Source organism: Enterobacter sp. PL_is511, assembly GCF_055816065.1.
This window is the reverse complement of record NZ_JBVPGP010000019.1, coordinates 56,707-172,049: the sequence shown is the minus strand read 5'-3', so window position 1 is coordinate 172,049 and position 115,343 is coordinate 56,707. Positions and strand designations below refer to the sequence as shown.

Below are 115,343 nucleotides of genomic sequence, written 5' to 3'. Positions count from 1 at the left end.
ATTGTATATAGATATTCTTTGTTTCTGGAAATACTGAATCAGCATATTCTTTTGCTTTTTTATCAAAAGTTTTATTTTTAATACTTTGATTTATTTGTTTATGTAAAAGAGTTAAGTTACCTATGTTATAAACATAGTCTTTAATATATGCTCCTTTTGGAAGAACGAAATTCTCATCTTTTTCCCACAAGGTGAATACTTGAGGTATAACATGCTCCAAATGAACCTCGCCATAATTTGGTATGCTCTGTTCTTTATTCATGAAAATATAATATTTAGATAAAATATATTTTGCTATCTGATTATCATGAGCTTTAAACTGACGCATTGAATTAATAAAGGCCTCATCACCAATTTTATCCGTTTCAGATAGAAATGGTTCTAAAATAAATTTCTCATCATTGCTGCTCTGTAACCTTCTAATTACTTCGTCAAATATTTTTTTTGCGCCTCCGACAGAATAATCACCAATTGTGATCCATCTAAATAAAAACGATAAACTCATTTTTGATAAAGGCTCAAGCAGGTTTGCTTTATTCTGTTGCGCATACATCAATAAGGGCAAGCAGGTAGTATATTTAAGACTATTTATTTCCCCGCAATAAGCGAGATATTTATCCTTTCCAGTCTGATGAATACTCGTCGGAAAAAGTAACTCACTAGAAGCGTATACAGAAAAATCATAGGCTATATCTTTTAATTGTTTAGAGAATGATTGTATGTCATTTGTACGATCAATATACACACCAATATTTTTGTATAATTCCTTTTTTGTTATATTTGCACCTTGTATCGCTTCCCAATAAACTCTTAAAAAATCAACAGGTGATAACCGGCTAGCTTCTACTGATGAAATCATAGACTCCCAATTATTGAGTAACAATTCACTTTTATGTTCATCACCACTAGCTTTCATTAATATTTTATTTTTCAATAAATCAGCAACACTTAAATCCATTCCTTTTGAATTTAAAGACTCGAAAAGAAGAAATGCATCATAATCTGTCTCAACTTCAATAGTTATAAATTTTAAACGTTTAACAATATGCACAAGCATATTGTATATTTCTTGCAATGCATCTATTCCGCAAAATTCTTCAATCACTTTTTGCGTAAAGGTTTTTTTGGTTTTTAATAACCTTTTGTCATTTTTATTTATTTTATTTAAAGCTTCTTCCGTCCTGAATGAATTTGCACTTTCATCACGAACAATATAATCAAAAAGTTCATTATCTTTTTTATTTAACCTTAAATAATAATTATCCGGTTCACTTGGTTCTCTCAACCTAGCCCGAGCAACTTTTGCTAATTTTCTTGCTAACTCTAAAGATGCAGGATTACGCTCAACCTGCTTAAGGACGGATGGATTAGAAGAAAATGAATCACCAAGGCTAGCAAGCACTTGAAACAACATCGAAAACGTAGCCAATCGCTGCTGTCCGTCAACTATATCAAAGGTATCACTATCCTTTTCATGTTTTTTTAGCACAATTGTACCCATGAAATATTCAGACTGTTGCTTGTGAGATATAATTATGTCCATCCAAAGAGTTTCTACTTCATTTACTGACCAAGAATAGTCTCTTTGATAGTCAGGAACAGTATATTTTGTTTCTAAGCCAGTCAGTATTTTCTCGAGACTTTTACTCTCTGGGATAATGTTCATTTCAACGATGTCCTTATAGCTGTCTATAGTAATGTCAATGCAATCCCCTTGAATACTATACAAAAAAAAGGAATGAGAAAAGCATTTTTTCTACCTGATACATCAGAATACCTAATGAGTTCTCAACAGCAAAGCATAATGAAATAATTCCCTAATAAATATTGCGTGCCAAATGATATTGTGGTGTAAAGAACAAGATATATATATCATAAACTATTTTATAAATTACATGAAATTACCAGCATTAAATTTAATGCTAAGATAGTTTATGTAATATCTCTGCGATAAATTAATATAATTACCCTATTACAATAACTGTATTGCCAAGTTTAAAGTTTCATATAATTATTAATATCACATATATAACAAATAAAATTATATAATGTCTTTGCAGAATGTGTGCAATTTCTCGAGTTTGCCTTGATAAATATCATCAGCCATTATTTTTCTTTGAAATTTTTCAAGGCTATGCTTTTAGAAAAAATATAATTTGTGACTTCTATTACAAAAAAACACAAACTACCAAAATTGGTAGCTTTCTTCATTTTTAAAATATATCTTGATAATAGCACCAAAATAAGATATAAGAATTATCTAATTAAATCATATAATACAATAATTATTACACAAATTATAGGAAGATCATTTTAAATGCTGAAGAATGCTGCTTTAAAATATACCTATTCCTCTGAAGATTGTTCAATTGTAAAAGATTTCTATATCCCAGCTCTAAAAAGTGCTTCATCATATGATCGCGCGGTTGGTTTTTTCTCTTCATCTTCATTAAGTATTGCGGCACGAGGTTTAGCACCTTTATTATTTAACGGGGGGAGAATGAGACTGATAATAGGTTATCCAGTTAACCCTGAAGATTTTGAAGCTATTAAGATTGGTGTGAATATACAAAAACACTTTATTGACATTTCAGAAAAAACTAATGACTTCTTGCAAAACATGATTGATACATTAGAATGCCGTCGCTTCGATGCTCTTTCATTTCTTGTAGCCTCAAAACGTCTTGAAATTCGTTTTGCATTTCGCCCCAGAGGGATGTATCACGAAAAAATTGGGGTCATCCGAGATGTTAATTTTGACCGGGTTGCATTTATTGGGTCTGCTAATGAAACTGAGAATGCATTAAATGATGATTTAAACTCAGAATCAATAAACTCATATTTTAGCTGGGATGAGTCAATTTACAAACATTATGGTTTAGACATAGAGGAACGATTTGAGAAACTGTGGAATGATCAACAGCCAATCACTAAAACCATTCCTGCCAATACTGAATTTTTAAATTTGCTTTCTGATTATCATTCAGGTAAAGAAATTACAGCTATTTTGAAATCTTTGGAGGACATTGAAAATGGCAAAGATGATATCGATGCAAACACTTTTGATTGCCTACCAGAACTTCCAAAGTTTATTGGAAAAGAAAAATATAAACTACGAGATCATCAAAAAAACGCATTAAATAATTGGGTAAAAAATAAGTATCAAGGTATTCTTAAACTTGCCACAGGGGCAGGGAAAACGATTACTGCTTTACATGCTGGCACTGTAATAACATTGAATGATTTTTTTTGTCGTGGATTATGTATCATTGTAGCGGTGCCATATCAAGGTTTGGCTGAGCAATGGCATGAGGAAATGAAATCTTTCAATATACATTCTTTACTATGTTACAAAGCACAATCGTTATGGCTACAACATCTTAAGAATCAAGTTTCTGAGTTTAATTTGTCAACTAAAAAAACCTTTTTAGCAATAGTAGTTGTAAATGACACATTGAAGAAGCAATCTTTTTTAAATGAAATAAACAAGATTAATCCAGAACGCATTTTATTTATTGGCGATGAATGTCATAATCATGCAAATAATAAAATAATTGATATATTACCAAAAGCAAAAATGCGCCTTGGATTATCTGCCACACCATGGAATGAGAACGAGTTATATAAAAAAACATTATTAACTAGTTACTATGGCGAGATTATTTCTGAATATGGTTTGAAGGAAGCTATTCAAGACAAAGTATTATGCCCTTATGATTACTTTCCAATTCCATGTAAAATGAATGATGAAGAAGCTGATAAATATGAAGATTTATCGGTAAAGATTGCTAAATTAGAAGCAATTAAAGAATCAGGAAATACTATCAATGAAGATGCGTTGATGCATCTTTATCTTAAGCGTTCTCGAATTTTAGGCAGTCTCGCCTCTAAGCTTATAAAGTTGGAATCCATAATTGTCGAGAAAGGTCGTCAAACGCATACTCTATTTTATTGCGGGGAGGGAGGGATAGAAGGTTTGGATGACAATGATGAAAAAAATATCGATGATGTGACAAAAATTTTACATAAGTGTGGTTGGCGCACCTCCAAATTCACAAGTGAACAATCGTTATCAATGAGGAAGAAAATCATGGTAACTTTTAAAAATGGTGAGATAGATGCATTAGTATCTAAAAGAGTATTAGATGAAGGAATTGATGTCCCTGCATGTAGCCAAGCTTACATCATGGCTAGTACGCGCAACGAAAGACAGTATATTCAACGTCGCGGCAGGGTTTTACGTCATTCACCCAACAAACAAAAAGCTGTTATTTATGATTTTGTATCCATACCACCTAGCCATCGTACACAAGCATGTTTTTTATCATTAATTCAGCAAGAGCAACATCGTATCAAAGAATTCTCATCATTAAGTTTAAATAAGTTAAAATTGGATATTGACAATGAAACTAGATGATATAAAAGATTTCCTAAATGAACTTTCAAACGATCCAGCTTTACTTGACAGTGACTCTACTATTATAGAAGCCACCATACACGAAATAATTCGCGCCGAGAAAAAATACTCATATGGATTAGATCTAACAACTCAGAACAATAGGCATGACGAAATAGAAAGAATCGTATTAAATTCACTAGAGGCTGCAAGCAATGAAAATAAAAAGGATTAAACTTGTTAATTTCCGTCAATTCTATGGGAATAACAACATTATTGAATTTTCAACAGACTCCACTTACAACGTGACATTAATTCATGCCGAGAATGGAGTTGGAAAAACAACAATTCTCAATAGTATTTTGTGGTGTTTTTACGGTAAATTCACTGATGACTTTGAATTTAAAAATAATATTGTTAATATTGATGCTTTGGCACAAGGTATTAAAGAATGTGAAGTTGAAGTTGAATTTATTCACGAAGAGAATACCTACAGTGCTACGCGTAGCTACAACGAAAGCATTCGGAACACAACCCTTACATTATTCGCGATTATTAATGGTGATTATCAACCACTGTTAAGTGATCGAACATTTCTTAATAGCGTAATCCCTGAAGAAATGGCAGAGTATTTCCTTTTTCATGGCGAAGGTATTTCTCAACTACAAGCTAATACAACAAATTTTAGAGATGCAATACGTGACATATTAGGTTTTAGTCTGGCAGAAAAAGCGATAGATGACTTAAATCATATAAAGAAAAAATGGCAACTGCAATTACAAAAAATAAATTCAAATGAAAAAAAATTTATTAAATTGAGTGAAGAACTTTCTTTTTTAGAAAAATCATTGAAAAACAAGACGTCTAGTCGTTATGAAATTAATACAACAATCAATGAGCTTAGATTAATCAAAAAGGAGCTTAGTGATGAAATCATTGATTGTAAAATTCTAGATGCCACAGATCTGAAAAAGGATATTTCTCGACTTGAAACAGACTTAGACAGAAGAAAATCTGATTTAAATCGCGAAAGTAGATCCAGACAAAAACTAATAAATAATTATGGATGGCGGGTCTTTGGTACAGAATTAAGTAAAACAAGTTTAGAATTCATAGACAAATTCACATTGTCGGGGAAAATTCCTGCCCCATATGATGAAACATTAGTCAATGACATAATTTCAATGAATAAATGTATTTGTGGTCGTGAGATAAATGTTGGAACGGAGGAATATAACAACATTGTTAATTTAATAGATCGCGCAAATACTGCCGAGCTAAAAAACAATCTCATTAAAGCAAGGTCGTTTTCTCAAAATCTCGGCAATGAATCTAAAAATTTTATTGATGAGTATAATGACATAAATAATAAAATAAAATCTATTAACCATGAAATGGCTGATATCACTACCAGACTTGAAGCCCTAAATATAAAAATAGATAGTATTGACGATGTAAAATTAAAACAACTAAGATCTAAAGAAAGAGAAATATCTTACAAGCTGGATAATTCCGAACTTGCTTACAATTCCATCACTCGTGAAATTGATAAAATAAACGTAGACATAACACAATTAAAACTTCAAATAAGTAAAAATTCACCTCAAGATTCATCTAGTCTTAGGCTATCGCAATCAATCTACTACATTGAAAAAATAATTAATGCATGCCATACAAAACTCCAGCAAACTGAAGCTAATTCTAAAGGCATAATTCAAAAATATGTTAACGATATATTAATCAACTTTAGCAGGAAAGATTTTTCAGTCAAAGTTGACAGTGACTTTAATTTTCAACTTGTACGCGCCGATGGCGGAGTAGTCGCGAAAAGCAAAGGTGAGAAACTACTACTTAACTTAGCATTTGTTTCTGCATTAATTAAATTGGCAGCAAAACGCAGCAAAGCTGAAGGAAAATTTCTTCAACCGGGTACTGTAGCGCCATTCATTATAGATGCTCCATTTGGAGAACTTGACGAAACTTATAGGCGAGCAACAGCACAATTCTTACCGGATAATTCCGAGCAACTTGTTCTTTTACTTTCATCTTCACATTGGAGAGGTACAGTCAGTGACACTATCAAAGGCAAAGTAGGACGTGAATATTTATTAATATCCAATAAAAAGACGACTCGTGGGAATAAACCACTTGACGAAATCATTATCAATGATCGAACTTATATTCAATCCATATATGAAAGTCAATTCGACGGTACATCTATTAGTGAGATAAGATAATGGCAACATTCTATTTTGATAATAAATACAGTAGTATTTGCACTAAACTAGCTGATGAAAAAGTTGTCAAGACGGGTGACAAAATATTTAATACATTAATGGATCTTGCCGTTTTCGCTGCTATTATCGCAATCAATAAAGGCCCAACTAAGATAGAGAAAAATGGAAGTGAAATTCCTGATCGTATTTTTACTAATAACAACAAGGAAGGTCTTATATATATGATCGCACTTATGGAAACTAAAGATCCATATATATTGAAGGACGATAGATTATGTTGGAAGATATTTCAAGAGTATGCAAACACTGGTATGTCGGAGATTGCTGGATGGCTAACAGACAATCCTACAGACATAACTGGAGTAGATACCTTACTAAATGTAATTGCTGATAGGGCTTCTAAACTATTAGATATTGAAGAAGGTGATAAACAAATTCCTGATATTGCATTTTGAAATGCATTGTTCCCTGTTTAGATAATACTCTACGCTATACAGGGAATAATAAAATTAAAACTTCAGTTCCCAAGAGAAGCTTTGAACATGATATATCTCTTTCACATCAAGAGTACTTGTTTTAACTACAATTAGCTTGGTTAAGCTGGTGCCGAAGGCCGGACTCGAACCGGCACGTATTTCTACGGTTGATTTTGAATCAACTGCGTCTACCGATTTCGCCACTTCGGCACTGAAGGGGATGCGGAAACGTTGTGGATTATACCTGTCGCGCGCCGCCATGCAAGCGACGACGCGCGAAACCCGCGCTAAGTGCCCAAAAAACCAGCGCCCTTTGTCACTCCAGCTCAGACACCGCCAGCCGAATCACTCTCGCCGCCTTCTGCTCCGGCAGCGCCAGCACCTTGGCCCACATCTCCTGCACCATATCGCAGGAGAGCTTCTCTTTGCCCACCGCCTTCTCCGGCATCTGCAGCAGCTGGATGTCCTCACCGTACTTATCGGCAAGCGCCTTCATAATCGGTCGCACATCCTCGACGGCCGCCTCGCGTTCGGCCGGGGTCACGGTGTGGCGGTTTTTGCCGTAGGCCGCGCGCATCATGTCAGCATCGGCCTGCATGCGCCGCGTCATCAGGTCTTTATCCAGCATGCGCATCGGGTTCACGCCGCCCTTCACCATCGGGTAGAGGAAGCGGAAGCAGGCGTCGTCGCTCACCTTCTGGATGGCAGCGGTCTGCTCCATGTTGATGGTCATGTAGTTCACCACGTTGGCGTCCGGGGCGTTCTGCAGGCGCGACATCTGCAGATGCAGGATCTGCGGCTGGATGGTGTCGATAATCTGCTGCTCCGGCTCGCCCGCTTTTTGCAGGGCGGCCATCTGGTCGAGGATGCGCTGATGCAGCGCGGGCTCCTGCTCCTTAATCACCTGCCAGGCGGGCATCGCGTTGAGGGTGGTATCAATCTGGTGTTCGGGGGCACGCTGCTTATCGAAGAATACCCAGAACGCCACGGCGGCGGCCGCGACGACGACAATCACAATACGGGTCCACGTTTTATTCATCTCGCATCCTTATCCTTTCGCTATGCCGGTTTACACCGGCACGCCGCTGTGGAAGCGAAACTCGGAGTCCGGTGTCGAGATAAGTGTGGCTTCAATTTCGCCAAAAAGCTGTATGCGCGGTGAGATATCGTCGTCGCTCACCTGCTGCGCCAGCGTCAGGTAGTCCTGATAGTGGCGCGCTTCCGAGCGCAGCAGCGAGAGATAGAATTTCTGCAGGTCGTCGTCGAGGAACGGGGCCAGCGCGGCGAAGCGTTCACAGGAGCGGGCTTCGATGTAGGCGCCGCAGATGAGCTTGTCGATCAGCGTCAGCGGTTCGTGGGTGCGCACTTCCTTCAGCATCCCTTTGGCGTAGCGGCTGGCGGTGATTTTGACGTACGGAATGTCGCGCGCCAGCATCGCCTCGCGCACCTGCCAGAAGTGGTGCAGCTCCTCTTTAATCAGCAGCACCATGCTGTCGATGAGCGCCTGGCCCCACGGGTCGTCGGTTTTGGGCATCACGCTTTTGCCAATCTGCCTGTGCAGGGCGATGAAGTCCGGCTCCGGGCCGTCGCGGAAGGTGAACTGTTCGTAGGGTTTGAGCCACTCGAGCAGCGCGTCGGCACCGCTTTCGTCGGCGACGTATTTACGCACCAGCAGCAGCGCGGTCTGGGCGGCCTTGAGCTCGCACACCATGTGGTCGGTGAGCAGCAGCGGCAGGTTCGCCGGGTCGCGGGCTTTATCAATCCATGCTTGCGGGGTCGGGCACTGGAGGAAGTTGAGTACGGGGGCGAGTATCTGCGGGTAATCCATGGTTCTGCCTTGAAAAAGCGGTGGCATGCGCCACCGCCTGAAACGCTTAGTGACGCACGCCGTCGTCGTCTTCGTCGACGTAATCTTCGTCGTCGCCTTCTTCGCCGTCTTCACCGTTCGGATCTTCGAAGTAGGTTCCCCAGCCGTCGTATTCCACGTCAAACTTCTCGGCCAGGTTCATCAGCTGTTCTACCTGCGCGTCAATCAGCTCCGCCTTCAGCGCACCTTCGCTCAGGATGTCGCAGCAGATGACGGTGTCGCCCTCTTCTACTTCCAGCTCTTCCGGCTCGGTCACTTCGTAACCCAGCTTGAAGGCTTCCACGGCCATTTTTTCCAGCGCGTCGAAATCATCCGCAGAGAAATGGTGCTCGATGGTGTACAGCGCGTCCGGATCGCTACCGTCTTCCAGCAGCTCTTCAATAATCAGACGCGTCTCTTCGCGTTGCTCTTCCAGTAATTCCGGGTTTGCCATGGCTCAATCCTCTTTAAAGTGCGGCAGATACTTCTATTTTCACACACGGACGGGTTTGCCTCCACCTTTGTTGGAAAGATTTGTGAAACGGGGTTGCAAATGAATAATTACACATATAAAGTGAATTTTAATTCAATAAGTGGCGTTCGCCATGTGAGGATAAAATGTCTGATCTGTACAAGAAACACTTTCTGAAATTGCTCGACTTTACCCCTGCACAGTTCACTTCTCTGCTGACCCTTGCCGCACAGCTCAAAGCCGATAAGAAAAAGGGCAAGGAAGTACAGAAGCTTACCGGTAAGAACATCGCGCTCATCTTCGAAAAAGACTCGACCCGTACCCGTTGCTCTTTCGAAGTTGCCGCATTTGACCAGGGCGCGCGCGTTACCTATTTAGGGCCGAGCGGCAGCCAGATTGGGCATAAAGAGTCAATTAAGGACACCGCGCGCGTGCTCGGGCGGATGTACGACGGCATTCAGTATCGCGGCCATGGCCAGGAAGTCGTCGAGACGCTGGCGCAGTATGCGGGCGTGCCGGTGTGGAACGGGCTGACCAACGAGTTCCATCCAACCCAACTGCTGGCGGACCTGCTGACCATGCAGGAGCACCTGCCGGGCAAGGCGTTTAACGAGATGACGCTGGTCTACGCGGGCGACGCGCGCAACAATATGGGCAACTCGATGCTGGAAGCGGCGGCGCTGACCGGGCTGGATCTGCGCCTGGTGGCCCCGAAGGCCTGCTGGCCGGAAGAGAGCCTGGTGGCGGAGTGCAGCGCGCTGGCGGAGAAGCACGGCGGGAAGATCACCCTGACGGAAGACGTGGCGGCGGGCGTGAAGGGCGCGGACTTTATCTATACCGACGTGTGGGTGTCGATGGGCGAAGCCAAAGAGAAGTGGGCGGAGCGTATCGCGCTGCTGCGCGGGTATCAGGTGAATGCGCAGATGATGGCGCTGACCGGCAACCCGGACGTGAAGTTCCTGCACTGTCTGCCGGCGTTCCATGACGACCAGACCACGCTCGGCAAGCAGATGGCGAAGGAGTTCGACCTGCACGGCGGGATGGAAGTAACGGACGAGGTGTTTGAGTCGAAGGCGAGCATCGTGTTCGACCAGGCGGAAAACCGGATGCATACGATTAAGGCGGTGATGGTGGCGACGCTTGGGGAGTGATTGTGTCCTCTGCGGTCTGGTGCCCTCACCCCGGCCCTCTCCCACAGGGAGAGGGAGAAAACCCTAAAAACGACAACAGCGTTATCGTCAGGCAGAAAAATTCATTTTACTGCCGCTTTCTCAGATAGGCATTAACCATAACAAGAATTTATGTTTTTATTAACCATTATTTATTGAGTAGATAATGGTTAATATCAGGTCATTATCATTTACAAAACACCGTATATTATCGGCGTAATATTTCCTTATTGCTGCATTTCGTTAATAAGGATTATTTATGTCATGGAATAAGCATGAAGCTGTGTCATACGCCCGTAGCCACGCACTAACCCATACTGGACACTATTGCGCTCGCGCAATCGCCGCCGCCATTCGAGCCGGAGGGCTTAAAATCGAAGGGGCAAACGCTAAGGACTTCTGGCGTTCTCTTGAAAAAGCAGGGTTCTCAAAAGTCTATGGCACCCCCATAGAGGGGGATATCGCGGTGATTGATGCCTTGCCCGGCCCGAATCAGTACGGGCATGTCTGTATTTACGATGGCGCTGGAACCTGGTATTCAGATTTTAAACAGAGAACAATGTACCCGGGGCCAACGTATCGCCAACTCCAGCCAGTCGTCACCTTATACAGGCATTATTAATATGAATAAGCTCATCTTAATTTTATTATTCAGCACAGCAGCATTGGGGGCCGAAGATTTTCAGATACCGATGCAGCGCGCCCTTGAATTCAATCGCTGGTACGTCAAACAAGTGAACAATGATCGTTATCCCATCCAACAGGGAAATGAAATCGATAAGTTCGTTACGGCCAGCACCATGAAAAAATTACGTCATGCAGTCGATCCCCGTTATGCCGACGCTGAATTTTACGAGGCTGATTTTTTTATGAAATCGCAGTATATCGGCGAGGACTGGGCTGAGAATGTGGCTATTGATTCGTATGATTCAGACCCGGTCTGTGTAAACGTGAATATCACGTTTGGCAAAAAGACCCAGCACACAGTCATTGATTGCATGGTTAAAGAAGATGGGGTCTGGAAAATCCAGTCTGTCGCCGCTCGGGATAATAATTGATGTCCCCCGCTAACAATAATGTAGCCGCCTTTGTTGCCGGGTGGCGCTGCGGCCTGATGCCCTCACCCCGGCCCTCTCCCACAGGGAGAGGGAGAACACCGGCTCCATTTCATTGATTTTTCACCCCGAAAAAGGTACGTTTTCGCCTTAATTCCAGCGTGGACATACCAGCATTATGCCGATTATTCAGTCTGTTGAACGTGCGTTGCAGATCCTCGACCTGTTCAACGAGCAGGCCACCGAGCTTAAGATCACCGACATCAGCAAACTGATGGGGCTGAGCAAGAGTACCCTCCACTCGCTGCTGAAAACCCTGCAGCTTCACGGCTATATCGATCAGAACCCGGAGAACGGCAAATATCGCCTCGGCATGAAGCTGGTCGAGCGCGGCCATTTTGTCGTGGGCTCCATCGATATTCGTCAGAAGGCGAAAGGCTGGCTGACGGAGCTGTCCCAGCGGACCGGGCAGACCACCCATCTGGGGATCCTGGACGGGCGTGAAGGGGTCTATATCGAGAAGATTGAAGGCAAGCTGGCCGCCATCGCCTATTCGCGCATTGGCCGCCGCCTGCCGGTTCACGCCACCGCTATCGGCAAGGTGTTGATTGCTTGGCTGGGCGAGGCCGAGCTGAACGCTCTGCTTGAGGGCTATCAGTACACCACCTATACCCCTTCCACCCTCGCCTCTCGTGAAGCACTAATGAGCGCCCTGACGCAGACCCGCGCGCAGGGCTACGCCCTGGATAGCGAAGAGAACGAGCAGGGCGTGCGCTGCGTGGCGGTGCCGGTGTGGAACCACGAATCCCGCGTCATCGCCGCCCTGAGCCTGTCGACGCTGACCTCCCGCGTGGACGACGCCGAGCTGGCTAACTTCCGCGAGCAGCTTCAGCAGGCCGGGCTCCAGCTGTCACGCACGCTGGGCTACCCGGCCTGAGCCGTTAAACCGGCTCGTAGGTGAAGTAGTCAAAGTCCGCGTGGCAGCCGTCGCCGCTGATGTCCTCGCAGTGCAGCCCCACAAACGCGCCGGTAAAGAAGCCGCGCCCGCCAATGTAGTCGTCCGACAGCTTCCACGCCTCATATGTAACCGGCACGGTGTGCCACGTCTCGCCGTCGAACGAGTAACTGTAGCGGTAAACCAGCGTATCCACGTCCACGCGCAGCCAGACGCTCTCCGCATGTTCCGGCACCGGAATCGGCTGCTCATGCAGCGGCCACGACGGCACGTTGTGGTCGAGCTGGATCACCTTAATCGTTCTGCCCTGCCCCTCCTCGTAGTCCACAAAGCAGTAGCTCCAGTTTTTGCTGTTGTAGTAGCAGGTCAGCCCCGCGCTCTGCTGGAAGTGGACCGGCGAGAACTGCATCCGCGTCTCGGCCCGGAAGGTGAAGTGCTGCCAGCGGCGCGCCACGGTCGACTGGGTGAAGGTCGAGTTGAGCGAGTCGTTGCCGTAGAGCCGTAAGTAGCCCGGGCGCGCGGTGAGCGAGCCGAGGGTGTCGTCGAACGGAATGCGCAGGGTCTGCAACTCCGGGTCGAGCGAACTGGCGTCGAAATCCTCCCGCCAGATGCCCTGAACGGCTGCAGGCTGCTCCGCCACCTGCGGGCCTTTCACGGTCAGCTGCGCGTGCTTGCCGCCTTCCACGTACGGCCAGCCGTCGCGCCATTCAATGCGGGCGATACCGGTCTCGCGCCCCAGCGGGCAGTAGCCACGCCCGCCGGAGGCCAGCAGCGGCACGCCGGGCAGGCGCAGCGGGCGGCTGGTGAGGTAGGCCATGAACCACTCCCCCGTGTGGGTCTGCAGCAGCGAGCCGTGGCCGCTCTTCTGCAGCGGGTTCTCCGGCAGGTGCCAGCTGGTCATCATCGTCACGTCCGGGTGCAACTCGTACGGCCCGTCGATGTTTTTGGAACGCAGCACCACGACGGCGTGCTCGTAGCTGGTGCCGCCTTCGGCGACCATCAGGTAGTACCATCCCGCGTGGCGATACAGGTGCGCCCCCTCGGTGTAGCAGAGCGGCGTGCCGGTAAACAGGGTTTTGCGCTCGGGCGAGAGGGTGCCGGTCTGCGGGTCAAACTCCTGCATCACGATGGTGTTGTGCGGGTTGCTGTGGTGGCGCGGCCCCCACGGGCGGTAGAGGTAATATTTGCGGCCATCGTCGTCGTGGAACAGGGACGGATCGAACCCGCCGTTGCCCATCGGGATCGGCTCGCTCCACGGCCCCTCAATGGACGGCGCGGTGACGAGGAAGTTGCGGCCGTTTTTCCACGGCGAGTCGACAATCTTCACGTCGGTGTAGAGCAGCCAGAATTTGCCGTCGGCGTAGCTCAGGCACGGCGCCCAGATGCCGCCGGAGTCCGGGTTGCCCTTCATGTCCAGCATCGACACGCGGTCCAGCGGGGTGCTGACCAGCGACCAGTTTTTCAGGTCGCGGGAGTGGTAGATGCGCACGCCCGGGAACCACTCGAAGGTCGAGGTGGCTATGTAGTAGTCCTCGCCCTGACGGCACAGGGACGGGTCCGGGTTGAAGCCGGTGAGTATGGGGTTAGTGATTTGCATAATGCCTCCGGTTAATGGGATGCGGCTGTCGCGGCGTCGGGAACGGCCTCGCCCTGCGCCGCGCGGTGCTTGATCAGCTGCTGGCTGATGGCCTCCACGCGGGCGTCGGTGAGCTTGTAGAACGACAGCATGATGAACATGCCCGCGTAGAGCACCACCGGCACTACGCAGAACAGGATTTTGATGGTGGTCAGCACTTCCACCGGCTGCACGCTGCTGCTGGCGGAGTAGTTCACGTACGCCAGGATCCAGCCCACCACCGCCCCGCCAATCGCCAGGCCAATCTTCAGGCTGAACAGGTAGGTGGAGAACACCAGCCCGTCGAGGCGGCGCCCGCTGCGGCTCTCCTCGTAATCCACCACGTCAGAGGCCATCAGCCACTGCAGCGGCGTGGTGGTGTTAAAGACGAACAGGAACAGGATGTTGAGGGCGAAAATCAGGGCGATATGCTCCGCCGGGGTGACGAAAATCAGCAGGCTGATGAGCGAGTAGGCGACGATGATCCACTTGAAGGCGGTGACGCGGTCGAAGCGCCCCAGCAGACGGGAGGAGCAGAGCGAGCCAAACATGGTGGCAAGGCTGCCGTAGAGTAAGAACTGGGTCGCCATCTCCGGGTGATCCATCACGTATTTGACGAAGTAGAGCGTCGCCCCGCCGCGCACCACGTTGGAACAGGTCGCCATCATCTTGAACGCGCACATGATCCGCCACTGGCCGTTGCCGAGCAGCAGCTTGAGATCTTTCGCCACCGACGAGCCCGGCTGCACCTCAAAGGTGTAGCGCTCTTTGGTGGTGAAGAAGCAGACGTAGAGCAGCACCACGCCGGTCAGGCCCAGCACGCACATGGCGCCGAAATAGCCCACCTGCTCGTCCCCTTTGCCGATGATGCTCACCAGCGGCAGGGCAATGCCGCTGATGGCGAGCGATCCCGCCGCCGCCAGGAAGAAGCGCCAGGACTGCAGGGCATGACGCTCTTTCGGGTCGGCGGTGATGACGCCGGGCATGGCGCAGTACGGCACGTTAACGAAGGTGTAGACCAGGGTCAGAAGAATGTAGGTCACGCAGGCGTAGATGATTTTGCCCTGCGCGGAGAAGTCCGGCGTGTAGAAGGTCAGCACGCAGACGATGCCAAACGGGATGGCGCCCCACAGCAGGAACGGGCGGAACTGGCCGTGCCGCGTGCGGGTGCGGTCGACCAGCAGCCCCATCAGCGGGTCGGTCACGGCGTCGAGCACGCGGGAGATTAAAAACAGCGTCCCCATAATGCCCGCCGACAGGCCAAAGACGTCGGTGTAGAAGTAGGCCAGCAGGAACATGGTAGCCTGCCAGACGAAGCCGCAGGCGGTGTCACCCAGCCCGTAGCCAATTTTGTCTTTCATGGTTAATTGCGTCATCAGAATTACACCCTTATGTAGTGTGCTGAATTACAACATCGTGTTAATGGAGTGTAATGAGCTGTTCAATTAACCAGCAATGGTCATATCTTATTTCCGAATTACGTTATTTTGCTTTTGTGACGCCAACGATATATCACAACCCATTGTTTAAATTAATAAATTATAGACACGCGAAAACCGTCCGCGGAATATTTCCCGTAGACGGTTTTATCTCAGAAAATAATTAAATACCGAGCGCTTTTTTACCGGCGTTAATTACCTCGATAATTTTATCGGTGTCATAAATACAGCCTTTCCAGGTGCCACCGCTGACCGACTGTAATGCTGCCCACAGGCGGGTGTCGTCCGGCAAAAAGTCGTGGGCGTGCAGGTCCGGGTGCGTCTGCCGCATTGCCAGCTCGCGCGCGCCCTCCTCCGGCGTCAGCGGGTTGTCCGCGGTGCCGATAAAGTTCACGCTACCCGTTAATGTCAGCCGGTCGACGGCTATCTCGATGATGTCGTTATCGCGCAGCTTGCCAATCGGCCCGCCCGCCAGCGCCTCCGGCGACACGTGGCCGAAGCAGGCGCCTGTCGACACGCCCGAGAAGCGCGCATCGGTGATTAACGACACCGTCTTGCCCCACGAGATATGCTTCAGCGCGGAGGTAAGCTGATAGGTCTCTTCCATGCCGGTGCCGGACGGCCCGCCGCCGATCACCACCATGATATCGCCCTGCGCAATTTCTTCCCGCTTGATGGCCTTGATCGCCTGCGCTTCCGAGACAAACACCCGCGCCCGACCGGTGTGGCGGTAAACGCCATCTTCACCGACGACCGACGGGTCGATCGCCGTGGCCTTGATCACCGCTCCTTCCGGCGCAATGTTGCCCGTCGGGAAGCAAACCGTCGAGGTCAGCCCTTTCGCTTTTGCCTTCTCCGGCGGCAGGATCACGTCATCCGGATCCACGCCATCCTGCTCGCGCAGGCACTGGCGGAAGCGCGCCCGGCGTTCGGACGCCTGCCACCAGTCGAGGTTTTCGCCGACCGTCTGGCCGGTCACGGTCATGGCGTCCAGATGCAGCAGGCCAAGATCGCGCAGGTGGAGCATCACCTCCGGCACGCCGCCCGCGAGGAAGGCGCGCACGGTCGGGTGATAGTCCGGGCCGTTGGGCAGCACGCTCACCAGGCGCGGCACCCTGCGGTTGACGCGCGTCCAGTGCTCTACGTCCGGAATTGTGCAGCCCGCCGCGTGGGCGATGGCCGGAATGTGCAGCAGTAAATTGGTCGAGCCGCCGAACGCCGCATGGATCACCATGGCGTTTTCGATGGCTTTATCGGTGAGGATATCGCGCGTGGTGATGCCGCGGTTATCCAGCTCGCTCACCGCCCGCGCCGACTGGCGGGCGATCTCCAGCCACACCGCCTGCCCGGACGGGGCCAGCGCGGAGTGCGGCAGCGCCAGCCCCAGCGCCTCCGCGACCACCTGCGAGGTGCCCGCCGTGCCGAGGAACTGACATCCGCCGCCCGGCGAGGCGCAGGCGCGACAGCCCAGCTCGGCGGCTTCCTGCAGGGAGAGTTCGTGGTTGGCAAAGCGCGCGCCAATGGTCTGCACCTTGCCCGCGTCTTCCCCCACGGTTGGCGGCAGCGTCGCCCCGCCCGGCACCAGAATGGTCGGCAGGTCGTGCATCGAAGCCAGGGCAATCATGGTGGCGGGCAGCCCTTTATCACAGGTCGCGACGCCGATCACCGCCCGACGCGTCGGGAGGGAACGGATCAGGCGGCGAAACACGATCGCCGCGTCGTTGCGGTACGGCAGGGAGTCGAACATGCCGTACGTGCCCTGAGAACGGCCGTCGCAGGGATCGCTGACGAAGGCCGCAAACGGGATCCCGCCGTTGCGGGTGATCTCCTTCGCCGCCGCCTGCATCTGCATGCCGATCTCCCAGTGCCCGGTGTGGTAGCCCAGCGCGACCGGGCGTCCGTCCCCGGCGCGGATGCCGCCCTGGGTGCCGATAATCAGCACCTCTTTGCCGGTCAGCTTGTTGGCGTCCCAGCCCATCCCGGCGTTCTGCGTCATGCCGAACAGATTGCCGCTGGGGGATTCCATCAGCATCTGCGGGGTCAGCGGCAGCGCGCCCTGCGGGCCCGCCGCGTGGGTAATCACCGCATAAAACGCATCGTCCTGTGGGGTGAAAATCTTCTCGATGGTCATGGTTATCGTCCGGCTCAGCAGAGCTTGAGCTGTTGCAGCAGGGTTTTCAGCTGCGCCTTGCGCGGCGCGTCCAGTGGTGACGCGGGCGGCAGCACGTGCGTGGAGATCGGGCGGCCACAGAGCACAATCGCCTCTTTAATCACGTTCACAAACGGCGTATCCAGCTGATACATCTGCGGGATTTGCAGCAGGGTCTGATGATACTCAGCCGCCTTCGCCACGTCTTTATCTCGCCAGGCTTTCAGAAGATTCACCGACACCTGCGGAGCAAAGTTGACGCTGGCCGAAATCGCCCCGTCGCCGCCGAGCAGCAGGGTATTAAACAGATGATCGTCGTAGCCGCAGAGTACGGTGAATTGCGGGTGAGCGGCTTTGACGGTATGGATCATGCTGCGCAGGTGGGCAACGGAGTCGATGGTATCTTTGATGCCAACGATGTTGCTGCGCGAATCGGCCAGGGTTTTCACCAGCGCCGGGGTCAGATCCTGCCCGGTCAGCGCCGGGAAGTTATAGAGCATCACCGGCAGCGTGACGCTGTCCGCCACCTGCTCGAAATAGCGGATCAGGTTCGCTTCCGACACTTTCCAGTAGTAAGGGTTGATCACCACGATGCCGTCCGCCCCCGCCTGCTGCGCGTGCTGGCTGAGCTTAATGGTTTCCCGGGCGTTGGTGCCGCCGGTGCCGATCAGGACCGGTACGCGACGATCAACATGATCGATCGCAAACTGGGCAATGGTTTTACGCTCTTCGGCGCCGAGCTGGGAGAACTCGCCGCCGCTGCCCAGGAAGAACAGGCCGTCAACGCCTGCTTTGATCAGATCGTCGATCAGCGCGGCGGTGCCCTGCTTATCGAGCTGGCCGTCGGCGGTAAAGATGGTGGAGACAGGGGGAATGATTCCCGTAAACAACGCGGACTGCGGCATGAGATCTCCTTGCTGAATCATTTTGTTCTACATTATAGAACAGCGTTCATTAATTTAACGATCATACTATGACGCAGGAAAAGCGCAGGTAAATGGGAAGGGACGAAGGAGTGTGGGAAATTTAAGCTGGATCACATATTGCCCCTCACCCCGGCCCTCTCCCCAAAGGGGCGAGGGGGAAAAGACGGCTCGGAGCAGTCCCCTCTCCCCTGTGGGGAGAGGGTTAGGGTGAGGGGTTACTCTACCTGAATTTTAACAACCACTTTCCTGACCTTAGCAGGTGCCCCCACCGCGCACAGCGGCTTGTGCACCTCGCCCGGCCAGAACACCACGAAATCCCCTTCGCTCAGCACCACGGTTTTCTCCTGCTCGCCTTCCGGCAGGAACGCGATGTCTTTGTCCGCCAGCCAGTCGGTGTCCGGCGTGCCGGGCGGCAGGGTGCTGAATGTCATCCCTTCCTGTCCCTTCATCACGATCTGAATATCCAGATAGCGCGCGTGGTACTCGGCGCGACGCTCGGCGAACGGCTGGGTCATGTCTTCAGAGACCAGATAAAACAGGCTGTTGCCGTTGACGTCGTGCTTGCCGAGCGGCGTCGCGTCGGTGACGTGGGCTTTAACGTGCTCAATCGCCTGGCGCAGTTCGTCAGGCAGCCAGGACTGCAGATGGTGGATGTTGCCGATAATCATGTTTCAACCCTCAATATAAAACAATGTTTCATTTTTATCTTTTATACGAGAATCCCGGCTGCCATACCAGCCCTTTTTGGACGATGTTTGCGCGAGCGCATGTTTATCGGGAAAGGTGTTAATTCACTGTTAATCCTGCCCGGGCATTTATGCAGGGGTTATGCATAACCTCGATCGGCGCTTATCGCACGGCTGCTCTAACCTCTTGATCATGCTCTCTAATTAACAAAACCTGTTGCCGCCTCACACTTTACTGTTTTGATAATTTGCTCTAAAAAACCATAATTATTTATTGATTTTTCTTAAGTCAAAAATAGTTAATTACGTTAATTGCATAGCCATTCTCACCCATAACTCTTATCGTTTAAAATCAGTCACATAACAATATATGTCAAAAGATTAAAATCTACAAAGTAATAACAAACCCAAATAATGCCACCGGATCCTGCTTAGCTATTCATCCCTCACTAATATGAAATTAATCATTATCTGATGCGAATCATGCTAATGAAAACAAACCGCCTAATATCCATTTTCGCGTGAGCAATATCACAATACGGATTATTTAACTGCCTAGTATGAATTACGAAATCAATTGAGCTTAGCCGCCATGAAATTAAATACGTTACATGGCGCATGCCCTTTTTATTCTGAAAAACAGTTAAAGGAATAATTATGGAAAAGCATTACGTCGGTTCTGAAATTGGTCAATTGCGTAGCGTTATGCTGCACCGCCCTAATTTAAGTCTGAAGCGTCTCACGCCATCAAACTGTCAGGAGCTCCTTTTCGATGACGTGCTCTCGGTTGAGCGTGCGGGTGAGGAGCATGACATCTTCGCAAACACGCTGCGCGAGCAGGGTGTGGAAGTCCTGCTGTTGACCGACCTTCTGACACAAGCCCTTGATATTGCAGAGGCGAAAGCCTGGCTGCTGGAGACGCAAATCTCTGACTATCGCCTCGGCCCTACCTTTGCCGGCGACGTGCGCGGCTGGCTGGCGGATATGCCTCACCGCGAACTGGCGCGCAGATTAAGCGGCGGATTAACCTACGGTGAAATTCCGGCGGCCATTAAAAATATGGTGGTGGATACCCACACGGCAAATGATTTTATTATGAAGCCGCTGCCAAACCATTTATTTACCCGCGATACCTCCTGCTGGATCTATAACGGCGTCTCTATTAACCCGATGGCCAAACCGGCGCGTCAGCGTGAAACCAATAACCTGCGGGCAATATATCGCTGGCACCCGGCGTTCGCCGACGGCGATTTTATTAAGTATTTCGGCGACGAGAATATTAATTACGACCACGCCACCTTAGAAGGCGGTGACGTATTAGTGATTGGCCGCGGCGCGGTATTGATCGGCATGTCCGAACGCACGACGCCGCAGGGCGTGGAATTCCTCGCCAACAGCCTGTTCAAACATCGTCAGGCCGAGCGCGTGATCGCCGTTGAGCTGCCAAAACACCGCTCCTGTATGCACCTCGACACCGTCATGACCCACATCGACGTGGATACCTTCTCCGTCTACCCGGAAGTGGTGCGCAAAGACGCCCAGTGCTGGACGCTCACCCCGGACGGACGCGGCGGCCTGCTGCGCACCCAGGAAACCGACCTGCTGCACGCCATCGAGAAAGCGCTCGGCATTAACCAGGTACGTCTGATCACCACCGGCGGCGACGCCTTTGAGGCCGAACGCGAGCAGTGGAACGACGCCAACAACGTCCTGACCATCCGCCCCGGCGTGGTGATCGGCTACGAGCGCAACGTCTGGACCAACGAGAAGTACGACAAAGCGGGTATCACCGTGCTGCCCATCCCGGGCGACGAACTCGGACGCGGACGCGGCGGCGCGCGCTGCATGAGCTGCCCGCTGGAACGCGACGGAATTTAAAGGAGCCATCATGGAACGAAAACCCACTCTGGTTGTGGCCCTGGGCGGCAACGCGCTGCTCAAGCGCGGCGAGCCGCTGGAAGCGGAGATCCAGCGCCAGAACATCGAGCAGGCCGCCCGCACCATCGCCGGGCTGACGGCGCAGTGGCGCGTGGTGCTGGTACACGGCAACGGGCCGCAGGTCGGGCTGCTGGCGCTGCAGAACAGCGCCTACGACAAAGTCACGCCCTACCCGCTGGACGTTCTCGGCGCGGAAAGCCAGGGAATGATCGGCTACATGCTCCAGCAGGCGCTGAAAAACAGCCTCCCGCAGCGGGAGGTGAGCGTTCTGCTCACCCAGGTGGAAGTGGATGCCGCCGACCCGGCCTTCAGCAACCCGACCAAGTACATCGGCCCGGTCTACAGCGAAGCCCAGGCAAAAACGCTGGCGGCGGAGAAAGGCTGGGTGTTTAAGGCCGACGGCAGCTACGTCCGCCGCGTGGTGCCGTCACCGCAGCCGAAGCGCATCGTCGAGAGCGACGCCATCACGGCGCTGATCCAGCGCGACCACCTGGTGATCTGCAACGGAGGCGGCGGCGTGCCGGTGGTGGAACACGCCAACGGCTATCGCGGGATCGAGGCGGTGATCGACAAAGACCTCTCCGCAGCCCTGCTGGCGAGGCAAATCGAGGCCGACGCCCTGCTGATCCTCACCGACGCCGACGCGGTGTATCTCGACTGGGGCAAGCCGACCCAGCGCCCGCTGGCACAGGTGACGCCGGAGCTGCTCAAAGGCATGCAGTTCGACGCCGGATCGATGGGGCCGAAAGTGGCCGCCTGCCGCGAGTTTGTTGAAGCCTGCAACGGCATTGCCGGGATCGGCGCGCTGGCCGACGGCGCGGAGATCCTCGCGGGCGAGAAAGGCACGTTGATTCGTAACTGAACACTCATTTTAAAAAGGATTTAGCCATGACCATCAACCTGAAAAACCGCAACTTCCTGAAACTGCTGGACTACACCCCGGCGGAGATCCAGTACCTGATCGACCTCGCCATTGAGCTCAAGGCCGCCAAAAAAGCCGGGCGCGAGAAACAAACCCTGGTCGGGAAAAACATCGCCCTGATCTTTGAAAAAACCTCTACCCGCACCCGCTGCGCCTTTGAAGTGGGCGCATTCGATCAGGGCGCGCAGGTCACCTATCTCGGCCCAAGCGGATCGCAGATCGGCCATAAAGAGTCGATGAAAGACACCGCCCGCGTGCTGGGCCGCATGTACGACGGCATCGAATACCGCGGCTATGGTCAGGCCATCGTCGAAGAGCTGGGCGAGTACGCGGGCGTACCGGTGTGGAACGGCCTGACCGACGAGTTCCACCCAACGCAAATCCTCGCCGACCTGATGACCATGCTGGAGCATGCGCCGGGCAAAACCCTGCCGGAGCTGAGCTTTGCCTATCTCGGCGACGCGCGCAACAACATGGGCAACTCCCTGATGGTGGGCGCGGCCAAGATGGGGATGGATATCCGCCTCGTCGCGCCGAAATCCTTCTGGCCGGAAGCCGGGCTGGTTGAGCAGTGCCGCGCCATCGCCAAAGAGACGGGCGCGCGCATCACCCTCACCGACGACGTGGAAGAAGGCGTGCGGGGGACCGATTTCCTCTACACCGACGTGTGGGTCTCCATGGGCGAGCCGAAGGAAGCCTGGGCCGAGCGCGTCAGCCTGATGAAGCCATATCAAATTAACGCCCAGGTGATGAAGGCCACCGGCAACCCGAACGTCAAGTTCATGCACTGCCTGCCGGCGTTCCACAACGAACACACCAAAGTGGGCCGCGAGATCGAGATGGCGTACGGGCTGAAGGGACTGGAGGTGACGGAAGAGGTCTTCGAATCGCCGAACTCGATCGTCTTCGACGAAGCAGAGAACCGCATGCACACCATTAAAGCGGTCATGGTGGCGACACTCGGCGACTAATCACCGCCCGGCGCGCCGCGGGGTGCGCCGGGTTTAAGGAGAACATCATGGGCAAGTTTAAGTTTCCCTCCGCTTACACCATTCTCTTTTTCCTGATTGCCGTTGTGGCGGCGCTGAGCTGGGTCGTTCCCGCCGGCCAGTACCAGATGGCGATGAACGAGACCCTCGGTAAAGAAGTGCCGATTGCCGGAACCTACGCGCACGTGGCGGCGCATCCGCAGGGGCTGGTTTCCGTCCTGATGGCACCCATCGCCGGGCTGTACGATCCGGTCTCCGGCCAGGCCGGGGCGATCGACGTGGCGCTGTTTATTCTGATCATCGGGGGATTCCTCGGGATCGTCACCAAAACCGGGGCGATTGACGCCGGGATCGAGCGCGTCACCACCCGGCTGCGCGGACGCGAGGAGTGGATGATCCCGATCCTGATGGCGCTGTTTGCCGCGGGCGGCACCATTTACGGCATGGCCGAAGAGTCGCTGCCGTTCTACACCCTGCTGGTGCCGGTGATGCTGGCCGCCCGGTTCGATCCGGTTGTCGCCGCCTCCACCGTGCTGCTCGGGGCGGGGATCGGCACGCTGGGTTCCACCATCAACCCGTTTGCCACGGTCATCGCCGCCAACGCCGCCGGGATCCCCTTTACCAACGGCATCGCCCTGCGCGTGGCGCTGCTGGTCATCGGCTGGATCATCTGCGTGGCGTGGGTGATGCGCTACGCCCGCAAGGTGCGCAAGGATCCGTCGCTGTCGATCGTTGCAGACAAGCAGGAAGAGAACCGCGCCCATTTCCTCGGCAACAAGGGCGAACAGTCGCTGGAATTCACCCCGGTGCGCAAAATCATCCTGGTGATTTTTGCCCTCGCCTTCGCGGTGATGATTTACGGCGTGGCGGTACTGGGCTGGTGGATGGCGGAGATATCGGCGGTGTTTCTCGCCAGCGCGATTATCGTCGGCCTGATCGCCCGCATGAGCGAAGAGGAGCTGACCTCGACGTTTATCAACGGCGCGCGAGATTTGCTGGGCGTCGCGCTGATTATCGGCATCGCGCGCGGTATCGTAGTGATCATGGATAAGGGCATGATTACCCACACCATTTTGCACAGCGCCGAGGGGATGGTTACCGGGTTATCGACGGTGGCGTTCATCAACGTGATGTACTGGCTGGAAGTGGTGCTGTCGTTTCTTGTGCCTTCTTCGTCCGGCCTGGCCGTTCTGACGATGCCGATCATGGCGCCCCTTGCCGATTTCGCTAACGTCAACCGCGACCTGGTGGTCACGGCCTACCAGTCGGCGTCCGGCATCGTTAACCTGGTCACTCCCACCTCAGCCGTCGTGATGGGCGGGCTGGCGATCGCCCGCGTGCCCTACGTACGCTATCTGAAATGGGTGGCGCCGCTGCTGGGGATATTAACGGTAGTGATCATGGTGGCGTTGAGCCTGGGTGCCTTGTTGTGATTTGCCGGATGGCGCTGCGCTTATCCGGCCTACGGATCGGTGCGGTGCCACCGGTTATTTCGGGAACTGATATGGGAACTATGATGGATTACGAAGAGTACTCTCCCAAAGAACAACTACAGCTGACGGTCTGCCAGCGCCTGATAGCAGAAAAGAGCTATCTCTCCCAGGAGGAGATCCGCCGGGATTTGCAGGAGCGTGGTTTTGAGACCATCAGCCAGTCCACCGTTTCACGTCTGCTTAAATTGCTCGGTGTCATAAAAATTCGAAATGCCAAAGGGCTAAAGATTTATTCGCTGAATCCCCAGCTGCGCCCTGCCCCCGACGCCGCGCGTACCGTGTCCGAAATGGTGGTCAGCGTCGAGCATAATAGCGAGTTTATCCTTGTGCATACCGTCGCCGGATATGGCCGCGCGGTGGCGCGTATTCTGGATTATCACCAGCTACCGGAAATTTTAGGCGTGGTGGCTGGCAGCAGTATCGTCTGGGTCGCTCCCCGGGTCGTGAAACGCACCGCTCTGGTGCATAAGCAAATTAATTATTTACTCAGAACGAATTAATATTCATAAAGAACCGTTTGCATTGAGTAAAGCGTGCATTAAATCGCTTGATCCGAAAAGCGAGCTGCGTATAATGCCCGACAATTTGCCGGGAGGAAGCATGGTCAAGCGTGTACGACATAACGTCTTACCGCGTCTGAAATCAGACGCTGGCCTGCCGTTTTTCTTCCCGTTGCTAAACCTATTCCCAGAGCCCCTCATTTGAGGGGCTTTTTTTTGCCCGGCGTCAGGAGATAAACATGAATCCGCTTTATCAAAAACACATCATTTCCATAAACGACCTCAGCCGCGAAGAGCTGGAACTGGTTCTGGAAACCGCGGCAAAACTGAAGGCCAATCCGCAACCGGAGCTGCTGAAGCACAAGGTGATTGCGAGCTGCTTCTTTGAAGCCTCGACCCGCACCCGCCTCTCCTTTGAGACCTCCATGCACCGCCTGGGGGCGAGCGTGGTGGGCTTCTCGGACAGCAGCAACACGTCGCTGGGTAAAAAAGGCGAGACCCTGGCGGATACCATTTCAGTCATCAGCACCTACGTCGACGCGATTGTGATGCGTCATCCGCAGGAGGGCGCGGCACGCCTGGCGACCGAGTTCTCCGGCGGCATTCCGGTACTGAACGCCGGTGACGGTGCCAACCAGCATCCGACGCAGACCCTGCTGGATCTGTTCACCATTCAGGAGACCCAGGGCAAGCTCGAGAACCTGAATATCGCCATGGTCGGCGACCTGAAATATGGCCGCACCGTCCACTCCCTGACGCAGGCGCTGGCGAAATTTAACGGCAACCGCTTCTACTTCATTGCGCCTGACGCGCTGGCGATGCCGCAGTACATTCTCGACATGCTGGATGAGAAAGGCATTCAGTGGAGCCTGCACGCCAGCATCGAAGAGGTGATGAGCCACGTGGATATTCTGTACATGACCCGCGTGCAGAAAGAGCGTCTGGATCCGTCCGAATACGCCAACGTGAAGGCACAGTTCGTGCTGCGCGCCAGCGACCTCGAGGGCGCGCGCGACAACATGAAGGTGCTGCATCCGCTGCCGCGCATCGATGAGATCACCACAGACGTGGATAAAACGCCGCACGCCTGGTACTTCCAGCAGGCCGGAAACGGCATCTTCGCCCGCCAGGCGTTACTGGCACTGGTTCTGAATCGCGAATTGGCACTGTAAGGGGAAACGACCATGACACACGATAACAAACTCCAGGTTGAAGCCATCAAGCGTGGCACCGTGATTGACCACATCCCTGCGCAGGTGGGCTTTAAGCTGCTGACGCTGTTCAAACTGACCGAAACCGACCAGCGCATCACCATCGGCCTGAACCTGCCGTCAGGTGAAATGGGCCGCAAGGACCTGATTAAAATCGAGAATACCTTCCTGACCGACGAGCAGGTTAACCAGCTGTCGCTGTACGCGCCGGACGCCACCGTCAACCGCATCGACGAGTATGAAGTGGTCGGTAAATCCCGCCCGAGCCTGCCGGATCGCATTGAAAGCGTGCTGGTCTGCCCGAACAGCAACTGCATCAGTCATGCTGAGCCGGTTTCCTCCAGCTTTGCAGTGAAAAAACGCGCCGATGACATCGCGCTCAAATGCAAATACTGCGAAAAAGAGTTTTCTCATTATGTGGTGCTGGCCAACTAATTGAGGTTGGTAATGAAATCCCGGCTGTTATAATGGCCGGGAACATTCTTAACGCTGTAATTCTGGAGAAAACATGAGCAAAGTACTCGCGACGGAAAATGCACCAGCCGCTATCGGCCCTTACGTTCAGGGCGTTGATCTGGGCAGCATGATCATCACTTCAGGTCAGATCCCCGTAAACCCAAAAACCGGTGAAGTGCCGACCGACGTGGCAGCACAGGCGCGTCAGTCGCTGGAAAACGTGCAGGCTATCGTTGAATCTGCGGGCCTGAAAGTGGGCGACATCGTCAAAACCACCGTTTTCGTGAAAGATCTGAACGACTTCGCGACCGTTAACGCCACCTACGAAGCCTTCTTCACCGAGCACAACGCCACCTTCCCGGCGCGCTCCTGCGTGGAAGTGGCGCGTCTGCCAAAAGACGTGAAAATTGAAATCGAAGCGATTGCCGTACGTCGCTAATTCGCTTTGTCGATGATAAGGCAGCCTGGGGCTGCCTTTTTTTATGGCCCGCTACTGATTCCGCGTGGCGTGAAGCAGCGTCTCCAGCGGATAGACCGCCGCAATAACCACTTCGTCCTGCACCTTCGCCGCGTTATCCAGCTCGCTCTGAATCGACGCAATCTCTTTGTCATCCAGCGTGCCCTGGCGCGCCACCAGATCCGTCAGCCGCAGGCCAATCGAGGCCAGCTTATCCACCTCCTGGATCACCGGCTTCATCGCCTTCAGCTGATAGCTGTTTTCGCTTAAGGCCAGCGCGTCGCTGGTGTTGCTCTGCCAGCGGTTAAAGACGTGGCGCAGGGCGTCGGCGCTTTCCGTGTCTTCCGCATCGCTCACCAGACGGTCCGCCCATTTGTGCATCTGGCGCACGGTGGCGCTTTCGGCGTTTAGCGCATCGGCGAAGCGGTTGAGGGGCTCGAACTGATGATAGTTTCCGGCCTGGAACTTCAGGTGCTGACGGGTGTAATACTGCGCGGGCTCTACCGCCTGCGCGAGGATCTGCAGCGGCAGGGTGTCGGCATTACCGGCGAGGCGCGTGAACTGCACCTGCTGCTGGGTATGCTGCTGTAGCCCGACCGACACCGTCGACCAGCTGTCCATCGCCTGCAGGCGGGTGTACATGTTGTCGACATCGTTGACGTCCTGCGCCGACCACAGCCGCTCTGCCACCGCAAACGTACGCGGCCACAGGCGGATATCCAGCACTGGCGCCACCACGTTTTCCGCCCACAGCGCCGCTTCGCCGCCGAGCAGGTTGGCCTGGTTCGCCACGTCCGGCACGACGGGCGGAACGCCTTTCGGCACGTCGTCCAGACGTGTGCCGCTAATCGGGTAGCGCGTATTCCCGACCAGGAAATAGCCGGAGAGTTTGTCGTTATCGACGGTGACGACCGGGCGCGTTTCGCCCATCCACGTATCGACGGTAAACGTGACCTGGCTGTCATCGCGCCACTCGATGTTCTGCACCGCGCGGCGCGATTTCCCGGCAAAATCAATAAACCCGCGCCAGCCGCCATCCCCTTTCACAAGGGTGAAGCTCCCCTCCACCGGCTTGCCCTTCAGGCGCGGCATGGAGAAGGCCCAGCTCTGGGCGCTGTCGGTGTCGGCTATCACGTCTACGCCGTTTAACCCCTGCGGGACGATCTCGTTGCGGTAGTGATAGGCGGTGGACTGGGGCTGGTCGAGATAAAAGCCGGTCGACAGAATGCCCTTGTAGCCGTTCTGCGCCACCTGCCCCAGCGCGTCCTGCCCCTGCCAGGACTGGATCAGAATGCTTTTCGGTAAGTCAGGATGGTAGATCTCGTCCCAGCCGACCATCTGGCGGTGATGCTTCTCAAGGATCGTTTCCAGCTTGCGGTTGAAGTAAGCCTGCAGCGCGTGACTGTCCGCCAGCCTGTTGTCGCGCATAAACTGCTGGATAGCCGGGTTCGCTTTCCACTGGCTGTCGTCCACCTCGTCGCCGCCGATGTGCAGATACGGATCGGGGAAGATCGCCGCCAGTTCGCTGACCATCGCGTCGGCAAAGGTATAGGTTGCGTCTTTTGTCGGATCCAGCACCGGCTTCAGCACGCCCCAGTGGCGTTCCATTGCGTACGGTCCCGGCGCGCTCATCAGCTCCGGATAGGCCACGGCAATCGCCGAGGCGTGGCCTGGCATGTCGATCTCCGGCACCACACGAATGCCGCGCTCGGCGGCGTAACGCACCACCTCGCGCATCTGTTCAGGCGTGTAGAACAGCCCGTCGCTGGCAAGCTGCGTCAGCTTAGGGTAGCGCTTCGAGCTGAAGCGCCAGCCCTGATCGTCGGTCAGGTGCCAGTGCAGCACGTTGAGCTTCGCCGCAGCCATGCCGTCGATCTGGCGTTTGATATCCGGCAGCGGGATAAAGTGACGCGCCGAGTCCAGCAGCAGCCCGCGCCACGGGAAGCGCGGCGAATCTTCAATGGTCACCCACGGCAGAGAGGTATTTTCCGCCCCGTTCTGCATCAGCTGGAGCAGGGTTTCCATGGCGCGTAGCGCGCCGAAGCGGGTATTGGCGGAGATAGTCACGCCGTTGGCGTCCACCGTGAGCCTATAGCTTTCATCGCTGTCCGGCAGCGGCTGCGGCTTCACCTTTTTGGCAATCGCGATGCGAATAGTCGGTTTGTCTGGCTTTTCAGCCTGAGGCTGCAGCGTCCAGCCGGTTTGCAGGGCGATGCGCTGGCGCAGGCGGTTGACGGCGTCGCCCAGATCGTCGCCGCTGACGCTAATGGATACGTTGTTGCTGAGCACCAGCGCGCCCTGGGTCGTCGGGCGTTCGACCTTCGCAGGCCAGGGCATTAAGGGGAGATCCCCTGCCGGGGCGGCAAAGGCAGAGGCGCCGAGCATCAGCCCGGCGGTTAAGAGACTGTACCGTAACATGAATGTTCCTTATCTGACGGGCCAAATAAAGGCAAAACATTCTGTTAACATGCGCTCAATTTGTCGTCAAGCGAATGCGCCGACGGAGATCACAGGTTGTTGAATTTGGGAGGAAAGCTATTGCCGGGTGGCGGCTTCGCCTTACCCGGCCTACGTTCGGATCGTAGGCCCGGTAAGCGCAGCGCCACCGGGCTTGCCGTTACTGCCACCCATACCGACGCGCATAGAACCCTTTCACCATCTGCGTCAGCACCATATAGCCCGCGAGGATCGCCACCAGCCACGGGAAGTAGCTCAGCGGCAGCGCCTGCAGCTGCAGATAGCTCGCCAGCGGCGAGAACGGCAGCGCGATGCCTAGCGCCATCACAATCCCCGTCATCACAATCAGCGGCCATGCGGCACGGCTCTGGATGAACGGAATGCGGCGCGTGCGGATCATATGCACAATCAGCGTCTGCGACAGCAGCCCTACCACGAACCAGCCGGACTGGAACAGCGTCTGGTGTTCCGGGGTGTTGGCGTGGAACACAAACCACATCAGGCAGAAGGTCAGAATGTCGAAGATAGAGCTGATCGGGCCAAAGAACAGCATAAAGCGCCCGAGATCTGCCGGGTTCCAGTGCTGCGGCTTCTGGATCTGCTCGTCGTCCACATTATCAAACGGGATAGCCACCTGAGAGACATCGTACATCAGGTTCTGGATCAGCAGGTGCAGCGGCAGCATCGGCAGGAACGGCAGAAACGCGCTCGCCACCAGCACGCTGAAGACGTTACCGAAGTTGGAGCTGGCGGTCATCTTGATGTACTTGAGCATATTGGCAAAGGTACGGCGCCCTTCGATGACGCCCTCCTCCAGCACCATCAGGCTTTTTTCCAGCAGAATGATATCCGCCGCTTCGCGGGCAATATCAACCGCCCCGTCTACGGAGATACCGATATCCGCCGCACGCAGGGCGGGCGCGTCGTTGATGCCGTCGCCCATGAAGCCCACCACGTGCCCTTCGCGCTTGAGCAGGGTGACGATGCGCTCTTTGTGCATCGGCGTCAGGCGGGCAAACAGCGTGGTACGCTGGGCAAGATTCGCCAGCTCGTCATCAGAGAGATGTTCAATATCGCTCCCCACTACCACGTCACCCGCGTCCAGCCCCACCTCGTGGCACACTTTCGCCGCCACCAGCTCGCTGTCTCCGGTGAGAATTTTGACGGTAATGCCGCTCGCCTTCAGCGCCTTCAGCGCCGGTGCGGTGGTCTCTTTCGGCGGATCGAGGAAGGCGATGTAACCTTCGAGGATCAGATCGGATTCGTCGATACGCTGATAGTCCCCCTCGCGCGCCGGCAGAAACTTGCTCGCCACCGCCACCACGCGCAGCCCCTGACGGTTCAGGTTGTCGGTGACGCGCTTGATGCGGCGCAGCATGGTGTCGTCCAGCGGCACGATGTCGCCGTTATAGCGCACCTGTGTGGACACGTTGAGGATCTCCTGCAGCGCCCCTTTGCAGATCAGCTGATGCACATCCGTCTGCTCGCTCACCACCACCGACATACGGCGGCGCTCGAAGTCGAACGGGATCTCATCCACCTTCTGCCAGCGGCCGGAGAGCGTGCGGGCTGACTCTTCATCTACCCCTTCCAGCACCGCGACGTCGAGCAGGTTTTTCAGCCCGGTCTGATAATGGCTGTTCAGCCACGCGCTGTGCAGCACGCGCTCGCTGGTTTTGCCGGATATATCAGTGTGGTTCTCCAGCACGATTTTGTCCTGCGTCAGGGTGCCGGTTTTATCGGTGCAGAGAATGTCCATCGCGCCAAAGTTTTGAATGGCGTCGAGGTGTTTGACGATCACCTTCTGTTTAGAGAGCTTCACCGCCCCGCGCGCCAGCGTAGAGGTGACAATCATCGGCAGCATTTCCGGCGTTAAGCCGACGGCCACGGAGAGCGCAAACAGCGCCGCTTCCCACCAGTCGCCTTTGGTGTAGCCGTTGATCAGCAGCACGATCGGCGTCATCACCATCATAAAGCGGATCAGCAGCATGCTGACGCGGCCAATTCCCTTCTGGAAAGCATTCGGCTCGCTCTCCTGCTCGCTGACGCGCCCGGCAAGCTGACCAAACCAGGTGTTGCCCCCGGTGGCGGTAACTATCGCCTGCGCGGTGCCGCTGACGACCGTGGTGCCCATAAAGCACAGGGTGTCGCATTCGAGCGGGTTCATCTGCTGCGGGTCGCGGCTGCGCGCCACCTTTTCAACGGGCAGGGATTCGCCGGTCAGGGAAGCCTGCGCCACAAACAGATCGCGTGCCTGGATGATGCGTAAATCCGCCGGGATCATGTCCCCCGCGGCCAGCTTCACCAGATCCCCTGGCACCAGCTGGTCGATAGGCAATTCCACCCAGGCGTTTTCGCCGAGATCGTTGATCACGCGCGAGACGGTCGCGGTGTTGCTGACCATTGCCTTCAGGGCGTCCGCCGCTTTGGTGGAGCGGGCCTCCTGAATAAAGTTCAGCAGCGTGGAGATGCCCACCATCAGGGCAATCACCCCTGCGGCAAACAGATCTTCCGTCGCATAGGAGATGAGGCCGAGCACGGTCAGCAGCAGGTTAAACGGGTTGCGGTAGCAGAGCCACAGATGCACCCACCACGGAGACGGCTTTTGCGCCGGAATGAGGTTATCGCCATGCACGGCACGGATTTTTTCCACTTCTGCCGCGTTCAGCCCTTCCGGGTGCCCGCCAAAGGCGCGCCAGACTTCGTTTTCATCCATCGCCGCCACGTTCAGGCAGCGTTCGGTCAGGGACGCGGGGATCGCCGCCCCCGCCATGTTTTTGGCATTGGGCAGCGGGTCGCGCTGAACAAGACGGTGTGGCAGGTGGCGGCTCAGCAGGGCCTGCAGCTGCCGGGTGATATTTTTAAACATAGTCATTCCTCCACATCCGCAAACGCGGACGCAGCTTTTCCTTCAGGCGTGGCAAAGCCGTACCTGAGAGGCACTCAATTTTTCAAGCAGGAACGTTTGGGACGTTGCTGCCTCACATCACCGGTGAGTCAGCAACAGGCTGGCTTACCGGAAAGAACGCATTCTCCCGTTCAGGAGAGGTGTGGGATCGGGATCCATGAAGCCTCCGGTAAGTAAAAAGTAGGGTGTCGCCGCGCAGTATAAGGATTTAAGCGTACCCTTTGTGACGATTCGGGCGGTATTATACCCCCCTGCAAATAAACCGAACGTAAACCAGACTTTGCCCATAGCGAAATCGCGCTATAGCATTAGGCTCAATTGACCATTTTGTCGTTGTTACAGGGAATACAGCATGCAGAACCGCCTTACGATTAAAGACATCGCGCGTTTAAGCGGCGTGGGGAAATCAACCGTCTCACGCGTGCTGAACAACGAAAGCGGCGTCAGCGAACGCACCCGCGAGCGCGTTGAGGCGGTCATGAATCAGCACGGTTTTTCCCCTTCCCGCTCCGCGCGCGCCATGCGCGGACAGAGTGACAAAGTGGTCGCCATCATTGTCTCGCGCCTGGATTCTCTGTCTGAAAACCTTGCCGTACAGACCATGCTGCCCGCCTTCTATGAGCAGGGATATGACCCGATCATGATGGAGAGCCAGTTCTCGCCACAGCTGGTGGAAGAACATCTGGGTATGCTCCAGCGGCGCAACATTGACGGCGTGGTGCTGTTCGGCTTTACCGGCATCAAAGACGAGATGCTAAAACCCTGGCAGCCGTCGCTGGTGCTGCTGGCGCGCGATGCCCACGGTTTCGCCTCCGTCTGTTATGACGACGAGGGCGCGATTATCACCCTGATGCAGCGCCTGTTTGACGAAGGCCATCGCCACATCAGCTTCCTCGGCGTACCGCACGCGGACGTCACCACCGGCAAGCGCCGCCATGAGGCCTATCTGGCCTTTTGCAAAAAGCACAACCTCTCCGCCGTGGCCTCCCTGCCGGGGCTGGGGATGAAGCAGGGCTACGAGCAGGTCGCCAGCGTCCTGACGCCGCAAACTACCGCGCTGGTGTGCGCCACGGATACGCTGGCGCTGGGCGCGAGTAAATATCTTCAGGAGCAGCGTATCGATAACCTGCAGGTGGCGAGCGTCGGCAGCACGCCGCTGATGAAGTTCCTGCACCCGGAGATCATCACCGTCGATCCGGGCTACGCCGAGTCCGGCAGACAGGCCGCCACGCAGCTGATCGAGCAGATCAACGGGCGCGCTGAGCCGCGTCAGATCGTCATTCCCGCTCACCTTTCGTAACCCTCCTAAAACAGATTATTGTGATCTTCGCCTGATTTCGGGAACGTTCCCATTTTCGCCGTCACGCTGAAGGAGTAGGCTTGCGCTCAGGTCATTACACCCCCTCACCATCTGTCATGAGGTTTCATGATGAGTAAAGTCAAACAAGCAGATATCGATCGGCTGATCGTCCTGGTCGGCGGCCGCGAAAACATCGCTACCGTCAGCCATTGCATTACCCGCCTGCGCTTCGTGCTGAACGATCCGGCCAAAGCCAACCCGAAGGCCATTGAAGAACTCTCCATGGTTAAAGGCTGCTTCACTAACGCCGGTCAGTTCCAGGTCGTGATTGGTACCGAAGTGGGCGATTACTATCAGGCTCTGCTGGCAACGACCGGGCACTCCTCCGCCGATAAAGAGCAGGCGAAGAAGGCCGCGCGCCAGAACATGAAGTGGCACGAGCAGCTGATTTCCCACTTTGCGGAGATCTTCTTCCCGCTCCTGCCGGCGCTGATCAGCGGAGGCTTGATCTTAGGCTTCCGTAACGTCATCGGCGACGTGCCGATGAGCGACGGCAAAACCCTGGCGCAGATGTATCCGGCGCTGAAAACCGTGTACGACTTCCTGTGGCTGATTGGCGAGGCGATCTTCTTCTATCTGCCGGTCGGGATCTGCTGGTCCGCCGTGCGCAAGATGGGCGGTACGCCGATCCTCGGTATCGTACTGGGCGTCACGCTGGTCTCTCCGCAGTTAATGAACGCTTACTTACTTGGTCAGCAGGTGCCTGAGGTGTGGAACTTCGGCCTGTTTACCATCGCCAAAGTGGGCTATCAGGCGCAGGTCATTCCGGCCCTGCTGGCGGGCCTGGCGCTGGGCTTTATTGAAACCCGACTGAAGCGCATCGTGCCGGATTACCTCTATCTGGTGGTGGTGCCGGTCTGCTCGCTGATTCTGGCGGTCTTCCTGGCGCACGCCTTTATCGGTCCGTTTGGCCGCATGATTGGCGACGGCGTAGCCTTCGCGGTGCGCCACCTGATGACCGGCAGCTTCGCCCCGATTGGCGCCGCGCTGTTTGGCTTCCTGTACGCTCCGCTGGTGATCACCGGCGTGCACCAGACCACGCTGGCCATTGATATGCAGATGATCCAGAGCCTCGGCGGAACGCCGGTCTGGCCGATTATCGCCCTCTCTAACATTGCTCAGGCGTCCGCGGTGACCGGCATCATCATCGTCAGCCGCAAGCACAACGAACGCGAGATCTCCGTTCCGGCGGCCATCTCCGCCTACCTCGGCGTCACCGAACCGGCGATGTACGGTATCAACCTGAAATACCGCTTCCCGATGCTCTGCGCGATGATCGGTTCCGGTCTGGCGGGCCTGGTGTGCGGACTGAACGGCGTAATGGCAAACGGGATTGGCGTCGGCGGCCTGCCGGGCATCCTCTCCATCCAGCCCGCTTACTGGCAGGTGTTCGCCCTGGCAATGGCCATCGCGATCGTCGTCCCAATGGCGCTGACTACCGTGGTTTACCAGCGTAAGTTCCGTCAGGGCTCGCTGCAGATTGTTTAATCTCTCTCTTTCGGGGCGCAGTTGCGCCCCTTCGCATTTGCAGGAACACACTATGAATACCCTTCCTCACTGGTGGCAAAACGGCGTTATCTACCAGATTTACCCCAAGAGTTTCCAGGACACCACCGGCAGCGGCACCGGCGATTTACGCGGCGTGACGCAGCGTCTGGACTACCTGAAAACCCTCGGCATCGACGCCATCTGGCTGACGCCGTTTTATATCTCCCCGCAGGTGGATAACGGCTACGACGTGGCGAATTACACCGCCATCGACCCGGCGTACGGCACGCTGGATGATTTTGACGAGCTGGTCGCCGAGGCGCATCAGCGCGGCATTCGCATCGTGCTGGATATGGTGTTCAACCACACCTCAACCCAGCACCCCTGGTTCCGGGAATCGCTGAACAAAGCGAGCCCGTACCGCCAGTTCTACATCTGGCGCGACGGCACGCCTGAGCAGTTGCCCAACAACTGGCGCTCCAAGTTTGGCGGCAACGCCTGGCGCTGGCACGCAGAGAGCGAGCAGTATTACCTGCACCTGTTCGCGCCGGAGCAGGCGGACCTCAACTGGGAAAATCCGGCGGTGCGCGCCGAGCTGAAAAAGGTGTGCGCGTTCTGGGCCGACCGCGGCGTCGACGGCTTGCGCCTCGACGTGATTAACCTGATTTCGAAAGATCAGGATTTCCCGAATGACGAGACGGGTGACGGTCGCCGCTTCTACACTGACGGGCCGCGCATCCATGAATATCTGCAGGAGATGAGCCGCGACGTCTTCACCCCGCGCAACCTGATGACGGTAGGCGAGATGTCCTCAACTTCGCTGGAGAACTGCCAGCAGTATGCTTCTCTCGATGGCCGCGAGCTGTCGATGACCTTTAACTTCCACCACCTGAAGGTGGACTATCCCGGCGGCGAAAAGTGGACGAAGGCCAAGCCGGACTTCGTGGCGCTGAAAACCCTCTTCCGCCACTGGCAGCAGGGGATGCATAACAAAGCCTGGAACGCGCTGTTCTGGTGTAACCACGACCAGCCGCGCATCGTGTCGCGCTTCGGTGACGAAGGAGAATACCGGGTTTACGCCGCGAAAATGCTCGGCATGGTGCTGCACGGCATGCAGGGCACGCCGTATATTTACCAGGGTGAAGAGCTGGGGATGACGAACCCGCACTTCAGCCGCATCACCGATTACCGCGACGTGGAAAGCCTGAACATGTTCGCCGAACTGCGCGCCAACGGCCGCGATCCGGATGAATTACTGGCGATTCTGGCGAGTAAGTCCCGGGATAACGGGCGAACCCCAATGCAGTGGGACGCGTCGCACAATGCGGGCTTTAGCGAGGTCGAACCGTGGATTGGCGTCTGCGATAACTACGAAACCGTGAACGCCCGCGCGGCGCTGGACGATGCGGATTCCGTCTTCTTTACCTATCAGTCGCTGATTAGCCTGCGCAAAACCCTGCCGGTGCTGACGTGGGGAGATTATGAAGATCTCCTGCCGGAACACCCTTCTCTGTGGTGCTACCGTCGCCAGTGGCAGGGACAGACCCTGATTGTTGCGGCAAACCTGAGCAATACGCCTCAGGAATGGCAGACAGACCTTCTCAGCGGTAAGTTGCAGGTAGTGATGAGTAACTACCCGACACCGCAAACGACGTCGCTGCGTCCGTTTGAAGCCGTCTGGTGGCTGCAGCAGTAACCTTCTCGCCGGGTGCCGCCCTGCACCCGGCTTACTTTACTGTTTTTGTTGAATAATTAATCAGATTTTTCTCTTCCACCTTTACAATCTCTGAAGCGCCCGTCGTTTGTACTCTCGTCTTTTTACTTTGTTCTGAATCAAATAAATCGCAAACATGTTTGATGCAAATCACTATATGTAGCACTTAAAATGCACGCCAACCCAACATCTTGTATTTATCGTCTACTATTCCAACAACAAGACGGCGCTTACGCTGGCCGGAATTGTGGATAACACGAGCCGGGAACGCGGGAAGTCTTTGGCCTGGCGGGAAATGCGTCCGGTGAATACTTCTCCACCTCTGTGGATAACCTGTTTTCAAAAATGGAGTGATCATGACACCGCATGTGATGAAACGTGATGGCTGTAAAGTGCCGTTTAAATCAGAGCGCATCCAGGAAGCCATTCTGCGTGCAGCTAAAGCAGCGGGAGTCGATGACGCAGATTACTGCGCCACCGTCGCAGAAGTCGTTAGCAGCCAGATGAATGAACGCAGTCAGGTCGATATCAACGAAATCCAGACCGCGGTTGAGAACCAGCTGATGGCAGGACCTTACAAGCAGCTGGCGCGCGCCTATATTGAGTACCGCCACGATCGCGACGTGCAGCGCGAGAAGCGCGGTCGTCTGAACCAGGAGATCCGTGGCCTGGTCGAGCAGACCAACTCCGCCCTGCTCAATGAAAATGCCAACAAAGACAGTAAAGTGATCCCCACCCAGCGCGACCTGCTGGCCGGTATCGTCGCCAAACACTATGCCCGCCAGCATCTGCTGCCGCGCGACGTGGTGTCTGCGCACGAGCGCGGCGAAATTCACTACCACGATCTCGACTATTCGCCTTTCTTCCCGATGTTCAACTGCATGCTGATCGACCTGAAAGGCATGCTGACTCACGGTTTTAAAATGGGTAACGCCGAGATTGAACCGCCTAAGTCAATTTCCACGGCCACCGCGGTCACGGCTCAGATTATCGCCCAGGTCGCCAGCCATATTTACGGCGGCACCACCATTAACCGTATTGATGAAGTGCTGGCTCCGTTCGTCACGGCAAGCTTCAACAAGCACCGTAAAACGGCTGACGAGTGGCACATTCCGGACGCTGACGGCTACGCGCACTCCCGCACCGAAAAAGAGTGCTACGACGCGTTCCAGTCGCTGGAATATGAGGTAAACACGCTACACACCGCCAACGGCCAGACGCCGTTTGTGACCTTCGGCTTTGGCCTGGGCACCAGCTGGGAATCACGCCTGATCCAGCAGTCCATCCTGCGCAACCGTATTTCCGGCCTTGGCAAAAACCGAAAAACTGCGGTGTTCCCGAAACTGGTGTTCGCGATTCGCGACGGCCTGAACCACAAGTTTGGCGATCCAAACTACGATATCAAACAGCTGGCGCTGGAGTGCGCGAGCAAGCGCATGTACCCGGACATCCTGAACTACGATCAGGTCGTCAAAGTGACCGGTTCGTTTAAAACGCCTATGGGCTGCCGCAGCTTCCTCGGCGTGTACGAAGATGAAAACGGCGAGCAGATCCACGACGGGCGCAACAACCTGGGCGTCATCAGCCTCAATCTGCCCCGCATCGCGCTGGAGGCGAAAGGCAATGAAGCTGAATTCTGGACACTGCTGGATGAACGTCTGCAGCTGGCGCGTAAGGCGCTGATGACCCGTATCGCCCGTCTGGAAGGAGTCAAAGCCCGCGTCGCGCCGATCCTCTATATGGAAGGAGCCTGCGGCGTGCGCCTGAAGGCGGACGATGACGTGTCTGAGATCTTCAAAAACGGTCGCGCGTCGATTTCGCTGGGCTATATCGGCATCCACGAAACCATCAACGCGCTGTTTGGCGACACGCACATGTACGACAGTGAGGCCCTGCGCGAAAAAGGCATCGCCATCGTTCAGCGCCTGCGCGACGCGGTTGACCAGTGGAAAGAGGAAACCGGCTACGGATTTAGCCTCTACAGCACGCCGAGCGAAAACCTGTGCGACCGCTTCTGCCGTCTGGACACCGCCGAATTCGGGATTGTGGAAGGCGTGACCGACAAAGGGTACTACACCAACAGCTTCCACCTCGACGTGGAGAAGAAGGTGAATCCGTACGACAAGATCGACTTCGAAGCTGCCTATCCGCCGATCGCCAGCGGCGGCTTCATCTGCTACGGCGAGTACCCGAACATTCAGCACAACCTGAAGGCGCTGGAGGACGTGTGGGATTACAGCTATCAGCACGTGCCGTATTACGGGACCAACACGCCTATCGACGAGTGCTACGAGTGCGGCTTTACCGGTGAGTTCGAGTGTACGAGTAAAGGCTTTACCTGCCCGAAATGCGGCAACCACGATGCGGCCCGCGTCTCCGTAACCCGTCGCGTGTGCGGCTACCTCGGCAGCCCGGACGCGCGTCCGTTTAACGCGGGCAAGCAGGAAGAGGTGAAGCGTCGCGTGAAGCATTTGGGGAATGGGCAGATCGGGTAAGTTCTGCGCAGGGTACTCCCCCTCACCCTACCCCTCTCCCTCAAGGGAGAGGGAACCGATCGAGCACATTGCTAATCCTGACTCCGGTTTTCTCCCTCTCCCTGTGGGAGAGGGCCGGGGTGAGGGTATCAGGTTAACGCTATGAACTATCACCAGTACTACCCCGTCGACATCGTCAACGGCCCCGGCACCCGCTGCACCCTGTTCGTCTCTGGCTGCGTCCACGAATGCCCCGGCTGCTACAACAAAAGCACCTGGCGCCTGAATTCCGGCAAGCCGTTCACCGCAGAGATGGAAGATAAAATCATCAGCGACCTGAACGACACGCGCATTCACCGCCAGGGAATTTCGCTCTCCGGCGGCGATCCGCTGCATCCGCAAAACGTGCCGGATATTTTGAAGCTGGTGAAGCGCATTCGCCGCGAGTGCTCGGGAAAAGATATCTGGGTCTGGACAGGCTACAGGCTGGATGAGCTGAACGCGCAGCAAATGGAAGTCGTGGATCTGATTAACGTGCTGGTCGACGGCAAGTTCATGCAGGATTTAAAAGACCCGGCGCTTATCTGGCGCGGCAGCAGCAACCAGGTTGTGCATCATTTGCGTTGATCAAAGGCGGATGTTATCCATCCGCCCTTATCTCAAAAACGACTCAAACTCTCCATCGCCACCGCCTTAAACCCGGCAAAATCCTCGCAGCTACAGAGACGTGACATCGCCCGCTCGCGCAGGAAGGTGACGAAGATATCGTAAATCGCCATCGCCTCTTCGTATTCGCTTTTGCTGATGGCAAGCAGGAAGATGACGTGCGCGGTTTCGTCGCCCCACTGCACGCCGTGCGGAGCCAGCACGGTGTAGACCACCGTTTTCTGCGCCAGCAGGCCGAGGGAGTGCGGCAGCGCGATGCCGTCGCCGAGCATGGTGCTGACGATAGCTTCACGCTCAACAACCGAATCCAGAAACTCCGCGCCAACAAAGCCCTCGGCCTCAAGCTGTTCACACAGCTCGCGGAACAGCGTCTGCTGATCGATCGGCTTGTCGATAATGCGGAAGTGGGCCGCGTCGAAGTATTTATCCAGCATCCACGGGCGGGTGCGGTCCACCAGCACCAGTTTGCCAATCTGTTCTAACTGATAGTCGGTCGGGAACGGGGCGATCATCACCACCGGTTTTGACTTTTCGCTGACGCGGGCGGTGGCGATCACAAAGTCTTCGCCAATCGTTTCCGCCAGCTCGTACTCGCGCAGGGTGAGCGTGCGCGTCACCTCAATCTGCGGGTATTTACGCTGCAGCACCGCCTCAATCATGCGCACCATCGCGTTACCGGCGTCGCATACCAGCAGCACGCGCGGCTGACGCTGGTAGCCAATGTTGTAGTGACGCTCCAGCCCGACGCCAATATGCAGCACCAGGAAACCAATCTCGTTTTCGCTGATCACATACGGCGTGTATTTGCCCCAGCTCGACACCGCCGCGAGGGTCATGTCCCACGCCATCGGGTAGTGCTGCTTGATGTTATCCAGCAGCGGATTGGGGATCATGATTTGATACCGCACGCGGGTAATCATGGTTTTAATATGCGTCAGCAGATCCGCGTGCAGCTGCGCGTCGCTAAGCAGGTTGTAGTTATAGTGAGTGTTGATGTAGCGCAGGATGTAGTTGACCAGCGCTTCATCGTCATCGGCATTAATCGCGCTGGGCGCGATCTCCTGGATCTGCCGCGCCGCAATGTGCACGCACAGCCAGCTCTCCTCCGACGGCGAAAGCGTTTTGCCCGCCAGCTGCTGGATGGTCACCGCGATATCCTTCGCCGCCTCGCGCACGTTCTCTTCCACGTCTTCGGCATGGAATTCCGGCAGCGGGTAACCTTCGCTGATGCGACGTACCGACACCGCGCAGTACAGGCGCAGGAACAGCTCGCCTTCATCGGTCAGGCGAATGTGGTGACGCGTCAGGGCGTCGTGCAGCACCGGCACCATCTGCTCCGCCACGCCCGCATTGAGCGCCACGTCGGTCACCAGCGGGTTCAGGCTGTCCTGCTGTGCCAGTTCCCAGAGCAGATCGGTCAGGCAGGCGCGGGTCGACATCTCGCTGCCAAACAGCTTCATGCCGTGGCGCGGACGGGTTTCCAGCGTCAGGTTGTAACGATGAAACCACTCGCGCACCTCCGCCATGTCGCTTTGCAGCGTGGCGCGGCTGACGAACCACTCGTCCGCCAGATCCTCCAGCTTAAGAGAAAACGCCGAGGTGAGAAAACGCACCACCAGATAATGCACGCGCTCCGGCCCGGTCCGCGGGATACGCAGCGCGCGCGGGTGGGATGCCTGAAGCTGCTGATAGCGCCCGGCATCCTCAATTTTGAGCTGGTAGCCGTTGCCACGGCTCAGGATGAACTGCGCGCCGTGGCTGGCCAGCAGCGCGTTCAGGGCGGTGATGTCCGCACGGACGGTTCGCGTGGAGACCGACAGCCGCTGCGCCAGCTCGTCCTGCGGCAGCGTCTCGTTTTGCAACAGATCGAAAAGTTGCGCTAAACGTTGGTTCGGAAATCGCACGGGTTTGTCCTCTTACGGCTTAAGGTGAAATGACCATCTGGGATGGGCTGCCGACCGGGGTATAGTCTGGCTCAAAGCTTAGCTTGCCGTCCTGACCGACGCGGAAACGGGTAATGTTGTCGCTCCGCTGGTTCATGACGTACAGCCAGCGCCCCTGTTTATCGAGCGTCAGGGTGCGGGGATAATCACCACGCGTCCACACATCGTCCTGATGCGTCAGCGTACCCTCCGCTGTTACGGTAAAGTGCCCGATGCTGTTATGCAAACGGTTAGCCACATACAGCTGTTTGCCATCAGCGCTTAATGCCAGCCCGGCAGCAAAGCTGGTGCCTTTGTAGCCTTCCGGCAGGGCTGAAAGCGTTTTGCCCTCTTTCAAGGTGCCGTTGGCGCTCACGGTATAATGGGTGAGCGTAGACGCCTCTTCGTTAATCAGCCACAGGGCATCGCCTTTTGGCGTAAAGACAAAGTGGCGCGGCCCGGCGCCTTTCGAGGAGGCGCTGATAAACGGTGGATCGTTCGGCGTCAGCTTCCCGGTTCGATCGTCAAAACGGTACTGGTAGAGGCGATCCAGCCCCAGATCGGTGGAAAATACGTATTTTCCGCTTGGATCGGCGGCGATCATATGCGCGTGGGGGCCATTATGATCGCTGATGGCAAAGCTGCCCTCCGCAGCGGCTTCGGGCTTCGCCGCGCCCGGTTCGCCCTTGTCCTGATGTGTGTCCGTGGCTTCACCCAGGCTGCCGTCTGCCTTGATCGGCAAAACGGCAATCGACCCGCTGACGTAGTTGGCCACCAGCAGATGGCGACCGTTCGGGGTCAGCGACAGGTAAACCGGCCCCGCGCCGCCGGAGGCCACCTGATTGAGCTCGCTCAGCTCACCGTTATCGCCGACGCGCAGCGCCTGCACCACGCCCTGCTCCACTTCGCTTGCCAGATACAGCGTTTTGCCGTCCTGTGAAAGGGTCAACTGCGCCGCATTCGGCAGTTTGCTCACCAGCGTTTTATTCGCCAGCGCGCCGGTTTGCGGGTCAACGGTAAAGCGGTACAGCCCTTCGCCGTTGGGGTTGTAGGTGCCCACCCAGGCGTATTGCGTCTGGGCGATCGCGGCAGTGGTCAGTAAAGAAAGTGAAGCGACAAGCAGGGTACGGGTGTGCATGGTGGCTCCTGTATATGTGTGAGTTCTACTTCACCAGCTTCTTCGTCATCGCCAGCAGGGTACGCACATCTTCCGGACGCGTATCGCCGCTGGCTTTGTCGATAATTGAGCTGTAGATATGCGGGATGATTTTGCTCACGCCCGCGTCGAGGGCGATCTGCAGGATCTCCTCATAGTTTTCCAGATCGATACCTCCGGTTGGCTCCAGCCAGAAGTCGTGACGGGCGCAGGCTTCCGCCACCGCCTTGTACTCGTCACGGCACTTGAGGCCACCCATCGGGAAGTATTTGATGGAGCTGCCGCCGAAATCTTTCAGCAGGGCAATCGCGGTTTCAACCGGCACGATGCCGTCCGGCGCCGCGCTGCTCAGCGGTCCGGTGGAGATTTTGACCATGCCGACGGTGCCAGTCGGAGAGACCAGACCGTTAACCACGGATTCATTCTGCCCCAGCAGCGCGCGGCTGGTAGCCACGCCGGTAAAGACCTGGTTAACATGCTGCGGCTGCACCTGGCGGGAGATTTCACTCACCATTGCCGACTGGTTCGGGTCGCCCGCGCCCAGGCCAACGGAGAGCGCGTTATCAATCAGGGCGGCGTATTCGCGCATATCGGCGACGGCACTCGCCACGTCCGGGTAATTTTTGGAGAGCACGCCCACCAGCACGTGACCTTCCGCCGCCTCGTAAATGGCGCTGGCGTTGGCTTTGGAGCCTGCCAGCACGTTCAGACAGACGCGGTCACGGTAAAAGTTGGGGGTCAGTTTCATGCTTTTTTCTCCTGTCCTAATACTTCGCTAATGCGGCGGTACACGATGTTCAGCTGCTCAGCATTCACGCTGCGCACGTCCGCCTCGATAATCCCTTCGTTGGCCTTGTAGCCACGGAAGTAAATGGCGTATTCGCCCTGCTTGAGCTTCGCCACCAGGTCACCCGTGCCGACGCCCGTTGCGGCTTCGTCGAACTTAATCTCGGTGCGGGCGATATCGCGACCGGCGCTGTCCCAGACCACGCGCGCGGTGACGCCGTTCAGGGTGTTGAGCGCGTCGATAAACGGCGTCATCTTCGCCACCATCTCGGCACCGCTCTCTTTGGTCGCCGTCAGGTAATGTTCGATGGCGCAGGTCAGGCCAAGAATGCCCTCTTTACCCACCTTCATGGCGCGGCCAATGCCCGCCGTCTGGCGTTTTACCCACTCAACGTACTGGGTTTTGCCGATCACCAGCCCGCTGGTTGGCCCTTCAATCGCCTTCGCGCCGCTGTAGATCACCAGATCGGCGCCGGAGCGGTAGTACACGTGCAGATCTTCTTCCGCCGCGGCATCGACGATCAGCGGGAGATCGTGCTTACGCGCGACCACCGCCGCCTGCTCGACGCTGAGCATGCTTTTCTGCACGCAGTGGTGCGATTTGATATAGAGGATCGCCGCCGTGCGCGGGGTGATCGCCGCCGCCAGCTGATCGGCAGAGCATTCGTTGGCGTAGCCCGCCTCCACCAGCTTACCGCCGCCCAGCGCCACCATGGTGCCCACCGGCGCGCCAAAGTTCACGTTGTGGCCTTTCGGCAGGACGATTTCGTTGTTCTCAATCGGGGTCACGTGCAGGTTTTCCAGCAGCCAGTCGCTGTCTTTGACCAACACTGCCGCCACGGACTGGGCAATGCCCGCCGACGCGCAGGAGACGACCGTCGCCCCTTCCACGTCCAGCAGTTTCGCGATGTATTCCCCGGTTTTGTTGACCAGATCCTTCATCTCGAAATAGTGATTCATACCGTCCATCGCCGCCTGTACCACTTCCGGGCGCGGCGTGGAGACGCCCAGCGCCGTCATGCGGCCAGAGGTGTTGATTACCTGCTTTAAGCGGTACTTCTCATAAATCGAAGGCATTTTCCGTGCTCCCTTGTTCGGTCATGTAGCCCTTGCCCGCGCGGATCGCAGCAAGCGGCACCAGAATGTGTTCAGCCTGCAGGCTGTCGTTTTCGGCATCCGTCAGCACCGTCGGCTGGCGCTTAAGCGTAAACAGCGTCAGGTCGGCGTCGAGACCCGGCTGAATGCGGCCTTTGCGCGCCAGGCGCAGGCCGTCGGCGGCGTTCGCGGTCACGCAGTCAATCACCTGCGGCAGCGACATGCCGATGGCGAGGAATTTCGACATCACGCTCGCCAGCGAGCCCACCGGGCCGTTGATGCGGTTGCGGCAGTAGATATCCGAGCTGATGGTGTGCGGCAGGATGCCCATCGCGATGGCGCGTTTCGCCACCTCAAAGCTGAAGCTCGCCGTACCGTGGCCGACGTCCAGACGCACGCCGCGCTTCAGGGCGGAGGTGATGGAGGCGCGCAGCTCGCCGGAGGGCGTCAGAATGCGGTTGGGCTTGCCGTTGTAGCAGTGGGTAATGATGTCGCCGGAACTCAGCAGTTCGGCAATTTCGTCGAGGTTCGGCGGGTTGTTGCCGATGTGCACCATCAGCGGCAGGTCACCGTTCTCTTTCTGAATGGCTTTGGCGCGCTCCAGCGGCGTAATGCCGTTTTCACCGACCACGCTGCTGCTCATGCGCGCCTTCAGGCCGACGATAAAATCAGGGTGGCGCTTCACCGCCTGCTTCACCGCGTCGGCATCAACATTGGCCATATTGGCCAGCTCGTTCTGGGCAATCAGCCCCACGCGGGAGATGTTCAGCAGGGCAAAAACCTCGGTGGAGGCCTTGCGGGTGATCTCATAGAAATCGTCCACGTCGTCGGCGCCGGTGCTGCCCGCGTCCACTACGGTGGTGACGCCGGTGGCAACGCCCACGCTGTCGGGTTCGTCGTGGTAAATTGGGGAGTTCGGGTAGCAGTGAACGTGAGAGTCAATCCAGCCTGCGCTGACGAACACGTCGCCGTTCAGTTCAACCGTTTTATGCGCGGGGGCGTCAATGTCGCCCAGCGCCGCGATCTTCCCGTCCTGAATGGCGATATCGGTCAGGGTATCGTCGGCAAAGCGCGCACGGCGCAGGAGTAAATCAAACATGAGGATCTCCTGATAAGGCGGGCGCCGGAGCGCCCGCGGGTATTAAAGGGCGACCGGGAACAGCCAGCCCAACAGCATTGCACCCAGAATGGCGCCACCGGTGATCGGCTTCTGCCAGATGTAGAACACCAGCGCCCCCAGCAGGGAACCGACGCCGATAGGAATGGAGGCGGTCATGGCGCTGAGGATAATCAACGGCCCGAGGAAGCGGCCGGAGGCGTTGCCCGCGCCCATCATCACGTCTGCACCGTAGGTGGAGTTGCTCTGGTTGATGGTGAACTTACGCGCCAGGATGATGACGTAGCCAATTGCCAGACCAATCACCAGGCCGGTGATCAGCGAAGCAATGAAGTTGGTCACCGGGAACATGATCCCCGCGCCCAGCAGCAGCGCCGGTACGCCGAGACCTACGCCGGTCTGGATGGCGCCGCCGATATCCAGAATACCGACCAGCGACCCTTCGATAATACGGGCGAACAGGAAGCTCGCGCCGAACGCCGCCACCGCGCCGTAAACGCCGGTATCGATGCCTGCCTTCAGCATCGCCACGAAGGCCACTTCGTTAAACGCGCCGATGCCGTAGAGGTAGTACATGTGCGTCCCGGCGAAGACGCCGGAGGAGAGCAGGCCAACGAAGATCGGGAACGACCAGTCGGCATACCAAAAACCTTTATTCTGTTCCATTTAGAGGCTCCTGTTATTTACCGCTGAGCGAGTTGTGGATCATGTCGAGCCAGTTCGGCACGGTCAGATGGAAGGATTCGATCATCTTCATGTCGAAGCCGCGGAAGAAGCCGCTCAGCACGAAGAGCAGGACGATAGCCGCCATCATCACTTTGGTGACGTGGTTCCAGCCGCTCTCTTCCACGCCTTTACCGATCAGGATCCCCAGCACCAGGCCCGGTACGGCGTTGCCCATGATCAGCTGCGCCGCGCCGCCGAAGATGGTGGCCCAGAAGCCCGATTTTTTACCCGCGTCGATGGCCGCCAGCCAGAAGATCACCGGCATCACGGTGTTCACCAGCAGGTTCGCCGCCGGCACCAGCACCTTGACGGCGGTGACCTGAAGCGCAGCCGGTACGGAGGAGGCGGTAAGGTTAAGGAAGGTCACGACAATCATGCCGATCAGGCCGCAGGCAATCGCCATTTTGCGCGGATCGTGCAGCGTTTCGCCGACGTTACGGTTTTTGATCATCAGTGCAGCAGCACCCCAGTTCGGGATGATGCGGTGGTCAACGTCCTGTGTGAAAGCCCCTGCGGCCACGGAAGAGGCCCAGGCGTTAAAGAAGAAACCTAACCCAAAGGAGAAGTGGGACGCCGGATCCCCTTCACAGGAGTTCAGTTCCCCCAACGTACGAAACGCGCCCATACCCTGTGTGGTAGGCGCATGAAACATGCGTGCAGCCCCGGCTCCGACACCGACGCCAACCAGGCCGCCAATGATGAGCGATTTTATTAATATAATTAAGAACATCAGTCTGCCCTTTTATGAATAATCAGCGTTGCGTGACGAAATCCACCTGGTCGAGATTGATGGCTGTCACGTTGACGGTCACATCCAGCTCCACGCTGTAGGTGCGTCTTTCCCGGCGCAGAAAGAAGAACAGAAACGCTTCTTTACGCACCGCTTCTTGCGCCTGAACGACCTGCACATCCTGTGGCTCAATACGCAGTAAGATATGCGGTGAAGCTTTCATCACCGCGGCCTGAACGTGGTTGAGCGCGTCGGCAAAGGCGCGCGCTTTGGCGTCGCCTTTTCCCTTCACTCTCACCGTGGTTGTGAACTGTTCTTTCATGCTTATGCGCCGTATTTTTTCTGCCACGCCTGCACCAGACGCTCGCCCAGCTCTTCTTTATCCATAAAGCCGAAGCCCAGCACGTTGCAGCCTTCGTTGATGGCGGTCACGCCCTCTTCCACGGAACGCATGCCGTATTTGGCTTTGTAGCCATATTTGGTTTGGGCAGTGATGGCTCCCGCGCCGCCGCTGCCGCAGAAGGAGATGCCGAAGGTGGCGTTTTCCGCTTTCATCATGTCGCCGAGCTTCATGTCCGCCGCCATGCCCGGCACAACCACCGCGCGTCCACCTGCTTTTTCCACACCGGCAGCCACTTTCTGACCTTTACCCAGGCGATCGCCAATCACGACTGTAATCTGTTCCATGTGTTGCTCCTTAAAGGTTGTCTTTCGCGACTTCAAAGTGAACGGAGAGCAGCCAGGCTTCTTCATCAGGAAGATTGCCAAACTGCGCGACCACTTCACGGGCGAGCCGCATTGAATCCGGTGAAATTTCGTCAAACAGCTCTGCTTCAACCTCCGGCAGCGGCTCGCCGGTCACGGACCGGTGCGCCATGGCGCGCACGTGGGAGGTGAGCATCTGCTCCTGTACCGCATTGGGGATGATGTTGTTTCGGGCCAGCAGGGCATAAACCTGCTGCAGCATGGTGTTCGCGAGCTGTTCTGTTTGCTCCGCATGTTCCCCAACGTCGTTCATTACCGCTCCGTTAATCACTGGTCTTACCCCGTTAATGGCTCTGGAATAAAACTAACGTTGGGGGGGAATTGTTTGTAGCGAGTTGTTTTCCACTTCGAAGTGGAAAGGCGAGCCGCGACAGTGATCTGTGCCACATAAATGCGGTGAATCTGGATAAACCGCTGCATTTACGTGATGAATATCACGCTATTGCGCGGCCAAAACGGGGCAAGCAAAGCGGAAAAGATTACGAGCGGGCTCGTAGAAATGTGACGTGGATAAGGTTTTCTTATGGGGATCCGCTAGAGTGGCAACGGGTGCTTGAGACTGACCGTCTCAGGCATGGGACGGAAAGTGGAAAGCCCCGCCTGATAGAAAATCAGGGCGGGGGCTCGAAACGACACGTCGGACCGTGGAGTTCGCTACCTCGCCCGCTTTAAAGCAAGGAGGCATCCATGAAACGCCAAAACCCAGGCATTGGAGTTTTGATGATTATTGCTTTGACAATAATCATCTTAACGCTGGTGACGCGGAAAACACTGTGCGAGATCAGTTTTCGAAACGATTCTTTTGCAGTGACAGCGAGGATGGATTGTCGCTCCGGAAAGTCAGGAGCAAGGATGCGGGGGCGCGTCATGCGCCTCCGCATACGGGGAAGGACGTACAGCTCAGGCACCCAATTAACGATACTTTTGGTGGTACGTGTTGCGCGTGGTCACAAACTGCTCGGCCGCCGCCTGGGCTTCCTTCACTTTGCCTTCGTTAGCCAGCTTCAGCGCGCCGTCGATCTGGCCGACCAGCACGTCAAAGCCGTGGCGATAGTCTTTCATCTCTGCACTGTCTGCCGCTTTGCTTTCCAGCTTCGGCGGCGTCGCTTTCTGTGCATCCAGCGCCGCTTCACGCATTTTGGTCAGCGCGTCTTTCATTTCAGCCGCATTGTCGGTTTTCTGCACCACCTTCAGGTTTTGACCGAGGATGCCCATGTCGTCTTCAAGATCGGCAGCAAACGCAGAAGAGCCAAGAACCAGCGTTGAAGCCGCGACGATCGCTAACAGATGTTTACGCATTGCTCACTTCCTTTTTTATTATTAAAACGCCTTTACGGATATTACTGGCCGGCGATTTTCATTTCCGGCAGAAGTACAGAACCACACTGTATATTGCTACGTGTTTCAATATCGTTACCGACCGTAACGATATTGCGCCACATGTCCTTCAGGTTGCCGGCGATAGTGATTTCGCTTACCGGATACTGGATTTCGCCGTTTTCCACCCAGAAGCCCGCCGCGCCGCGAGAGTAGTCGCCGGTGATGCCGCTTACGCCCTGGCCCATCAGTTCCGTGACGACCAGGCCGGTGCCCATCTCTTTCAGCATCTGCTCAAAGTTCAGGCCCTGCCCGGCAATGCGCCAGTTGTGGATGCCGCCAGCGTGTCCGGTGCTTTTCAGCCCCAGCTTGCGCGCGGAGTAATTGGTCAGCAGCCACTGGGTCAGCACGCCGTCTTTGACGATGTCACGACGCTCGGTACGCACGCCTTCGCTGTCGAACGGCGTGGAGGCCAGCCCTTTCAGCAGATGCGGATGCTCTTCGATGGTCAACCATTCCGGCAGGATCTGCTTGCCCAGCGAATCGAGCAGGAAGGTCGATTTACGGTAAACCGAGCCGCCCGCGATAGCGCCCACCAGATGACCAAACAGACCGGTCGCCACTTCGTTGGCAAAAATAACCGGGGCCTTCATGGTGGAGAGTTTACGCGGCGACAGGCGAGACAGCGTGCGTTCGGCACACTCTTTTCCCACCCACTCAGGAGACTGCAAGTCCCCCAGCGCGCGGCCAATGGTGTAGGCGTAGTCACGCTCCATGTCACCGTTCTCTTCGGCGATGACGCAGCTGGAGAGCGAATGACGGGTGGAGCAGTAGCCCTGCAGCATGCCGTGGCTGTTGCCGAAGACTTTGATGCCGTAGTGGCTGTTGAAGCTGCCGCCTTCGGTATTGGTGATGCGTTTATCCGCCTGCAGGGAAGCCTGCTCGGCGCGCGCGGCCAGTTCGATCGCTTCGTCCGGGGTCACTTCCGCCGGGTGGAAAAGATCGAGATCCGGCGCATCAAACGCCAGCAGCTCTTTATCCGCCACGCCTGCGTAAGGATCCGGGGAGGTATAACGGGCGATATCCAGCGCCGCCTGCACCGTACGGGCAATGGCATCCGGACTGAGATCGGTGGATGACGCGCTGCCTTTGCGATTCTGGTGATACACCGTGATCCCCAGCGCGCCGTCGCTGTTGAATTCGACATTCTCCACTTCGCCATAGCGGGTACTCACGCTGATGCCGGTGGTTTTGCTGACCGCCACTTCGGCGCCATCTGATTTTTCTGAAGCAAGCATCAGCGCGGTGGAGACGGCTTCTTCAAGAATCTTACGCTGCGCTTCAACTTGTGAGGTTACTTTCATCGCAAATGCCATACTGTAAGAGAGAGTTATCTGAAGTCTAACAGAGAACCGTTTTTCAGTGCGCGTCTTAACTGGTAACATTAGCCTCTTTTTTTAAGGAGCCTGACATGACTAAGCAGCCCGAAGACTGGCTCGACGACGTTCCCGGTGATGACATCGAAGACGAAGATGATGAGATCATCTGGGTCAGTAAAAGTGAAATTAAACGTGACGCCGAAGAGTTAAAACAGCTTGGCGCGGAAATGGTAGAACTGGGTAAAAACGCGCTGGACAAGATCCCGCTCGACCAGGATCTGCGTGATGCCATTGAACTGGCACAGAAAATCAAAAAAGAAGGCCGTCGTCGCCAGCTTCAGCTTATCGGGAAAATGCTGCGTCAGCGCGACGTCGATCCGATCCGCCAGGCGCTGGACAAGCTGAAAAACCGCCACAACCAGCAGGTTGCGCTGTTCCACAAGCTGGAGCAGATCCGCGATCGCCTGATTGAACAGGGTGATGATGCCGTACCGGAAGTGCTGAACCTGTGGCCGGATGCCGACCGCCAGCAGCTGCGTTCCTTGATCCGCAACGCGAAGAAAGAGAAAGAAGGGAATAAGCCGCCGAAATCTGCGCGCCTGATTTTCCAGTATCTGCGCGAGCTGTCTGAGAACGAAGAGTAATCCCCCTCACCACGCCCTCTCCCTAGAGGGGCGAGGGAGAAAAGAACGTAGGCCCGGTAAGCGCAAGCGCCACCGGGCTTTTTTTTACGCGTCGGCGGCCGCTTCCGCTTTCTTCGTAAGACCGTCCAGCAGCTTCTGATGGATCCCACCAAAACCGCCGTTGCTCATCACCAGAATGTGGTCGCCAGGCTGAGCGGCTTTCACCACCATATCCGCGAGCGCATCCACATCTGCGCTCCAGTGCGCAGGCTGAATGCAGGCATCGGCCACTTCCGCCACCTGCCACGGAATATGCTGCGGCTGCAGCAGGAAGACTTCATCGGCACGTCCTAATGACGGCGCGAGATCGTCTTTACAGATGCCCATCTTCATGGTGTTCGAGCGCGGTTCCAGCACCGCCAGAATGCGCGCGGTACCGCCGACCTTGCCACGCAGGGCAGCAAGCGTGGCCAGAATGGCCGTTGGGTGGTGCGCGAAATCGTCATACACGGTAACGCCGTGGGCTTCACCGCGCAGCTCCAGACGGCGGCGGGCATTGATAAACGAGCCCAGCGCATTGGCTGCATCCGCAGGCAGCACGCCCACGTGACGCGCCGCAGCAATCGCCATCAGGCCGTTGTGCATGTTGTGTTCGCCCACCAGGCCCCACTTCACCTCACCCACTTTTTCACCGTCGAGCAGCACTTCCCACTCGGAGGCATCGGCGTTGAGTTTCTTCGCCTGCCAGTGGCCCTGCTCGCCCACCAGCTCCTGCTCGCTCCAGCAGCCCATCGCCATCGTCTGTTTCAGGTTGATGTCGTTCTCCGGCAGGATGATGCGGCCCTGGCCCGGAACAATACGCACCAGGTGGTGGAACTGTTTCTGGATCGCTTTCAGGTCGTCAAAGATATCCGCGTGGTCGAACTCAAGGTTGTTGAGGATCAGCGTGCGCGGGCAGTAATGCACGAACTTAGAACGCTTGTCGAAGAACGCGCAGTCATACTCGTCGGCTTCGATAACAAAGAACGGGCTGTCGCCCAGACGCGCAGAGACGTCGAAATTACCCGGTACGCCGCCGATCACGAAGCCCGGCTTGTAGCCGCAGGCTTCGAGGATCCAGGTCGCCATTCCGGCGGTGGTGGTTTTGCCGTGGGTACCGGCAACGGCAACCACCCAGCGGTCGCGCAGGACGAAGTCATGCAGCCACTGCGGGCCGGACATGAACGGAATATTGCGTTCCAGTACCGCCTCGACGCACGGATTGCCGCGGGTCATGGCGTTGCCAATGATCACCAGGTCCGGCTCGGGATCCAGCTGGCTGGCATCGTAGCCCTGAATTAAAGCGATGCCCTGTTTCTCCAGAAGTGTGCTCATCGGCGGATACACATTGGCGTCCGAACCTGTCACTTCATGGCCCAGCGAGCGCGCCAGCATTGCCAGTCCGCCCATGAAAGTGCCACAAATCCCCAATATATGAATGCGCATACGTCACTATCCTTCTTCAATGTGGCGCACATTTTACTCACATGTTAGCGGGTGTGAAACGCATTTCAGGTAAATCCGTATGTTGCTGGCGCGATTCACCTCTGCGCTAATATTTGAATGTTTGTTAAGATTGTTGGGCTTTAGTCGTTTTAGTGAACATACAATCGCTCTACTCACAAAGATGCAGGGAAAGTGTTATGAAAACGTTAGGTGAATTTATTGTCGAAAAGCAGCACGAGTTCTCTCATGCTACCGGTGAACTCACTGCTTTGCTGTCGGCAATAAAGCTGGGCGCTAAGATCATCCACCGTGATATCAACAAGGCCGGTCTGGTCGATATCCTGGGTGCCAGCGGTGCCGAGAACGTTCAGGGCGAGGTTCAACAGAAGCTCGATCTGTTCGCAAATGAAAAATTGAAAGCTGCACTGCGCGCGCGCGACATCGTTGCGGGTATCGCCTCTGAAGAAGAAGATGAAATTGTTGTTTTCGAAGGGTGTGAACACGCTAAATACGTTGTTCTGATGGATCCGCTCGACGGCTCCTCAAACATCGACGTTAACGTTTCTGTCGGTACCATTTTCTCCATCTACCGCCGCGTCACGCCTGTTGGCACGCCGGTGACCGAAGAAGATTTCCTGCAGCCGGGCATTAATCAGGTTGCTGCCGGTTACGTCGTTTATGGATCCTCCACCATGCTGGTGTATACCACCGGGTGCGGGGTTCACGCCTTTACGTACGATCCATCACTGGGCGTTTTCTGTCTGAGCCAGGAACGCATGCGCTTCCCGCAGAAGGGCAATACCTACTCCATCAACGAAGGCAACTACATCCGATTCCCGAACGGCGTGAAGAAGTACATTAAATTCTGCCAGGAAGAAGATAAAGCGACCCAGCGCCCGTACACGTCCCGTTATATTGGCTCTCTGGTCGCGGATTTCCACCGTAACCTGCTGAAAGGCGGTATCTACCTCTACCCAAGCACCGCCAGCCACCCGGACGGGAAACTGCGTCTGCTGTACGAATGCAACCCGATGGCGTTCCTTGCTGAACAGGCGGGCGGCAAGGCGAGCGACGGTAAAGAGCGTATTCTGGACATCGTGCCGGAAAGCCTTCACCAGCGCCGTTCATTCTTCGTCGGCAACAACCACATGGTTGAAGACGTTGAACGTTTTATCCGTGAGTACCCGGACGCGTAATCCCTCTCTTCAGGGGAGCCTGTCCGGCTCCCCTTGTCATTTATATATTTTACCGTATAAGTGTTTATAAAAAACATGCTTTAATATTCACCACTGCTCCTGCATTATTTCCATAACAGTTTGACAGATATTTCGTGGAGCAGAATTGCAATGAAAAATTATTCCCGTGCTAATACCGGTATTGATTTAAATCTTATCCCTGTATTTATTGAAATCGTCCGCTGCGGCAGCATGGCAAAGGCCTCTTTGCGTCTGGAGATGTCCCGTCCCGCGGTGAGTCTGGCATTAAAGCGCTTTAATCAACTCTTTGATGAGCCGTTATTTTTCCGTAAAGGTTTATACCTTGAACCGACTGAAAAAGCGTTAGCCTTAACCAGCTCGCTGGAAATATTAATGGGCGAAATTCACGATAATATCGGGGCGCTTAATTCCGGAAGGAATAAAACCCCGGCACAGAACGTACCGGGGCTGGGTAATATTATGCCGCGTTCTGAGTCGTCACTTTGAATGATGACATGGCTTCCATCAGCTGACGCGACTGCTCCTCAAGGGAGCGGGTCGCGGCGGAGGATTGCTGCACCAGCGCCGCATTCTGCTGCGCGGTTTCGTCCATCTGGTTCACCGCAATATTCACCTGCTCAATGCCCCGGCTCTGCTCCTGAGACGCGGTCGCAATCTCTCGCATCAGTTTGGTCATGCGCAGCACTTCGGTTGCGATCTCGTCCATCGTTTCGCCAGCCTGCTGGGCCAGCTCGCTCCCCTCGTTAACGTGGGTCTGCGAATCACTGATTAGCGTTCGGATCTCTTTCGCCGCGTCGGCGCTGCGGCTGGCAAGGTTTCGCACCTCGCCTGCGACGACGGCAAACCCGCGCCCCTGCTCGCCCGCGCGCGCCGCTTCCACGGAGGCGTTAAGCGCCAGGATATTGGTCTGGAAGGCAATGCCGTCGATCACGCTCAGGATGTCGGCGATGCGTGCCGAGCTGCCGGAAATATCGCGCATTTTTTCAATCACGTAGCAGACCATCTCGCTGCCGTGATCGGCCGTGTCGGACACCGATTTTGCCAGCTGGTGTGCCTGCTCGGCGTTATCGGCGTTGAGTTTCACCGTGGCGGTGATCTGTTCCATACTGGCCGCCGTCTGCTCCAGCGACGTGGCGGTGGATTCCGTACGCTCGGCAAGATCGCGGTTTCCCAGCGTCAGCTCGCGGCTACCGGTGTCAATTTGCGCGCTGGCATCACGTACCCGCAGAACCGAGTTCATCAGCGACTGGCGCATCTCCTCTATCACCGCGTTGAGGCGGTTAAACTCCTGGCTCGCGGGGGCATTCAGCGTATGGGTTAAATCCCCCGCTGCCACGTTCTCCAGTTGAGCAATGGAGGCCGAGAGCGGCTTGAGCAGCATATGGCGCAGCACCAGCCAGGCGAGCACGATAATGCCCGCCGTCAGCAGCGCTGCGACGATAATCAGGATCAGGACGCGGGTTTTACTCGACTGCACGGCGCTCACTTCCGCCTGACCCCGCGCTTCGCTCCATTTCTGAAACGCCTGCATATCGTTATCAAACTGCTTCGCCACCGGAATCAACGTCTTCTCGAGCAGATCGTAATACCCGTCCGCGCTCTGGTCATTCAGCGTTTTCAGCATCGGGTTGATCCCCTGCTGGCTATACGTCGCCAGGCTGGCCGCCACTTTATCGAGCAACTGTTGTCCCTGCTCGTCAGCCACGCCGCCGTCGATTACCCCTTTCAGCGTTTTCTGGGCCAGGGCAACTTCCTGATTGATGTTTTTTACCGCGTTGGCCGCATCGTCCAGCATGCCGATTTCCATCATGCGGACGGCCTGACCCGCTTCATTGCGCGCGCGCAGGAGCAGCGTATAGCCTGAATTAAGCTGCACCATCTGCTCACCCTGAAGGTGATTAATACGCTGCAGCGAAGAAGAACTCTGTGTGAGGGCATAAATGCCAATGCCGCTGACAATCAGCAGCAGAAGGGTCATAACGGCCAGTAAAGAGAGCAAGCCGGTACGAATCGATAGCGTTTTAAGCATGATATTATTTCCGGTAGCGAGATATTTCTGGGCATAAAAAAAGAGTATCGGCCGCTACCGGAAAATGTTTAGACTTTAAGCAAATTCAGCGTGTTATCGCTCTGTTACCGATGTGTTTACGCGGGTAACAGGCGAGCTTTGACGGTTCTCCCAGAGCACCGTCAGCCCCCGCTGCAGGGCAATAAAAATAAACAGCAGAATACCGATGGCGATCTTCGTCCACCAGGAGCTGAGCGTGCCGTCAAAGTTGATATAGGTTTGTATCAGCCCCTGGATGGCCACGCCGAACAGCGTCCCCAGCACTGTGCCCACCCCGCCGCTGAGCAGCGTGCCGCCAATGACCACAGAAGCAATCGCATCCAGCTCAACGCCCACGCCTGCGAGGGCATAGCCCGCCTGGGTGTATACCGAGAAGACGATACCCGCCAGCGTCGCCAGGCCGGTCGAGAGCATATAGATGCGGATGGTGGTGCTGCGGGTTGAAATGCCCATCAGGTTGGCCGACGTGGCGTTACCGCCAATGGCGTAAACCTGATTGCCAAACCGGGTACGGTGAGCGAGGAAGATGCCAATCACTACCACGCCCAGCATCAGCAGCCCCATCGCGCTCAGGCGGCCGCCGCCGGGGATTTTCCACGCCAGGCTGGAGAGCGTGTCGTAGATGGGGTGGTTAATTGGAATCGACTCTTCCGACACCAGATAGCTCACCCCACGGAGGAAGAACATCCCGGCGAGGGTGATGATAAAAGCAGGGATTTTCAGCGCGTCGATCAGCAGCCCCATAAAAGCACCAAACGCGCAGCCCATCGCCAGCACCAGCGGAAACGCCACCAGCGGAGAGATGCCCCAGAAGCCGATTGCCTTCGCGAGGAACACGCCCGTAAACGCGATCACCGACCCAACGGAGAGATCGATCCCGCCGGAGAGGATCACAAAGGTCATACCGACGGCGATAATGCCTAAAAAGGCGTTATCGGTCAGGATATTGCAGATCACGCGCGTCGAGGCAAAACCGGGGAACTGCGTCAGACAGTAGAGGTACCCCAGCACAAATACGCCCAGCGTGATCATTAACGGTAAATTACGTTTTATCATGGCCACGGATCCCCTTAATGATGCTGACAAAGCGCGGCGACTGGACGATCAGCACGCAGAGCACGACCACCGCCTTCACCACCTGGTTAAGCTCCGGCTGGAATCCCGACAGCAGGATCCCGGTGTTCATGCCCTGAATGATCAGCGCGCCGATCACCGAGAGCAGCAGGTTAAAGCGCCCGCCCATCAGCGACCCGCCGCCGATCACCACCGCGAGGATCGCGTCCAGCTCCAGCCAGAGTCCCGCGTTGTTGGCATCGGCCCCGCGAATATCCGCCGCGACGATGACCCCGGCAATGGCGGCGCAGACGCCGCTCAGCACGTAGGTCAGCATTACCATTAGCCGGGTGTTGACGCCGGCGTTGCGCGCGGCGCGGATGTTGATCCCGACGGCCTCAATGAACATGCCCAGCGCCGTTTTGCGGGTGAAGAGCCAGAAGACAACGAGCGTGACCAGGGCAATAATCACCGGCGTCGGGAAGAACAGAAGGTTGCCGCTACCGAGCCACGCCAGGCTCGGGGAGTTAAAGGTGACAATCTGGCCGGAGGTTATCAGCTGCGCGACGCCGCGCCCGGCAACCATTAAAATCAGCGTGGCGACGAAGGGCTGGATTTTCAGCACCGCAACCAGAATACCGTTCCATAATCCTGCCAGCACGCCGGTGCCCAAGGCTGCCAGCAGGATCACCGGCAGGCTATGTCCGGCCACGGTCATGGAGGCGGCCGTAGCCCCGGCGATAGCCATCACCGCGCCGACGGAGAGGTCAATCCCACCGGTGGCAATCACCAGCGTCATTCCGATGGCCAGAAGCGCCACCGGCGCGGCGCGGTTTAAAATGTCTATCGGGCTGCCAAACAGGCGGCCATCCTGCACGATGATCTGGAAGAAATGCGGCGCGACCAGGCTATCCACCAGCAGAACCACCAGCAGCGCCGCGATTTGCGGCGTGCCGGTCGGCCAGCTGAAGCGGCGCTTTGACTCACCGGTTTGCGAAAGCGAACGGGGCATCACGATTCACTCCTTATGCCGCGATGGCATTCATGATCGCCGGAACGGACAGCTTATCCAGCGGGATCTCTGCCACCTGCTTGCGATCGCGCATGATGATGACGCGATCGGCATAGCCCACCAGCTCTTCCAGCTCGGAGGAAATGACCAGCAGCGCCAGACCGTCCGCGCACAGGGTTTCGATAAGCCGGATAATTTCAGCGTGCGCCCCCACGTCAATGCCGCGGGTCGGTTCGTCCAAGATCAGGAACTGGGGTTTGGTCAGCAGCCAGCGGGAGAGCAGTACTTTCTGCTGGTTACCGCCGGAGAGGAATTCAATGGGCTGTTCCGCGCTCGGGGTGCGGATGCCGAGCTGGCGGATAAAGCGCTCGGCAATGGCGTTTTGCTCGCGCTTAGGGATCGGCCGTAGCCAGCCGCGCTGCGCCTGTAGCGCCAGAATGATATTTTCCCGCACCGAGGCCGCGGCAATAATGCCGTCCGTTTTCCGGTCCTCCGGGCAGAAGCCGACGCCCAGACAGGAGGCCTGATGCGGCGATCGCAGGGTCTGCGGTTTGCCCTTGATCAGCGCGCTGCCGCTGTCGGCAGGCTTGATCCCGAAGATCACCTCGGCGGTCTCGGTCCGGCCGGAGCCCAGCAGGCCCGCCAGCCCGACAATTTCGCCTGGCCGCACCTCAAGGTTAAACGGCGAGATCACCCCTTTTTTGCCGTAATCACTGAACGCGGCGACCGGTTTCTCGCTCAGCAGCGTGCGCCCTGCACGCTGGAGGGCGTTGGTCTCCAGCTCGCGGCCCAGCATCATTTTTACCAGCTCGATTTGCGGCAGCTCGCGGGTTTCGCGGCAGCCGACAAAGCTGCCGTTGCGCAGCACCGTAATGCGATCGCTCACCTCATACACCTGATCGAGGAAGTGGGTGACGAAGATCAGGCTGACGCCCTGATCGCGCAGCTGGCGCATCAGGGTAAAGAGCATCTCCACCTCCTGGGTATCGAGGCTGGCGGTGGGTTCGTCAAGGATCAGCACCTTTGCCGAGAGATCGATCGCGCGACAAATGGCGACGATCTGCTGCATCGCCACGGAAAAGCGGTTCAGCGGCTCGCGGACGTCGAGGGAGAAGCCGTACGATTCCATCAGCGTTGTCGCCCGCGCTTCCATCTCTTTGCGGCGCAGCAGGCCAAAACGGCGTGGTTCGCGGCCAATAAACAGGTTATCCGCCACCGACATATTCGGCAGCAGGTTCACTTCCTGGTACACCGTCCCGATCCCCAACTGCTGGGCATGGGCGGTGTTTTTGGGCGAAATGGCGTTGCCTTCCAGCCAGATGGTGCCGCGGTCGGCGTGATAAACACCGGTCAGGGATTTAATCAGCGTCGATTTTCCCGCCCCGTTCTCGCCCAGCAGCGCCATGATCTCCCCGCGCCGCAGGCTGAAATCAACGCTATCCAGCGCCTTTACGCCGGGGAAGAATTTACTCAAGCCCTCTGTGCGGAGGATTTCCTGGTGTTGTTCAGTGGTCATGGTTTCCCCCTGCATCAAGCCGGATGGCGCTGCGCTTATCCGGCCTACAAAAGAGCGTATCGTAGGCCGGGTAAGCGCAGCGCCACCCGGCAATTTCACTGGATCAGTAGCCCATATTTTTCTTCTTCTCTAACTCTTCTTTCGCCGTATCAGGCAGGTAGAGGGTGGACTTGGTGACCGTCACTTTCTCCGGCATCGTGCCGTCTTTCTTGAATTTCTCCAGCGCGTCGAATGCCGGACCCGCCATGTTTGGCGTCAGCTCCACGCTGGCGTTGGCTTCTCCGTCGATCATCGCTTTGTAGATGTCCGGCACGCCGTCGATAGAGCCGGTGAGGATATCTTTGCCCGGCTTCAGACCCGCTTCTTTAATTGCCTGAATCGCACCGATCACCATGTCATCGTTGTGGGCGTAAACCATGCAGATGTTCTTGCCGTTGTTTTCAGCCTTAATGAAGCTCTCCATAACCTCTTTACCTTTACTACGGGTAAAGTCGCCGGACTGAGAGCGGATAATCTTAATGTTTGGCGCTTTCGCGATGGCTTCAGCAAAGCCTTTTTTACGGTCGATGGCCACGCTCGCGCCGACGGTACCCTGCAGCTCAACGACGTTACACGGCTTGCCGTCGACCTGCTTCACCAGCCAGTCACCAATCAATTGCCCTTCAAGCACGTTGTTGGCGGTGACGGTGGTCATATAGAGGGATTTGTCTTTGACGTCGATGGAACGGTCGAGCAGGAAGACCGGGATCTCAGCGTCTTTCGCTTCCTTCAGGACGGGTTCCCAGCCGGTCGCCACGACGGGTGCAATAAAGATGGCATCCACGCCCTGGGCGATAAAGGAGCGCACGGCTTTGATCTGATTCTCTTGTTTTTGCTGACCATCGGCGATTTTCAGGGTAATGCCGCGTTTCTGAGCCTCGCTTTTCGCCACGTTGGTTTCTGCAGCTCGCCAGCCAGATTCAGAGCCGACTTGCGAAAAACCTACGGTTAAGGGAGCGGCCATCGCCATAGACGACATGGCTGCCGAAACTGCTGTGACCAGGAGTAAGCGCTTCCACATATGAACGTCCTCGTAGGGTGAGTTATTGTTGGTTAAAAGATGTTCTGCGGAATGACTATAGCCCATGAAATATGTAACGAATTGCGTTACATCACACTTCAGAAAAGTGAATAAAACGTTAATCACAAGTTTGTAATCGCTTTCATTTCGCCATGAAAAATGCGGCTGAGTTTATGGATTTTCCTGTCATGGAATCGGTCTGAAAAGTGGAGAAAGCGGGGAGATAAAGCGAAAACAGGCGGAGACATTCAGCGCGAGTTGGCTATAATACCTGCCACTTGTTTACCATCCATTTTAAAGGACACCGACATGAGCTTACTCAACGTCCCAGCGGGTAAAGAACTGCCAGAAGACATCTACGTAGTTATCGAAATCCCGGCTAACGCAGATCCGATCAAATACGAAGTGGACAAAGAGAGCGGCGCCCTGTTCGTAGACCGTTTCATGTCTACCGCGATGTTCTATCCGTGCAACTACGGTTACATCAACCACACCCTGTCTCTGGACGGTGACCCGGTTGACGTGCTGGTCCCAACGCCATACCCACTGGAGCCAGGCTCCGTCATTCGCTGCCGTCCAGTTGGCGTGCTAAAAATGACCGACGAATCCGGTGAAGATGCGAAGCTGGTTGCAGTACCGCACACCAAGCTGAGCAAAGAATACGATCACATCAAAGATGTGAACGACCTGCCAGAGCTGCTGAAAGCGCAGATCACTCACTTCTTCGAGCACTACAAAGACCTCGAAAAAGGCAAGTGGGTTAAAGTTGACGGCTGGGACAACGCAGAAGCAGCGAAAGCGGAAATCATCGCCTCTTTCGAACGCGCTGCTAAGAAGTAATTCTTACTGCTGATTGATGAAAGCCCCGCATGTCGGGGCTTTTTGTTGCCTTTGAAAAAGACATACACTCCTGACCATCAAGATCGTGAGCGTTATACATGCTAAGTTTCTTTCTTCAAAGCATCAAGATGGGCTACATAAAGGCGTTTGACTGTTACGGCAAAGACAGCAAATGGCAGTATCTCTGCATCATGACATTCCAGCTTGCCTGGTTTTTGTTTTACTTATGGATCCCTTATCGAAGCGATTATGCGATTCTGCTGTTTTTACTGTTTTTCCTGCCCGTCATTTCAAGCAATACGCGGTGCATAAACTACTATGGCCGTTCACGCGCCCTGTGTTTGTTATGGCTTATTGCCCCCTATATCATGCTGTTCGTTCCTCTGTTTTTAACCCGGCGCCGGGATACAGAAGAGAGTTGAAGGAGCAAAAAAAAAACAACGCCACCTCACGGTGGCGTTGTCGTTTTTCAGTACTGGTCTCTGTCTAACCAGTTACCGCTTACAATCCGCGTTAACCCTTCGACCGGACGCTGGTAGACATACATCCACGCACTTCCGTACGGCGTCTGGATCAACTGGCGCGCGTATTCACCGCCCCTGGTGCGCAAGGCATCAAGTTCGGCAAGCGTCGCGTTATCAATACGATAGACTTCACCCTGTACTGTTCCTTCGCCCGGAACCGCGCCTGGATAGTGGCCCAGGCTGTACAACTGGTAGTTCTCGATATTGTAATTCCCCAGCAGCAGGGCATTGGTCATCCAGTGACTGTTGCCTTGCCTGGTTCTTAAACTGCCGTAGACAAATATTCGCATTGCTAAAACTCAAACTGATAGAGCAGATCAAGTGCCTGGTCTACGCCGGACACTGCTTCCAGATATAGCTTAGGCATCAGGCGATAGCGTAGCGTGAGTGTTGCCAGTGAGTCAAAGATCCCCACACCATATTTTACCTGCAGACCCGGCAGTACATAGCCGCTGACCACCACCTGCGAGGAGTCACCCACGCCCTGGGTGTCCAGCGCCAGATTGCTTACGCCGAACGTCTCGCCGATTTTACCCACAACCTGCCCACTTTGTGCAACCCCCAGACCCACTAACATCGAGGTCATCGCCGCACTGTCGCTTTGTCCACTGTCCAGACCTTGTCCACGCAGCAGATAAGAGAGGGCTTCCTGCTGCGACATCGCCGGGTCAGAGAAGATCTCCGCCTTCGGTTCGTCGGCGGAACCGGTGACGCGAACCCCAGCAATGACGTCGTTTTCCGTCGCTTCCGGGTTACGAATCGCTTCGATGTTTAACAGGGGCTGATCCGGTGGGCCGGAGAACAGCAGCTCGCCTTTGCGAACAATCAGATCCTGACCATAGGCATGGAAACGCCCTTCAGGAATGTTGATCTGCCCGTTCAGGCCAAGCCCTTGTTTATCCTGCGCCACTTTCAGGTCGCCCGTGAGCCTCGCCTTCAGCCCAAACGCATTCAACCGCACGTTATTCCCCACGTGCACGGTAAGGTTACTATTAATCGGTATGCCAGCGCTCTTCTGTTCGACAGGTTTCAGATTTTCATTGAGCATAACTTCATCACTTGAGACGCCGACCGCACTTTCCGGCACGTCGTGAACCACGATGCGCGCCCACGGCACGTCGACGCGACCGTCAAGCGTGAAGAGGCTTGGCGTGGCTTCAAAGACCACATCAGGCGAGACGTCCAGACGCACCATCGGCGGTACGGTGATGCGCACCTTACTGCCCTTAGCGGCAATACGGGCGCGCCAGTTGTCGAGCTGGCTCCAGTCCGCGTCACCGCTCAGGTTGATTTGCCCTTGCTGCGTTAATACCGTGCCGCTCAGCGTCGAGCTCATGCCGTTGAAGTTCATCGCGATCTGGCTGGGCTGCATGTCAAACGGCATAAAGTTGCCGTCGATATCCACGCCGCTGAGCCGCATCTGACCGAACAGCTGAGGGCTTTGCGCGTTGCCGGCCAGGCGCAGGTTAGCGTTCAGCATGCCTTCGGCTTTTTCCCCACGCGCGAAAATCGGGTTCACCATCGCCAGGTTGAAGTTTCGGATGTTAACGTTGCCGCCCAGATTACGCCGTCCCTGCGGGTCGGTAATCTGGACCTGACCATCCAACTGACCGTTATTGGTCAGGCGGATTGTCCACCCCAGCTGTGCGCGATTGTTATGCAGATCGGCACTCAGGTTCAGGGTGTCGAACGCCACCGGCAGCGGCGCGTCGTTGACCTCCTGCGTCACCTTCACGTTACGCCCGGAGAGCGTCACGCTGCCCTGCGGCAGCCCCTCTTTGGTGGTGTCCCAGGCGACATCGGCTTTCCCGCTGAAGACGCCGCTGGCCTGCGTGGTATCCGGCATAAACGGCTTCAGCATCGCCAGATCGAAGCGGTTGAGGTTGATCTGCGCGCGCCCTTCCGCGCCCGCATCGATGGTCTGCGGCACGCACAGCTCCGCATTCGGGTTGGTCCAGCAGTGCGGCCCAATGCTGATCTTCTGCTCGGCGTTGCGGTAGTCCAGCGCGATGGCGCGCGACAGCGTCAGCGGCCCAACAGGGGTGTTGAAACGGGTATTATCCAGCGTCCCTTTCCAGCGCTCCTCTTTGCGGTCGAAGCTGCCGGTCAGGTGCAGCTGGCCGGAGACCGGCTCACCCTGCATGCGTAGCTGCAGGTCGTGCTGTTTCTCGTTGCCTTTAGCGTCCAGGGTGACCAGGCTAATGTTCACGTCCGGCTGAGAAATACGTTCCACGCGCAGGTTCAGGTTACCGCCGATCTGGTCGGTGGATTTCACATCCCCTTCCACGCGAACGCGGGCAACGCTCAGCTCCTGCCAGCGCAGGTTATTGGCGGTGATATCCGCCAGCAGCTGCGGCGCGTCTACCGTGCCGCGCACCTTCACGAGCCCCTTCGCCGTACCGCCAAGCCCCGGCAGGGCGTTATCCAGATTCGGCGCGTCGATGGTGGCATCCAGATTGAGATCTTTCACCCCCAGCTCGCCTTTGATATCCGCCGTGTTGCGACCCAGGGCCACGTGCAGGCCCGGGATAACCCACTGCAGATAGCTGTTGCCTTTCACCGAGCCTTCAACGTTTACCTTGTTCTGCTTCACGTTCCCGGTGAGCTTGATCTTCGGCACGTCCATCTGCCACGTGCCGCCGTACAGGCTGCCGCGCGTTTTAATCAGGCCATCCAGCTTCGACGGCCAGTCCGGCACCTCTTTGGCGGTGTTAATACCCGTCAGCTTCAGCTCGCCGCGCCAGCTGATCGCCTGCTGCCAGTCGAGCAGCGCGGTCAGCTCGGTTTTACCTTCCAGCGCCGCGACGGTCAGCTTGTCAAGGTTGACCTGCTGTTCGTTGCCCTTCGCATCCAGGGTGATGTTCGCGGGCGGCACGCCCTGCCCCTTCACCGCGGTGCGGAACGAGAGCGTGTAGTCGGTCATCTTGCCGCTCAGCTTCAGCTTCAGGTCATCGGCCTGGAACTGCTTTTCGCCGGTGAACGGCCAGGAAAGCTGCTTGCTGACAACCTCAAGATTGAGCGGCAGCCCGGCTTCCGCCAGCTGGGTTTGCGCACGCAGGGCCATTTCCACCGGGCCGGAGAGATTCACGCCAACATCGAGCTTATCGCGCAGCGCCCCGCCCACCTTGACCTTCACTTTCTCGCCTTTCAGCGGGTCGATGTTCAGGGTGCTATTCAGCGTGATATCCACCGGCCAGCTGTCGCGCAGCAGCGCATTACCCGACGCATTCACCGAGCCCTGGTTGGTGTCGATATCCAGCGCGTCGAGCTTCATGTTGCCGTCAATGCTGCTGACCTTCAGCAGCATGTTATAGACCGTCAGGTCGGTATCACCGGTCAGGCGCAGCTGTTCGCCTTTGAATTCCTCAATGTTAAGGTTCAGCGGCAGATGTACGTCGGTCATTTCCGGCAGCACTGGCTTCGAGAAGAGGTCTTTCAGCGTTTCGCCCAGCGGCTTCTCTTCTGGCTGCGGGTTCTGGATCTTCGGCTCGACGATCTCTTCCTGCGCCACGTCGGCCACTTTCGGCAGCGCGATCAGCAAGCCCTGCAGGGACGTTGGCGTCAGGGTGAGGTTTTTCTCCTGCCAGCGCAGGCCGGAGGTGAAATCCATCACGGACACGGTGGTGTCGTCGATTTTGATGTTGACGTTATCGAGCGCCACCCGATAAAGCGCGATCGGGTATGGCGTGGAGAGATTCAGCGGGCCGCTGTCTTCTTCTTCAACCGGCGCAGACTTCGGCATTTTCTTCGAGTCTATCGCCACGTTGACATCTTTTAGCGACAGATCGTTGACGCAGAGCTTGCTGTCCCGCAAACAGCCCAGCTTCACCGCGAGATGGAACTCCCCGGCGTTGACCGCCACGCCCGGCTGTTCATAGCGGATGTTCTTCAGGCGCAGGTCGCGCCAGCCGCCCGTCACCTGACCAATCTCCAGCCCCGGCACCCAGCGGTTCGCGGCGTTAAACAGCAGATGCAGCCCGGTCGTCGTTCCTACCAGAAACGCCACCGTCCCGAGCAGCAGCACGATAAAGATCAGCACTCCGAGGCTTATTTTCTTCCATAAACTCATAATTCAGGCCCCAGACCGATGTAAAACTGTAATCCGTGTTCATCTTTGTCGCCGACAGGCACGGCAAAATCGAGCTTGATGGGCCCGACGGGTGACTGCCAGCGCACGCCGACGCCCGCGCCGGTTTTAAAGTCGCTGCGGCGGATATCGTTCACCGCTTCACCGCCGTCAACAAACATGGCGCCCCACCACTTTCCGCTGACGTTGTACTGGTACTCCAGCGATCCCGTGGCCAGTTTTGACGCACCGGTCAGCTGGCCCTTTTCGTTCTCAGGTGAGATCGATTTGTACTTATACCCGCGAATGCTGCGGTCGCCCCCGGCGAAGAAGCGCAGGTCCGGCGGAACGCGCTCGAAATCTCCCGTTTCAATCCAGCCGAGATTGCCGCGCATCACAAAGCGATGTTTGTCGTACAGCGTACGGATCCAGACGTTTTGCGCCTGCATGACGGAGAAGTCCACGTCGGAGCCCCAGGCGGAGTTGGAATAATCGATGGAGTAGCGCTGCGAGTCGCCCCAGGTCGGCATCAGGCCCCCACGCGAGCGGGTACGGCTGATCATCACGCCCGGATAAAGCAGCATGGTGGTATTGGTGACGTTGGCCTGGGTAAAGTGGTCCAGGCTCCAGCGCAGGTTAATGGCGCGCTGCCAGCCGCTGGAGAGATCCCAGAAGCGGGAGACCGCAAGCGTCGTAGAGTCCTGCTTTGTGTCGTTTAAATCGGTGCGCTTGAAACCGCCCTGCAGAAGGTAATATTGCTCAAGCGGATTTTTCAGCAGCGGCATTTTGTAGCTGAAGTCCAGCTGCTGCTCGGGCGCAGAGAGGCTCAGGCTGGTGGTCAGGCTGTGACCGTACGAGTTCATCCACGGTTTTTTCCACGAGGTTTTCACGCGTGGTCCCACATCCGTCGAGTAGCCAACACCGGTCTCAATGGTGTTCTCGGTGCGCGGCGAAACAACGCCATGCAGCGGCAACACCTTGGTTTTGCGAGACTTATCAAATTCCGGCGCGACAACCACGGAGTTAAACCAGCCGGTAGCTGAGAGGCGTCGGTTCAGCTCTCCGAGATCGCTCGACTGGTAGTAATCCCCTTTTTTGAACGGCACGAGGTTTTGCAGGTACTCTTCACGAATTTGCGAACCTTCAAACGTCACGTCGCCAAAGCGGTAGCGTTCCCCGCTGTCGTAGTCGATATCCCAGAAGGCCTGACGTCGCGCCAGCGCAATGCCCAGCTGGCTTTTGTTGAACTGGCTGTCAAAGTAGCCCTTACGCAGGGAAACGCTCGTCAGCTCTTTTTTGAAATGGTCGTAGTCACCGTGGTTGAGCACGGTGCCGACTTTTGGCCGCGTGCTGAGCAGGTCCAGGTAGTCCCGATCGGTACGCGCCCCGCCGCGCAGGATGACGTTCGTGCCGCCAATCAGTACCGGCTCACCGGGCGAAACGCGGGCAATGAGGACCTGGCGCCCCTTCTTTGGCGGCGGGCGAAGATCAAAATCAATGGTGGGTTCGTAATACCCCAGCGCTTTCAGCCCCTCGCGGATCGCATCATCGACGCGCGCGCGAAAACGCCGGTCCGGCGTCACCTCATCACTCTGGATGGTCGATAGCTGCGCACGCACGTTTTTTTCCAGCGCCCCGGATAACCCCTCAACCTGCAAACGGACATTCGCCGCGCTGGCAATCCCGCTTGTCAGCAACACACTGACTAAACATAACTGGCGGATTTTTGTCACGTTTTCTCCTGAATATCCCTGTTTCCACCCTGGAAGCAAATGAAGTGCCGCTCCGCGGCAAAATACGGCCTGTTGGCCAAAAACCCGAATCGCGGGTTGAAAATGGGTGTAACACCCAAATATTTCTTATGATTAAATCTAGACTCATTCAGCGCATTTATTGTGTTCAATTAAACGCTTCGTGACAACCTTAACTGAAACATCGCACCCCGGGAGGCCCCATCGTGAGTTTATTCGACAAAAAGCATCTGGTTTCACAAACCGATGCATTACCGGGACGCAACACCCCTATGCCTGTGGCGACCTTACACGCCGTCAATGGCCATTCCATGACCAACGTGCCGGAGGGAATGGAAATCGCCCTGTTCGCCATGGGCTGCTTCTGGGGCGTTGAGCGCCTCTTCTGGCAGTTGCCCGGCGTTTACAGCACGGCGGCTGGCTACACGGGCGGTTACACGCCAAATCCTACCTATCGCGAAGTCTGTTCCGGCGAAACCGGGCATGCGGAAGCGGTACGCGTGGTCTATGACCCTTCGGTAATTAGCTACGAGCAGCTTCTGCAGGTCTTCTGGGAAAACCATGACCCGGCGCAGGGCATGCGACAGGGCAACGACCACGGCACCCAGTACCGTTCGGCTATCTATCCGCTCACGCCTGAGCAGGATGCCGCCGCGCGCGCCAGCCTGGAGCGTTTCCAGCAGGCCATGCGTGAAGCGGGCGATACGCGCGAGGTGACCACGGAAATCGCGACGGCGAAACCGTTCTACTACGCCGAGGACGATCACCAGCAGTACCTGCATAAAAACCCGTACGGCTACTGCGGCATCGGGGGCATCGGCGTCTGCCTGCCGCCACAGCTGGCCTGATTACTCATCCAGCGCCACGCGAGCCGCGTGGCGCGTGGCGTTGCTGACCGACCCGTAATCCATCACTTTGCCCTGTAACAGCAGGTTAAAGACCGCTGCCTGCGGTCGGTTGAGCCGCGTTTGCAGCAGGTGAACGGCCTCAATCCCCAGCTCGCGGCAGGGCACCGTGACGCCGGTGACCGGTTTTTCCAGACGGTGCGCTAAATTCCATGCAAAATCGGTCGTAATCAGCGAAATGTCTTCCGGAATGCGCAGCCCGTGGCGCGTTAGCACCCTCACCACCCCTTCCACCATGCGGGTACTGTTCGGGAAAATCACCTCCGGCCACTGGGAACGATCATGACTCACTAACCACGCATCCAGCGCCTGCTCGGCCTCTTCCGCGGTAAACCACTCCGTCACGAGCAAATCGCGCTGCGGGTCAAAGGCGACGTGAAAATGGCGATACGCCTCTTTGATGCCGTCCAGACGCGCGTACAGCGTATCCCGACGCAGGCAGGTGAGCGTGAGCACGCGGCGATGCCCCTGCTCGAAAAGGTACTGCATGGCGGTGAAGCCAATCGCCCGGTGATCGGGCGACACGGCATCCAGCACCCGATCCCGATCGACGGAATTAATCAACACGCAGGGCTTATTCAGCGTGCTGGCCAGTTTAAATATGGTGGAATCATCAGTGCCAATAATAATTATCGCGTTGATATTCTTATGACTAGCCTTTTCCATAAAGACTTTCACATCGGCATGCTGTTCTTCTAAACCACAGCACGTGACCCACACATTATGCCGCGCGCAGGCTTCCGCAATTCCTTTCGTCACTTCCAGATAAAAAATATCCCCGCGTCCCTGAAAGGTTCTTTCCGGCGCAAAAACAGCGATTCCGTTAATTAGCAGTCTTCCGCTCGCCATGGACTCCAGTACCCCTAATTCTCGCGCGGTGCGAACGATCGCCTCCCTGGCTTTATCGCTGGTATAAGACTTGCCGCTTAATACCCGCGAAACCGTGCTGACGGAATAGCCCGTCAGGGCCGCAATTTCCTCCATTTTTAACTTGCCCGGCATAGTGTGACCTCGCTCTCATTCAGTTTTTGCAAATATTTGCAGAAACAGTCCTTTGATTTTAAAACCAAATTTCAAAACGCCTGGAGATTACTTAATCACCTTGCGAGTATTCTCACAAAAACACATTGTCGCTACCGCTCCCCTTTCCTATTTTCCGGTCATCACTCATTTCAACTGAAATTAAGGTGTGACATGGAGAAGGTACGTTTTGGCATTATTGGAATAGGTAATATCGGTACGGTCCACGCGCGTTATTTACTGGCGGGTACGGTCAGCGACGCCTGCCTTGCCGCAGTTTGTGATAATGCGCCGGAAAAGCATCCGGCCATTCGCCAGCTGGTCGGCACCCTCCCCGTGTTCAGCGACGCGCAGGAGATGCTCCAGAGCGGGCTTATCGACGCGGTGATTGTCGCTACGCCGCATTACGAGCATCCGCGCCTGTCGATGCTGGCGATGCGCAACGGCATCCACACCCTGTGTGAAAAACCGGCGGGCGTGTATACCGCCCAGGTACAGGAGATGAACGCCTGCGCCCAGGCGTGCGATGTGGTGTTCGGCATCATGTACAACCAGCGCCCGAACCCGCTCTATCAGAAGGTGAAAGATCTGATCGACAGCGGCGAGCTGGGTGAGATCCGCCGCTCCAACTGGATCATCACCAACTGGTATCGCTCGCAGAGCTATTACAACTCCGGCGGCTGGCGCGCCACCTGGAAAGGGGAAGGCGGCGGCGTGCTGCTCAACCAGGACCCGCACCAGCTCGATCTCTGGCAGTGGCTGGTCGGCATGCCGGTCCGCCTGCGCGCGTTCTGCCAGTTCGGTAAGCATCGTCAAATCGAAGTGGAAGACGAGGTCACCGCCTACGCCGAGTATGCCAACGGCGCGACGGGCGTGTTTATCACCACCGTGGCGGAAACGCCGGGCACCAACCGGCTGGAAATCGTCGGCGATCGCGGCAAGGTGGTCGTCGAAGAGGGCAAGCTGCGCTACTGGCGGCTGCGGGAATCTGAAACCGCCTTCAACGCCCGCTGGCAAAACGGTTTTGGAGAGCCTGAATGCTGGGAGGTCACGCTTCCCGTCGCCCCGGAATGCAGCGAACACCACGTCATTACCGCCAACTTCTGTGCCGCCATCCTGCGCGGCGAACCGCTCATTGCGCCGGGTCTGGAAGGGATCCGCGGGTTGACGCTCTCCAATGCCATGCACCTCTCCACCTGGACCGACGACTGGGTCGAACTCCCGCTCAACGAAAAACAGTATCTGCGCCTGCTTCAGCAGCTCATCAGCACCTCAGTGGCTAAAGAGACAGCCAGCGTCACGCTGGATGCCTCCGGCACCTGGTAACTCCGGAGAAGAAACGATGTTAAATGTCGCTATCGTGGGAACAGGGAATATCTCGCACAACCATATTCAGGGCTATTTGCAGTTTGGTCAGCGCTGCCGGATCGTCGCGCTGGTGGATATCTACCCGGAAAAAGCCCACGAGAAAAAAACGCGCTACGGCCTGACGGACGCCCGGGTGTATGACAGCCACCAGCAGATGCTGGCGTCAGAGCCGGATATCGATATCGTCGACGTCTGCACGCCGCCCTACGTCCACGCAGAGATCGGCATTGATGCCCTGAACGCGGGCTGCCACGTGCTGTGCGAAAAACCGATGGCCGCCTCGCTGGAGGAGTGCGACGCGATGATCGCCGCACAAAAGGCCAGCGGCAAAACGCTCTCCATCATTGCCCAAAACCGCTTTACCGATGCCTTCTGGCGCTTAAAAGCAGCGCTGGATTCGGAGCTTGCGGGCAAGGTTTGCCACGCGCAGGTGGACTCCTTCTGGTGGCGCGGACACTGCTACTACGACCTGTGGTGGCGCGGCACCTGGGAAAAAGAGGGCGGCGGCTGCACCCTTAACCACGCGGTTCACCACATCGACGCCATTCAGTGGATGCTCGGCTTCCCGTCCGAGGTGGTGGCGATGATGACCAACGTGGCGCACGACAACGCTGAAGTCGAAGACCTCAGCGCCGCGATCTTCAAATACCCCAGCGGCGCGCTCACCCAGCTTACCGCCTCGGTCGTGCACCACGGGGAAGACCAGAAAATCATTATTCAGGGTGACAAGGCACGTATCTCTGCGCCGTGGCAGGCCTTTGCCAGCGTCAGCGCCGATAACGGCTTCCCGCAGGAAACCCACGACCAGCAGCGAGAAGCGCAGCTCAACGCCGTTTTTCAGGAGACGCCGAAGCTCGAGTGGACGCTGCACACCGGGCAGATTAATGACCTGCTTTCCGCCATTGAGCACGGCACGGCGCCGTTAGTGGATGGCCTGCAGGGCAAACGCTCGCTGGAGCTGATTACCGCGATCTACAAATCCGCCATTACCCGCACCGTGGTCTCGCTGCCGATTCAGCGCGATGACCCGTTTTACCGTACCGGCGGGACGAATGCCCTCGCCCCCCGTTTTTATGAAAAATCCGCAAGCGTCGCCAACTTCAGCGAAGTGGGTGCGATCCCCCTTGGCAAAGATCTGGATTAAGGAGTGACACCATGAACAAAAATGACGGAATGAACTACGCCCCGGTGGGTAAACCCCAGCCGGTTGTCCGCGAGGGGGAATTTGTTTTTGCCGCTGCCGCGCTCGACCACGGCCATATCTACGGGATGAGTAACGGGCTGATTGAAGCCGGAGCCACCCTGAAATGGGTGTACGATCCCGATCCGGCCAAAGTGGATAAATTCATCCAGCAATACCCGCAGGCAAAAGTGGCGGAGTCGCTGGAGGTGATACTCAACGACGACGAGGTGCGTCTGGTGGCCGGTGCGGCCATCCCCTCCGAGCGCTGTGCGCTGGGGCTGAAAGCCATGGCCGCAGGCAAGGACTACTTCACGGATAAAGCGCCGCTCACCACTCTTGAACAGCTGGCGGATGCCAAAGCGATGGTTGAGAAAACCGGGCGGAAATATGCCGTGTACTACAGCGAACGCCTGCACGTCGAGAGCGCGGTGTTTGCCGGACAGCTGGTGCAGCAGGGGGCCATTGGCCGCGTGGTGCAAACCCTGGGAACCGGCCCGCACCGGGAAGGGGCCGGCCGCCCGGACTGGTTCTACGATCGTCGCTATTTTGGCGGCATTCTGTGCGACATCGGCAGCCACCAGATTGAGCAATTTCTGTTTTACACGGGCAACAGTGAGGCATGCGTGGTCGCCAGCCAGGCACGCAATTTCAACCATCCGCAGCATCCGGCATTTGAAGATTTCGGCGACGCGACGATCAGAGGCGAAAACGGCGCCAGCGGCTATTTCCGCTGCGACTGGTTCACCCCGGACGGGCTCTCAACCTGGGGCGACGGCCGTCTGACGCTGCTCGGCACCGACGGGTATATCGAGATCCGCAAATATGTCGATCTCACCCGCGGCGAGCAGGACGTGGTTTATCTCGTCAATAAAGAGGGGGAATTCCGCTATCCGGTCGCCGGACAGGTCGGGTTCCCGTTCTTTGGCGAACTGATCCTCGACTGTCTGCATCGTACCGAAAACGCCATGACGCAGGCGCACGCCTTCAAAGCGGCGGAGCTCTGCGTGAAGGCCCAGATGCAGGCCAACGCGACGGAATAACGGGAGGCGACAATGACGATCCTGAACACGGCGGTTATCGGTGCCGGGGCGATTCACGGCTGCCATGTGAATGCGTTGCGCCTGCTCCCCAACGTCGCGCTACGCGCGCTGGTGGACATCGACAGCGTCAAAGGGCTGGAGCTGGCAATGCGCTATCAGTGCCGCTTCTATCAGGATTACCGGGAAATGCTGCTGGATGATGCCATCGACGTGGTCCACATCTGCACGCCGCATTTCGAGCATAAGAACATGATCCTGGCGGCGCTCGCCGCCGGGAAGCATGTTTTCTGCGAAAAACCGGTGGGCATGAACAGCAGCGAACTCGTGGATATCACCCGCGCCGCCGAACAGGCGTCGGGTCTGCTCGGCGTGTGCTACCAGAACCGCCTCAACCCCACCAGCCTGCGCATTCGCCAGATGCTGGAGGACGGCGAGCTGGGAAAAATGCTCAGCATTAAGGCCGTGCTGACCTGGTCACGCTCGGGCGCGTACTACACCGAAAGCCCGTGGCGCGGGCGGCTGGCAACGGAAGGGGGCAGCCTGCTGATCAACCAGGCCATTCATACCCTCGACCTGATGCAGTGGTTCGCAGGCGGCGTAACGCGCGTGAAAGGCGTGGTGGACAGCGGCGAGCTGGCGGACGTGACCGAAGGGGAAGACAGCGCGATGGCCACGCTGCACTTTGCCAACGGCGCCCGCGGCCTGTTTTACGCCAGCAACTGCAATACCACCGATTCCCCGCTTCTGATGGAGATCCACTGTGAACAGGGCTCGCTGCTGCTGCATAACAACGTGCTCTGGTGCATCGCCCGCGGCGAGCGGCTCAGGCTGGCCAGCGATAACTCCCCTGACGGCCAGATCAAAAGCTACTGGGGACTGGGGCACGAGCAGGCGATCCGCCGGTTTTATCACGCTATCACCCACCCGGGAAACATGGATTACACCGACATCCGTGAAGCCGGACATTCACTCAAGCTTGTGGAGGCTATTTACCGCTCATCTCAGTTAAAACAATGGATAGATATCAATAACTAGAACGTAATTTGTATTCCAGCACTTAATAAAAAACGACCCGAGAAAACGGGTTAATCATTACCCTACACTGGATATTATTATGGTCAAACCAACTGAACGTAGAGTGGGTTATGGCGTGGCGCTCGGCTACGGCGTAACCGATCTTTTTGGCGGGGGTGCGTTTACCATTATCGGCACCTGGCTGTTATTTTTTTACACCACCTATTGCGGACTCTCAGTCATTGAAGCGGGATCTATATTCGCCATTGCCCGCGTGATTGATGCACTATTAAGCCCGATTATGGGCTATATCACCGATAACTTCGGGGATACCTGGCTCGGGCGTAAATTTGGTCGTCGCCGCTTCTTTTTATTACTCAGTTCACCGCTCATGTTTTTGTATGCCCTGCTGTGGATGACGGACATGGGTTACTGGTATTACCTGGGCACTTACCTCTCTATTGAGCTGCTGTCGGCGATGGTGCTGGTACCCTGGGAGACCCTGGCGGCTGAGATGACGAACCGGTATGAAGAGCGTAGCCGCCTCTCAGGCGTGCGGATGATCTGCTCCCAGCTGGGCGGTTTTCTTGCGGTTTCGGTTCCCGGCGTGATTATGCAGTTTACGGGTAAAGATAATCCTTTTACCTATACCCTCACCGGGCTGATATTTTCCTGCGTGTTCTGCCTTGCGGTATTTATTACCTGGTACACCACCTGGGAAGCAAAGGATGTGCATCAAGAGTCAGATTTTAAAGTGGACAACCAGCGCAGCAGCGGGATACTCAATCACCTGAAATATCTGGTGCTGGATCTCTTTTCCTCCTTCCGTATTCGCGCGTTTCGCCTGCATATCATTATTTACATCTTTTCGTTCACGGCGATGGACGTGTTCGGTTCGGTCTTTACCTATTACGTCGTGTATTGCCTGAGCCAGGATGCCTCGGCGGTTTCCGGCTGGCTGAGCATTGCGGCCTTCGCCTCGGTACCCGGCACCTATGGATTTATGCTGTTGCTGAACCGGCTGAACGTCACGCCGTCTGCCGCCCTGCGGCTCGCTTACGGCTGTATCTTCCTGGTGCTGGCCTTCCTGTTTACGGTCTACCTCACTAAAACGCAGGTACCGACGCTGCTGTTCTCCGCGGTCTTTATTCTGCTCGGTGCCGCCCGCTCTGGCCTCTACTATATTCCGTGGAATATCTACAGCTTCATTCCGGATATTGACGAGATGGTGACCCAGCAGCGCCGCGAAGGGATTTTTGCCGGCGTGATGGTCCTGACCCGCAAGAGCACGGTGGCGATTGCCATCATGATCATTGGCCTGGTGCTGCAGGAGTCCGGCTTTGTGAAGGGCAGCGGCGCGCAGCCTGAAAGCGCGCTGGGGGCAATTATCGGCCTGATGATCTTCGCAACGGCAGCCCTGCTGGCGGTCAGCTTCTTCACCACCTACAGGTTCAAGCTCACCCGTGAGACGCACAAGCTGCTTCTGAAGGAGATTGCGCGCCGTAAGCTGGGTGGCGATTACCGCGACTGCGACGCCGGGACCCGCGTGGTGATTAAGCAGCTCACGGGCTATGAATACGATCAGGTATGGGGAGGCGATGCCACCCGTCGGGCGGTGGGCGATGTCCGCCTGTCTACCGTGAAATAACGCGATGTACCGGACAGCGCCCGCTGTCCGGTCTGTTTTATGCCAAAAATGTGACCTCTGGCAGATTTACATCTCTTTACGCTATACTACCCGCTGAAATAATCGGCTCAACGCTACGAGCTGACGTTCAATGTGTTTTCACACAAATGGTATCAATTCCCCTTCTGAGGATCTGGCGAGAAGCCGGATAAACTATGTTAAACAGTATTTTAGTAATACTTTGTCTGATTGCCGTCAGTGCATTTTTCTCGATATCTGAGATCTCGCTGGCCGCGTCCCGTAAAATCAAACTGAAGCTGCTTGCCGATGAAGGCAACATCAATGCCACCCGCATTCTGAAAATGCAGGAAAACCCCGGCATGTTCTTCACCGTGGTGCAGATCGGCCTCAACGCGGTCGCCATTCTCGGCGGTATCGTGGGCGATGCGGCGTTTTCCCCGGCGTTTTATAGCCTCTTTGTTAAGTACATGTCCGTTGAGCTGGCCGAACAGCTGAGCTTTATCCTCTCCTTCTCGCTGGTCACCGGCCTGTTTATCCTCTTTGCCGACCTGACCCCGAAACGCATCGGTATGATTGCGCCAGAAGCTGTGGCTTTGCGTATCATCAACCCGATGCGCTTCTGTCTGTACGTGTTTCGTCCGCTGGTGTGGTTCTTCAACGGCCTGGCGAACGTGATTTTCCGCATCTTTAAGCTGCCGATGGTGCGTAAAGACGACATCACCTCTGACGACATTTATGCGGTCGTGGAAGCCGGCGCGCTGGCCGGTGTGCTGCGCAAGCAGGAGCACGAGCTGATTGAGAACGTATTTGAACTGGAATCCCGTACCGTGCCGTCTTCCATGACGGGCCGTGAAAGCATTATCTGGTTCGATTTACATGAAGATGAGCAGAGCCTGAAGAACAAAGTGGCGCAGCATCCGCACTCCAAGTTCTTGGTCTGTAATGAAGATATCGACCACATCATCGGTTACGTCGACTCCAAAGACCTGCTGAACCGCGTGCTGGCGAACCAGAGCCTGGCGCTCAACAGCGGCGTGCAGATCCGCAATACCCTGATTGTGCCGGACACCCTGACGCTCTCAGAAGCGCTGGAAAGTTTCAAAACCGCCGGGGAAGACTTCGCGGTTATCATGAACGAATACGCGCTGGTGGTGGGTATTATCACCCTGAACGACGTGATGACCACGCTGATGGGCGACCTGGTTGGCCAGGGGCTGGAAGAGCAGATTGTTCAGCGTGACGATAATTCATGGCTGATTGATGGCGGCACGCCGATTGAAGACGTGATGCGCGTGCTGGATATCGACGAGTTCCCGCAGTCCGGCAACTACGAGACCATCGGCGGCTTTATGATGTTTATGCTGCGTAAGATCCCGAAACGTACCGACTCGGTGAAGTTCTCCGGCTACAAGTTTGAGGTGGTGGATATTGATAACTACCGCATCGACCAGCTGCTGGTGACGCGCATCGACAACAAACCGACCGTACTGGTGCCGAAGCTGCCGGACGCGGAAGAGAAGGTGTCGGCGTAACGTTCTGGCCCTCACAAACATCAACGGCTCCCATCGGGAGCCGTCTTTTTAACTACTGCATAGCACGTTGGTTAAGCCATCTCAGTCTGCAGACGCATAACCTGACGGTTGACTTCGGACATCACAGACAGGTGCTGTTTGTCCTTCACTTTTGGGACAAGGATCTTGCCCTTATCAAACTCAAAAGCGCCAACATCCTTGATATACAACCGTCCACGGAACAGGATCTTCACGTACTTCGCCACCTGAAGCGGGTTGTAGCGTTGGAAAATTTTCATTCTTGTATCTCCTGCGAATCATACGCTCTTGCGGTGCCACAATCGGCCCGACTGTCCTGAGCGCAAATTTTAATGCCCAATGACTATAGACCAGAACTACGGTGTTACCCAGTGTGCATAAGTTTATTTACCGTTTGATTACAATTATTCAGAATAATCTTTGCAAAGCGTGACTGAGAGCAGTATAAGCCGTCGTTTTTTCATGGATATGTGCGTTCACCCGCAAACTGGCATCGGGATTGCGGGAAAACCACATTGATCGCACTTATCATTAAAAGCGCAAGACCAAGTGGTCGGATCACCTGCAAACAATAAGGAAACGCCATGACCCTACGTAATATCCTTGCAGCAGCCTGCCTGCTGCTGCCCCTGTGGGCTTCCGCTCACAGCATTGAAAAAGGACAACGTGTACCGCCAGTCGGCATTGCTGACCGGGGAGAATTGATTCTCGACAATGATAAGTTTAGCTACAAAGCCTGGAATAGCGCGCAGCTCGCGGGCAAAGTGAGAGTTGTACAACATATTGCCGGTCGTACATCCGCAAAAGAGAAAAATGCCAACCTGGTGGAAGCGATCAAGGCCGCAAAATTCCCTCACGACCGCTACCAGACCACCACGATCGTGAATACCGATGACGCCATTCCGGGCTCCGGGATGTTTGTGCGCTCAAGCCTTGAGAGCAATAAAAAGCTCTACCCGTGGTCGCAGTTTATCGTCGACAGCAACGGCGTCACCCGTAAGGCCTGGCAACTGGAAGAAGAGAGCTCCGCCATTATCGTGCTGGATAAAGAAGGTCGCGTTCAGTGGGTGAAAGACGGGGCATTAACCCAGGAAGAGGTGCAGCAGGTTGTTGACCTGCTGCATAAGCTGCTGGCTCAATAAATCGAGACGCGGAAGCCGGGGTTGAGGAAGGATTCGCGCGGGGTATAGTCCAGCGGCTTGCCCTGCCAGTCATGAACGTGTGCCCCGGCTGCCGCTGCAACGGCATGCCCGGCGGCGGTATCCCAGACGTTGGTTGGCCCGAAGCGGGGGTAGAGCTGCGCATGGCCTTCCGCTACCAGACAGAATTTCAGCGATGAGCCAATCGAGGTGGTCTGGTGTTCACCCAGCTGTTGCAGATACTCCTGCAGCTCGCTGTCGCTGTGCGAGCGGCTAATCACCACCAGCGGTGGACGCGCATCGCGCACCTGGATCTGCTTGCGCACGCCGCACTCTTCCTTCCACGCCTTCCCTTCTGCGGCGCTGTACATCACTTTCATGACCGGCGCATAGACCACGCCCAGCACCGCTTTTCCCTTTTCAATCAGGGCGATATTGACGGTGAATTCACCGTTGCGCTTGATGAACTCTTTTGTCCCGTCCAGCGGATCGACCAGCCAGTAGCGCTGCCAGTGCTGACGCTCCTCCCAGCTTTGCGGCGCTTCTTCTGACAGGACGGGGATGTCCGGCGTTAAGGCCTGTAACCCTTTCAGGATCACCTTATGCGCCGCAATATCTGCCGCCGTGACCGGAGAGTCGTCGGCTTTGCTGACCACCTCCATAGGTTTACTACCGTCATACACCTGCATGATGGCATCTCCCGCATCCCGTGCGAGCTGACAAATTTTATCTAGCATTTTCCACCTCTTTGTTAACGCAGTGAGGTTAACTCTTTGTTTTAGTTATATCGTAATGTGAACAATTCCGCTATCTGTGAAGCAATTCCGGTTTCAGGTTACATTTTTCTGTCAGGATTCACATTTCTGTAAGCAACAAGCTATAGATACATACTCTTTTGTGGTCTGCATCGAAAAAAGGACTCCTCTGATGATTAAGTTTAGTGCAACGCTTCTGGCGACGCTGATAGCAGCGAGCGTTCAGGCGGCGACGGTAGATCTGCGTATTCTGGAAACGACCGATCTGCACAGCAACATGATGGACTTCGATTACTACAAAGATACCCCGACGGAAAAATTCGGACTGGTACGTACGGCAAGTTTGATCAATGCCGCACGTGGCGAAGTGAAAAACAGCGTGCTGGTCGATAATGGCGATCTCATTCAGGGCAGTCCGCTCGGGGATTACATGGCGACCAAGGGGCTGAAAAAAGGCGAGATCCATCCTGTTTATAAAGCGATGAACACTCTGGACTATACCGTCGGTAACCTTGGCAACCATGAATTCAACTACGGTCTGACATACCTGCACGATGCCCTTGCAGGTGCAAAATTCCCGTACGTTAACGCCAATATCATCGACGTTAAGACCCAAAAGCCGCTCTTTACCCCTTACCTGATTAAAGAGACAAGCGTCGTCGACAAGGACGGTAAAAAACAGACGCTAAAAATCGGCTATATCGGTTTTGTCCCGCCGCAGATCATGACGTGGGATAAAGCCAACCTCGACGGTAAAGTGACCGTGAACGACATCACCGAAACCGCGCGCAAATACGTGCCGGAAATGCGTAAAAAAGGCGCCGATCTGGTGGTCGTTGTCGCCCATTCGGGTCTCTCCGCCGATCCGTACCAGGCCATGGCAGAAAACTCCGTTTACTACCTCAGTGAGGTCCCGGGTGTCGACGCGATCCTCTTCGGCCATGCCCACGCGGTCTTCCCGGGCAAAGATTTTGCCAGCATCAAAGGGGCGGACATTGAGAAAGGCACGCTCAACGGCGTGCCGTCGGTGATGCCGGGCATGTGGGGCGACCATCTGGGCGTGGTGGACCTGGTGCTGAACAACGACAGCGGCAGCTGGAAGGTGACGCAGTCGAAAGCTGAAGCGCGCCCGATTTACGACGCTGCGGCTAAAAAATCTCTGGCGGCTGAAGATAAAAAACTGGTCGACGTGCTGAAGCACGATCACGACGCCACGCGCGAATTCGTCAGCAAGCCGATCGGCAAATCCGCCGACAACATGTACAGCTTCCTGGCGCTGGTGCAGGATGACCCGACCGTTCAGGTCGTCAATATGGCGCAGAAAGCCTATGCCGAGCACTTTGTGCAGGGCGATCCGGATCTGGCAAAACTGCCTCTCCTGTCGGCCGCAGCGCCATTCAAAGTGGGCGGACGTAAGAATGACCCGGCAAGCTATGTGGAGGTCGAAAAGGGCCAGTTGACCTTCCGTAACGCCGCCGATCTCTACCTCTATCCGAATACTTTGGTGGTGGTTAAAGCCACCGGGAAAGAGGTGAAAGAGTGGCTGGAGTGCTCTGCCGGACAGTTTAACCAGATTGATCCGCACAGCAGCAAGCCGCAGTCGCTGATTAACTGGGACGGCTTCCGTACCTACAACTTCGACGTGATCGACGGCGTGAACTACCAGATTGACGTCACCCAGCCGGCGAAATATGACGGCGAGTGTCAGGCGATCAACCCGCAGGCGGAGCGCATCAAAAACCTGACCTTCAACGGCAAGGCGATCGACCCGAATGCCACTTTCCTGGTGGTGACCAATAACTACCGTGCCTACGGCGGTAAGTTTGCCGGTACGGGCGATAGCCACATCGCCTTTGCTTCTCCAGATGAGAACCGCTCGGTGCTGGCGGCGTGGATCAGCGCGGAGTCGAAAAAAGCGGGAGAAATTCATCCGGCAGTGGATAACAACTGGCGTCTCGCGCCGATCCACAGCGATACGCCGCTGGATATCCGTTTTGAAACGTCACCGTCCGATAAGGCAGCCGCGTTTATTAAGCAGAAGGCGCAGTACCCGATGAAACAGGTCGCGACGGATGATATCGGGTTCGCGATTTATCAGGTGGACTTGAGCAAGTAAAAGCAAAACGGCAACGCACGTTGCCGTTTTTGGTGTTTGTTCCCTCTCCCTGTGGGAGAGGGCCAGGGTGAGGGCATCAGGCCGCACATACCCGGCTTTTACGCCGCGCGATCGTCCCTGTTCGCCATCACCTTCGGCGTATTAACCTCAATCCAGTCCGCCAGCGCGGCGACCTTCTCGCTCACCTCAACGCCCAGCGGCGTCAGGCTATACTCTACGTGCGGCGGCACCACCGGATACGACACGCGATCGACAAACCCGTCCAGCTCCAGCGCCTGGAGCGACTGGGACAGCATCTTTTCGCTCACCCCGCCCATTTTACGGCGCAGATCGCTAAAGCGATGCGTTCCCTGGCGAAGGGCCAGCAGGATCAGGACACCCCAGCGGCTGGTCACATGTTTGAGCACCTCGCGTGAAGGGCACTGCTCCGCGAAAAGATTGCCATCGCGCATTTGTTCGCTGAGCGTCGGTATCGTTGTTTTCATACTTACCTTTTTGTACGTACTTACTAAAAGTTAGCTATGGTGCTAGTGTGCCACAACATCAGACAAACACGAAGGAGATTCACCATGATCGCGATTACCGGCGCTACAGGCCAGCTTGGCCATCTCGTTATCGAACAGCTGTTGAAAACCGTACCGGCCAGCCAGATTGTGGCCATCGTACGTAACCCGGCGAAAGCGCAAGCCTTAAGCCAGCAGGGGATAGTGGTGCGTCAGGCAGACTACACGGATGAAGCCGCCTTCGCCGCCGCGCTGAGCGGCGTGGATAAACTGCTGCTGATCTCTTCCAGTGAAGTCGGCCAGCGCGCAACCCAGCACCAGAACGTGATTAACGCCGCCAAAACGGCAGGAGTGAAATTTATCGCCTACACCAGCCTGCTGCACGCGGACACATCACCGCTCGGTCTGCACGTTGAACACGTTGCCACTGAAAACGCGCTGGCGGCGTCCGGCATTCCTTATGCCCTGCTGCGCAACGGCTGGTATACCGAAAACTATCTGGCGAGCGCGCCGCCTGCGCTGGAACACGGCGTGTTTATTGGTGCGGCAGGCGAAGGCAAAATTGCCTCTGCCACCCGCGCAGACTATGCCGCGGCGGCAGCGAAAGTGATCGCTGAAGAGGGCCATGCGGGCAAGGTGTATGAACTGGCGGGCGACCACGGCTGGACGCTGAGCGAACTGGCGGCTGAACTCAGCAAGCAGAGCGGGAAGCCGGTCACCTATCAGAATCTCAGTGAAGCGGATTTTGCCGCCGCGCTGAAAAGCGTCGGCCTGCCTGCCGGGCTGGCAGATATGCTGGCGGACTCCGATGTCGGTGCCTCCAAAGGGGGACTTTTTGACGATAGCCATACGCTGAGCAAACTGATCGGGCGCGTAACGACGCCGCTGGCGCAGAGCATCAAAGCCATTCTGTAACGGCCTGACCGTTTTCTCCCGCGGCCGGGTGATTCCCCTTACCCGGCACGCACTTATATGGCATTCTGTCCTCCCGACAGATACCGAAACCCTGCTATGTTTACTGCGATAAACACGGATTCCGCGCCCCCTTTTATTCACTCCGTTGAGATGGGCAACGTCGCCCCTTTCCCCGCACTGCGCTACTGCCTGGTCTCATTCACCGCGCGTGATTACCATGACGGGCTCTTTGATAAATGGGGCATCCCTTTTCCCGCTCCGCTCAACAGCGCCGTGGTAAAACGCAGGGCGGAGTATCTTGCGGCACGTTATGCCGCGCAGCAGGTGCTGAGATCCTTCGGCTGTGACACTACGCCGGGCAGCGCGCCGGATCGTTCTCCGGTGTGGCCTTCCGGCTGGCGGGGAAGCCTGTCACATTCTCATGCGTGGGCGCTGGCGGTCATCGCGCCAGAGGCGTCTGGCCTGACGCCGGGCGTCGACATTGAGTTTTTTGCCCCCGGGATGATGCAGCGGACAGCGCACCTGTTTACCACACTGCAGGAGCGGGAATGTCTTGCCGCCAGCCAGATCGACGAGGCCAGCGCGCTACTCATCACCTTTTCCGCAAAAGAGAGTCTCTATAAGGCGCTCTATCCTGAGGTTGGCCCCGCCCTCGATTTTGACGCGGCCCGCGTGTGCCACATCGCGCCTGAACAGCAGAGGATCACCCTGGAGCTGACCCAAACGCTGTCACCTCAACGCGTAAAGGGCAGCCGGATCCAGGGCTATTATCAGCTCTCAGGCGACAGGGTTATCACGCTCATTGCCTGACGCCAGCAAGGGAGCCAGATACGCCATCACCATGTCGATGCCCTCCCCCGGACGGCGCAGCGGGTTATGCCCCTGACCGTGGGTCTCTGCCAGCCTCGCGCCAGGCCAGGCGTTGACCAGGCATTCCGCTTCGACCCGCAATACGATGTCATCGCTGCTGTCGTGAATAACAAGGGCGGGCTGATCGACCTGCTGTAGCCCCTCATAGGCGTTAAAGCGCTGCCAGACCGCCTCGCCAATACCAAAGTACCCTTCAATATACCGTCGTAGCCTTTGCTGCTGACGACCCGGGAGATTCAGGATCGCGGCATATTTGGTGACCAGCCCGCTAAAGTGCGTCGGCGCCCCCACGATAACCAGCGCGCGGGTCCGCAATCCCGCTTTTACCGCATTAATAACGGATAACCCGCCAAACGAGTGCGCCACAATCGCGTCAAAACCCCTTTCCTGCTGCGCCAGCTGTTCAATGATTTCAATGAACTCGACGATGCTGCTCTGACGTCCAGCCGCGTTGCCATGTGCGGGGGCGTCAAACCCGATGACCTGAAACCCCTTTTCGACCAGCGTCTTGATCAGCCTGCCAAAGTGGGAAGCCCTCGACTCCCAGCCGTGGGCTAACAGCACGGTAGGTCCCTCGCTGCCCCAGCGGTACACCACCGCATGTTTACCATTACTCAAAGGGAGAGACTCAATGCGGCTCGCCAGCGCCGTCATCTCTTTATCGCCTGCACGCGTCGGCACCCGGCGCGGCGTAAAAAACCGATTGCCCAGCCAGTCGGCGGTCGCCCCCGGCACAACCCGATCCATCAGGCGGATACCGGCCTTCACGCATGACACCATCGGCGAGCGCAGGTAGGCGGGGCCACGATACCGCTGGTAGGCTTGCTCAATCAGACGATCAAATTGCTCACTCATGGGACTCTCCGGAAACACAGGGAACAGTGGACTTAACCGCGGATGATTCAGACTGACGGATCAGGGCACGCTCTGCGTCACTGGCAACGTGTTCGTCCCAGTACGCGAGTTTTGCCTCCATTCGCTTAAACCACAGCGGCGGGATCAGCGCGTAAAAAATATGGGCGACATACCCTTTTTCGATTCCCACCGCGTAGCTGTGCGCCTGCAAATTCCAGTATTCACGACGCGGATGGGTGTGATGATCGGAGTGGCGCGTCAGGTTCAACAGACCGGCCGACGAGGCCCGGTTATTGCAATCCCAGCTGTGTCGCGGCTCCACCCGCGTGCCGGGAAGGCGGACCAGACCGTAGTGCTGGATGTAATTCACCGTTTCAAACAGGAATTTAGAGACCAGCATGGTCACCAGGCACGCCAGCACGCCCCGGTCGCCCGCCGCTGTAAAGCAGATCGCCACGATCAGCAGGCTCATCAGCACCCCGCTCACCACCCGGTTCACCAGCATGGCGCCGCCTCGGTTCTGAAGCGACAGCCGCTGCGCTTCCACCTGCCAGGATTCAACATACTGCGACAGAGAAGAACGGATAAAGAAGCGATACACACTCTCCCCACGACGCGCCGTCGCGCCGTCCGCCGGGGTCGCCACGTTAGGATGATGCGAATAGACATGTGAAATCGAAAACTGCGCATCGCCGACCAGCGCCAGAAGCCAGCGCCCGACCATCATCGCCGCCAGGCTGTGGGTTTTGTGGATAAGCTCATGGGCCACCACGGTATTGGTGCTCATGGTATAGCCGGTGGAGACCGCCGCAAGCAGCAGCTCAGGCTCGGTAAGGTGATGCAGCGCCATGATGTTGTGACCCGTCAGGGCGGAAAGCCATGCGCCAAACCCGAGCAGATCGCCCGGCGCGGCCTGCCAGATAAGGGCGAACAACGCCAGCAGCGCGGCCGGGAGCTGTAAATACGGGATGATTTCCAGCAGCGCCGGCAGCCGGTAGTGGCGATCGGCAGTGTCGTGCGTGGTTGCGTTATCGAAAAGGAGATAGCTCAGCGTCACGCAGAGCATGGAGACGACGATCCACACGCCGCCGAGCACGGTTGTGAGCGCGGTCAGCGGAAAAAAAACGCAGGGGACAAGGGCAAATCTCAGGTAACTCAACATACGGGCTCCTTATTGTTATGACTGTTTTTTGCACCGACCGGCGGGGAGAAGCAGTCCATTTCAAGCAGGTGGCTCATCACCCCTCCGGCAAGCAGCCTTTGCCGACACGCCTGCGCCAGCGCGGGATTGCCGCAAATCACGACGCGCCATTCGGCTACCGCCGTCCGGCGGGGATAGAGGGCGCGCCAGTCGTCCAGCCAGCAGGTAATGCGTCCTGCCAGCTCCAGCGCCTGAACCTCGCGCTCCCGGGATAACGCGTGCAGAAAGTGAAAACCGGGATAGTGCTGACGCAGACGCTGCAGTTCCTGCAGGTCGAATGTGTCCTGCCGCCTGCGAACCGCGTGGATCAGCATGACCTCGCGGTGGGGATGACGCGCCAGCGCGGCGCGGACCAGACCCAGCGTCGTTCCCAGTCCCGATCCACTGGCGATAGCCAGCAGAGGACCGTTACCGTCATCCCGCTGGCCGAACTGCCCCAGGCAGTCTGAGAGCCACACCTTCCGGCCAGCCGCCTGTTCATCACACAGCAGTGGGGATAACCGCCCCTCTTCACGGCGCGTGATATCCAGAACAATCTCTCGCCCCTGGCTCGGCCAGCTCACGGAAAAGCTCCGGATATCCTTATCCTTTTCGAGACCGACCTGAACGTATTGTCCTGGCTGAAAGGGCAATGTCTGCTCCGCCAGCAGCGTCACGCGCCATACCGTGGATGAGAGCGCAACAGCCTGCTTAACTCGCGTAGGCGTCCAGGACGCGGATGCCGCGGCCAACGTTAAATCCGATTCTGGCAGGCACTGGCATGCCAGCACGTGGCCGGCGGCAATCTCTTCCTGGCTGAGCAAATAGCTCAGGTCGACAAGCGAACGCACCTTGCCGCTCGTTACCCGGCAAAGACAGGATTTACACGAGCCGACCTGGCAGTTATACGGCAGGGAAACGCCGGCGTTGAGCGCGCTTTCGAGGAGCGTATGGCCGGACGGCAGGGGGAATTCATGTCCCTCAAGCGTCCCCTGAAAATGACCGCGGCGGGAAAACCATCTCTTCAGCATCTTATTGCTCCCCGCACAGCAGCAGCCCGTCGTCAAAGACGCTGCCCATCATCACTTTTCCGCCCATGGGCGCGGCAACGCTGACTGCCGCCAGCGACGCACCGTGGCTTTGATAGAAAAGAGTGGCCTGACTGATTTCACCCTGTGCGCCGGTTGTCAGCCGCCACACCATGGACGGTGAACGCGCCTGAGCATCTTTCTGATAGGCGGCCAGCTTCAGAAGCTGCGGGTGCGCCGCCACCAGCATTCCCTGCCCGTCCGGCAGGATATTGTCGACGCCATGCAGACCACTGAAGCGCCCCAGCAGGACGGGCGCAGCCTCATTCGGCTGCCACGCCCAGCTGCTCACCGCGCCGCGGGTGGTTTCCGCCACGTACAGACGCCCCAATTGTCGGTTGTAATAAATGCCGTTCGCAAAATGCAGGTCATCGATCAGGGTATGCAGCCCCGCCTCGTCTGCCAGCAGGACGCTGGACAGCGGCAGTCGCAGATAGTCCTCCACGCGTCCCGCGAAGCCCTTCCACCGGTGGTCCCGCGTCAGCAGCCAGCGGGTTTTATCAATGACGCTGATATCATTGATGTTGTTTCCGACCGCGCGCGACAGGGCGGGCTGATACTCAAGACGCATCTGCGCGCGATTAAAGCGAAACACATCAATGCTGTCCTCCTGGGGACGGTGGTTCACCACGTAGATCCACGTCTCGCCCTCCTGCTGCCAGACATCGATACCGTGCGGGAAAAAGGCATCCGGATAGTCACCGGCTAATCGCTGCGGTCTGTCGCTGCCGTTGAGATAATAGAGCGCGCCAGGCGCGCTGCCGTGCCGGTTGAGGCTGCTGGCTATTGCCCCGCCATCCGATAAAGGAGCGATATCTTCCGCGCCCTCAATGCCGGTGATTTTTTGGCACTGTTCACCGCCGCGCTCCTGCACCTGATAAAACAGTCCGGCATCGATCACCAGATTAACCACGAACGCCAGCACGGCGCCCGCGAGGACGAAAATCGTCAGCTTTTTCATGATGCGGCCAGTACCTCTGACGACGAGAATAATGCTTCGGCAGCCTCTTCTCCCTGCTCGGCCAGCACGGCGATCGCCTTGAGGAAGTGCTCCAGCAACGCACGGGCGCTCGCCTCGGTGAAATAGCGCATCTGGTAATCCAGCTCGACGGACAGCCCCTCTTTCGTCTCGAGAATGTTAACCATCAGCGGGAATTCGACGGCGCCGATCGGGAGGAGAGACAGGCTGGCCTCCCACTGCCGCAGCTCTGCCAGCGGAGCATGCGGCTCGACGTTAAAGGTCGCCAGCAGCGGAAGCGGCGCATCCTGACCGTGGAAGCAGCGTGACGGCAGGGCGGGCTCGTCGCGCTGCGCGAGGATGCCGTCATGGATTGCCCTGGCGACATCAGATAACGACGCACAGGCGGCGCTGTCGATACACAGCGGCAACAGCCGGACGCACTGGCCGACAAGCGCATCGCCCTGCCCGAAATCCCGCCCGGCATCCGGCACGCCGACCGGCACCGGGGAATGACCGACCGCCTTCTCAAGCGTCAGGGTAAAGAGCGCATTCAGCATCGCGAAGCGGGTCACCCGCAGCTCGGCGGAGGCTTTGCGCAGCTGCGCGGTCAGGCCCGGATACGACAAGCGCTGTACCAGCCGCTGCCCCTGATACGTCCGGGAAGGTGCCATTACGGTAAGGACGTCTGGCGTTGCCCGGCGGGCAGGAAGCGCCGCAAGACGCGCAGGTAGCGCTGCCTCGCTGACGATGTTCTGCGCACGGATAGCCTGCAGATAGCTTGCCGCAGCCGCCAGGTCAGGGCGTTTACCCGACGCCAGGGCATCGTAAAGATGCAGCAGCTCGCGCAGCATCACCATGAACGACCAGCCGTCCGCCACCGAATGATGTGCCGCGATGGCGAGCGTGGTTTTCCCCTCCTGGCGGACCAGCAGCAGTCGGGCCAGCGGCGCGGCGGTCAGGTCAAAGGGACGCGCGGCAAACTCAGCGAGACAGGCGGCAGGCGCCGCGTATTCCTCGCTGATATCGACGGTGGGCGCCAGGGCCACCTGAAGTTCGCCTGCGTCAGTGAACTGCATACGCAGCGCGTCATGGCGCTCGCACAGCAGTTGCCAGGCGGCGCGCATGATCTCGCTGTCTACGTTGCGCGGCGTTTCAATGACGCCGCCGATCGTCCCGGCCAACCGCCCGCTTTCATCCCGCGCGGCCAGCTGCAGAAAACGCTGCTGGCTGTCTGCAACGGCATAGCGCGTGTCGGGGCGCAATCCGGCCTGTCCAAAGAAGCCGTCCACGCGCATGGCGTTAACGCTCTCTTTCACTGCCGCAATAAAGCGGTCGATATCCTCGTCCGTGTGCGCGACCGAGACAAAGCAGTTACGCCCTTCCCAGATGAAAATGCCGCGCAGCATCAGGTGGTGGAAGAGGATGTCGTAGTTGCCGTTGAATTTGAAACGGAACAGGCTGCCGGCAGAGACGAGCTCAATCGGCGTACCGGTTGCAGAGAACCAGGTATTTAGCGACATCGTCAGGCGCGCGGTTTTTTGGTTGATGTCGTCATACAGCGCCGGATGGGCTTTGATGTACTCCAGCACGGCTTTGCTTGCCGCCATGGTCAGCGGATGCTTGGAGAAGGTACCGGCAAAGAAGATCAGTTCAGCCTGCGGCCAGGAGTCATCGCCATACTGCCAGAATCCGCCGTCGATACTGTCCATAAAGCGGGCAGAGCCTGCAATCACGCCGATCGGCATACCGCCGCCGACAATCTTACCGTAGGAGGCGATATCCGCCTGAACGCCGTAATAGGCCTGCGCGCCGCCAGCCGCCAGACGGAAACCGGTGATCACCTCGTCAAATATCAGCGCAATATTGTGGGTCGTCGTCAGCTCACGCAGGGTATGCAGGTATTCGCGCGGCTGATGATCGGGATAACGGCTCTGCACCGGTTCGACGATCACCACCGCCAGCTCGGCGGCATAGCGGGCGATAAGCGCCAGGCTCTCTTCGCTGCCGTAATCGAGCACCAGCAGGTCGTCCACCAGCGATGGCGGCGTACCGGCGGCAATCGGCGTGGCGCGCTCGGGGGTTTCTCCGCCCTGCTGCCGCCCCAGAATGCCGTCAAACACGCCGTGATATGAGCCGCTAAACAGCGCGACTTTATTTTTCCCCGTCACGGCGCGCGCCAGGCGCACGGCGCTCATTACCGCTTCAGAGCCGGAGTTACAAAATGCCACCCGCTGCTGGCCGGTCAGCTCGCTGATAAGCGTTGCCACCTCGCCCGCCAGCGCGCTTTGCGGCCCGATCTGCATGCCCCGCGCCAGTTGGTCGGCAACGGCCTGCTGCACGCAGTCCGGTGCATGCCCCAGCAGGTTGGCGCCAAACCCCATCGTAAAGTCAATGTACTCGTTGCCATCAACGTCCCAGATGCGCGAGCCCTGAGAGCGTTCCCCCACTAAGGGGTAAAGCATCTCCTTGGTGGATAAACGAAAGCCCGCAGAGGCCCGGTTATCCGCCAGCACGGCGCGGTACTGCTGGGCATTGCGTTTCGACCCGCCCGTTTTATCGACAAACCGCTGGGTGAGCTGCGCCAGATGCTGGTCGCGCTCGGTGCCCAGGGAGACCTTTTTCGTCTCTTTTTTAAACCAGCTGCTGTGCGCGCTGGCCTTCACCGGTGCGGCCGGGGTGGCGACAGGCGCTGGCGCGATGACGTCCGGCATCGTTGGTGCGACGGGCATCGGGAGAGTCTGCGCCGTGCCGTTGAGCAGCGTGAGCTGCTGGGACATAAGCTCCAGCTGGCGGGCAATCAGATCCTGAACCGCGCCAGGCACCGGCTTGCTGGTTTCCGGCATGGCTACGACAGGCTGCGCCGCCTGCTCGGCGGTTTCCGGGGGGCTGAGCGGAGCCGCCGCCGCTGGCTGCGCGTGCTCCACCACATAACCGATCACCGCGTCCAGCGTATTGAGCTCTTCAAACAGCGCCCGCACCGGGATGGTCACACCGTAGCGGTCCTTAATGGTATTGATGGCATCCAGCAGCACCAGCGAATCCGCCCCCATTTCCAGGAAGGGCAGTTCGTCGTCAAGCGTGGCGGGATCCGCCTCAAGAAAACCGGCAATAATCGCTTTTATTTCAGCGGCTAAATGGTGTTGATTTGACATAGCGTCCTCTTTTGCAGATGGGGTCTGCGCTGGCGTCTCATCCGCCAGCCAGTAACGTTTGCGGCAGAACTGGATGGCAGGCAGGGTTAGCGTCTCCCGCGTGGTCGCGTGGTACAGCCCGCTCCAGTTGATGTCGTGCCCTTGCTGCCACAGCGTTCCCAGCAGCGTCAGCAGCGATTTGTACTCATGTCGTCTATCGCCTGCGGCCAGCACCCGGTGACGGCGGTCGGTGGCGGTCACAAATTTGCCCAGCGAACTGTCCGCGCTCAGATCGATAAAGGTGAACTCACCCTGCGCAAGCACGTTTTGCACGCCCTGAAGGAAACGAACGGGCTGGCGAATTTGCCGGGTCCAGTAGTCGGCGTCGGTTTGGTCGCGCGCCTCGCCGTTCAGGTTGCTGTAAAACGGGATCGTCCCGCGGGTGAAGGTGACGTTGTTGACCAGCCACTCGCGCCAGGCACCGAGGATCGGATCCATCATCGAGGAGTGAAATGCGCTGGCGGTTTTAATTTTTCTGGCGTGGCCGCCCTGAGCAGAAATGGCCTGGAGACAGGCGTCAATCGCCGTCTGGCTGCCTGCGATGGTGGTCAGCATCGGGGTGTTGAATGCGGCAATATCAATGTCACCCGCCCAGGGTGAAATCAGCTGGCACACCTCGGCTTCACCGCTGAAGACAACCGCCATCGCCCCTTCCTGCGTCAGGGCTGACATCAACAGCGCGCGCTGATGAACCATAGCCAGCCCGTCGTCGAGCGAGAGATAGCCTGCGATGACCGCCGCGCAGTACTCTCCCAGGCTGTGCCCCATCACGGCAGCCGGACGGGGTCCAAACTGCATCACGCTCTGTGCAAGCGCGTAGCTACAGGCAAATAAGGAGAGCTGACAGGTTCTGGCGCAGCGCTGCCAGCTATCTTCACGGGCAAACAGCGCCTGTGTGATATCAATCTGATAACGCTGCCGGATGGTCGTCGCCAGCGCGTCAAACTGGGCGCGATAGTGCGGCAGATGGTGATACAGCTCGGCCCCCATGCCGATTTGCTGGGTGCCCTGCCCCGGGAAGAGCCAGACCTGAGGCTGGGCTTTACCTGCTTTGCAGGCCGTGAGCTGCGCAAGGCTGTCCGCCAGCTGGGCGCGGTCCGCGCCATACGCCACGCCGCGATAGCGGGCCGCGTCGTAGCGGGTGTTCACCAGCCGACACCAGGTGGCGATATCGCTCTCCTGACATGTCGATAACCCTTTTTTGACCGCCTCCCGCTGAAGGGTAAACGCCCCTTCATCATGTGAACCGATCAGAAGCAGGCCGTGGGGCGCAGCGGGCTCCTGGCGTTTTTCCACCGCTGGCGCGCTGCGCAAAATCACGTGACCGTTGGTGCCGCCGAAGCCAAAGCTGCTTACGCCCGCGTAGCGTGCGTCACCATCGGCATGCCATGAGGCAGGCTGCGCACCGCTTACCTCAACATGACGGCTAATCGCCGCAATATGCGGGTTTTTATGCTGGAAGTTGAGGTGCGGCACGTATTGTCGGTAGTGCAACATCAGAGACGTTTTCACCACGCCCAGCACGCCCGCCGCCGCCTCCAGGTGGCCAATGTTGGTTTTAATCGACCCCACCTGGACAGGTGCGGTTTTTTTCCGGTCCGCAAATACCGCTTCCAGCGCCTGATATTCAATCAGATCGCCCAGCGCCGTTCCCGTTCCGTGCGCTTCGATATAGTCAATGCTGTCGCTGTCCACTCCAGCATACGCCATTGCCTGCCGGATGACCGCCTGCTGCGATGGGCCATTTGGCGCGGTAATGCCGTTGCTGCGGCCGTCCTGGTTCACGGCACTCGCCACCAGCGTGGCATAAACCCGATCGCTATCCGCCAGCGCCTGCGAAAGCGGCTTGAGCACCACGACGCCACACCCTTCGCCACGAACGTAGCCATCGGCGCGGGCGTCAAAGGTTTTACACCGGCCGTCGGGGGCCAGCATCTGGGCATCGGTGAAGACTTTTTGCAAATGCGGCGTCAGCGCCAGATTAACGCCTCCGGCAATGGCCAGAGAACTCCGTCCGGCCCGCAGGCTTTGCATTGCCCCCTCTATCGCCACCAGCGAGGAAGAGCATGCCGTGTCGACAGCGACGCTTGGCCCTTTTAAATCATAAAGATAAGAAATTCGGTTGGCCGCGATGCTGTGCGCGTTGCCTAAGCCGCTGTAGGCCGAGACGTTATCGCCGCAGGCCAGGGCATAATCGCTGGCGCTGATCCCGACATAAACCGCCGTATCGCTCCCGCGCAGGGAGGATGCCTTAAGGCCGGCATCGGTGAGCGCCTGTTGAACGGTTTCTAACAGCAGACGATGCTGCGGATCGATATAGACGGCTTCGCGGGGAGAGATGCCGAAGTAGCCTGCGTCGAAGGCGTCGACCTCGTCAAAGAAACTGCCTTTACGGTTAAAGCCGTCAAGGGACGAGGTACGCCAGCGCTGCGCCGGGATCTCGCCGGTCGTGCTGTGGCCCTGCTGCAGCAGCGACCACAGCGCCTCCACGCCGCTATGCCCCGGCAGCTCCACGCCGATACCAATCACCGCAATGGCGCTTTCCGCGACGGCGGCGCTGACCGGCCGGACCGCAGCCGGTTCTCCCAGCGCGACCGCCAGCTGATTGATGGTGGGATAGTCGTAAATCAGCGCGGGAGAGAGCTCGCGGCCCAGCCGCTGTTCAAGCTCGCCAATGACGCCCACCGCCTGCAAAGAGCTCAAGCCAAAGCCGGTAAACGCGTCATCCCACCGGGATTCGCCGATCGTCGTGTTCAGCATATTGCCAATTATCCCGGCAATCAGCCCCGCCAGCGCGGGAGGGGTTTCCCCCGCGTGTTCAAGCGGTTTTGACGCGCCCTGGCGGCTACGCCAGGCCACGTCCAGGGTCCCCTGCTGATACATCATCTTCGCGCGGGTGCGCTGTAATTTCCCGCTGGTGGTGCGGGGGATTGCCCTTCGTTCGACAAGGAGCAGTTCATCCAACGTAATGCCGTGGCGCTCCGCCACCGCCGCGGTCACGGACGGTGCCAGCGTCGCCATATCGAGATCATTTTTATGGCGCGTCATCAGCTCAAGCAGCGCTACCGGGCGCTCGTCTTCACTGGCAAACACGCAGACGGTCGCTTCCGCCAGCGCGGGAGCGGACTGGCGGATCGTCTCTTCAATATCCGTCGGGTAGTGGTTCTGGCCGTTGATAATCAGCAGCTCTTTGAGCCGTCCGGTGACGTACAAATGGCCGGACTGGAGAAAACCCATATCGCCGCTGCGCAGCCACGGGTGCGGATCGTCTGCCAGAGACGCCCGGAAGGTTTCGCGCGTGGCGGCATCATTGGCCCAGTATCCGGCGGCAACGCTCGGACCACGCAGCCATATTTCTCCGCTCTCACCGTCAGCAAGCGGCTGATGGTGGTCAGGATCGACAATACGCACCTCGGTATCAGTCAGAGCCTGCCCGCAGCTCACCGCACCGGCCTCGTCCGACACGCGGAGCCCCAGCCCTTTGTCCATTCCGGTGACGATGAGCGTGGTTTCCGCCATGCCGTAGCAGGGCAGGAACGCGCCGGGCCGGAACCCTGCAGGCGCAAAGTGTTCGCTAAACTGCTTGAGCGTGGCGGGCCGAATCGGCTCTGCGCCGCAAAAGGCCACATCCCAGCGCGAAAGATCCAGTGCCTCAACCTGCTCTCGGCCAATCTTACGCACGCACAGCTCGTAGGCGAAATTAGGGCCGCCGGAGGTCGTCGCCTGATAGTCGGAAATCTGTTTGAGCCAGTTAAGGGGGTTTTTCATTAACATCATGGGCGACATCACCCGACAGGGGAAGGCGCCGAACACGGGCTGCAGTAGCCCGCCAATAAGCCCCATATCATGAAAATGCGGCAGCCAGATCGTGCCCCGGCTTTCGCTGTGGTGGCCGAAAAAGCGGTGAATGGCATGTGAGTTAGCCCACAGGTTGCCATGGGTTACCATCACGCCTTTCGGGGAGCCCGTCGAACCCGAGGTGTACTGTAAAAAAGCCAGATCGTTGTCTGCTACCGGAACGGGGTGAAATGCCCCGGAGAAGGTGCGTTCAAGATGATGCAGACGATAACCCGCAGGTAGCGCAGCTGTGTCTGGTTTGTCGAAGGTAAAAATAAGCGGGGATAATGGAAGTGATAGCTGGCCTAGCGTTTCTGCCCCCCTGGCTGTCGTAACAATACAGTCCGTTTGCGCATTACGTAATACGCCGGCAAAACGCTCCCACGCGCTTCCTGACGATTTTGCGGGCATCGGGACGGGAACCGCCGCCCTGCCGGCGTAAAGACAGCCCAAAAAAGCGCCAATAAAATCTTCACCATCCGGATAAAGCAATATGACCCTGTCGCCCCGCTGCCCGTACTGCATTAAAGCCTCTGCAAGCGACGCGGCGCGCTGGTGTAGCTGGTCATAGCTTTGGCTGTGAATTTCACTGGCGCTGCGGACGAATTCAAATGCCGTCTGAGTAGTCTGTTGAACAGCAAGTTCGGGCAAAAGCTGGTTGAAGGAATGATATCCTCTGTTAAACAACTGATGAGACGGCATCATAATTCGCTCTATATTTTCAAATGTAATGAGGGTGAAAAGATTATTTTCCGGCGCGGCCAGCCAGCAGATCGTTACAGAAGTCGTTCCAGACCTTCAGCCACAGCTCGACGCGCTGTTCCATCTCGGCGTAGCGGTCTTCCGTCAGCGCCTGGCAGAACAGGATCCATGCATCTTCGGAGTGACCATCTTCAATGGACTCTCCCGTTTCGCTTTCTACATGGATGCTGTGATAGCCCTTCGTGACGTCAATATCCGTTGCTTTATCAACACCTTTTGCCCACGGCGTGGCGAAGTCATGGAAGACGGTCTCGGCCACGGCCAGCAAACCCACCAGCTGGGTATAGTCGCCATAGGCATTCTCGAAGGTTGCGCGGCAGGCCAGAGAGCTGGACATCGGCAGCCAGGATTTCACCTCGTGTTCCGTCATCCCCAGCTGCTGGATGGTCGTAAAGAACTGCACGTAGTGCGCCAGCGCGGGCTGGCCGTTGTAATTGCCCTCGGCGTCTTCGCCAGGGTGGAAGCCCAGTTCATCCAATAGGTTGATTTGCAGCAGAAAACGGGCCGCCATTTTCGCCTGCGCGCCCAGCGGCGCTTCCAGCTGTTTCGCCGCGCTTAACGCTTCAATAACGGCATCGGTAAAGACTTGCGCAAACGCGTGATAAAATTCCAGATGGAATACGCGCATCTGTTGAATATCAACTTCGCCGCTGTTCATTTTTGCCAAAATAGGGCTGCGCATCAGCGGATGGGATTCAATCCGGTCAATAAGCCTGTTGGCAAAGGCGCGGTTTTCGGTATAAACGTGCTTATCTACGGTCGCGACAATAGCGTCCCGACCCAGCTGGCGGGTATTCAGTAACGTTTTCATTTTTATTTCTCAGGTAGGTGATAGTTTACAGGGCGGAAACCCTGCCAATTGCCATTACAACTAACGCATACATTCCACAGCTAAACGGTATAACCTGCACATATTTAAATGGCAGATAAAAGCACGATGCAATCAGCAGAACCGGAATACCCACCGAAAGTATCATCATGCAAATAACGGCATAATATTTATAGGTATAAGACACGGCGAGGCCATCAATACACATGCCATAGAGCATGGATATTAACGGCAGCATAATAAAGGCAATATGTGCCAGCCTTAACATTCTGCGATTTAAATCGGTATAGTTTTCATGTCCTTTGGGGGCGCGAAAGGGTCCCTTAAAAGCATACATCCCCATTAACCCGCCCATCATTATGCCGACGACAATACCGCTCCAGCCAAAGGCAATCAGTATTGCACTGAGATTAGCCACTTTTTTTCTCCTGTTTAGTGGTGCACAAAGGTAAGGCACCTGAGAAAATACAAGCACCTTTATTTATTAAAAATAAAATCAGATATAACGATTAAAAATCCGGGTATTCTTTATCCGTCGCGTATGTAATCGGTTTTTCAAATCCAGGAATGGTGATGCCATTCATATCAATCTTAATATCTTCCTCATTTATCCCCTGCTGGCCAAACAGATAAATGACATTGAGTTCACCCTGCGAAGCCGCCTCATCATACGCGTTAGCCTGACGTCGCACCTGGCGGTTACGCTGCTGATACTCCGCAAACACCGCGTCCCCATAGCGTTTGCGCAACCATTGATGGGTAAGCTTTGGCGAGTAAACCACCCCCGTGGCATTATTACCGCCAAAGCCTTTTGAATTTATAAAGGCAATCTGCCCCTGGCCTTCCTCTAATTTGCAGTCCTGAACAGGTATGGTTAAGCGTGCGTTGTTCACCTGTGGCGCAATGTGCGACACGCTTTTAATTCCCGGCAAAATACCATAGCGGAAGACGCCGAGGCAGCTGATGAGCTGGTCGCCGCTGGCGGGCCCCAGGGAGTGACCAAGATACGATTTCACCGCCGTCACCGGCCAGTCGCGAATCGAAAAGGCTTGCGCAACGCGGTCAAAAATATCCGCCTCGGAGACGCAATTCTTAGGCGTGCTTGAACCGTGCGCCTGAATAAACGATCCCTTCTGCACCGTCTCTATCCCCGCCATCGATACCGCTGAGGCTACCGCTTTCGCCATGGTGATGTAGTTCCCCGGCCCCGGTGACGCGATAGAACGCTTAAAGCCGTCAGCGTTGATGAAGACATTCCCCACCGAACCGTGGATCTCTGCCCCAAGCTGCAGCGCCAGCTCGTCGTCCATTAACACGACGTACTGGCTGGACTCCGCGATCACAAAACCGCAGCTGTTGCCAAACGGGCGGCTGCTGTTGCGCCAGTCGGCCGTATCCGTTTCATCAATATGCTTAAGCTTGCTCTCCGTTGCCAGGGCGCCCATGGCATCGAATCCTTCAATCACCTCTGAGGTGACCGGCGCTTCGGCGCTGCCCACAACGGCAACGCGAATGCGCCCCGCTTTAATATCTTCAACTGCCGCATTCAGGTTATACAGAAACGTGGCGCATGCCCCCAGCGTGGCGCTGGTATGACCGACGCTACCCAGCACATACGCATTGAGGAAATCGGCGCACATGCTGTTCAGGCCCAGCGGACACTGTTTGGCGCTGACGCGATGACCTTTCAGGCGCGACTGGAGCATACCGCCAAAGCCATAATCGTCGAGCTGTCCCATGATATTGCCCGAATAGACCCCGAGCTGATCCGGCGTGATGTTGGCCTGTATCTCTCGCCACGGGATCCCCAGGGCGTTGATGGCGTCTGACGCTCCGACAATCGCCATTTGTAGCGCCCGCGGATGGAACTGCGAATTGTAATGGTCACCCGGGCGGAATCCCTGCGGCAGTAAACCCGCAGCCTGAACCTCCGTGCGCAACAATGCCTCAATTTTACAGTCCATCTCTCCCTTAACGGTAATACGCACACGCTGATCCGCTAATTCTTCAACGTGCCATCCCGCCGGTAAAGGTTGAGGTAATTGTCTGGAAGATATATTAAAACTGAATCCTTCTTCGCCTGAAATCATATTCAATTTTGCATGGCTGACGATAGCATCGACATCAAAATAGTCGCGCGTAATTTTTCGGATAAGGGTTCCCTCAAGCGCCTCGTCTTTTATCTTCACGGCAGCCTGAGCAGGTGTAAATCTTTTACCGGAAATGTCGCAATATCCGCCCTCATCATATTTAAGCACGCCCATCAGAATGGCTAACGATAATAACGTCGCTTGCCTTTCCTCTTCCGATAATGACTCAATAATCATTCGACGAAATGCATGATGTGAAGAACTACGACCAGCTGGACCATAGCCGCCAAAAGCCGTTATTACGGGTAATTTCGCCATAATTCATCCTGTAGTGGTCGTGGATTTATTTTGTTAAGTAAGTGCGATAATTTCAGATATTAGTTTACAAATTACCAACAAAAGCTAATATGAAAATCCAGCCAAAATGCTGACTTTTTTGGCCAGGACAACGATGAGCTACCAAAAATAATAGTCAAAACAGGTATTAATCAAAAATGACAAATACACAAATAGGATTTGTGTTATGTGAACGCATGCTAAGTTCCGGTCTCAGTCTTCCGATTGAAATGTGGAAAGCCGCAGCCAGTAGCTATTTAGCCGAGCAAAAAACAACATCCCACGCAGACTCGCACAAACCGGAGACGTCTTCATTCAGGCTCTGTCGTCCGGAGAATATACTGAAAGTTCATACTATTGGCATAAATAACGAGCCCATCCTGACGCACAGTGGCTTCAGCATTACCGCCGATACCACCCTTGCCGCAGACAGGCACTATGACGTTATCTATCTTCCCGCCCTGTGGCGCAATCCTCGCGCGGTGGTCAGACAACAGCCTGAACTCCTGGCATGGCTTAGCGAACAGGCGGCGCGAGGGACCCGCATCGCGGCCGTCGGAACGGGCTGCTGTTTCCTGGCGGAGTCGGGATTGCTCAACGGGAAACCCGCCACCACCCACTGGCACTACTTCAAACAGTTCTCGCGCGACTACCCCAACGTAAAATTACAAACCAAACATTTTCTCACGCAGGCCGATAATATTTACTGTGCCGCCAGCGTCAAAGCCCTCTCAGATCTGACCATCCATTTCATCGAAACGATATACGGGAAACGCGTAGCCACACATACCCAGCGGACCTTTTTCCATGAAATTCGAAGTCAGTTCGATCGCCAGTGTTACAGTGAAGAAAACAAACCGCATCCGGATGAAGATATTGTTCAAATTCAAATCTGGATAAAAGCAAACTGCGCCTCGGATATATCTATGCAAAATCTTGCCGATATGGCTGGCATGAGTTTGCGCAACTTCAACCGTCGCTTTAAAAATGCCACCGACATGTCCCCCCTGCAGTATTTATTAACCGCCAGAATTGAATCCGCCATGACGATGCTGCAATCCACCAATTTGAGCATTCAGGAGATCGCCAATGCGGTTGGATATCAGGACATTGCGCACTTTAACCGCCAGTTTAAGCATAAAACCACGGTGTCACCGGGGGATTATCGTAAGACGGTCCGGGCAAAGATGTTTAGTGCATAAACTCCGGTCATCTCTGATAATAAAATAGATGACCGCGAGGAGGCTCACCGTGCAAGGCGTACCGGAACAGTTTAATGATGAAAGAGACAGCGCGCGCTTTCGCCATCTGGCGCAGCTGCCGGGCCTGGAGCTTTATCATGCCCATATTTCTGACTACGCCTTTGAGCCTCACACCCATGAAGCCTTCGGGATCGGTACGATTGAAACCGGTGCCGAGCGCTTTCGCTATCGCGGGACACAGCATCTCGCGGCGGAAAAATCCGTCGTTACCATGAACCCGGACGAGATCCACACCGGCGAATCCGCCACCGAGGGCGGCTGGCGCTACCGGATGGTCTATATCGAACCCGACCTGCTGGAAGAGGTGACCGGCCTCCGGCACTGGTGGTTTAGCGACGTAACGCGTCATGACCCGCTGCGCTCGCAGCAAATCGGCAGGCTCATTTACGGCCTGTGGCACACGGACGATCCGCTTGCGCAAAAAGGATTACTGCTGGATCTGATTGAAACCTTCCAGCCGTTTGCTCATCACGCGCCGCGGGTTCAGGAAGGTGCGCACCGCTTTGAACGGGTACGCGAGTATCTGCACGACAACTATATGCGCGCTCTGACGCTGGACGAGCTCGCCAGCGTCGTTTCACTCAGCCCGTATCATTTCCAGCGCCAGTTCAAAGCCCATTTTCACGTGACGCCACATCAGATGCTGATGGCCATTCGCCTCTGGCGCGCCAAAGCGTTCCTCACGCACGGCATGCCCGCGGCAGAGGTCGCCGCCGCAACCGGGCTGACCGATCAGTCGCATCTGACCCGCGCGTTTACCCACCGCTACGGCATTACCCCCGTGCGCTACCAGAAGCAGGTCACCCGGCGCTAATGCGCAACCTCATACAATACGCGCGCATTTGCCCCGCCTACACTGAGAACAGCGTAAATACCTGTGGATGGAAAAATGATTAGTGGAGTGTTGTATGCCCTGCTGGCCGGGATGATGTGGGGGCTGATTTTTGTCGGCCCGCTGATCGTACCCGAGTATCCGGCAATACTGCAGTCGACCGGCCGTTATCTGGCGCTGGGGCTGATTGCCCTGCCCCTGGCGTGGCTGGGACGGGCGCGCTTGCGTCAGCTCAGCCGTCAGGACTGGGGGACCGCGCTGGCGCTGACCATGATGGGCAATCTCATCTATTACGTTTGCCTCGCGAGTGCCATTCAGCGTACCGGTGCGCCGGTATCGACCATGATTATCGGCACGCTGCCGGTCGTCATCCCCGTCTTTGCTAACCTGCTCTACAGCCACCGCGATGGCAAACTGGCGTGGTCAAAAATGGCACCGGCGCTGATCTGCACCGCCCTCGGGCTGATATGCGTCAATATTGCCGAGCTGCGTCATGGGCAGGCGGATGTTGACCTGTGGCGTTACGGTTCTGGCATTCTGCTGGCGTTCATTTCCGTGGCGTGCTGGGCATGGTATGCCCTGCGCAATGCGCGCTGGCTGCGGGAGAACCCGGACAAGCATCCGATGATGTGGGCAACGGCGCAGGCGCTGGTCACGCTGCCTGTATCCGTCGTGGGGTATCTCGGCGCATGCCTCTGGCTGGGCCATCAGCAGCCGGACTTCACCCAGCCCTTCGGGCCAAGACCGTGGGTGTTTATCGGCCTGATGGTGGCGATTGCGGTGCTGTGTTCATGGGTGGGCGCGCTGTGCTGGAACATTGCCAGCCAGAAGTTGCCGACGGTGATCTTAGGGCCGCTGATTGTTTTCGAAACCCTGGCCGGACTGCTTTATACCTTCCTGATGCGCCAGAGCGTGCCGCCGTTATTCACCGCCTGCGGGATCGCGCTGTTGGTCATAGGGGTGGTGATGGCGGTGAGAGCGAAGCCGGAAAAACCGCGGGTTATTCCGGCGTCGGAGATGTAATTTTGCCGGGTGGCGTAGCCGCCCCCCGGCAAGCCCTTAAAACGTTTCCCAGTTCCCTTCTGACGCCGCGGCTACAGGCTGCGATTTTGGCACATAGGTTTTCACTGGTGCCGCTTTAACCGCCTGATTGCGGGTGATTTTGAACACCGCGACCGCTTCGTTCAGGCGTGCAGCCTGATCTTCCAGCGCAGCCGCTGCGGCCGCAGACTCCTCCACCAGCGAGGCGTTCTGCTGGGTCACGCGGTCCATCTCGGCTACCGCCTGGCCCACCTGGTCGATACCGCGGCTCTGCTCGTCAGAGGCCGAGGCAATTTCGCCCATGATGTCGGTGACGCGGGTAACCGCATTGACGATCTCGGCCATCGTGGCGCCGGCTTCGTTAACCAGCTGCGAGCCCGCGTTCACGCGCTCACCGGAATCATCAATAAGCGCTTTGATCTCTTTCGCCGCCTGAGCGCTGCGCTGGGCAAGGGTACGCACTTCCCCGGCCACCACCGCAAACCCGCGCCCCTGCTCGCCCGCGCGCGCCGCTTCCACCGCCGCGTTCAGCGCCAGAATGTTCGTCTGGAAGGCAATACCGTCGATCACGTTAGTAATTTGCGCGATTTTACTGGAACTGGTGGCGATCTCATCCATCGTACGCACCACGCCTTCCACCACGTTACCGCCCTTCTTCGCCGTTGAGGAGGCGTCCAGCGCCAGACGGGACGCCTGACGCGCATTATCGGCGTTCTGCTTCACGGTTGCCGTCAGCTGCTCCATGCTGGCTGCCGTCTCTTCCAGCGAAGCGGCCTGCTGCTCGGTACGGGAAGAGAGATCGTTACTGCCCGCAGAGATTTCGCCTGCACCGGTGTAAATCGTATCTGCGCCTTCACGCACCACGCCCACCGTGTTCGCCAGCGAGGTTTGCATCTCCTGAACGTTGTGCGCCAGGATGGCCATCTCATTTTTACCGTCAGCCTGAATCGGCTGGGTTAAATCCCCTGCCGCAATGGCGCGAATATGGTTAATCACCTCTTCCAGCGGCAGCAGCAGCACGCGGCGCATAGCAATCCAGCTGGAGATAATCACCACAATCACCAGCAGCATGACCGCAGAGAGGATCCACAGGATGTGCTTGTAATCACTTTCGTTATCCTGAATACCTTTATCCGTGAGCGCGGCCTGCGCTTCACGCCATTCACGATAAACCGCCTGCATCGCGTTTTGTTTTTGTTCGGCATTCTGCTTGAACATATCTTCCAGATTGCCCTGGCTCAGCAGAACGTTCATTTGGGTCAGCGTTGTAGAGTAATTACGGTACTGCTCCTCAAGGCGATTCGTCAGGTTCTCATCCAGGCCTGGCGTATTCGGCAAGGCATAGTATTTATCGTAATGAACCTGCGCTTCAGTCAGCAGATTTTTCGCCGTGGTCACCAGCTCATTCAGCTGACCGCCGTTAATTTGAGAGGCCATGCTGCTTTGCAGGCGCAGCATCCCGCGGTTCAGGGTGACGCGCGCCTGGTTCAGACTGATCCACGCATCGGTAAACTCCGCCACGTTCTTGCTGGAGAGCTGCGCCACGGTGAAGTTGTCTTTATCGTTGTTCAGGGCGTTGATAAAGATACCGGCGGAAATCACTTGCATGATGCCGAGCACGAGCAGCACCGAAATCAAAAGGGTAATGACTTTTATACGTTTAAACATGCGTTGCCTTTGTTATATGCAGGTTTGTCTGACGTGGATATATCGGCAGGCGCAGCGGGTTGTTTACTGTTTCTCCACCTTTAAAAAGTTTCGAAACCACTTTCCTGAGCCCATTCAGAGAGTTAAATCGGATATTTTTTTGTGATCTGCATCTCACTTTTTCCCGTCCCTCTAAAGGGTTATAGCGCCGGCTTAAAGATGCATTTAATATGCATCTTATATTATTGATGACGAGGTAACTGCTATGGCCTTTCGCGACCAACCCCTTGGCGAGCTGGCGCTCTCCATTCCTCGCGCTTCTGCGCTGTTCCGTAAATACGATATGGATTACTGCTGCGGCGGTAAGCAAACCCTGGCGCGTGCGGCTTCACGCAAAGAGCTGGACGTTGAGGTGATTGAAGCAGAACTGGCGCAGCTGGCCGAGCAGCCCGTCGACAAAGACTGGCGAACCGCTCCGCTCGCGGAAATCATCGACCATATCCTCGTGCGATACCATGACCGTCACCGTGAACAGCTGCCGGAGCTGATCCTGCAGGCGACCAAAGTCGAGCGCGTCCATGCCGACAAACCTTCGGTACCGCGCGGTCTGGCAAAGTACCTGACCCTGCTGCACGAAGAGCTTTCCAGCCACATGATGAAAGAAGAGCAGATCCTCTTCCCGATGATTAAACAGGGAATGGGAAGCCAGGCGATGGGACCCATCAGCGTGATGGAAAGCGAGCACGATGACGCGGGTGAACTGCTGGAAGTGATCAAACACACCACCCACAACGTCACGCCGCCGCCAGAAGCGTGCACAACGTGGAAAGCGATGTACAACGGTATTAACGAAACGATCGACGACCTGATGGAACACATCAGTCTTGAGAACAACGTTTTGTTCCCGCGGGCTTTAGCGGGGGAATAAAAAAGGCCGCTGCGGCCTGATGCCCTCACCCCGACCCTCTCCCACAGGGAGAGGGTGCAAAAACTAAAAACGGCAACTGACGCTGCCGTTTTGCTTTTACCTTACGCCTGCCATCCGTTTCTTACCGATAAACACCCAGCCCAGCCCCAGCGCGATAAACCACAGCGGCGTGACGATAAGTGCCTGGCGGGTATCATCTTCCAGCGTCAGCAGTACCAGCACGAAGACGAAGAACGCCATGCACACCCAGCACATCAGCTTGCCCAGCGGCATCTTGTAGATCGATTTTTCATGCAGGTGTGGACGCTGCTTGCGGTACACCAGGTATGAACAGAGGATGATGGTCCAGACGAACATAAACAGGATCGCAGAGACCGTGGTGATCATGGTGAACGCGCCAATCACGCTTGGGTTCACGTAAAGCATCACCACACCGCCCAGCAGGCACATGCAGGAGAAGGTCAACCCTTTTGCCGGTACCGCACGCTTAGAGAGCTTGGCGAACGCGCTCGGTGCCACGCCTTCCTGCGCCAGACCAAACAGCATACGGCTGGTGGAGAATACGCCGCTGTTGGCAGACGAGGCAGCAGAGGTCAGCACCACGAAGTTAATCAGGCTCGCGGCAGCAGGCAGGCCTACCAGCACGAACAGCTCGACGAACGGGCTCTTGGTAGGTACCACGGAGCTCCACGGCGTCACGGACATAATGATGACCAGCGCGAAGACGTAGAACATGATGATACGCACCGGAATGGAGTTGATGGCGCGCGGCAGGGACTTCTCCGGATCTTTGGTTTCCGCAGCAGTCGTTCCGACAAGCTCAATCCCCACAAACGCGAACACCGCAATCTGGAAACCAGCAAAGAAGCCGCTGATGCCTTTCGGGAACCAGCCGCCGTCATTCCACAGATGGGTAAACGACGCCTGAACGCCGGTTGGTGACTGGAAGTGGGTAAGTACCATTACCAGACCCACCACGATGAGCCCGACAATGGCCACGATTTTGATCATCGCAAACCAGAACTCCATCTCACCGAACATTTTGACGGTGGCGAGGTTCAGGCTCAGCAGCAGCACAATAACCGCCAGCGAGGCCACCCAGTCCGACAGCCCCGGGAACCAGAACTGCGCATAGGCGGTAATCGCCACGACGTCCGCCATACCGGTGACGACCCAGCAGAACCAGTAGGTCCAGCCGGTAAAATAGCCCGCCCATGGCCCGAGCAGGTCTGAAGCGAAGTCGCTGAAGGATTTGTATTCAAGGTTCGAGAGCAGCAGTTCACCCATTGCACGCATCACGAAGAACAGCATAAAACCGATAATCATATAAACGAATATGATTGACGGTCCGGCGAGACTGATGGTTTTGCCTGACCCCATAAACAGCCCGGTACCGATGGCACCCCCAATCGCAATGAGCTGAATATGACGGTTTGTGAGATTGCGCCGTAGCGACTGTTCAGACGACGCCTCTTCGTCGGCGACGACTTTGACCTGATCTACCATGTGATATTTTCCTGTTTATGCCTGTCTGTGTTGTTAAGGCTCTTCTGGCCTTTAAATACGTCAAAAAAATGACGTTCCCTTGTAAGGGCTAATCGATATTAGGTAAGAATCGGCGGGATGAATACTATGATTTAGATATTATGTTAATAATATGTTGAAAGTGAGTGTCATATCACTCATACAGCGCGAAACAGCTCACAAAAATACACGCAACAGTTTCGTTTGCAAGATAAAATGTTGATAGCACCATAACTATAGGTTTTTACACTATTTTCCTCTCCCCAACCGGGGAGAGGAAATAAGAAAATTCGATTACAGAATTTCCAGCAGCTCGACTTCAAAGACCAGGGTGCTGAATGGCGGGATGGACGCGCCAGCGCCGCGTTCGCCGTAGGCCAGGTTATGCGGGATAGTCAGTTCCCATTTGGAACCCACTGGCATCAGAGTCAGGGCTTCAATCCAGCCTGCGATAACGCCATTTACCGGGAACTCAGCCGGTTCGCCGCGCGCCACGGAGCTGTCGAAGACGGTACCGTCGATCAGCTTACCGGTGTAGTGCACGCGAACGTGGTCGGTACGCGCCGGGATTGCGCCGTCGCCCTGATTGATCACGCGGAACTGCAGACCAGACTCGGTGCTGTTCACGCCTTCACGCTCGCGGTTCTCTTCCAGATATTTCACACCTTCGGCGGCCATCTCTTCAAAGCGCGCACGACGCACGGCGTCAGCACGTTCGTGGATTTCACGCAGCGCACGGTGCACGACGTCAACCGGAACGGCAGGCTGTTTGCCTTCCAGCGCGTCAGCGATACCCGCCACCAGCGCTTCGGGTAACAGACCTTCCAGGCCGGATTCGCTCAGCTGCTGTCCTACCTGCAAGCCGATACCGTAACTTGCCTGCGCTTCGATAGTGTCAAAAGTCGGGGTGGTCATGGGTTTTCCTTCCATCACATTTAAAGTAGCGGGCAGCATATCAGCCATGCCCTTATGGGTAAAACTTTGTCTGAAGTTAAGGTGACAAACCGCGACGAAACAGAAACAATAGAGATAACCAGGATTAATCCCGAACTGATGTCACGGATGTCGGGTTTACTACGCCGTTCAGGCAGTTAGCAAACTATACTTCGGGGCACAGGATAAAAAATACGCGGAGCAGGAGGAGTGCCATGCCCGGGCGATTTGAACTGAAACCTACCCTGGCGAAAATCTGGCAGGCGCCGGACAATTTTCGCATCATGGACCCGCTGCCTCCTCTGCATCGCAGAGGGATCATCATTGGTGCGCTGATGGTGATTGTGGGCTTCCTGCTTCCTTCCGGGGGCGATGATGTCGATACCGCCCCCGTCACCCGCAATGCCCAACTGGACATTCAGTCGCAGACGCGGCCGCAGCCTGACGCACAGCCGATGCAGACGCAGCTCGTCTCCCCGTCTAACGATCCGGGTCAGGTTGCGCCGGTTGAGCCAGAACCCATTCAGGATGAACAGCCGCAGGATCAAGCCGCCGCCCCGTCTCAGCCTCAGACGCAACAGCCCACCGGCATTGAGCAACAGTGGCGCTCCTATCGCGTAGAGCCGGGCAAAACCCTGGCACAGCTGTTCCGCGACCACAACCTGCCGCCAACCGACGTGTATGCCATGGCGAAGGTGGAAGGTGCGGGTAAACCGCTCAGTAACCTGCAGAATGGTCAGATGGTACAGATTCGCCAGAATGCCAGCGGGGTGGTGACAGGGTTAACGATTGATACGGGAAGTGGACAACAGGTACTGTTTACCCGCCAGCCAGACGGCAGTTTTATCAGGGCGCGTTAAGAGCCCGGATCTCTAAAACGCAAAACGCCGGCACAAGGCCGGCGTTTCAACGTGAGCAGAGTAAAAAATTACTCAGCTACAACGTTAACAACCAGTTTAGCGAACACTTCGCTGTGAACCTGGAAGTCAACTTCGTGCTCACCAGTGGTACGCAGAACGCCGTTCGGCAGACGAACTTCGCTCTTAGCCACTTTAACGCCTGCAGCAGATACTGCATCAGCGATATCGCGGGTACCGATGGAACCGAACAGTTTACCTTCGTCGCCAGATTTAGACGCGATGGTAACGGTGCCCAGTGCGTTGATTGCTTCAGCGCGAGCGTTAGCAGCCGCCAGAACGTCAGCCAGTTTGGCTTCCAGTTCAGCGCGACGTGCTTCGAAAAACTCTACGTTTTTCTTGGTAGCTGGAACAGCTTTACCCTGTGGAACCAGGAAGTTACGTGCGTAACCCGCTTTAACGTTAACCTGATCACCCAGGCTGCCCAGGTTTGCTACTTTATCAAGCAGAATAACTTGCATTACCTTATCCTCTTAAAGTCGTATTAATGGACCGTGCCCGATTACTGATGACGATCAGTGTACGGCAGCAGGGACAGGTAGCGAGCGCGTTTGATAGCGCGAGCCAGCTGACGCTGGTATTTTGCACGAGTACCGGTGATACGGCTTGGGACAATCTTACCGCTTTCGGTGATGTAGTTTTTCAGCGTTGCGATATCTTTATAGTCGATCTCTTGAACGCCTTCCGCGGTGAAACGGCAGAACTTGCGACGACGGAAATAACGTGCCATATGGCTAGTCTCCAGAATCTATCAAATCAATCTGCTCGGCATGCAGAACCATTTTGCTCAGGCCGTTCTTTGCCTTGTGGCAAGAGATGAACCCCTGAACGATTACTGCGCTGCCGACCGTTAAACTGTGAGTAATGGCCTGGTTTTCGGGTCCGCTAATAATAACGGGCATTTGGCACCACGCCTGCCGGTGAAACCCGGCTTCCTCTTGCACAGAACGATGCTCAAGCACGAACTGGCAATGCGGAATTCCTGATGGACTGACCTTTCGAAGGGGAGCCCTGCATACGATGCCGGACAACGCCAGACGGTTGGTCATCAGAAATTACTCTTCAGAATCCCCAGCATCAGAATCATCTGCGGTTTCGTTTGCGAAATCATCGCGACGCTCACGGCGCTCGTCTTTCGCTTTAACCATCGGAGATGCTTCGGTAACTGCGTTTTTGGTACGCATAACCATGCTGCGGATAACGGCATCGTTGAAGCGGAAGGTAGTTTCCAGCTCATCGATCACTTCCTGCGGCGCTTCAACGTTCATCAGAACGTAGTGTGCTTTGTGCAGTTTGTTGATCGGGTAAGCCAGCTGACGGCGGCCCCAGTCTTCCAGACGGTGGATCGTACCTTCTGCACCAGTGATGGCAGCAGAGTAACGCTCAATCATACCCGGAACCTGTTCGCTCTGGTCAGGATGGACCATAAAAACGATTTCGTAATGACGCATCGAATTGCTCCTTACGGATTATTCAGCCTCCTGTCTGGGTCAGCCGAGGCCCGGGGAGGCAAGGAACGTGTTAAAGGTCGGCTGAAAAATTGACGCGTCATAATACTTGCGCGCCCCTGGAAACTCAAGCTGATTGCACAAATAATTCGCACAAAGCGCGAAGCGGGTCTAAGTGGGTGATTTAAAATTGGTCACACCCGGAAGCGTTGTTTTTTTGAACAACTGCATCAGAAATGGTCACGCATCCCCGCCGGATGAGTGATTACACTTTAATCAGAGATCACCTGAATTAAAGAAGGAGCATCCCCCCTCTCGCAGCACGCAGTCGTGGAGCGCATATCATGAAAAAAATCGCATTAGCCATAATGGCGGCGCTTTTGCTCAGTGCAAACGCGATGGCAGCCATCAAGATAGACAGCCGACAGGCCAGAAACATGGATGATGTGCAAAGCTTGGGCGTCATTTACATCAATCATAATTTCGCCACGGAAAGTGAAGCAGATCAGGCCCTTAATGAAGAAACCGATGCACAGGGCGCAACCTATTACCACGTGATGTTAACCCGTGAGCCCGGCAGCAACGGCAACATGCACGCCAGTGCAGATATTTACCGATAACGCATTAACGCTAGCACCAGGAAAGCCAACAACGAGAACATAGCCATAGTTGACGTTGCCCCCTGCCCGGGGGCTTTTTTTTGTGAATGGCTCCGGAATACCACCGGTTACAACTGTTTTTAGGTATTCCAGAGCGCTTATTCACTTCTGCCCGTAGTAGGCATTCGGGCCGTGCTTGCGCATGAAATGCTTGTTCATCAGGTAATCATCAATGCCCTGAAGCTGTGGGTTGATGCCACGGGCAATCCACGCCATGCGTGCCACCTCCTCCATGACGACCGCATTATGGACGGCGTCGTGGGCATCTTTTCCCCAGGCGAACGGGCCGTGCTGATAGACCACAATACCCGGCGTATGCAGCGGCTCACATTCTCCCAGCGTATCGATAATCACCTTTCCGGTGTTGAGCTCGTATTCACCTTCCACTTCATCCTGCGTTAATGCCCGCGTGCAGGGGATGTCGCCAAAGAAGTAGTCCGCGTGGGTCGTGCCCAGCGCCGGGATGGGCAGCCCCGCCTGTGCCCAGGCCGTCGCATGCGTGGAGTGGGTATGCACCACGCCGCCAAGGGACGGATAACGCCGGTACAGCGCCAGATGGGTTGCGGTATCTGAAGAGGGACGCCATTTTCCCTCCACGACGTTTCCGTCGAGATCCACCACCACCATATCGTCTGCTTTCATGGTGTCATACGCCACGCCGCTCGGCTTAATCACGATCAGCCCCTGCTCGCGGTCGATAGCGCTTACGTTGCCCCAGGTGAAGGTGACCAGGCCATAGCGCGGCAGATCCATGTTGGCTTCAAAGACCTGCTGTTTAAGCTTAAGCATGTTCAGCCTCCAGCAACCCTGCCCGCGCCATACGTTCGCGCACCCAGTCCCGCGCCTTCGCCACTTCCGCTGCCGGGTTGTCCGACGTCTCGCTCCACATCTCAATCAGGTAAGGCCCGCAATAGCCTGTCTCTTTGAGCGTTTCGAAGCACCGTTCAAAATCCACCACCCCGGTGCCGAACGGTACGTTTTTAAACACGCCAGGACGGGTATCTTTGACGTGCACCGCCACGATATGCCCCATGCCTGCCTGCAGCTCCATCTGCACGTCGTTATCCCATGCTGACAGGTTGCCGATATCGGGATAAAGCTGGAACCACGGGTTATTCAGATAGTGCGCGTAGCCCAGCGCCTTGCTGATGGAGTTCATTAACGGGTAGTCCATGATCTCCATCGCCAGCGTGACCTGCGCGCGGCTGGCCATCTCAACGCTCTCTTTCAGGCCGTCACGGAAACGACGGCGCGTTTTATCGTTGGCTTCCTGATAGTAAACGTCATAACCCGCCAGCTGGATCACGCGGATACCGACATCCTGCGCAAAGCGAATGGCTTTACGCATGATCTCCAGCCCCTGCGCGCGTACGGCATCGTCTTCGCTGCCGAGCGGAAAACGACGGTGGGCGCTCAGGCACATGGACGGCACGCGCACACCCGTTTCAGCAACGGCGCTCACCAGCGCCAGGCGCTGTTCGCGGCTCCAGTCGAGGCGAGAGAGACGCTCGTCCGTCTCATCCACGGACATTTCGACAAAATCGAAGCCCAGATGTTTTGCCAGCTGTAACCGCTCCAGCCAGCACTCCCCCGCAGGGAGTGCCTTTTCATAGATGCCAAGCGGGACCTGTTTTGACAACATACCCGCTCCTTAGCCCCAAAGCTGAGCGATTGAGCGTTTGAACTGACGCGCCGCTTCCACCGGAGACGCCGCATCACGAATGCTGCGACCGGCAATAAAGACGTGAATCGGAATGCCCTTGAACAGCGGCAGATCTTCCAGCGCCAGACCGCCGGTGACGGTGACTTTAAAGCCCATATCCGCCAGACGTTTGATCGCGCTGATATCCGCTTCGCCCCACGCCACGCCTGCGGCCTGCGCATCACGACTACGGTGGTACACCACCTGCTGAATGCCCGCATCGCGCCACTCCTGCGCCTGCTCCCAGGTCCAGAAGCCGGTCAACTCAATCTGCACGTCGCCGTTAAACTCTTTTGCCACGTCCAGCGCGCCTTTGGCGGTGTTGATATCCGCACAGCAGATCACGGTGACCCAGTCAGCATTCGCTTCAAAGCACATACGGGAAAGGATTTTGCCTGCGTCGGCAATTTTGGCATCTGCCAGCACGATTTTATGCGGATAGAGCGCCTTCAGATCGCGAACGGCGCGCACGCCCTCGCCTACGCAGAGAATGGTGCCGACTTCGATGATATCCACTTCTTCCGCGATCAGGCGGGTGGTTTCGTAAGCGTGGGACAGAGTTTGGTTATCCAGCGCAACCTGCAACATGGGTAATGACATGTTCAATTCCTCTTAGACTGCCGCCGCAGTGGCGTTATCAATTAAATCCAGCACGTCCTGCTCGGTACGGCAGGCGCGTAAACGGTCGAAATTAGCTTCGTCATCAAACAGATTGACGATCTGCATGATGCCCACCTCCTGGTGGGTGTTAGCATCGACCGCGGCCATGGTGATCAGGATGTCGACCGGGTCGTTATCTTCGTGGTTGAACACCAGCGGCGTTTTCAGCGTCACCAGCGCGAAGCCGGTTTTCTTCACGCCCTCTTCAGGACGCCCATGCGGCATTGCCAGCCCTGGCGCTATCACAAAATAAGGGCCGTGCTGCGCGACGCCATCAAGAATGGCCTGGTAGTAACGCGGCTCGACAACGTCAGCCTTAACCAGCAGATCCACGCTCAGCTTCACCGCTTCCTGCCAGGTGCTGGCCTCAGCCTGTAAAAGGATGGAGTTATTCTCTGCGAGCGAATCACGTAGTTTCATGTGGCGTCCTTACTTCACGTCTTGTGGGAAGTGCTCTTTGATCACTTCCAGCAGTTTTGGTCCGAAATCCGCAGGCGACAGCATGTTGCGCACGCCCACCACATATTTATTGCCCGACACGCTAATTTCGCCGGCGATATGGGTAGAGGCGATGATGATGTCCGCGCCGTTGAGTTCACTTTTGTATTCACCCACCGCGCAGCTGTTCACCGTGTGGTCGATGTTTGACTGGGTTAAAAACTGGTCCACTTTCATCTTCATGATCATGGAGCTGCCTTGCCCATTACCACACACAGCCAGGATACGTACGGTCATAATCGAAACTCCTTAATGAGCAGAGACTTCTGCTGTTTGTTTTTCCGCATCTTCTTCAGCTCGCAGCGAACGGCCAGCGAAGAACATATAAGCCAGAGCAATCAGGATGATGACGGCCATAAAGACCACCCCGACGGAGGCAAAGCCCTGCATCATCGGCGGTGCCAGAATTGACCAGTCCGCCATGCCCATCCAGGCACTCATACCGGTGAGCTTCACCGCCCATACGCAACCAAAGATTTCCACCATACCCATGACCAGGCAGATCTTGAGCGCCGCGCGCCAGCCGCCGAAGTGGTTAGCGAAGACGCCGATGGTGGCGTTGGAGAAGAACATCGGGATAAAGCCAGGAATAATCAGGATTGAGGAGCCGCAGCCGACCAGGATGCCCACCGCAATCAGCTGGCCGATGGTGCCCCACATAAAGCCCCAGACCACCGCGTTTGGCGCGAAGCTGTAGATAGCGGCACAGTCAATCGCCAGCACCGCACCAGGGATCAGGCGCTGCGAGATGCCGTTGAAGGCTTCCGACAGTTCGGCGACGAACATACGCACGCCCTGAGTGATGATGAAAATGGCCACCGCGAAGGAGAAGCCGGTCTGCAGGATATAAACCGTCCAGTGGGTTTTACCCGCCATCGCCTGAACAACGTCAATGCCGAAGGAGAGCAGAATGGCGCCGAAGAAGATGGTCATCACAATCGCGGTTGAAACGATGTTGTCGTGGAAAATATTCAGCCAGCCCGGCAGCTTGAGGTCTTCAACGCTCTCTTCTTTTTTGCCCAGGTACGGTGCAACTTTATAGGCAATCCAGGAGGCAAACTGCTGCTGATGGCCGATGGAGAAACCGCAGCCGTCAGTCACTTCCTGAGTCGGCTTGTACATCATGTTGGAGGTGATACCCCAGTAGAGCGAGACCAGCACCGCGGTGCAGATAATCGTGGTCCACATTGGGTAGCCGAAGATATAGAGAGAAACCGCGATCAGCCCCGCCTGCTGGAACATGATGTGGCCGGTGAGCATGATGGTGCGAATGCCGGTAATACGGCGCAGAAGAACGTAGATGATGTTCAGCGCCAGGGCGAGCAGTACCGCATACCCCACCCAGCTATAGGCATCACCCATGCGCTCGATGGTCGCCATCATTGAGGCGTAAGTGTCAGAGATGGCACCGTTGATGCCATACACTTCCGACATTTTGGCGACGACCGGCTTAAAGGTGCTGGTCAGAATGCCTG

General features: G+C 56.2%; 102 protein-coding genes, 1 tRNA gene and 2 pseudogenes (2 of these 105 only partly in view). 46 read left to right on the top strand and 59 right to left on the bottom strand.

Features of this window, described 5'->3' with window-relative positions; translation table 11 throughout:
- Positions 1–1,666, bottom strand: the 5' portion of a protein-coding gene (locus tag AC0TN7_RS07130; protein ID WP_348573144.1) for a DUF262 domain-containing protein. The gene continues 95 nt to the left of window position 1, outside the view; only the first 1,666 of its 1,761 coding nucleotides appear in the window; it begins with the start codon at positions 1,664–1,666; its stop codon lies beyond the left edge, outside the window.
- 651 nt (positions 1,667–2,317) lie between these two features.
- Here AC0TN7_RS07130 and AC0TN7_RS07125 point away from each other — a divergent pair.
- Genes AC0TN7_RS07125 through AC0TN7_RS07110 form a run of 4 tightly spaced genes read left to right on the top strand, consistent with a single transcriptional unit; the run spans position 2,318 to position 7,088 of the window.
- Positions 2,318–4,417, top strand: a complete 2,100-nt coding sequence (locus AC0TN7_RS07125) for a DEAD/DEAH box helicase family protein (protein ID WP_126326243.1) — start codon at positions 2,318–2,320, stop codon at positions 4,415–4,417.
- The gene (locus AC0TN7_RS07120; RefSeq protein WP_126326242.1) at positions 4,404–4,631 is read left to right on the top strand and encodes a hypothetical protein; all 228 of its coding nucleotides are present in this window, start codon (positions 4,404–4,406) and stop codon (positions 4,629–4,631) included. Before AC0TN7_RS07125 ends, AC0TN7_RS07120 begins: the two co-directional genes overlap by 14 nt.
- On the top strand, positions 4,612–6,633 hold the full coding sequence (locus AC0TN7_RS07115; RefSeq protein ID WP_473701966.1) for an AAA family ATPase: 2,022 nt from the start codon (positions 4,612–4,614) through the stop codon (positions 6,631–6,633). Before AC0TN7_RS07120 ends, AC0TN7_RS07115 begins: the two co-directional genes overlap by 20 nt.
- Complete coding sequence (locus tag AC0TN7_RS07110) at positions 6,633–7,088, top strand: hypothetical protein (protein WP_097536503.1); 456 nt, start codon at positions 6,633–6,635, stop codon at positions 7,086–7,088. Before AC0TN7_RS07115 ends, AC0TN7_RS07110 begins: the two co-directional genes overlap by 1 nt.
- Positions 7,089–7,234: 146 nt before the next feature.
- Here AC0TN7_RS07110 and AC0TN7_RS07105 read toward each other — a convergent pair.
- From AC0TN7_RS07105 to rraB, 4 genes are all read right to left on the bottom strand, one after another.
- A tRNA-Leu gene (locus tag AC0TN7_RS07105) sits at positions 7,235–7,319 on the bottom strand.
- A 106-nt stretch (positions 7,320–7,425) separates the two neighbouring features.
- Positions 7,426–8,148, bottom strand: coding sequence for a topoisomerase II (locus AC0TN7_RS07100; protein ID WP_473701965.1), 723 nt, complete (start codon positions 8,146–8,148; stop codon positions 7,426–7,428).
- 30 nt (positions 8,149–8,178) lie between these two features.
- Positions 8,179–8,937 (bottom strand): tRNA isopentenyl-2-thiomethyl-A-37 hydroxylase MiaE, encoded by a 759-nt coding sequence (miaE, locus tag AC0TN7_RS07095; RefSeq protein WP_473701964.1) that lies wholly within the window; start codon positions 8,935–8,937, stop codon positions 8,179–8,181.
- A gap of 46 nt (positions 8,938–8,983) precedes the next feature.
- Positions 8,984–9,409 carry a ribonuclease E inhibitor RraB gene (rraB, locus tag AC0TN7_RS07090; protein ID WP_008501374.1) on the bottom strand — a complete coding sequence of 142 codons (426 nt, stop codon included), beginning with the start codon at positions 9,407–9,409 and terminating at the stop codon, positions 8,984–8,986.
- Positions 9,410–9,508: 99 nt separating this feature from the next.
- Between rraB and argL the strand changes: the two genes are divergently transcribed.
- From argL to xynR, 5 genes are all read left to right on the top strand, one after another.
- A complete protein-coding gene (gene argL, locus AC0TN7_RS07085; protein ID WP_213014347.1) occupies positions 9,509–9,604 on the top strand; it encodes a putative translational regulatory protein ArgL in 96 nt (31 codons plus the stop codon).
- The gene (gene argF / locus AC0TN7_RS07080; RefSeq protein ID WP_167214193.1) at positions 9,574–10,578 is read left to right on the top strand and encodes an ornithine carbamoyltransferase; all 1,005 of its coding nucleotides are present in this window, start codon (positions 9,574–9,576) and stop codon (positions 10,576–10,578) included. The genes argL and argF (AC0TN7_RS07080) overlap by 31 nt, the downstream gene beginning before the upstream one ends.
- Positions 10,579–10,855: 277 nt before the next feature.
- Complete coding sequence (locus AC0TN7_RS07075) at positions 10,856–11,218, top strand: CHAP domain-containing protein (RefSeq protein ID WP_248165870.1); 363 nt, start codon at positions 10,856–10,858, stop codon at positions 11,216–11,218.
- Position 11,219: 1 nt separating this feature from the next.
- Positions 11,220–11,654 (top strand): DUF3828 domain-containing protein, encoded by a 435-nt coding sequence (locus AC0TN7_RS07070; protein ID WP_090419287.1) that lies wholly within the window; start codon positions 11,220–11,222, stop codon positions 11,652–11,654.
- A gap of 175 nt (positions 11,655–11,829) precedes the next feature.
- Complete coding sequence (xynR, locus tag AC0TN7_RS07065) at positions 11,830–12,588, top strand: IclR family transcriptional regulator (protein WP_248222591.1); 759 nt, start codon at positions 11,830–11,832, stop codon at positions 12,586–12,588.
- Positions 12,589–12,592: 4 nt separating this feature from the next.
- Here the strand turns inward: xynR and AC0TN7_RS07060 are convergent, their stop codons facing one another.
- From AC0TN7_RS07060 to AC0TN7_RS07040, 5 genes are all read right to left on the bottom strand, one after another.
- The gene (locus AC0TN7_RS07060; RefSeq protein ID WP_473701963.1) at positions 12,593–14,203 is read right to left on the bottom strand and encodes a glycoside hydrolase family 43 protein; all 1,611 of its coding nucleotides are present in this window, start codon (positions 14,201–14,203) and stop codon (positions 12,593–12,595) included.
- Positions 14,204–14,214: 11 nt separating this feature from the next.
- Complete coding sequence (locus tag AC0TN7_RS07055; RefSeq protein WP_023293405.1) at positions 14,215–15,597, bottom strand: MFS transporter; 1,383 nt, start codon at positions 15,595–15,597, stop codon at positions 14,215–14,217.
- Positions 15,598–15,823: 226 nt separating this feature from the next.
- Positions 15,824–17,791 (bottom strand): xylonate dehydratase YagF, encoded by a 1,968-nt coding sequence (yagF, locus tag AC0TN7_RS07050; RefSeq protein ID WP_473701962.1) that lies wholly within the window; start codon positions 17,789–17,791, stop codon positions 15,824–15,826.
- A 14-nt stretch (positions 17,792–17,805) separates the two neighbouring features.
- A complete protein-coding gene (gene yagE, locus AC0TN7_RS07045; protein ID WP_473701961.1) occupies positions 17,806–18,714 on the bottom strand; it encodes a 2-keto-3-deoxygluconate aldolase in 909 nt (302 codons plus the stop codon).
- Between the two features lie 236 nt (positions 18,715–18,950).
- The gene (locus AC0TN7_RS07040; RefSeq protein ID WP_473701960.1) at positions 18,951–19,403 is read right to left on the bottom strand and encodes a YhcH/YjgK/YiaL family protein; all 453 of its coding nucleotides are present in this window, start codon (positions 19,401–19,403) and stop codon (positions 18,951–18,953) included.
- 675 nt (positions 19,404–20,078) lie between these two features.
- On the opposite strand from AC0TN7_RS07040, the gene arcA reads away from it, so the two are divergent.
- The 5 genes from arcA to AC0TN7_RS07015 all read left to right on the top strand — a co-directional run bounded on the left by arcA (position 20,079) and on the right by AC0TN7_RS07015 (position 25,263).
- Positions 20,079–21,299 (top strand): arginine deiminase, encoded by a 1,221-nt coding sequence (arcA, locus tag AC0TN7_RS07035; RefSeq protein WP_148386760.1) that lies wholly within the window; start codon positions 20,079–20,081, stop codon positions 21,297–21,299.
- A gap of 10 nt (positions 21,300–21,309) precedes the next feature.
- Positions 21,310–22,221, top strand: coding sequence for a carbamate kinase (gene arcC, locus AC0TN7_RS07030; RefSeq protein WP_148768609.1), 912 nt, complete (start codon positions 21,310–21,312; stop codon positions 22,219–22,221).
- Between the two features lie 26 nt (positions 22,222–22,247).
- Positions 22,248–23,252 (top strand): ornithine carbamoyltransferase, encoded by a 1,005-nt coding sequence (argF, locus tag AC0TN7_RS07025; RefSeq protein ID WP_032651476.1) that lies wholly within the window; start codon positions 22,248–22,250, stop codon positions 23,250–23,252.
- A gap of 47 nt (positions 23,253–23,299) precedes the next feature.
- On the top strand, positions 23,300–24,703 hold the full coding sequence (locus tag AC0TN7_RS07020; RefSeq protein ID WP_248165859.1) for a YfcC family protein: 1,404 nt from the start codon (positions 23,300–23,302) through the stop codon (positions 24,701–24,703).
- 80 nt (positions 24,704–24,783) lie between these two features.
- Positions 24,784–25,263, top strand: a complete 480-nt coding sequence (locus AC0TN7_RS07015) for an arginine repressor (protein ID WP_024907261.1) — start codon at positions 24,784–24,786, stop codon at positions 25,261–25,263.
- A 3-nt stretch (positions 25,264–25,266) separates the two neighbouring features.
- Here the strand turns inward: AC0TN7_RS07015 and AC0TN7_RS07010 are convergent.
- Positions 25,267–25,384 (bottom strand): annotated as a pseudogene (locus AC0TN7_RS07010) (hypothetical protein).
- On the opposite strand from AC0TN7_RS07010, the gene AC0TN7_RS07005 reads away from it, so the two are divergent.
- The 4 genes from AC0TN7_RS07005 to ridA all read left to right on the top strand — a co-directional run bounded on the left by AC0TN7_RS07005 (position 25,364) and on the right by ridA (position 27,369).
- Entirely contained in the window at positions 25,364–25,468 is a 105-nt protein-coding gene (locus AC0TN7_RS07005; protein ID WP_022646880.1) for a pyrBI operon leader peptide, read from the top strand. The pseudogene AC0TN7_RS07010 and the gene AC0TN7_RS07005 sit on opposite strands and share 21 nt — an antisense overlap.
- Positions 25,469–25,502: 34 nt before the next feature.
- On the top strand, positions 25,503–26,435 hold the full coding sequence (gene pyrB, locus AC0TN7_RS07000) for an aspartate carbamoyltransferase (protein ID WP_024907262.1): 933 nt from the start codon (positions 25,503–25,505) through the stop codon (positions 26,433–26,435).
- Between the two features lie 12 nt (positions 26,436–26,447).
- Positions 26,448–26,909, top strand: coding sequence for an aspartate carbamoyltransferase regulatory subunit (gene pyrI, locus AC0TN7_RS06995; protein ID WP_023310197.1), 462 nt, complete (start codon positions 26,448–26,450; stop codon positions 26,907–26,909).
- 73 nt (positions 26,910–26,982) lie between these two features.
- Positions 26,983–27,369 carry a 2-iminobutanoate/2-iminopropanoate deaminase gene (gene ridA, locus AC0TN7_RS06990; RefSeq protein ID WP_024907263.1) on the top strand — a complete coding sequence of 129 codons (387 nt, stop codon included), beginning with the start codon at positions 26,983–26,985 and terminating at the stop codon, positions 27,367–27,369.
- 51 nt (positions 27,370–27,420) lie between these two features.
- Here the strand turns inward: ridA and AC0TN7_RS06985 are convergent, their stop codons facing one another.
- On the bottom strand, positions 27,421–29,805 hold the full coding sequence (locus AC0TN7_RS06985) for a beta-N-acetylhexosaminidase (protein WP_473701959.1): 2,385 nt from the start codon (positions 29,803–29,805) through the stop codon (positions 27,421–27,423).
- Positions 29,806–30,004: 199 nt separating this feature from the next.
- On the bottom strand, positions 30,005–32,713 hold the full coding sequence (mgtA, locus tag AC0TN7_RS06980) for a magnesium-translocating P-type ATPase (protein ID WP_473701958.1): 2,709 nt from the start codon (positions 32,711–32,713) through the stop codon (positions 30,005–30,007).
- Between the two features lie 391 nt (positions 32,714–33,104).
- Between mgtA and treR the strand changes: the two genes are divergently transcribed.
- From treR to nrdG, 5 genes are all read left to right on the top strand, one after another.
- The gene (treR, locus tag AC0TN7_RS06975) at positions 33,105–34,052 is read left to right on the top strand and encodes a trehalose operon repressor TreR (protein WP_024907266.1); all 948 of its coding nucleotides are present in this window, start codon (positions 33,105–33,107) and stop codon (positions 34,050–34,052) included.
- Between the two features lie 129 nt (positions 34,053–34,181).
- Complete coding sequence (gene treB / locus AC0TN7_RS06970; protein ID WP_024907267.1) at positions 34,182–35,600, top strand: PTS trehalose transporter subunit IIBC; 1,419 nt, start codon at positions 34,182–34,184, stop codon at positions 35,598–35,600.
- 52 nt (positions 35,601–35,652) lie between these two features.
- Positions 35,653–37,296, top strand: a complete 1,644-nt coding sequence (gene treC, locus AC0TN7_RS06965) for an alpha,alpha-phosphotrehalase (protein ID WP_473701957.1) — start codon at positions 35,653–35,655, stop codon at positions 37,294–37,296.
- A gap of 374 nt (positions 37,297–37,670) precedes the next feature.
- Positions 37,671–39,809 carry an anaerobic ribonucleoside-triphosphate reductase gene (nrdD, locus tag AC0TN7_RS06960; protein WP_248165854.1) on the top strand — a complete coding sequence of 713 codons (2,139 nt, stop codon included), beginning with the start codon at positions 37,671–37,673 and terminating at the stop codon, positions 39,807–39,809.
- Positions 39,810–39,950: 141 nt separating this feature from the next.
- The gene (gene nrdG / locus AC0TN7_RS06955; RefSeq protein WP_417927931.1) at positions 39,951–40,415 is read left to right on the top strand and encodes an anaerobic ribonucleoside-triphosphate reductase-activating protein; all 465 of its coding nucleotides are present in this window, start codon (positions 39,951–39,953) and stop codon (positions 40,413–40,415) included.
- Positions 40,416–40,447: 32 nt separating this feature from the next.
- On the opposite strand, the gene AC0TN7_RS06950 is transcribed toward nrdG, so the two are convergent.
- From AC0TN7_RS06950 to AC0TN7_RS06905, 10 genes are read right to left on the bottom strand one after another with little or no spacing between them, the layout of a single operon-like run.
- Positions 40,448–42,358: a BglG family transcription antiterminator gene (locus AC0TN7_RS06950; protein WP_417927932.1), complete on the bottom strand. Its 1,911-nt coding sequence runs from the start codon at positions 42,356–42,358 to the stop codon at positions 40,448–40,450.
- A gap of 19 nt (positions 42,359–42,377) precedes the next feature.
- A complete protein-coding gene (locus tag AC0TN7_RS06945) occupies positions 42,378–43,514 on the bottom strand; it encodes a lactonase family protein (RefSeq protein WP_248165848.1) in 1,137 nt (378 codons plus the stop codon).
- A gap of 25 nt (positions 43,515–43,539) precedes the next feature.
- Positions 43,540–44,280 (bottom strand): 2-dehydro-3-deoxy-phosphogluconate aldolase, encoded by a 741-nt coding sequence (gene dagF, locus AC0TN7_RS06940; protein ID WP_024907273.1) that lies wholly within the window; start codon positions 44,278–44,280, stop codon positions 43,540–43,542.
- Positions 44,277–45,395: a DgaE family pyridoxal phosphate-dependent ammonia lyase gene (locus AC0TN7_RS06935; RefSeq protein WP_473701956.1), complete on the bottom strand. Its 1,119-nt coding sequence runs from the start codon at positions 45,393–45,395 to the stop codon at positions 44,277–44,279. Before AC0TN7_RS06935 ends, dagF begins: the two co-directional genes overlap by 4 nt.
- Entirely contained in the window at positions 45,379–46,512 is a 1,134-nt protein-coding gene (locus tag AC0TN7_RS06930) for an amidohydrolase/deacetylase family metallohydrolase (protein WP_417927933.1), read from the bottom strand. The genes AC0TN7_RS06935 and AC0TN7_RS06930 overlap by 17 nt, the downstream gene beginning before the upstream one ends.
- A 42-nt stretch (positions 46,513–46,554) precedes the next feature.
- A complete protein-coding gene (locus AC0TN7_RS06925) occupies positions 46,555–47,196 on the bottom strand; it encodes a DUF4310 family protein (RefSeq protein ID WP_024907276.1) in 642 nt (213 codons plus the stop codon).
- Positions 47,197–47,209: 13 nt separating this feature from the next.
- Positions 47,210–47,986: a DUF4311 domain-containing protein gene (locus AC0TN7_RS06920; RefSeq protein ID WP_024907277.1), complete on the bottom strand. Its 777-nt coding sequence runs from the start codon at positions 47,984–47,986 to the stop codon at positions 47,210–47,212.
- Between the two features lie 22 nt (positions 47,987–48,008).
- Entirely contained in the window at positions 48,009–48,308 is a 300-nt protein-coding gene (locus tag AC0TN7_RS06915) for a DUF4312 family protein (RefSeq protein WP_006810338.1), read from the bottom strand.
- Positions 48,309–48,310: 2 nt separating this feature from the next.
- Positions 48,311–48,673 carry an SFCGS family glycine-rich protein gene (locus AC0TN7_RS06910; protein WP_010427372.1) on the bottom strand — a complete coding sequence of 121 codons (363 nt, stop codon included), beginning with the start codon at positions 48,671–48,673 and terminating at the stop codon, positions 48,311–48,313.
- Positions 48,674–48,683: 10 nt separating this feature from the next.
- Positions 48,684–49,022: a glycine dehydrogenase gene (locus tag AC0TN7_RS06905; RefSeq protein WP_024907278.1), complete on the bottom strand. Its 339-nt coding sequence runs from the start codon at positions 49,020–49,022 to the stop codon at positions 48,684–48,686.
- Positions 49,023–49,438: 416 nt separating this feature from the next.
- On the opposite strand from AC0TN7_RS06905, the pseudogene AC0TN7_RS06900 reads away from it, so the two are divergent.
- Positions 49,439–49,525 (top strand): annotated as a pseudogene (locus tag AC0TN7_RS06900) (Hok/Gef family protein); the annotation flags it as partial.
- 138 nt (positions 49,526–49,663) lie between these two features.
- Here AC0TN7_RS06900 and cybC read toward each other — a convergent pair.
- Both cybC and pmbA read right to left on the bottom strand, forming a co-directional pair.
- On the bottom strand, positions 49,664–50,050 hold the full coding sequence (gene cybC, locus AC0TN7_RS06895) for a cytochrome b562 (RefSeq protein WP_023334302.1): 387 nt from the start codon (positions 50,048–50,050) through the stop codon (positions 49,664–49,666).
- Between the two features lie 41 nt (positions 50,051–50,091).
- Positions 50,092–51,444, bottom strand: a complete 1,353-nt coding sequence (gene pmbA, locus AC0TN7_RS06890) for a metalloprotease PmbA (RefSeq protein ID WP_048992995.1) — start codon at positions 51,442–51,444, stop codon at positions 50,092–50,094.
- Positions 51,445–51,539: 95 nt separating this feature from the next.
- Between pmbA and yjgA the strand changes: the two genes are divergently transcribed.
- Complete coding sequence (gene yjgA, locus AC0TN7_RS06885; protein ID WP_008501414.1) at positions 51,540–52,091, top strand: ribosome biogenesis factor YjgA; 552 nt, start codon at positions 51,540–51,542, stop codon at positions 52,089–52,091.
- Between the two features lie 84 nt (positions 52,092–52,175).
- Here yjgA and mpl read toward each other — a convergent pair whose 3' ends face one another.
- On the bottom strand, positions 52,176–53,555 hold the full coding sequence (mpl, locus tag AC0TN7_RS06880; protein ID WP_024907282.1) for a UDP-N-acetylmuramate:L-alanyl-gamma-D-glutamyl-meso-diaminopimelate ligase: 1,380 nt from the start codon (positions 53,553–53,555) through the stop codon (positions 52,176–52,178).
- Between the two features lie 197 nt (positions 53,556–53,752).
- On the opposite strand from mpl, the gene fbp reads away from it, so the two are divergent.
- Positions 53,753–54,751, top strand: coding sequence for a class 1 fructose-bisphosphatase (gene fbp / locus AC0TN7_RS06875; RefSeq protein ID WP_024907283.1), 999 nt, complete (start codon positions 53,753–53,755; stop codon positions 54,749–54,751).
- A gap of 150 nt (positions 54,752–54,901) precedes the next feature.
- A complete protein-coding gene (locus AC0TN7_RS06870; protein WP_024907284.1) occupies positions 54,902–55,258 on the top strand; it encodes a helix-turn-helix domain-containing protein in 357 nt (118 codons plus the stop codon).
- Here AC0TN7_RS06870 and AC0TN7_RS06865 read toward each other — a convergent pair.
- The 5 genes from AC0TN7_RS06865 to ytfQ all read right to left on the bottom strand — a co-directional run bounded on the left by AC0TN7_RS06865 (position 55,230) and on the right by ytfQ (position 61,481).
- Positions 55,230–56,801, bottom strand: a complete 1,572-nt coding sequence (locus AC0TN7_RS06865; protein ID WP_048989433.1) for a methyl-accepting chemotaxis protein — start codon at positions 56,799–56,801, stop codon at positions 55,230–55,232. The genes AC0TN7_RS06870 and AC0TN7_RS06865 overlap by 29 nt on opposite strands.
- Before the next feature lie 93 nt (positions 56,802–56,894).
- A complete protein-coding gene (gene yjfF / locus AC0TN7_RS06860) occupies positions 56,895–57,896 on the bottom strand; it encodes a galactofuranose ABC transporter, permease protein YjfF (RefSeq protein WP_023334296.1) in 1,002 nt (333 codons plus the stop codon).
- Positions 57,883–58,908, bottom strand: a complete 1,026-nt coding sequence (gene ytfT / locus AC0TN7_RS06855; protein WP_024907286.1) for a galactofuranose ABC transporter, ATP-binding protein YtfT — start codon at positions 58,906–58,908, stop codon at positions 57,883–57,885. The genes yjfF and ytfT overlap by 14 nt, the downstream gene beginning before the upstream one ends.
- Before the next feature lie 10 nt (positions 58,909–58,918).
- Complete coding sequence (gene ytfR / locus AC0TN7_RS06850) at positions 58,919–60,421, bottom strand: galactofuranose ABC transporter, ATP-binding protein YtfR (protein ID WP_024907287.1); 1,503 nt, start codon at positions 60,419–60,421, stop codon at positions 58,919–58,921.
- A 103-nt stretch (positions 60,422–60,524) separates the two neighbouring features.
- A complete protein-coding gene (gene ytfQ / locus AC0TN7_RS06845) occupies positions 60,525–61,481 on the bottom strand; it encodes a galactofuranose ABC transporter substrate-binding protein YtfQ (RefSeq protein WP_014882271.1) in 957 nt (318 codons plus the stop codon).
- A 309-nt stretch (positions 61,482–61,790) separates the two neighbouring features.
- Here ytfQ and ppa point away from each other — a divergent pair, with 309 nt between their 5' ends.
- Positions 61,791–62,321, top strand: coding sequence for an inorganic diphosphatase (gene ppa, locus AC0TN7_RS06840; protein ID WP_010427397.1), 531 nt, complete (start codon positions 61,791–61,793; stop codon positions 62,319–62,321).
- Positions 62,322–62,419: 98 nt separating this feature from the next.
- A complete protein-coding gene (locus AC0TN7_RS06835) occupies positions 62,420–62,743 on the top strand; it encodes a hypothetical protein (RefSeq protein WP_023334291.1) in 324 nt (107 codons plus the stop codon).
- A 47-nt stretch (positions 62,744–62,790) separates the two neighbouring features.
- On the opposite strand, the gene AC0TN7_RS06830 is transcribed toward AC0TN7_RS06835, so the two are convergent.
- Genes AC0TN7_RS06830 through tamA form a run of 3 tightly spaced genes read right to left on the bottom strand, consistent with a single transcriptional unit; the run spans position 62,791 to position 68,644 of the window.
- Positions 62,791–63,135: a gamma-glutamylcyclotransferase family protein gene (locus AC0TN7_RS06830; RefSeq protein ID WP_024907288.1), complete on the bottom strand. Its 345-nt coding sequence runs from the start codon at positions 63,133–63,135 to the stop codon at positions 62,791–62,793.
- A 2-nt stretch (positions 63,136–63,137) separates the two neighbouring features.
- On the bottom strand, positions 63,138–66,914 hold the full coding sequence (gene tamB / locus AC0TN7_RS06825; RefSeq protein WP_473701955.1) for an autotransporter assembly complex protein TamB: 3,777 nt from the start codon (positions 66,912–66,914) through the stop codon (positions 63,138–63,140).
- Positions 66,911–68,644: an autotransporter assembly complex protein TamA gene (gene tamA / locus AC0TN7_RS06820; RefSeq protein WP_024907290.1), complete on the bottom strand. Its 1,734-nt coding sequence runs from the start codon at positions 68,642–68,644 to the stop codon at positions 66,911–66,913. Before tamA ends, tamB begins: the two co-directional genes overlap by 4 nt.
- A gap of 224 nt (positions 68,645–68,868) precedes the next feature.
- On the opposite strand from tamA, the gene msrA reads away from it, so the two are divergent.
- A complete protein-coding gene (gene msrA / locus AC0TN7_RS06815) occupies positions 68,869–69,510 on the top strand; it encodes a peptide-methionine (S)-S-oxide reductase MsrA (RefSeq protein WP_473701954.1) in 642 nt (213 codons plus the stop codon).
- Here msrA and AC0TN7_RS06810 read toward each other — a convergent pair whose 3' ends face one another.
- Positions 69,511–70,569 (bottom strand): LacI family DNA-binding transcriptional regulator, encoded by a 1,059-nt coding sequence (locus tag AC0TN7_RS06810; protein WP_024907292.1) that lies wholly within the window; start codon positions 70,567–70,569, stop codon positions 69,511–69,513.
- A gap of 192 nt (positions 70,570–70,761) precedes the next feature.
- On the opposite strand from AC0TN7_RS06810, the gene AC0TN7_RS06805 reads away from it, so the two are divergent.
- From AC0TN7_RS06805 to paeA, 6 genes are all read left to right on the top strand, one after another.
- Entirely contained in the window at positions 70,762–71,913 is a 1,152-nt protein-coding gene (locus AC0TN7_RS06805) for a Gfo/Idh/MocA family protein (protein ID WP_473701953.1), read from the top strand.
- Between the two features lie 16 nt (positions 71,914–71,929).
- Complete coding sequence (locus tag AC0TN7_RS06800; protein WP_048989440.1) at positions 71,930–73,099, top strand: Gfo/Idh/MocA family protein; 1,170 nt, start codon at positions 71,930–71,932, stop codon at positions 73,097–73,099.
- Between the two features lie 11 nt (positions 73,100–73,110).
- Complete coding sequence (locus tag AC0TN7_RS06795) at positions 73,111–74,178, top strand: Gfo/Idh/MocA family protein (protein ID WP_048989441.1); 1,068 nt, start codon at positions 73,111–73,113, stop codon at positions 74,176–74,178.
- A 12-nt stretch (positions 74,179–74,190) separates the two neighbouring features.
- Complete coding sequence (locus AC0TN7_RS06790; RefSeq protein WP_248165839.1) at positions 74,191–75,213, top strand: Gfo/Idh/MocA family protein; 1,023 nt, start codon at positions 74,191–74,193, stop codon at positions 75,211–75,213.
- Between the two features lie 79 nt (positions 75,214–75,292).
- The gene (locus tag AC0TN7_RS06785; RefSeq protein ID WP_473701952.1) at positions 75,293–76,840 is read left to right on the top strand and encodes an MFS transporter; all 1,548 of its coding nucleotides are present in this window, start codon (positions 75,293–75,295) and stop codon (positions 76,838–76,840) included.
- Between the two features lie 194 nt (positions 76,841–77,034).
- Positions 77,035–78,372, top strand: coding sequence for a polyamine export protein PaeA (paeA, locus tag AC0TN7_RS06780; protein WP_023310162.1), 1,338 nt, complete (start codon positions 77,035–77,037; stop codon positions 78,370–78,372).
- Between the two features lie 71 nt (positions 78,373–78,443).
- Here the strand turns inward: paeA and AC0TN7_RS06775 are convergent, their stop codons facing one another.
- Positions 78,444–78,650, bottom strand: a complete 207-nt coding sequence (locus tag AC0TN7_RS06775; protein ID WP_008501430.1) for a DUF1107 domain-containing protein — start codon at positions 78,648–78,650, stop codon at positions 78,444–78,446.
- A 324-nt stretch (positions 78,651–78,974) separates the two neighbouring features.
- On the opposite strand from AC0TN7_RS06775, the gene AC0TN7_RS06770 reads away from it, so the two are divergent.
- Positions 78,975–79,532, top strand: coding sequence for a YtfJ family protein (locus AC0TN7_RS06770; RefSeq protein ID WP_032651402.1), 558 nt, complete (start codon positions 78,975–78,977; stop codon positions 79,530–79,532).
- On the opposite strand, the gene cysQ is transcribed toward AC0TN7_RS06770, so the two are convergent.
- Positions 79,526–80,266, bottom strand: coding sequence for a 3'(2'),5'-bisphosphate nucleotidase CysQ (gene cysQ / locus AC0TN7_RS06765; RefSeq protein WP_024907298.1), 741 nt, complete (start codon positions 80,264–80,266; stop codon positions 79,526–79,528). The genes AC0TN7_RS06770 and cysQ overlap by 7 nt on opposite strands.
- 190 nt (positions 80,267–80,456) lie before the next feature.
- Between cysQ and AC0TN7_RS06760 the strand changes: the two genes are divergently transcribed.
- The gene (locus AC0TN7_RS06760) at positions 80,457–82,400 is read left to right on the top strand and encodes a bifunctional 2',3'-cyclic-nucleotide 2'-phosphodiesterase/3'-nucleotidase (protein ID WP_473701951.1); all 1,944 of its coding nucleotides are present in this window, start codon (positions 80,457–80,459) and stop codon (positions 82,398–82,400) included.
- Positions 82,401–82,498: 98 nt separating this feature from the next.
- Here the strand turns inward: AC0TN7_RS06760 and AC0TN7_RS06755 are convergent, their stop codons facing one another.
- Entirely contained in the window at positions 82,499–82,885 is a 387-nt protein-coding gene (locus tag AC0TN7_RS06755) for a winged helix-turn-helix transcriptional regulator (RefSeq protein ID WP_023334278.1), read from the bottom strand.
- An 84-nt stretch (positions 82,886–82,969) separates the two neighbouring features.
- Between AC0TN7_RS06755 and AC0TN7_RS06750 the strand changes: the two genes are divergently transcribed.
- Together AC0TN7_RS06750 and AC0TN7_RS06745 are read left to right on the top strand one after the other, a co-directional pair.
- On the top strand, positions 82,970–83,818 hold the full coding sequence (locus tag AC0TN7_RS06750; RefSeq protein ID WP_473701950.1) for an SDR family oxidoreductase: 849 nt from the start codon (positions 82,970–82,972) through the stop codon (positions 83,816–83,818).
- A gap of 96 nt (positions 83,819–83,914) precedes the next feature.
- Entirely contained in the window at positions 83,915–84,628 is a 714-nt protein-coding gene (locus tag AC0TN7_RS06745) for a 4'-phosphopantetheinyl transferase family protein (protein ID WP_473701949.1), read from the top strand.
- Here AC0TN7_RS06745 and AC0TN7_RS06740 read toward each other — a convergent pair.
- From AC0TN7_RS06740 to AC0TN7_RS06705, 8 genes are all read right to left on the bottom strand, one after another.
- Positions 84,596–85,543 (bottom strand): alpha/beta fold hydrolase, encoded by a 948-nt coding sequence (locus AC0TN7_RS06740; RefSeq protein WP_473701948.1) that lies wholly within the window; start codon positions 85,541–85,543, stop codon positions 84,596–84,598. The two genes, AC0TN7_RS06745 and AC0TN7_RS06740, sit on opposite strands and share 33 nt — an antisense overlap.
- A complete protein-coding gene (locus tag AC0TN7_RS06735) occupies positions 85,536–86,705 on the bottom strand; it encodes an alkane 1-monooxygenase (RefSeq protein ID WP_473701947.1) in 1,170 nt (389 codons plus the stop codon). The genes AC0TN7_RS06740 and AC0TN7_RS06735 overlap by 8 nt, the downstream gene beginning before the upstream one ends.
- Entirely contained in the window at positions 86,699–87,754 is a 1,056-nt protein-coding gene (locus AC0TN7_RS06730) for a 2Fe-2S iron-sulfur cluster-binding protein (RefSeq protein ID WP_473701946.1), read from the bottom strand. The genes AC0TN7_RS06735 and AC0TN7_RS06730 overlap by 7 nt, the downstream gene beginning before the upstream one ends.
- Position 87,755: 1 nt before the next feature.
- Positions 87,756–88,772, bottom strand: a complete 1,017-nt coding sequence (locus AC0TN7_RS06725; protein ID WP_473701945.1) for an arylesterase — start codon at positions 88,770–88,772, stop codon at positions 87,756–87,758.
- On the bottom strand, positions 88,769–96,502 hold the full coding sequence (locus tag AC0TN7_RS06720; protein ID WP_473701990.1) for an aminotransferase class III-fold pyridoxal phosphate-dependent enzyme: 7,734 nt from the start codon (positions 96,500–96,502) through the stop codon (positions 88,769–88,771). Before AC0TN7_RS06720 ends, AC0TN7_RS06725 begins: the two co-directional genes overlap by 4 nt.
- 43 nt (positions 96,503–96,545) lie before the next feature.
- Complete coding sequence (locus AC0TN7_RS06715) at positions 96,546–97,373, bottom strand: hypothetical protein (protein WP_048989475.1); 828 nt, start codon at positions 97,371–97,373, stop codon at positions 96,546–96,548.
- Between the two features lie 25 nt (positions 97,374–97,398).
- Positions 97,399–97,809: a hypothetical protein gene (locus AC0TN7_RS06710; protein ID WP_473701944.1), complete on the bottom strand. Its 411-nt coding sequence runs from the start codon at positions 97,807–97,809 to the stop codon at positions 97,399–97,401.
- Between the two features lie 91 nt (positions 97,810–97,900).
- Positions 97,901–99,379 carry a beta-ketoacyl synthase gene (locus AC0TN7_RS06705; protein ID WP_473701943.1) on the bottom strand — a complete coding sequence of 493 codons (1,479 nt, stop codon included), beginning with the start codon at positions 99,377–99,379 and terminating at the stop codon, positions 97,901–97,903.
- Between the two features lie 596 nt (positions 99,380–99,975).
- On the opposite strand from AC0TN7_RS06705, the gene AC0TN7_RS06700 reads away from it, so the two are divergent.
- The 3 genes from AC0TN7_RS06700 to AC0TN7_RS06690 all read left to right on the top strand — a co-directional run bounded on the left by AC0TN7_RS06700 (position 99,976) and on the right by AC0TN7_RS06690 (position 102,934).
- Positions 99,976–101,019, top strand: coding sequence for a GlxA family transcriptional regulator (locus AC0TN7_RS06700; protein ID WP_473701942.1), 1,044 nt, complete (start codon positions 99,976–99,978; stop codon positions 101,017–101,019).
- A gap of 49 nt (positions 101,020–101,068) precedes the next feature.
- Positions 101,069–101,893, top strand: a complete 825-nt coding sequence (locus AC0TN7_RS06695; protein WP_024907311.1) for an AraC family transcriptional regulator — start codon at positions 101,069–101,071, stop codon at positions 101,891–101,893.
- A 75-nt stretch (positions 101,894–101,968) separates the two neighbouring features.
- Entirely contained in the window at positions 101,969–102,934 is a 966-nt protein-coding gene (locus AC0TN7_RS06690; RefSeq protein WP_417927949.1) for a DMT family transporter, read from the top strand.
- Positions 102,935–102,970: 36 nt separating this feature from the next.
- Here AC0TN7_RS06690 and AC0TN7_RS06685 read toward each other — a convergent pair whose 3' ends face one another.
- Positions 102,971–104,620 (bottom strand): methyl-accepting chemotaxis protein, encoded by a 1,650-nt coding sequence (locus tag AC0TN7_RS06685; protein WP_473701941.1) that lies wholly within the window; start codon positions 104,618–104,620, stop codon positions 102,971–102,973.
- 244 nt (positions 104,621–104,864) lie between these two features.
- On the opposite strand from AC0TN7_RS06685, the gene ytfE reads away from it, so the two are divergent.
- Positions 104,865–105,527, top strand: a complete 663-nt coding sequence (gene ytfE, locus AC0TN7_RS06680; RefSeq protein ID WP_024907314.1) for an iron-sulfur cluster repair protein YtfE — start codon at positions 104,865–104,867, stop codon at positions 105,525–105,527.
- A 96-nt stretch (positions 105,528–105,623) separates the two neighbouring features.
- Here the strand turns inward: ytfE and cycA are convergent, their stop codons facing one another.
- Together cycA and fklB are read right to left on the bottom strand one after the other, a co-directional pair.
- Positions 105,624–107,033 carry a D-serine/D-alanine/glycine transporter gene (gene cycA / locus AC0TN7_RS06675; protein ID WP_024907315.1) on the bottom strand — a complete coding sequence of 470 codons (1,410 nt, stop codon included), beginning with the start codon at positions 107,031–107,033 and terminating at the stop codon, positions 105,624–105,626.
- A 312-nt stretch (positions 107,034–107,345) separates the two neighbouring features.
- On the bottom strand, positions 107,346–107,966 hold the full coding sequence (gene fklB / locus AC0TN7_RS06670; RefSeq protein WP_008502892.1) for an FKBP-type peptidyl-prolyl cis-trans isomerase: 621 nt from the start codon (positions 107,964–107,966) through the stop codon (positions 107,346–107,348).
- 233 nt (positions 107,967–108,199) lie between these two features.
- Here fklB and AC0TN7_RS06665 point away from each other — a divergent pair, with 233 nt between their 5' ends.
- Positions 108,200–108,844, top strand: a complete 645-nt coding sequence (locus tag AC0TN7_RS06665; protein WP_048989485.1) for an OapA family protein — start codon at positions 108,200–108,202, stop codon at positions 108,842–108,844.
- Between the two features lie 68 nt (positions 108,845–108,912).
- Here the strand turns inward: AC0TN7_RS06665 and rplI are convergent, their stop codons facing one another.
- Genes rplI through rpsF form a run of 4 tightly spaced genes read right to left on the bottom strand, consistent with a single transcriptional unit; the run spans position 108,913 to position 110,352 of the window.
- The gene (gene rplI, locus AC0TN7_RS06660; RefSeq protein ID WP_023310148.1) at positions 108,913–109,362 is read right to left on the bottom strand and encodes a 50S ribosomal protein L9; all 450 of its coding nucleotides are present in this window, start codon (positions 109,360–109,362) and stop codon (positions 108,913–108,915) included.
- A gap of 41 nt (positions 109,363–109,403) precedes the next feature.
- Positions 109,404–109,631 carry a 30S ribosomal protein S18 gene (gene rpsR / locus AC0TN7_RS06655; RefSeq protein ID WP_000135199.1) on the bottom strand — a complete coding sequence of 76 codons (228 nt, stop codon included), beginning with the start codon at positions 109,629–109,631 and terminating at the stop codon, positions 109,404–109,406.
- A 4-nt stretch (positions 109,632–109,635) separates the two neighbouring features.
- Positions 109,636–109,950: a primosomal replication protein N gene (gene priB, locus AC0TN7_RS06650; protein WP_473701940.1), complete on the bottom strand. Its 315-nt coding sequence runs from the start codon at positions 109,948–109,950 to the stop codon at positions 109,636–109,638.
- Positions 109,951–109,956: 6 nt separating this feature from the next.
- A complete protein-coding gene (gene rpsF, locus AC0TN7_RS06645; RefSeq protein ID WP_014068637.1) occupies positions 109,957–110,352 on the bottom strand; it encodes a 30S ribosomal protein S6 in 396 nt (131 codons plus the stop codon).
- Between the two features lie 341 nt (positions 110,353–110,693).
- On the opposite strand from rpsF, the gene yjfY reads away from it, so the two are divergent.
- A complete protein-coding gene (yjfY, locus tag AC0TN7_RS06640) occupies positions 110,694–110,969 on the top strand; it encodes a DUF1471 family protein YjfY (RefSeq protein WP_010427445.1) in 276 nt (91 codons plus the stop codon).
- Between the two features lie 141 nt (positions 110,970–111,110).
- On the opposite strand, the gene AC0TN7_RS06635 is transcribed toward yjfY, so the two are convergent.
- The 6 genes in view from AC0TN7_RS06635 to ulaA are tightly spaced (at most 12 nt apart) and all read right to left on the bottom strand, a layout consistent with a single transcriptional unit that may run on beyond the window.
- Positions 111,111–111,797, bottom strand: a complete 687-nt coding sequence (locus tag AC0TN7_RS06635) for an L-ribulose-5-phosphate 4-epimerase (protein WP_473701939.1) — start codon at positions 111,795–111,797, stop codon at positions 111,111–111,113.
- Entirely contained in the window at positions 111,790–112,650 is an 861-nt protein-coding gene (locus tag AC0TN7_RS06630; RefSeq protein ID WP_473701938.1) for an L-ribulose-5-phosphate 3-epimerase, read from the bottom strand. Before AC0TN7_RS06630 ends, AC0TN7_RS06635 begins: the two co-directional genes overlap by 8 nt.
- Positions 112,651–112,659: 9 nt before the next feature.
- Positions 112,660–113,310 (bottom strand): 3-keto-L-gulonate-6-phosphate decarboxylase UlaD, encoded by a 651-nt coding sequence (ulaD, locus tag AC0TN7_RS06625; RefSeq protein ID WP_008502901.1) that lies wholly within the window; start codon positions 113,308–113,310, stop codon positions 112,660–112,662.
- Between the two features lie 12 nt (positions 113,311–113,322).
- A complete protein-coding gene (gene ulaC, locus AC0TN7_RS06620) occupies positions 113,323–113,790 on the bottom strand; it encodes a PTS ascorbate transporter subunit IIA (RefSeq protein WP_024907321.1) in 468 nt (155 codons plus the stop codon).
- A 9-nt stretch (positions 113,791–113,799) separates the two neighbouring features.
- Complete coding sequence (gene ulaB, locus AC0TN7_RS06615; RefSeq protein WP_003856022.1) at positions 113,800–114,105, bottom strand: PTS ascorbate transporter subunit IIB; 306 nt, start codon at positions 114,103–114,105, stop codon at positions 113,800–113,802.
- Between the two features lie 12 nt (positions 114,106–114,117).
- On the bottom strand, positions 114,118–115,343 hold the 3' portion of the coding sequence (ulaA, locus tag AC0TN7_RS06610; protein WP_024907322.1) for a PTS ascorbate transporter subunit IIC. The gene runs 175 nt beyond the window's last position; 1,226 of the gene's 1,401 nt are visible here — the last part of the coding sequence; its start codon lies beyond the right edge, outside the window — the gene reads right to left on this strand; it ends in the stop codon at positions 114,118–114,120.

Excerpts from the sequence above, each read along its gene's own strand:
- AC0TN7_RS07125 (WP_126326243.1), top strand. The coding sequence starts at position 2,318 with ATGCTGAAGAATGCTGCTTTAAAATATACCTATTCCTCTGAAGATTGT.
- AC0TN7_RS07120 (WP_126326242.1), top strand. The coding sequence starts at position 4,404 with ATGAAACTAGATGATATAAAAGATTTCCTAAATGAACTTTCAAACGAT.
- AC0TN7_RS07115 (WP_473701966.1), top strand. The coding sequence starts at position 4,612 with ATGAAAATAAAAAGGATTAAACTTGTTAATTTCCGTCAATTCTATGGG.
- AC0TN7_RS07110 (WP_097536503.1), top strand. The coding sequence starts at position 6,633 with ATGGCAACATTCTATTTTGATAATAAATACAGTAGTATTTGCACTAAA.
- AC0TN7_RS07100 (WP_473701965.1), bottom strand. The coding sequence starts at position 8,148 with ATGAATAAAACGTGGACCCGTATTGTGATTGTCGTCGTCGCGGCCGCC.
- miaE (WP_473701964.1), bottom strand. The coding sequence starts at position 8,937 with ATGGATTACCCGCAGATACTCGCCCCCGTACTCAACTTCCTCCAGTGC.
- rraB (WP_008501374.1), bottom strand. The coding sequence starts at position 9,409 with ATGGCAAACCCGGAATTACTGGAAGAGCAACGCGAAGAGACGCGTCTG.
- argL (WP_213014347.1), top strand. The coding sequence starts at position 9,509 with ATGAATAATTACACATATAAAGTGAATTTTAATTCAATAAGTGGCGTT.
- argF (WP_167214193.1), top strand. The coding sequence starts at position 9,574 with ATGTCTGATCTGTACAAGAAACACTTTCTGAAATTGCTCGACTTTACC.
- AC0TN7_RS07075 (WP_248165870.1), top strand. The coding sequence starts at position 10,856 with ATGTCATGGAATAAGCATGAAGCTGTGTCATACGCCCGTAGCCACGCA.
- AC0TN7_RS07070 (WP_090419287.1), top strand. The coding sequence starts at position 11,220 with ATGAATAAGCTCATCTTAATTTTATTATTCAGCACAGCAGCATTGGGG.
- xynR (WP_248222591.1), top strand. The coding sequence starts at position 11,830 with ATGCCGATTATTCAGTCTGTTGAACGTGCGTTGCAGATCCTCGACCTG.
- AC0TN7_RS07060 (WP_473701963.1), bottom strand. The coding sequence starts at position 14,203 with ATGCAAATCACTAACCCCATACTCACCGGCTTCAACCCGGACCCGTCC.
- AC0TN7_RS07055 (WP_023293405.1), bottom strand. The coding sequence starts at position 15,597 with ATGACGCAATTAACCATGAAAGACAAAATTGGCTACGGGCTGGGTGAC.
- yagF (WP_473701962.1), bottom strand. The coding sequence starts at position 17,791 with ATGACCATCGAGAAGATTTTCACCCCACAGGACGATGCGTTTTATGCG.
- yagE (WP_473701961.1), bottom strand. The coding sequence starts at position 18,714 with ATGCCGCAGTCCGCGTTGTTTACGGGAATCATTCCCCCTGTCTCCACC.
- AC0TN7_RS07040 (WP_473701960.1), bottom strand. The coding sequence starts at position 19,403 with ATGATTATCGGCAACATCCACCATCTGCAGTCCTGGCTGCCTGACGAA.
- arcA (WP_148386760.1), top strand. The coding sequence starts at position 20,079 with ATGGAAAAGCATTACGTCGGTTCTGAAATTGGTCAATTGCGTAGCGTT.
- arcC (WP_148768609.1), top strand. The coding sequence starts at position 21,310 with ATGGAACGAAAACCCACTCTGGTTGTGGCCCTGGGCGGCAACGCGCTG.
- argF (WP_032651476.1), top strand. The coding sequence starts at position 22,248 with ATGACCATCAACCTGAAAAACCGCAACTTCCTGAAACTGCTGGACTAC.
- AC0TN7_RS07020 (WP_248165859.1), top strand. The coding sequence starts at position 23,300 with ATGGGCAAGTTTAAGTTTCCCTCCGCTTACACCATTCTCTTTTTCCTG.
- AC0TN7_RS07015 (WP_024907261.1), top strand. The coding sequence starts at position 24,784 with ATGATGGATTACGAAGAGTACTCTCCCAAAGAACAACTACAGCTGACG.
- AC0TN7_RS07005 (WP_022646880.1), top strand. The coding sequence starts at position 25,364 with ATGGTCAAGCGTGTACGACATAACGTCTTACCGCGTCTGAAATCAGAC.
- pyrB (WP_024907262.1), top strand. The coding sequence starts at position 25,503 with ATGAATCCGCTTTATCAAAAACACATCATTTCCATAAACGACCTCAGC.
- pyrI (WP_023310197.1), top strand. The coding sequence starts at position 26,448 with ATGACACACGATAACAAACTCCAGGTTGAAGCCATCAAGCGTGGCACC.
- ridA (WP_024907263.1), top strand. The coding sequence starts at position 26,983 with ATGAGCAAAGTACTCGCGACGGAAAATGCACCAGCCGCTATCGGCCCT.
- AC0TN7_RS06985 (WP_473701959.1), bottom strand. The coding sequence starts at position 29,805 with ATGTTACGGTACAGTCTCTTAACCGCCGGGCTGATGCTCGGCGCCTCT.
- mgtA (WP_473701958.1), bottom strand. The coding sequence starts at position 32,713 with ATGTTTAAAAATATCACCCGGCAGCTGCAGGCCCTGCTGAGCCGCCAC.
- treR (WP_024907266.1), top strand. The coding sequence starts at position 33,105 with ATGCAGAACCGCCTTACGATTAAAGACATCGCGCGTTTAAGCGGCGTG.
- treB (WP_024907267.1), top strand. The coding sequence starts at position 34,182 with ATGAGTAAAGTCAAACAAGCAGATATCGATCGGCTGATCGTCCTGGTC.
- treC (WP_473701957.1), top strand. The coding sequence starts at position 35,653 with ATGAATACCCTTCCTCACTGGTGGCAAAACGGCGTTATCTACCAGATT.
- nrdD (WP_248165854.1), top strand. The coding sequence starts at position 37,671 with ATGACACCGCATGTGATGAAACGTGATGGCTGTAAAGTGCCGTTTAAA.
- nrdG (WP_417927931.1), top strand. The coding sequence starts at position 39,951 with ATGAACTATCACCAGTACTACCCCGTCGACATCGTCAACGGCCCCGGC.
- AC0TN7_RS06945 (WP_248165848.1), bottom strand. The coding sequence starts at position 43,514 with ATGCACACCCGTACCCTGCTTGTCGCTTCACTTTCTTTACTGACCACT.
- dagF (WP_024907273.1), bottom strand. The coding sequence starts at position 44,280 with ATGAAACTGACCCCCAACTTTTACCGTGACCGCGTCTGTCTGAACGTG.
- AC0TN7_RS06935 (WP_473701956.1), bottom strand. The coding sequence starts at position 45,395 with ATGCCTTCGATTTATGAGAAGTACCGCTTAAAGCAGGTAATCAACACC.
- AC0TN7_RS06930 (WP_417927933.1), bottom strand. The coding sequence starts at position 46,512 with ATGTTTGATTTACTCCTGCGCCGTGCGCGCTTTGCCGACGATACCCTG.
- AC0TN7_RS06925 (WP_024907276.1), bottom strand. The coding sequence starts at position 47,196 with ATGGAACAGAATAAAGGTTTTTGGTATGCCGACTGGTCGTTCCCGATC.
- AC0TN7_RS06920 (WP_024907277.1), bottom strand. The coding sequence starts at position 47,986 with ATGTTCTTAATTATATTAATAAAATCGCTCATCATTGGCGGCCTGGTT.
- AC0TN7_RS06915 (WP_006810338.1), bottom strand. The coding sequence starts at position 48,308 with ATGAAAGAACAGTTCACAACCACGGTGAGAGTGAAGGGAAAAGGCGAC.
- AC0TN7_RS06910 (WP_010427372.1), bottom strand. The coding sequence starts at position 48,673 with ATGGAACAGATTACAGTCGTGATTGGCGATCGCCTGGGTAAAGGTCAG.
- cybC (WP_023334302.1), bottom strand. The coding sequence starts at position 50,050 with ATGCGTAAACATCTGTTAGCGATCGTCGCGGCTTCAACGCTGGTTCTT.
- pmbA (WP_048992995.1), bottom strand. The coding sequence starts at position 51,444 with ATGGCATTTGCGATGAAAGTAACCTCACAAGTTGAAGCGCAGCGTAAG.
- yjgA (WP_008501414.1), top strand. The coding sequence starts at position 51,540 with ATGACTAAGCAGCCCGAAGACTGGCTCGACGACGTTCCCGGTGATGAC.
- mpl (WP_024907282.1), bottom strand. The coding sequence starts at position 53,555 with ATGCGCATTCATATATTGGGGATTTGTGGCACTTTCATGGGCGGACTG.
- fbp (WP_024907283.1), top strand. The coding sequence starts at position 53,753 with ATGAAAACGTTAGGTGAATTTATTGTCGAAAAGCAGCACGAGTTCTCT.
- AC0TN7_RS06870 (WP_024907284.1), top strand. The coding sequence starts at position 54,902 with ATGAAAAATTATTCCCGTGCTAATACCGGTATTGATTTAAATCTTATC.
- AC0TN7_RS06865 (WP_048989433.1), bottom strand. The coding sequence starts at position 56,801 with ATGCTTAAAACGCTATCGATTCGTACCGGCTTGCTCTCTTTACTGGCC.
- yjfF (WP_023334296.1), bottom strand. The coding sequence starts at position 57,896 with ATGATAAAACGTAATTTACCGTTAATGATCACGCTGGGCGTATTTGTG.
- ytfR (WP_024907287.1), bottom strand. The coding sequence starts at position 60,421 with ATGACCACTGAACAACACCAGGAAATCCTCCGCACAGAGGGCTTGAGT.
- ytfQ (WP_014882271.1), bottom strand. The coding sequence starts at position 61,481 with ATGTGGAAGCGCTTACTCCTGGTCACAGCAGTTTCGGCAGCCATGTCG.
- ppa (WP_010427397.1), top strand. The coding sequence starts at position 61,791 with ATGAGCTTACTCAACGTCCCAGCGGGTAAAGAACTGCCAGAAGACATC.
- AC0TN7_RS06835 (WP_023334291.1), top strand. The coding sequence starts at position 62,420 with ATGCTAAGTTTCTTTCTTCAAAGCATCAAGATGGGCTACATAAAGGCG.
- AC0TN7_RS06830 (WP_024907288.1), bottom strand. The coding sequence starts at position 63,135 with ATGCGAATATTTGTCTACGGCAGTTTAAGAACCAGGCAAGGCAACAGT.
- tamB (WP_473701955.1), bottom strand. The coding sequence starts at position 66,914 with ATGAGTTTATGGAAGAAAATAAGCCTCGGAGTGCTGATCTTTATCGTG.
- AC0TN7_RS06810 (WP_024907292.1), bottom strand. The coding sequence starts at position 70,569 with ATGCCGGGCAAGTTAAAAATGGAGGAAATTGCGGCCCTGACGGGCTAT.
- AC0TN7_RS06805 (WP_473701953.1), top strand. The coding sequence starts at position 70,762 with ATGGAGAAGGTACGTTTTGGCATTATTGGAATAGGTAATATCGGTACG.
- AC0TN7_RS06800 (WP_048989440.1), top strand. The coding sequence starts at position 71,930 with ATGTTAAATGTCGCTATCGTGGGAACAGGGAATATCTCGCACAACCAT.
- AC0TN7_RS06795 (WP_048989441.1), top strand. The coding sequence starts at position 73,111 with ATGAACAAAAATGACGGAATGAACTACGCCCCGGTGGGTAAACCCCAG.
- AC0TN7_RS06790 (WP_248165839.1), top strand. The coding sequence starts at position 74,191 with ATGACGATCCTGAACACGGCGGTTATCGGTGCCGGGGCGATTCACGGC.
- AC0TN7_RS06785 (WP_473701952.1), top strand. The coding sequence starts at position 75,293 with ATGGTCAAACCAACTGAACGTAGAGTGGGTTATGGCGTGGCGCTCGGC.
- paeA (WP_023310162.1), top strand. The coding sequence starts at position 77,035 with ATGTTAAACAGTATTTTAGTAATACTTTGTCTGATTGCCGTCAGTGCA.
- AC0TN7_RS06775 (WP_008501430.1), bottom strand. The coding sequence starts at position 78,650 with ATGAAAATTTTCCAACGCTACAACCCGCTTCAGGTGGCGAAGTACGTG.
- AC0TN7_RS06770 (WP_032651402.1), top strand. The coding sequence starts at position 78,975 with ATGACCCTACGTAATATCCTTGCAGCAGCCTGCCTGCTGCTGCCCCTG.
- cysQ (WP_024907298.1), bottom strand. The coding sequence starts at position 80,266 with ATGCTAGATAAAATTTGTCAGCTCGCACGGGATGCGGGAGATGCCATC.
- AC0TN7_RS06760 (WP_473701951.1), top strand. The coding sequence starts at position 80,457 with ATGATTAAGTTTAGTGCAACGCTTCTGGCGACGCTGATAGCAGCGAGC.
- AC0TN7_RS06755 (WP_023334278.1), bottom strand. The coding sequence starts at position 82,885 with ATGAAAACAACGATACCGACGCTCAGCGAACAAATGCGCGATGGCAAT.
- AC0TN7_RS06750 (WP_473701950.1), top strand. The coding sequence starts at position 82,970 with ATGATCGCGATTACCGGCGCTACAGGCCAGCTTGGCCATCTCGTTATC.
- AC0TN7_RS06745 (WP_473701949.1), top strand. The coding sequence starts at position 83,915 with ATGTTTACTGCGATAAACACGGATTCCGCGCCCCCTTTTATTCACTCC.
- AC0TN7_RS06740 (WP_473701948.1), bottom strand. The coding sequence starts at position 85,543 with ATGAGTGAGCAATTTGATCGTCTGATTGAGCAAGCCTACCAGCGGTAT.
- AC0TN7_RS06735 (WP_473701947.1), bottom strand. The coding sequence starts at position 86,705 with ATGTTGAGTTACCTGAGATTTGCCCTTGTCCCCTGCGTTTTTTTTCCG.
- AC0TN7_RS06730 (WP_473701946.1), bottom strand. The coding sequence starts at position 87,754 with ATGCTGAAGAGATGGTTTTCCCGCCGCGGTCATTTTCAGGGGACGCTT.
- AC0TN7_RS06725 (WP_473701945.1), bottom strand. The coding sequence starts at position 88,772 with ATGAAAAAGCTGACGATTTTCGTCCTCGCGGGCGCCGTGCTGGCGTTC.
- AC0TN7_RS06720 (WP_473701990.1), bottom strand. The coding sequence starts at position 96,502 with ATGCCGTCTCATCAGTTGTTTAACAGAGGATATCATTCCTTCAACCAG.
- AC0TN7_RS06715 (WP_048989475.1), bottom strand. The coding sequence starts at position 97,373 with ATGAAAACGTTACTGAATACCCGCCAGCTGGGTCGGGACGCTATTGTC.
- AC0TN7_RS06700 (WP_473701942.1), top strand. The coding sequence starts at position 99,976 with ATGACAAATACACAAATAGGATTTGTGTTATGTGAACGCATGCTAAGT.
- AC0TN7_RS06690 (WP_417927949.1), top strand. The coding sequence starts at position 101,969 with ATGATTAGTGGAGTGTTGTATGCCCTGCTGGCCGGGATGATGTGGGGG.
- AC0TN7_RS06685 (WP_473701941.1), bottom strand. The coding sequence starts at position 104,620 with ATGTTTAAACGTATAAAAGTCATTACCCTTTTGATTTCGGTGCTGCTC.
- ytfE (WP_024907314.1), top strand. The coding sequence starts at position 104,865 with ATGGCCTTTCGCGACCAACCCCTTGGCGAGCTGGCGCTCTCCATTCCT.
- cycA (WP_024907315.1), bottom strand. The coding sequence starts at position 107,033 with ATGGTAGATCAGGTCAAAGTCGTCGCCGACGAAGAGGCGTCGTCTGAA.
- fklB (WP_008502892.1), bottom strand. The coding sequence starts at position 107,966 with ATGACCACCCCGACTTTTGACACTATCGAAGCGCAGGCAAGTTACGGT.
- AC0TN7_RS06665 (WP_048989485.1), top strand. The coding sequence starts at position 108,200 with ATGCCCGGGCGATTTGAACTGAAACCTACCCTGGCGAAAATCTGGCAG.
- rplI (WP_023310148.1), bottom strand. The coding sequence starts at position 109,362 with ATGCAAGTTATTCTGCTTGATAAAGTAGCAAACCTGGGCAGCCTGGGT.
- rpsR (WP_000135199.1), bottom strand. The coding sequence starts at position 109,631 with ATGGCACGTTATTTCCGTCGTCGCAAGTTCTGCCGTTTCACCGCGGAA.
- priB (WP_473701940.1), bottom strand. The coding sequence starts at position 109,950 with ATGACCAACCGTCTGGCGTTGTCCGGCATCGTATGCAGGGCTCCCCTT.
- rpsF (WP_014068637.1), bottom strand. The coding sequence starts at position 110,352 with ATGCGTCATTACGAAATCGTTTTTATGGTCCATCCTGACCAGAGCGAA.
- yjfY (WP_010427445.1), top strand. The coding sequence starts at position 110,694 with ATGAAAAAAATCGCATTAGCCATAATGGCGGCGCTTTTGCTCAGTGCA.
- AC0TN7_RS06635 (WP_473701939.1), bottom strand. The coding sequence starts at position 111,797 with ATGCTTAAGCTTAAACAGCAGGTCTTTGAAGCCAACATGGATCTGCCG.
- AC0TN7_RS06630 (WP_473701938.1), bottom strand. The coding sequence starts at position 112,650 with ATGTTGTCAAAACAGGTCCCGCTTGGCATCTATGAAAAGGCACTCCCT.
- ulaD (WP_008502901.1), bottom strand. The coding sequence starts at position 113,310 with ATGTCATTACCCATGTTGCAGGTTGCGCTGGATAACCAAACTCTGTCC.
- ulaC (WP_024907321.1), bottom strand. The coding sequence starts at position 113,790 with ATGAAACTACGTGATTCGCTCGCAGAGAATAACTCCATCCTTTTACAG.
- ulaB (WP_003856022.1), bottom strand. The coding sequence starts at position 114,105 with ATGACCGTACGTATCCTGGCTGTGTGTGGTAATGGGCAAGGCAGCTCC.